The 113913-nt window shown below is 73.8% G+C and carries 103 protein-coding genes, 1 tRNA gene and 1 pseudogene (2 of these 105 running past the window's edge); 53 read left to right on the top strand and 52 right to left on the bottom strand.

Annotated elements, in window-relative coordinates; all coding sequences use genetic code 11:
* Window positions 1–66 carry the 3' end of a MarR family winged helix-turn-helix transcriptional regulator gene (locus EKG83_RS01605; RefSeq protein WP_033432371.1) on the top strand. It extends 450 nt beyond the left edge of the window, so only the last 66 of its 516 coding nucleotides appear in the window; its start codon lies off the left edge, out of view; the stop codon is at window positions 64–66.
* A gap of 2 nt (window positions 67–68) precedes the next feature.
* Window positions 69–1739: an MDR family MFS transporter gene (locus EKG83_RS01610; RefSeq protein ID WP_033432370.1), complete on the top strand. Its 1671-nt coding sequence runs from the start codon at window positions 69–71 to the stop codon at window positions 1737–1739.
* Window positions 1740–1826: 87 nt separating this feature from the next.
* On the opposite strand, the gene EKG83_RS01615 is transcribed toward EKG83_RS01610, so the two are convergent.
* A complete protein-coding gene (locus EKG83_RS01615; RefSeq protein WP_033432369.1) occupies window positions 1827–2330 on the bottom strand; it encodes an inorganic diphosphatase in 504 nt (167 codons plus the stop codon).
* A 392-nt stretch (window positions 2331–2722) separates the two neighbouring features.
* Here EKG83_RS01615 and dacB point away from each other — a divergent pair, with 392 nt between their 5' ends.
* The 4 genes from dacB (at window position 2723) to hpt (ending at window position 6792) form a co-directional block, all read left to right on the top strand.
* Window positions 2723–4072, top strand: coding sequence for a D-alanyl-D-alanine carboxypeptidase/D-alanyl-D-alanine endopeptidase (gene dacB / locus EKG83_RS01620; protein ID WP_228122474.1), 1350 nt, complete (start codon window positions 2723–2725; stop codon window positions 4070–4072).
* A gap of 269 nt (window positions 4073–4341) precedes the next feature.
* On the top strand, window positions 4342–5304 hold the full coding sequence (locus EKG83_RS01625) for a zinc-dependent metalloprotease (RefSeq protein WP_033432392.1): 963 nt from the start codon (window positions 4342–4344) through the stop codon (window positions 5302–5304).
* A gap of 10 nt (window positions 5305–5314) precedes the next feature.
* Window positions 5315–6226: a tRNA lysidine(34) synthetase TilS gene (gene tilS, locus EKG83_RS01630; RefSeq protein WP_033432368.1), complete on the top strand. Its 912-nt coding sequence runs from the start codon at window positions 5315–5317 to the stop codon at window positions 6224–6226.
* 17 nt (window positions 6227–6243) lie between these two features.
* Window positions 6244–6792: a hypoxanthine phosphoribosyltransferase gene (gene hpt / locus EKG83_RS01635; protein WP_033432391.1), complete on the top strand. Its 549-nt coding sequence runs from the start codon at window positions 6244–6246 to the stop codon at window positions 6790–6792.
* Between the two features lie 46 nt (window positions 6793–6838).
* Here the strand turns inward: hpt and EKG83_RS01640 are convergent, their stop codons facing one another.
* Window positions 6839–8539, bottom strand: a complete 1701-nt coding sequence (locus EKG83_RS01640) for a substrate-binding and VWA domain-containing protein (protein ID WP_033432367.1) — start codon at window positions 8537–8539, stop codon at window positions 6839–6841.
* A 408-nt stretch (window positions 8540–8947) separates the two neighbouring features.
* On the opposite strand from EKG83_RS01640, the gene ftsH reads away from it, so the two are divergent.
* The 7 genes from ftsH to EKG83_RS01675 all read left to right on the top strand — a co-directional run bounded on the left by ftsH (window position 8948) and on the right by EKG83_RS01675 (window position 16074).
* Window positions 8948–11248 (top strand): ATP-dependent zinc metalloprotease FtsH, encoded by a 2301-nt coding sequence (ftsH, locus tag EKG83_RS01645; protein ID WP_033432366.1) that lies wholly within the window; start codon window positions 8948–8950, stop codon window positions 11246–11248.
* Between the two features lie 5 nt (window positions 11249–11253).
* Window positions 11254–11877 carry a GTP cyclohydrolase I FolE gene (folE, locus tag EKG83_RS01650; RefSeq protein ID WP_051766241.1) on the top strand — a complete coding sequence of 208 codons (624 nt, stop codon included), beginning with the start codon at window positions 11254–11256 and terminating at the stop codon, window positions 11875–11877.
* Window positions 11874–12692 carry a dihydropteroate synthase gene (gene folP, locus EKG83_RS01655; RefSeq protein ID WP_033432364.1) on the top strand — a complete coding sequence of 273 codons (819 nt, stop codon included), beginning with the start codon at window positions 11874–11876 and terminating at the stop codon, window positions 12690–12692. The genes folE and folP overlap by 4 nt, the downstream gene beginning before the upstream one ends.
* The gene (folB, locus tag EKG83_RS01660) at window positions 12685–13047 is read left to right on the top strand and encodes a dihydroneopterin aldolase (protein ID WP_033432363.1); all 363 of its coding nucleotides are present in this window, start codon (window positions 12685–12687) and stop codon (window positions 13045–13047) included. The genes folP and folB overlap by 8 nt, the downstream gene beginning before the upstream one ends.
* Window positions 13040–13522, top strand: coding sequence for a 2-amino-4-hydroxy-6-hydroxymethyldihydropteridine diphosphokinase (gene folK, locus EKG83_RS01665; protein WP_033432362.1), 483 nt, complete (start codon window positions 13040–13042; stop codon window positions 13520–13522). Before folB ends, folK begins: the two co-directional genes overlap by 8 nt.
* Window positions 13523–13627: 105 nt before the next feature.
* Window positions 13628–14080 (top strand): DUF3180 domain-containing protein, encoded by a 453-nt coding sequence (locus EKG83_RS01670; protein ID WP_033432361.1) that lies wholly within the window; start codon window positions 13628–13630, stop codon window positions 14078–14080.
* Window positions 14081–14130: 50 nt separating this feature from the next.
* On the top strand, window positions 14131–16074 hold the full coding sequence (locus EKG83_RS01675) for a DUF6779 domain-containing protein (RefSeq protein WP_037330519.1): 1944 nt from the start codon (window positions 14131–14133) through the stop codon (window positions 16072–16074).
* A 191-nt stretch (window positions 16075–16265) separates the two neighbouring features.
* On the opposite strand, the gene EKG83_RS01680 is transcribed toward EKG83_RS01675, so the two are convergent.
* The 3 genes from EKG83_RS01680 to EKG83_RS01690 all read right to left on the bottom strand — a co-directional run bounded on the left by EKG83_RS01680 (window position 16266) and on the right by EKG83_RS01690 (window position 18328).
* Complete coding sequence (locus EKG83_RS01680; RefSeq protein ID WP_033432360.1) at window positions 16266–17330, bottom strand: NADH-quinone oxidoreductase subunit D; 1065 nt, start codon at window positions 17328–17330, stop codon at window positions 16266–16268.
* 21 nt (window positions 17331–17351) lie between these two features.
* The gene (locus EKG83_RS01685; protein WP_033432359.1) at window positions 17352–17798 is read right to left on the bottom strand and encodes a DUF1203 domain-containing protein; all 447 of its coding nucleotides are present in this window, start codon (window positions 17796–17798) and stop codon (window positions 17352–17354) included.
* 89 nt (window positions 17799–17887) lie between these two features.
* Window positions 17888–18328 carry a MarR family winged helix-turn-helix transcriptional regulator gene (locus EKG83_RS01690; RefSeq protein WP_228122475.1) on the bottom strand — a complete coding sequence of 147 codons (441 nt, stop codon included), beginning with the start codon at window positions 18326–18328 and terminating at the stop codon, window positions 17888–17890.
* Between the two features lie 49 nt (window positions 18329–18377).
* Here EKG83_RS01690 and EKG83_RS01695 point away from each other — a divergent pair, with 49 nt between their 5' ends.
* On the top strand, window positions 18378–18698 hold the full coding sequence (locus tag EKG83_RS01695; protein ID WP_033432358.1) for a cupin domain-containing protein: 321 nt from the start codon (window positions 18378–18380) through the stop codon (window positions 18696–18698).
* Window positions 18699–18711: 13 nt separating this feature from the next.
* Here EKG83_RS01695 and EKG83_RS01700 read toward each other — a convergent pair whose 3' ends face one another.
* A complete protein-coding gene (locus EKG83_RS01700) occupies window positions 18712–19623 on the bottom strand; it encodes an SAM-dependent methyltransferase (protein WP_033432357.1) in 912 nt (303 codons plus the stop codon).
* A 75-nt stretch (window positions 19624–19698) separates the two neighbouring features.
* Between EKG83_RS01700 and EKG83_RS01705 the strand changes: the two genes are divergently transcribed.
* The 5 genes from EKG83_RS01705 to EKG83_RS01725 all read left to right on the top strand — a co-directional run bounded on the left by EKG83_RS01705 (window position 19699) and on the right by EKG83_RS01725 (window position 23970).
* Window positions 19699–20823 (top strand): PrsW family intramembrane metalloprotease, encoded by a 1125-nt coding sequence (locus EKG83_RS01705; RefSeq protein WP_033432388.1) that lies wholly within the window; start codon window positions 19699–19701, stop codon window positions 20821–20823.
* 90 nt (window positions 20824–20913) lie between these two features.
* On the top strand, window positions 20914–21798 hold the full coding sequence (locus EKG83_RS01710; RefSeq protein ID WP_033432356.1) for a Rossmann-like and DUF2520 domain-containing protein: 885 nt from the start codon (window positions 20914–20916) through the stop codon (window positions 21796–21798).
* A 6-nt stretch (window positions 21799–21804) separates the two neighbouring features.
* Window positions 21805–22695, top strand: a complete 891-nt coding sequence (gene panC / locus EKG83_RS01715; RefSeq protein ID WP_033432355.1) for a pantoate--beta-alanine ligase — start codon at window positions 21805–21807, stop codon at window positions 22693–22695.
* 11 nt (window positions 22696–22706) lie between these two features.
* On the top strand, window positions 22707–23174 hold the full coding sequence (gene panD, locus EKG83_RS01720; RefSeq protein WP_033432354.1) for an aspartate 1-decarboxylase: 468 nt from the start codon (window positions 22707–22709) through the stop codon (window positions 23172–23174).
* A gap of 10 nt (window positions 23175–23184) precedes the next feature.
* Entirely contained in the window at window positions 23185–23970 is a 786-nt protein-coding gene (locus tag EKG83_RS01725; RefSeq protein WP_033432353.1) for a type III pantothenate kinase, read from the top strand.
* Window positions 23971–23974: 4 nt separating this feature from the next.
* Here EKG83_RS01725 and EKG83_RS01730 read toward each other — a convergent pair whose 3' ends face one another.
* Entirely contained in the window at window positions 23975–24730 is a 756-nt protein-coding gene (locus EKG83_RS01730; RefSeq protein WP_033432352.1) for a class I SAM-dependent methyltransferase, read from the bottom strand.
* Window positions 24731–24793: 63 nt separating this feature from the next.
* On the opposite strand from EKG83_RS01730, the gene lysS reads away from it, so the two are divergent.
* The 5 genes from lysS to EKG83_RS01755 all read left to right on the top strand — a co-directional run bounded on the left by lysS (window position 24794) and on the right by EKG83_RS01755 (window position 29877).
* Entirely contained in the window at window positions 24794–26305 is a 1512-nt protein-coding gene (lysS, locus tag EKG83_RS01735) for a lysine--tRNA ligase (RefSeq protein ID WP_033432351.1), read from the top strand.
* Between the two features lie 116 nt (window positions 26306–26421).
* Entirely contained in the window at window positions 26422–26769 is a 348-nt protein-coding gene (locus EKG83_RS01740) for a histone-like nucleoid-structuring protein Lsr2 (protein WP_033432350.1), read from the top strand.
* A 272-nt stretch (window positions 26770–27041) separates the two neighbouring features.
* Window positions 27042–28031, top strand: a complete 990-nt coding sequence (locus EKG83_RS01745; RefSeq protein WP_228122476.1) for a FecCD family ABC transporter permease — start codon at window positions 27042–27044, stop codon at window positions 28029–28031.
* Window positions 28028–29077, top strand: coding sequence for a FecCD family ABC transporter permease (locus EKG83_RS01750; RefSeq protein WP_033432348.1), 1050 nt, complete (start codon window positions 28028–28030; stop codon window positions 29075–29077). Before EKG83_RS01745 ends, EKG83_RS01750 begins: the two co-directional genes overlap by 4 nt.
* Complete coding sequence (locus EKG83_RS01755) at window positions 29074–29877, top strand: ABC transporter ATP-binding protein (protein WP_033432347.1); 804 nt, start codon at window positions 29074–29076, stop codon at window positions 29875–29877. The genes EKG83_RS01750 and EKG83_RS01755 overlap by 4 nt, the downstream gene beginning before the upstream one ends.
* A 15-nt stretch (window positions 29878–29892) precedes the next feature.
* On the opposite strand, the gene EKG83_RS01760 is transcribed toward EKG83_RS01755, so the two are convergent.
* A complete protein-coding gene (locus EKG83_RS01760; RefSeq protein WP_084716659.1) occupies window positions 29893–30699 on the bottom strand; it encodes a (2Fe-2S)-binding protein in 807 nt (268 codons plus the stop codon).
* 336 nt (window positions 30700–31035) lie between these two features.
* Here EKG83_RS01760 and EKG83_RS01765 point away from each other — a divergent pair, with 336 nt between their 5' ends.
* Entirely contained in the window at window positions 31036–33591 is a 2556-nt protein-coding gene (locus EKG83_RS01765; RefSeq protein WP_033432346.1) for an ATP-dependent Clp protease ATP-binding subunit, read from the top strand.
* Window positions 33592–33726: 135 nt separating this feature from the next.
* Here EKG83_RS01765 and pcp read toward each other — a convergent pair whose 3' ends face one another.
* Window positions 33727–34356, bottom strand: coding sequence for a pyroglutamyl-peptidase I (pcp, locus tag EKG83_RS01770; protein WP_033432345.1), 630 nt, complete (start codon window positions 34354–34356; stop codon window positions 33727–33729).
* Between the two features lie 18 nt (window positions 34357–34374).
* Between pcp and EKG83_RS01775 the strand changes: the two genes are divergently transcribed.
* On the top strand, window positions 34375–35346 hold the full coding sequence (locus EKG83_RS01775; protein ID WP_051766234.1) for an endonuclease/exonuclease/phosphatase family protein: 972 nt from the start codon (window positions 34375–34377) through the stop codon (window positions 35344–35346).
* Here the strand turns inward: EKG83_RS01775 and EKG83_RS01780 are convergent.
* The 3 genes from EKG83_RS01780 to EKG83_RS01790 form a co-directional block, all read right to left on the bottom strand.
* The gene (locus EKG83_RS01780; protein WP_033432385.1) at window positions 35318–36085 is read right to left on the bottom strand and encodes an SIR2 family NAD-dependent protein deacylase; all 768 of its coding nucleotides are present in this window, start codon (window positions 36083–36085) and stop codon (window positions 35318–35320) included. The two genes, EKG83_RS01775 and EKG83_RS01780, sit on opposite strands and share 29 nt — an antisense overlap.
* 46 nt (window positions 36086–36131) lie before the next feature.
* Window positions 36132–36443, bottom strand: a complete 312-nt coding sequence (locus tag EKG83_RS01785; RefSeq protein ID WP_033432344.1) for an antibiotic biosynthesis monooxygenase family protein — start codon at window positions 36441–36443, stop codon at window positions 36132–36134.
* 142 nt (window positions 36444–36585) lie between these two features.
* Window positions 36586–38070: a M1 family metallopeptidase gene (locus EKG83_RS01790; RefSeq protein ID WP_033432343.1), complete on the bottom strand. Its 1485-nt coding sequence runs from the start codon at window positions 38068–38070 to the stop codon at window positions 36586–36588.
* A gap of 17 nt (window positions 38071–38087) precedes the next feature.
* Here EKG83_RS01790 and EKG83_RS01795 point away from each other — a divergent pair, with 17 nt between their 5' ends.
* Window positions 38088–38834, top strand: a complete 747-nt coding sequence (locus tag EKG83_RS01795) for an alpha/beta fold hydrolase (protein WP_153277837.1) — start codon at window positions 38088–38090, stop codon at window positions 38832–38834.
* Here EKG83_RS01795 and EKG83_RS01800 read toward each other — a convergent pair.
* Genes EKG83_RS01800 through EKG83_RS01810 form a run of 3 tightly spaced genes read right to left on the bottom strand, consistent with a single transcriptional unit; the run spans window position 38783 to window position 40701 of the window.
* On the bottom strand, window positions 38783–39280 hold the full coding sequence (locus EKG83_RS01800) for a 2'-5' RNA ligase family protein (RefSeq protein WP_033432342.1): 498 nt from the start codon (window positions 39278–39280) through the stop codon (window positions 38783–38785). The two genes, EKG83_RS01795 and EKG83_RS01800, sit on opposite strands and share 52 nt — an antisense overlap.
* 2 nt (window positions 39281–39282) lie before the next feature.
* Window positions 39283–40182 carry an HhH-GPD family protein gene (locus EKG83_RS01805; RefSeq protein WP_033432341.1) on the bottom strand — a complete coding sequence of 300 codons (900 nt, stop codon included), beginning with the start codon at window positions 40180–40182 and terminating at the stop codon, window positions 39283–39285.
* A gap of 27 nt (window positions 40183–40209) precedes the next feature.
* Complete coding sequence (locus EKG83_RS01810) at window positions 40210–40701, bottom strand: beta-class carbonic anhydrase (RefSeq protein ID WP_033432340.1); 492 nt, start codon at window positions 40699–40701, stop codon at window positions 40210–40212.
* A gap of 162 nt (window positions 40702–40863) precedes the next feature.
* On the opposite strand from EKG83_RS01810, the gene EKG83_RS01815 reads away from it, so the two are divergent.
* Window positions 40864–41505: a hypothetical protein gene (locus EKG83_RS01815; RefSeq protein WP_033432339.1), complete on the top strand. Its 642-nt coding sequence runs from the start codon at window positions 40864–40866 to the stop codon at window positions 41503–41505.
* 156 nt (window positions 41506–41661) lie between these two features.
* Here EKG83_RS01815 and EKG83_RS01820 read toward each other — a convergent pair whose 3' ends face one another.
* From EKG83_RS01820 to EKG83_RS01830, 3 genes are all read right to left on the bottom strand, one after another.
* On the bottom strand, window positions 41662–42675 hold the full coding sequence (locus EKG83_RS01820; RefSeq protein WP_033432338.1) for an LLM class flavin-dependent oxidoreductase: 1014 nt from the start codon (window positions 42673–42675) through the stop codon (window positions 41662–41664).
* 317 nt (window positions 42676–42992) lie between these two features.
* Entirely contained in the window at window positions 42993–44096 is a 1104-nt protein-coding gene (locus EKG83_RS01825) for a LacI family DNA-binding transcriptional regulator (RefSeq protein WP_084716648.1), read from the bottom strand.
* Between the two features lie 107 nt (window positions 44097–44203).
* Complete coding sequence (locus EKG83_RS01830; RefSeq protein ID WP_051766239.1) at window positions 44204–45253, bottom strand: LacI family DNA-binding transcriptional regulator; 1050 nt, start codon at window positions 45251–45253, stop codon at window positions 44204–44206.
* A 229-nt stretch (window positions 45254–45482) separates the two neighbouring features.
* Here EKG83_RS01830 and EKG83_RS01835 point away from each other — a divergent pair, with 229 nt between their 5' ends.
* Genes EKG83_RS01835 through EKG83_RS01845 form a run of 3 tightly spaced genes read left to right on the top strand, consistent with a single transcriptional unit; the run spans window position 45483 to window position 48608 of the window.
* Window positions 45483–46736: an extracellular solute-binding protein gene (locus EKG83_RS01835; protein ID WP_033432336.1), complete on the top strand. Its 1254-nt coding sequence runs from the start codon at window positions 45483–45485 to the stop codon at window positions 46734–46736.
* Between the two features lie 43 nt (window positions 46737–46779).
* Window positions 46780–47715: a carbohydrate ABC transporter permease gene (locus EKG83_RS01840; RefSeq protein ID WP_033432335.1), complete on the top strand. Its 936-nt coding sequence runs from the start codon at window positions 46780–46782 to the stop codon at window positions 47713–47715.
* On the top strand, window positions 47715–48608 hold the full coding sequence (locus EKG83_RS01845; protein ID WP_033432334.1) for a sugar ABC transporter permease: 894 nt from the start codon (window positions 47715–47717) through the stop codon (window positions 48606–48608). The genes EKG83_RS01840 and EKG83_RS01845 overlap by 1 nt, the downstream gene beginning before the upstream one ends.
* Here the strand turns inward: EKG83_RS01845 and EKG83_RS48845 are convergent.
* Entirely contained in the window at window positions 48598–48921 is a 324-nt protein-coding gene (locus EKG83_RS48845) for a histidine phosphatase family protein (RefSeq protein WP_051766232.1), read from the bottom strand. The genes EKG83_RS01845 and EKG83_RS48845 overlap by 11 nt on opposite strands.
* 68 nt (window positions 48922–48989) lie before the next feature.
* Window positions 48990–49151, bottom strand: a pseudogene (locus EKG83_RS49490) (histidine phosphatase family protein); the annotation flags it as partial.
* Between the two features lie 119 nt (window positions 49152–49270).
* On the opposite strand from EKG83_RS49490, the gene EKG83_RS01855 reads away from it, so the two are divergent.
* From EKG83_RS01855 to EKG83_RS01900, 10 genes are all read left to right on the top strand, one after another.
* The gene (locus EKG83_RS01855; protein ID WP_033432333.1) at window positions 49271–50371 is read left to right on the top strand and encodes an ABC transporter ATP-binding protein; all 1101 of its coding nucleotides are present in this window, start codon (window positions 49271–49273) and stop codon (window positions 50369–50371) included.
* 153 nt (window positions 50372–50524) lie between these two features.
* Window positions 50525–51469: a metal ABC transporter solute-binding protein, Zn/Mn family gene (locus EKG83_RS01860; RefSeq protein WP_033432332.1), complete on the top strand. Its 945-nt coding sequence runs from the start codon at window positions 50525–50527 to the stop codon at window positions 51467–51469.
* Window positions 51466–52278: a metal ABC transporter ATP-binding protein gene (locus tag EKG83_RS01865; protein WP_033432331.1), complete on the top strand. Its 813-nt coding sequence runs from the start codon at window positions 51466–51468 to the stop codon at window positions 52276–52278. Before EKG83_RS01860 ends, EKG83_RS01865 begins: the two co-directional genes overlap by 4 nt.
* The gene (locus tag EKG83_RS01870) at window positions 52278–53114 is read left to right on the top strand and encodes a metal ABC transporter permease (protein WP_033432330.1); all 837 of its coding nucleotides are present in this window, start codon (window positions 52278–52280) and stop codon (window positions 53112–53114) included. The genes EKG83_RS01865 and EKG83_RS01870 overlap by 1 nt, the downstream gene beginning before the upstream one ends.
* 137 nt (window positions 53115–53251) lie before the next feature.
* On the top strand, window positions 53252–53989 hold the full coding sequence (locus EKG83_RS01875; protein WP_033432329.1) for a GntR family transcriptional regulator: 738 nt from the start codon (window positions 53252–53254) through the stop codon (window positions 53987–53989).
* Between the two features lie 166 nt (window positions 53990–54155).
* Complete coding sequence (locus EKG83_RS01880; RefSeq protein WP_033432328.1) at window positions 54156–54383, top strand: indolepyruvate ferredoxin oxidoreductase subunit alpha; 228 nt, start codon at window positions 54156–54158, stop codon at window positions 54381–54383.
* A gap of 11 nt (window positions 54384–54394) precedes the next feature.
* The gene (locus EKG83_RS01885; protein ID WP_033432327.1) at window positions 54395–55738 is read left to right on the top strand and encodes an ABC transporter substrate-binding protein; all 1344 of its coding nucleotides are present in this window, start codon (window positions 54395–54397) and stop codon (window positions 55736–55738) included.
* On the top strand, window positions 55738–56508 hold the full coding sequence (locus tag EKG83_RS01890) for an ABC transporter permease (protein WP_084716657.1): 771 nt from the start codon (window positions 55738–55740) through the stop codon (window positions 56506–56508). Before EKG83_RS01885 ends, EKG83_RS01890 begins: the two co-directional genes overlap by 1 nt.
* Complete coding sequence (locus EKG83_RS01895; RefSeq protein WP_033432325.1) at window positions 56505–57170, top strand: ABC transporter ATP-binding protein; 666 nt, start codon at window positions 56505–56507, stop codon at window positions 57168–57170. The genes EKG83_RS01890 and EKG83_RS01895 overlap by 4 nt, the downstream gene beginning before the upstream one ends.
* Window positions 57170–59797, top strand: coding sequence for a fumarate reductase/succinate dehydrogenase flavoprotein subunit (locus EKG83_RS01900; RefSeq protein WP_033432324.1), 2628 nt, complete (start codon window positions 57170–57172; stop codon window positions 59795–59797). The genes EKG83_RS01895 and EKG83_RS01900 overlap by 1 nt, the downstream gene beginning before the upstream one ends.
* 22 nt (window positions 59798–59819) lie before the next feature.
* Here EKG83_RS01900 and EKG83_RS01905 read toward each other — a convergent pair whose 3' ends face one another.
* The 10 genes from EKG83_RS01905 to EKG83_RS01950 form a co-directional block, all read right to left on the bottom strand.
* Window positions 59820–61274 (bottom strand): GGDEF domain-containing protein, encoded by a 1455-nt coding sequence (locus tag EKG83_RS01905; protein ID WP_051766231.1) that lies wholly within the window; start codon window positions 61272–61274, stop codon window positions 59820–59822.
* A 243-nt stretch (window positions 61275–61517) separates the two neighbouring features.
* Window positions 61518–62741 carry an MFS transporter gene (locus EKG83_RS01910; protein WP_033432323.1) on the bottom strand — a complete coding sequence of 408 codons (1224 nt, stop codon included), beginning with the start codon at window positions 62739–62741 and terminating at the stop codon, window positions 61518–61520.
* 363 nt (window positions 62742–63104) lie between these two features.
* Window positions 63105–64526 carry an MBOAT family O-acyltransferase gene (locus EKG83_RS01915; RefSeq protein ID WP_033432322.1) on the bottom strand — a complete coding sequence of 474 codons (1422 nt, stop codon included), beginning with the start codon at window positions 64524–64526 and terminating at the stop codon, window positions 63105–63107.
* A 184-nt stretch (window positions 64527–64710) separates the two neighbouring features.
* A complete protein-coding gene (rlmB, locus tag EKG83_RS01920) occupies window positions 64711–65679 on the bottom strand; it encodes a 23S rRNA (guanosine(2251)-2'-O)-methyltransferase RlmB (RefSeq protein WP_033432321.1) in 969 nt (322 codons plus the stop codon).
* Between the two features lie 4 nt (window positions 65680–65683).
* The gene (cysS, locus tag EKG83_RS01925; protein WP_033432320.1) at window positions 65684–67081 is read right to left on the bottom strand and encodes a cysteine--tRNA ligase; all 1398 of its coding nucleotides are present in this window, start codon (window positions 67079–67081) and stop codon (window positions 65684–65686) included.
* A gap of 45 nt (window positions 67082–67126) precedes the next feature.
* Window positions 67127–67738, bottom strand: a complete 612-nt coding sequence (locus EKG83_RS01930) for an HAD family hydrolase (RefSeq protein ID WP_033432319.1) — start codon at window positions 67736–67738, stop codon at window positions 67127–67129.
* Between the two features lie 137 nt (window positions 67739–67875).
* On the bottom strand, window positions 67876–68271 hold the full coding sequence (locus tag EKG83_RS01935) for a PPOX class F420-dependent oxidoreductase (RefSeq protein WP_033432381.1): 396 nt from the start codon (window positions 68269–68271) through the stop codon (window positions 67876–67878).
* Between the two features lie 10 nt (window positions 68272–68281).
* Window positions 68282–68767, bottom strand: coding sequence for a 2-C-methyl-D-erythritol 2,4-cyclodiphosphate synthase (gene ispF / locus EKG83_RS01940; RefSeq protein WP_033432318.1), 486 nt, complete (start codon window positions 68765–68767; stop codon window positions 68282–68284).
* A complete protein-coding gene (gene ispD, locus EKG83_RS01945) occupies window positions 68764–69462 on the bottom strand; it encodes a 2-C-methyl-D-erythritol 4-phosphate cytidylyltransferase (protein WP_033432317.1) in 699 nt (232 codons plus the stop codon). The genes ispF and ispD overlap by 4 nt, the downstream gene beginning before the upstream one ends.
* Window positions 69463–69495: 33 nt before the next feature.
* The gene (locus EKG83_RS01950) at window positions 69496–69984 is read right to left on the bottom strand and encodes a CarD family transcriptional regulator (RefSeq protein ID WP_012782996.1); all 489 of its coding nucleotides are present in this window, start codon (window positions 69982–69984) and stop codon (window positions 69496–69498) included.
* A 292-nt stretch (window positions 69985–70276) separates the two neighbouring features.
* On the opposite strand from EKG83_RS01950, the gene EKG83_RS01955 reads away from it, so the two are divergent.
* Together EKG83_RS01955 and radA are read left to right on the top strand one after the other, a co-directional pair.
* Window positions 70277–71083, top strand: coding sequence for a copper chaperone PCu(A)C (locus tag EKG83_RS01955; RefSeq protein ID WP_153277838.1), 807 nt, complete (start codon window positions 70277–70279; stop codon window positions 71081–71083).
* Between the two features lie 116 nt (window positions 71084–71199).
* The gene (gene radA / locus EKG83_RS01960; RefSeq protein WP_194282985.1) at window positions 71200–72567 is read left to right on the top strand and encodes a DNA repair protein RadA; all 1368 of its coding nucleotides are present in this window, start codon (window positions 71200–71202) and stop codon (window positions 72565–72567) included.
* A 208-nt stretch (window positions 72568–72775) separates the two neighbouring features.
* Here radA and otsB read toward each other — a convergent pair whose 3' ends face one another.
* Together otsB and EKG83_RS01970 are read right to left on the bottom strand one after the other, a co-directional pair.
* The gene (gene otsB, locus EKG83_RS01965; protein WP_033432315.1) at window positions 72776–75310 is read right to left on the bottom strand and encodes a trehalose-phosphatase; all 2535 of its coding nucleotides are present in this window, start codon (window positions 75308–75310) and stop codon (window positions 72776–72778) included.
* Between the two features lie 52 nt (window positions 75311–75362).
* Window positions 75363–76799: an alpha,alpha-trehalose-phosphate synthase (UDP-forming) gene (locus EKG83_RS01970; RefSeq protein WP_033432314.1), complete on the bottom strand. Its 1437-nt coding sequence runs from the start codon at window positions 76797–76799 to the stop codon at window positions 75363–75365.
* 694 nt (window positions 76800–77493) lie between these two features.
* Here EKG83_RS01970 and EKG83_RS01975 point away from each other — a divergent pair.
* Window positions 77494–77569: transfer RNA gene (locus EKG83_RS01975), tRNA-Thr, on the top strand.
* Between the two features lie 164 nt (window positions 77570–77733).
* Here the strand turns inward: EKG83_RS01975 and EKG83_RS01980 are convergent.
* Complete coding sequence (locus EKG83_RS01980; RefSeq protein WP_033432379.1) at window positions 77734–79332, bottom strand: vWA domain-containing protein; 1599 nt, start codon at window positions 79330–79332, stop codon at window positions 77734–77736.
* A gap of 173 nt (window positions 79333–79505) precedes the next feature.
* Here EKG83_RS01980 and mgrA point away from each other — a divergent pair, with 173 nt between their 5' ends.
* Window positions 79506–80537 carry an L-glyceraldehyde 3-phosphate reductase gene (gene mgrA, locus EKG83_RS01985; protein WP_033432313.1) on the top strand — a complete coding sequence of 344 codons (1032 nt, stop codon included), beginning with the start codon at window positions 79506–79508 and terminating at the stop codon, window positions 80535–80537.
* A 102-nt stretch (window positions 80538–80639) separates the two neighbouring features.
* Here mgrA and EKG83_RS01990 read toward each other — a convergent pair whose 3' ends face one another.
* Complete coding sequence (locus EKG83_RS01990) at window positions 80640–82052, bottom strand: sensor histidine kinase (protein ID WP_033432312.1); 1413 nt, start codon at window positions 82050–82052, stop codon at window positions 80640–80642.
* Entirely contained in the window at window positions 82049–82747 is a 699-nt protein-coding gene (locus tag EKG83_RS01995) for a response regulator transcription factor (protein WP_033432311.1), read from the bottom strand. Before EKG83_RS01995 ends, EKG83_RS01990 begins: the two co-directional genes overlap by 4 nt.
* A 178-nt stretch (window positions 82748–82925) precedes the next feature.
* Here EKG83_RS01995 and EKG83_RS02000 point away from each other — a divergent pair, with 178 nt between their 5' ends.
* The 3 genes from EKG83_RS02000 to EKG83_RS02010 are packed head-to-tail and all read left to right on the top strand — an operon-like array spanning window position 82926 to window position 85334.
* Window positions 82926–84257 (top strand): ferredoxin reductase family protein, encoded by a 1332-nt coding sequence (locus EKG83_RS02000; protein ID WP_033432310.1) that lies wholly within the window; start codon window positions 82926–82928, stop codon window positions 84255–84257.
* A 10-nt stretch (window positions 84258–84267) separates the two neighbouring features.
* The gene (locus EKG83_RS02005) at window positions 84268–84624 is read left to right on the top strand and encodes an FMN-binding protein (RefSeq protein ID WP_033432309.1); all 357 of its coding nucleotides are present in this window, start codon (window positions 84268–84270) and stop codon (window positions 84622–84624) included.
* A 5-nt stretch (window positions 84625–84629) separates the two neighbouring features.
* Window positions 84630–85334: an FAD:protein FMN transferase gene (locus EKG83_RS02010; protein ID WP_033432378.1), complete on the top strand. Its 705-nt coding sequence runs from the start codon at window positions 84630–84632 to the stop codon at window positions 85332–85334.
* Between the two features lie 180 nt (window positions 85335–85514).
* Here EKG83_RS02010 and EKG83_RS02015 read toward each other — a convergent pair whose 3' ends face one another.
* Complete coding sequence (locus tag EKG83_RS02015; RefSeq protein WP_033432274.1) at window positions 85515–86120, bottom strand: TetR/AcrR family transcriptional regulator C-terminal domain-containing protein; 606 nt, start codon at window positions 86118–86120, stop codon at window positions 85515–85517.
* Window positions 86121–86333: 213 nt separating this feature from the next.
* Window positions 86334–87374, bottom strand: coding sequence for an ADP-ribosylglycohydrolase family protein (locus EKG83_RS02020; protein ID WP_033432273.1), 1041 nt, complete (start codon window positions 87372–87374; stop codon window positions 86334–86336).
* A 255-nt stretch (window positions 87375–87629) separates the two neighbouring features.
* Here EKG83_RS02020 and EKG83_RS02025 point away from each other — a divergent pair, with 255 nt between their 5' ends.
* The gene (locus tag EKG83_RS02025) at window positions 87630–90428 is read left to right on the top strand and encodes an AfsR/SARP family transcriptional regulator (RefSeq protein ID WP_033432272.1); all 2799 of its coding nucleotides are present in this window, start codon (window positions 87630–87632) and stop codon (window positions 90426–90428) included.
* Between the two features lie 180 nt (window positions 90429–90608).
* Here the strand turns inward: EKG83_RS02025 and EKG83_RS02030 are convergent, their stop codons facing one another.
* The 7 genes from EKG83_RS02030 to EKG83_RS02060 all read right to left on the bottom strand — a co-directional run bounded on the left by EKG83_RS02030 (window position 90609) and on the right by EKG83_RS02060 (window position 98565).
* Window positions 90609–91376, bottom strand: coding sequence for an SGNH/GDSL hydrolase family protein (locus EKG83_RS02030; protein ID WP_033432271.1), 768 nt, complete (start codon window positions 91374–91376; stop codon window positions 90609–90611).
* Between the two features lie 567 nt (window positions 91377–91943).
* Entirely contained in the window at window positions 91944–92942 is a 999-nt protein-coding gene (locus EKG83_RS02035) for an N-acetylglucosamine kinase (protein WP_033432270.1), read from the bottom strand.
* Complete coding sequence (locus EKG83_RS02040; RefSeq protein WP_033432269.1) at window positions 92939–94210, bottom strand: 6-phospho-beta-glucosidase; 1272 nt, start codon at window positions 94208–94210, stop codon at window positions 92939–92941. Before EKG83_RS02040 ends, EKG83_RS02035 begins: the two co-directional genes overlap by 4 nt.
* Window positions 94207–95034, bottom strand: coding sequence for a carbohydrate ABC transporter permease (locus tag EKG83_RS02045; RefSeq protein ID WP_033432268.1), 828 nt, complete (start codon window positions 95032–95034; stop codon window positions 94207–94209). Before EKG83_RS02045 ends, EKG83_RS02040 begins: the two co-directional genes overlap by 4 nt.
* Window positions 95031–96005: a carbohydrate ABC transporter permease gene (locus EKG83_RS02050; protein ID WP_033432267.1), complete on the bottom strand. Its 975-nt coding sequence runs from the start codon at window positions 96003–96005 to the stop codon at window positions 95031–95033. The genes EKG83_RS02045 and EKG83_RS02050 overlap by 4 nt, the downstream gene beginning before the upstream one ends.
* A complete protein-coding gene (locus EKG83_RS02055) occupies window positions 96002–97330 on the bottom strand; it encodes an extracellular solute-binding protein (RefSeq protein ID WP_033432266.1) in 1329 nt (442 codons plus the stop codon). The genes EKG83_RS02050 and EKG83_RS02055 overlap by 4 nt, the downstream gene beginning before the upstream one ends.
* Window positions 97331–97368: 38 nt before the next feature.
* Window positions 97369–98565 carry an ROK family transcriptional regulator gene (locus EKG83_RS02060; protein ID WP_051766227.1) on the bottom strand — a complete coding sequence of 399 codons (1197 nt, stop codon included), beginning with the start codon at window positions 98563–98565 and terminating at the stop codon, window positions 97369–97371.
* A 135-nt stretch (window positions 98566–98700) separates the two neighbouring features.
* Between EKG83_RS02060 and EKG83_RS02065 the strand changes: the two genes are divergently transcribed.
* Window positions 98701–99345: a DUF3159 domain-containing protein gene (locus EKG83_RS02065; protein ID WP_033432265.1), complete on the top strand. Its 645-nt coding sequence runs from the start codon at window positions 98701–98703 to the stop codon at window positions 99343–99345.
* On the opposite strand, the gene EKG83_RS02070 is transcribed toward EKG83_RS02065, so the two are convergent.
* From EKG83_RS02070 to EKG83_RS02090, 5 genes are all read right to left on the bottom strand, one after another.
* Entirely contained in the window at window positions 99342–100442 is a 1101-nt protein-coding gene (locus tag EKG83_RS02070) for a serine hydrolase domain-containing protein (protein WP_051766226.1), read from the bottom strand. The two genes, EKG83_RS02065 and EKG83_RS02070, sit on opposite strands and share 4 nt — an antisense overlap.
* A 78-nt stretch (window positions 100443–100520) precedes the next feature.
* On the bottom strand, window positions 100521–101438 hold the full coding sequence (locus tag EKG83_RS02075; protein ID WP_211269153.1) for an aldo/keto reductase: 918 nt from the start codon (window positions 101436–101438) through the stop codon (window positions 100521–100523).
* 11 nt (window positions 101439–101449) lie between these two features.
* The gene (locus EKG83_RS02080; RefSeq protein WP_033432262.1) at window positions 101450–102199 is read right to left on the bottom strand and encodes an SDR family NAD(P)-dependent oxidoreductase; all 750 of its coding nucleotides are present in this window, start codon (window positions 102197–102199) and stop codon (window positions 101450–101452) included.
* Entirely contained in the window at window positions 102196–103500 is a 1305-nt protein-coding gene (locus EKG83_RS02085; protein ID WP_033432261.1) for an enolase C-terminal domain-like protein, read from the bottom strand. The genes EKG83_RS02080 and EKG83_RS02085 overlap by 4 nt, the downstream gene beginning before the upstream one ends.
* Entirely contained in the window at window positions 103500–104354 is an 855-nt protein-coding gene (locus tag EKG83_RS02090; RefSeq protein WP_033432260.1) for a fumarylacetoacetate hydrolase family protein, read from the bottom strand. The genes EKG83_RS02085 and EKG83_RS02090 overlap by 1 nt, the downstream gene beginning before the upstream one ends.
* Before the next feature lie 156 nt (window positions 104355–104510).
* On the opposite strand from EKG83_RS02090, the gene EKG83_RS02095 reads away from it, so the two are divergent.
* Window positions 104511–107882 carry a S8 family peptidase gene (locus tag EKG83_RS02095; protein WP_153277839.1) on the top strand — a complete coding sequence of 1124 codons (3372 nt, stop codon included), beginning with the start codon at window positions 104511–104513 and terminating at the stop codon, window positions 107880–107882.
* A 97-nt stretch (window positions 107883–107979) separates the two neighbouring features.
* Window positions 107980–108924: an N-acetylglucosamine kinase gene (locus tag EKG83_RS02100; protein ID WP_033432259.1), complete on the top strand. Its 945-nt coding sequence runs from the start codon at window positions 107980–107982 to the stop codon at window positions 108922–108924.
* A 75-nt stretch (window positions 108925–108999) separates the two neighbouring features.
* On the opposite strand, the gene EKG83_RS02105 is transcribed toward EKG83_RS02100, so the two are convergent.
* A complete protein-coding gene (locus EKG83_RS02105; RefSeq protein WP_033432258.1) occupies window positions 109000–109674 on the bottom strand; it encodes a FadR/GntR family transcriptional regulator in 675 nt (224 codons plus the stop codon).
* A 221-nt stretch (window positions 109675–109895) separates the two neighbouring features.
* Between EKG83_RS02105 and nagA the strand changes: the two genes are divergently transcribed.
* A complete protein-coding gene (nagA, locus tag EKG83_RS02110; protein ID WP_051766224.1) occupies window positions 109896–111095 on the top strand; it encodes an N-acetylglucosamine-6-phosphate deacetylase in 1200 nt (399 codons plus the stop codon).
* 497 nt (window positions 111096–111592) lie between these two features.
* Here the strand turns inward: nagA and EKG83_RS02115 are convergent, their stop codons facing one another.
* Both EKG83_RS02115 and EKG83_RS02120 read right to left on the bottom strand, forming a co-directional pair.
* Complete coding sequence (locus tag EKG83_RS02115) at window positions 111593–112636, bottom strand: SIS domain-containing protein (RefSeq protein ID WP_033432257.1); 1044 nt, start codon at window positions 112634–112636, stop codon at window positions 111593–111595.
* Window positions 112637–112647: 11 nt separating this feature from the next.
* On the bottom strand, window positions 112648–113913 hold the 3' portion of the coding sequence (locus tag EKG83_RS02120) for a glycoside hydrolase family 3 protein (protein ID WP_033432256.1). It continues 153 nt past the right edge of the window; 1266 of the gene's 1419 nt are visible here — the last part of the coding sequence; the start codon falls outside the window, past its right edge — the gene reads right to left on this strand; it ends in the stop codon at window positions 112648–112650.

Genomic DNA, 113913 nt, shown 5'->3' on the forward strand with positions numbered 1-113913 from the left:
GAGAAGGCGCTCCCGCATTTCATCGCTGAGAGCGGACTGGGGCCGCGCTCAGAAGGGGAGAAGTGAGCATGTCGGACACGACAACCCGAGCGGACGCGACGCCACCCGGCGCCGCCCTGCTCACCCACCGGCAGATCCTGACGATCCTGTCGGGCCTGCTGCTGGGGATGTTCCTGGCCGCGCTGGACCAGATGATCGTGGCCACGGCCATGAAGACCATCGCGGACGAGCTGCACGGCCAGACCCTCCAGGCGTGGGCGACCACCGCCTACCTGATCACCGCGACGATCTCCACGCCGCTGTACGGCAAGCTGTCCGACATCTACGGCCGCAAGCCGATGTACCTGACCGCGATCTCGCTGTTCCTGCTGGGCTCGCTGCTGGCGGGCATCGCCGGCTCGATGTACCAGCTCGCCGCGTTCCGCGCGGTGCAGGGCCTGGGCGCGGGCGGCCTGATGTCGCTGGCGATGGCGATCATGGCGGACATCACCTCGCCGCGCGAGCGCAGCCGCTACATGGGCTACTTCATGGCCGTCTTCGGCGTCTCCAGCGTCGCGGGCCCGGTCGTCGGCGGCCTGTTCGCGGGCCTGGACACGTTCCTGGGCACGGCCGGCTGGCGCTGGGTGTTCCTGGTCAACGTGCCGATCGCGCTGGTCGCGCTGCTCGTGGTGGCGCGGGTGCTCAACATCCCGCACCGCCGGGTCGACCACCGGATCGACTTCCTCGGCGCGGCGCTGCTGACCGTCGGCCTGGTGCCGCTGCTGATCGTGGCCGAGCAGGGCCGCGAGTGGGGCTGGGCCTCGGGCACCTCGATCGCGCTCTACGTCGTGGGCGTGCTCGGCCTGGCCGGGTTCGTGCTCGCCGAGAAGCGCATGGGCGACGAGGCGCTGCTGCCGCTGCGGCTGTTCCGGCGCCAGACCTTCGCGCTGGGCAACGGGATCAACTTCCTGCTGGGCCTGGGCATGTTCGGCGGCATGGTGTCGCTGCCGCTGTACCTGCAGATCGTCAAGGGGTACTCGGCCACCCAGTCCGGCCTGATGATGGTGCCGATGACCATCGGCATCATGACCGCGGCGGGCATCAGCGGCAACATCACCGCCAAGACCGGCCGCTACAAGGTGTTCCCGGTCCTCGGGTTCGCGGTCATGACGGTGATGCTGTTCCTGTTCAGCTTCGTCGACACCGACACCCCGCTCTACCAGCCGCTGGTGCTGATGTTCTTCCTGGGCACCGGCCTGGGCCTGAACATGCAGACCCTGCTGGTGGCCATCCAGAACGACGCCGAGCCGCGGGACATGGGCGTGGCGACCGCCTCGGCCACGTTCTTCCGGCAGATCGGCGGCACGGTCGGCACCGCGGTGTTCCTGTCGATCCTGTTCAGCACGGTCGGCGGCAAGATCGGCGACGCGCTGCGCGCCGCGGCGGGCTCGCCGGACTTCCAGGCGGCGCTGGCCCGGCCGGAGAACCAGGGCTTCGCCACCGCGCTGCAGACCGGCCAGGGCTTCGACCTGGACAACACCGAGTTCCTCAACGGGCTCGACCCGGTGCTGGCCAGGCCGTTCCTGGACGGCTTCTCCGGCTCGATCGACCTGGTGTTCCTGACCGGCTCGATCGTCACCCTGGTCGGCTTCGCCATCGTGTGGTTCCTGCGCGAGGTCCCGCTGTCGGCCCGCTCGGGCCTGGAGCGGGTCAAGGACGCCGAGGCGGCCGAGGAGCCGACCCCGATCGCGATGCACTGACGCCCGTCACGACGCACCGGCGCGGAAGAGGACCCAGGCCCGCCCCCCGACCGGGGAGCGGGCCTGGTCCCGTTCCGACGACTCGCCTCAGTGGTCCTCGCCGCGCGCCACGGCGTCCTTGAGGCGCTGGTAGGAGCGGACGATCTCGGCCTCGGCCTCGGCCCGGCCGACCCAGGTCGCGCCCTCGACGCTCTTGCCCGGCTCCAGGTCCTTGTAGACCTCGAAGAAGTGCTGGATCTCCAGCCGGTAGAACTCGCTCAGGTGGTGGATGTCGCGCAGGTGCTCGGAGCGCGGGTCCTCCGACGGGACGCAGAGCAGCTTGTCGTCGCCGCCCTTCTCGTCGGTCATCCGGAACATGCCGATGGCGCGGGCGCGGATCAGGCACCCGGGGAAGGTCGGCTCCTGGACGAGCACGAGGGCGTCGAGGGGGTCGCCGTCCTCGCCGAGCGTGTCGTCGACGAACCCGTAGTCCGCCGGGTACTGAGTGGCCGTGAACAGGGTCCGGTCGAGCCGGATGCGCCCCGTCTTGTGGTCCATCTCGTACTTGTTGCGGACCCCCTTGGGGATCTCGATGGTGACGTCGAACTCCACTGCGCGGTCCTCGCTCGTTCTCGCCGTTCGTTACGCCACTAGTGTGGACTACGACGTCTCGTCAACCCCCTGCGCGGGGTGTGACGTTGCCCGTACTCGATTGCGGAGGACTCCCGTTGTCCGACGAGCCATCCTGGCCGACCCACGACGGCGACGAGGTGGACCGCGAACCGCCGACGGTGCAGGTCAGACGGCCGGACCCGCCCACGGTGCGGATGCCGGCGCCGCCGCCGCCCAGGCCGGCCGCGCCGGCGCCGGAGCCCGCCGCGGCCCGTCCGCGGCCGCCCGCGGAGCCCGCGAAAGAGATCAAGTCGGAACCTGAACCGAACCCTGAACCGATCACGGAAAGTGAAGAACCGGCCCCGCCGGCCCGCCGCCGCAAGCGCCCGCTGGTGCTCGCCGCCGTGGTGCTGCTCGTGCTCGCGCTCGCGGGCACCGCCGTGGTGGGCGCGCAGCGCGGCTGGTTCGACCGCACGCCCGACGCGACCACGGCCGCGCCGCAGCCGCCCGCCCCGATCTCGCGCGCCGTGCAGGGCGTGGGCACCGGCGGCAAGCAGCCCACCGCCGCCGGCGTGCAGGCCGTGCTGGCCGGTCCGGCGGCCAACGGCCTGCTCGACCCCCTGCGCGGCACGGTGGTCGACCCGGCCTCCGGGCAGGTGCTGTGGCGGCAGGACGAGACCACCCCGGCCACGCCCGCGTCCACGACGAAGGTGCTGGTCGCCGCGGCCGCGCTGCTCACCCTGGACCACACCTCCCAGCTGTCGACCAAGGTCGTGCGCGGCCCGCAGCCCGGCACGGTCGTGCTGGTCGGCGGCGGCGACCCGACGCTGTCGCCGCTGCCCGCCGGCGAGACCGGCTTCTACCCCGGCGCGCCGACCCTGGACGAGCTGGTCGAGCAGGTGCGCGCGCAGGGACCGGTCACCCAGGTCCTCTACGACTCCTCCCGCTACACCGGCCCGGGCACCGCGCCCGGCTGGGCGCCCTCCGACGTGCCCGACGGCTACGTGTCGCCGATCGAGCCGCTGATGCTCACCGGTGGCCGCAGCGACCCGAAGGCCGACGTCAGCCGGCGCAGCGCCACCCCGTCCGCCGACACCGCCGCGCTGCTCGCGCAGCGGTTGGGCGTGGCCTCGCCCGTGGCGCCGGGTGCCGCGCCGGCGGGCGCCCAGGTGCTGGGCGAGGTGAAGTCGGTGCCGGTGGACCAGTTGGTCGAGAACATGATGCAGCTGTCGGACAACGTGCTGGGCGAGGTGCTGTCCCGCGAGGTGGCGATCGCGCGCGGCGCGGAGCCGTCGTTCACGGGCGGGGCGCAGGCCGTGCGGGCCGCGCTCACCGAGCACGGGTTCGACCTCACCGGGGCGGTGTTCGAGGACGGCAGCGGGCTCTCGCCCAGCAACAAGCTGCCCGCGCGGCTGCTGGCCGACATCCTCACCGCCGCGGCGAAGCCCGACGCCTCCGACGAGCGCACCGCGCGGCTGCGGCCGCTGCTGACCGCGCTGCCGGTCGCCGGCGGCAGCGGCACGCTGGCCGGTCGCTACGCCGAGCAGGGCGCCGCCGGGCGCGGCTGGGTCCGGGCCAAGACGGGCACGCTGACCAGCGTGCACTCGCTGGCCGGGGTGGTGCTGGACACCGACGGGCGGCTGCTGGTGTTCGCGTTCATGTCGCTCAGCGGCGACGACATGAAGGCCGTGCGGGGCGCCCTGGACGAGATGGCGGCGGCCCTGCGCACCTGCGGCTGCTAGGTCGGCCGGCGGGCGGCTGCCGGGTCGGTGGTCGGGCGGTGGTCGGGCGGCTGTCAGGTCGGTGGTCGGTCGGTGGTCGGGCGGCTGGCGGTTCGGCGATCGGGCGCCCGTGGGTTCGGCCGTCGGGTCGCGGGAGTGTTGCCCGACCGGGAGGCGCAGGTAGCGTCAACGGGGTGAGCAACCCGGCGACGCAGGACCGCAGCGCCCCCGGCCAGGACGGCGCCCGGAAGGACGGGGCACCGAAGGACAGGGCACCGGTCGACTGGGACCTGGCCGTCACCACCGCGACCAGGCTCCTCCGCCCCGGACCGGTGGTGCCCAGGGCCGAGGCCGACGTGGCCGTGCACCGGCTGCGCGAGCTGGCCGTGGACGCCGAGGTGCACGTGCGCGAGCTGACCGGCCTCGGGCAGGGCCTCCCGCTGCTCCCCGGCGAGGTCGTGGACCGGCCCGGCTGGGTGCGGGCCGCCGTGCGCGGGCTCGCCGCGCTGACCGACGGCGCGCTGCCCCGGCAGTCCGGCGCGTTCAGCGGCGTCGTGGCGGGCACCGCGGGCGTGCAGGCGGGCGTGGTCGTGGCGTTCCTCAGCGGCCGGGTGCTGGGCCAGTACGACCCCTTCTCCGACGGCGGCAGGCTGCTGCTGGTGGCGCCCAACATCGTCGGCGCCCAGCGCTCCCTGGACGTGCCCGGCGAGGAGTTCAGCATGTGGGTGTGCCTGCACGAGGGCACCCACCGGCTCCAGTTCACCGCCGTGCCGTGGCTGGCCGGGCACTTCGCCGGCCTGGTCGGCACCCTGCTCGGCACCATGGACGAGGGCTCGCCGCGCCTGCGCGACCTGCCCAGGCGGCTGCGCGAGGCGGGCGGCGTGGTGGACCTGCTCCAGAGCCCCGCCCAGCGTGAGGTGCTGGACCGGCTGCTCGCCCTGTCCACGCTGCTGGAGGGGCACGCCGACCACGTGATGGACGCCGTGGGCCCGGACGTGGTGCCGTCGGTCCGGGTCATCCGCGAGCGCTTCACCGCCCGCCGCAAGGGCGGCGTGCTGGACCGGGTGCTGCGCACGCTGCTCGGCGTCGAGGCCAAGGTCCGCCAGTACGAGGAGGGCGCGGCGTTCACCGGCCACGTGGTCGACGCGGTCGGCATGGAGCGCTTCAACACCGTCTGGACCGGCCCCGAGACCCTGCCGACCCGCGCCGAGATCGCGGACCCGGCCGCCTGGCTGCGCCGCGTCCAACCGTGAGCGCGCGCCGGTGAACGGGCCGTTGTCGCTGGTCCGCACGGCGGTGCGGCGGTTCCTGCGCGAGCACCGGCCGGAGGCGGTCACCGTGGCGGTGAGCGGCGGCGCGGACTCCCTCGCCCTGGCGGCCGTCACCGCGGGGCTGGTGCCCGCGCGGGCGGTCGTGGTCGACCACGGGCTCCAGGAGGGCTCGGCGGAGGTCGCCGAGGCCGCCGCGCGGACCTGCCGCGAGCTGGGGCTGGCCGCCGAGGTCCGGCGCGTCGACGTCACCGGATCGGGTGGTCCCGAGGCGGCCGCCCGGCGGGCCCGCTACGCGGCGCTCAGACCCGAGGGCGGCCTGGTGCTGCTCGGCCACACCCGCGACGACCAGGCCGAGACGGTGCTGCTGGGCCTGGGGCGCGGGTCGGGGCCCCGCAGCATCGCCGGCATGCGCCCGCTCGACCCGCCGTGGGGCCGCCCGCTGCTGGAGGTCTCCCGGGCCACCACCGCCGCGGCGTGCGCGGAACTGGGCCTGGAGCCCTGGCGGGACCCGCACAACGACGACCCCCGGTACACCAGGGTCAGGCTGCGCAAAGAGGTCCTGCCGCTGCTGGAGGACGTCCTCCAGGGCGGGGTGGCGGACGCCCTGGCCCGCACCGCGGCGCAGCTGCGCGAGGACAACGACGCCCTGGACGAGCTGGCCGAGGCGTTCGACGGCGACTGCTGCGCGGTCGCGGAGGTCGAGCACCTGCCCGCCGCCCTGCGCCGGCGCGTGCTGCGGCGGTGGCTGCTCGCCGAGCGGGTGCCCGAGTTGTCTGATTCGCACCTGCGGCGGGTGGACGCCCTGGTGGGCGAGTGGCGTGGTCAGGGCGGTGTGTGGTTGCCGGGCGGCTTTGTGGCTCGGCGCGCGCATGGCAGGCTGCGAGTGGAACCAGTTCAGTCATGACCAAAGGGGAACCGTCCGTGTACGACGGCGACATCAGTTCCGTGCTCATCACCGAGCAGGAGATCGGCGACAAGGTCACCGAGCTGGCCAACAAGGTCGCTGCTGACTACCCGGCCGACGGCGAGCACGACCTGGTCCTGATCACCGTGCTCAAGGGCGCGGTGATGTTCATGACCGACCTGGCCAGGGCGCTGCCCGTGCCGGTGCAGCTGGAGTTCATGGCGGTCAGCTCCTACGGGTCGTCCACGTCGTCCTCGGGCGTCGTGCGCATCCTCAAGGACCTCGACCGGGACATCGCCGACCGCGACGTGGTCATCGTCGAGGACATCATCGACTCGGGGCTGACCCTGTCGTGGCTGCTCAAGAACCTCGCGTCGCGCAAGCCGCGGTCGCTGGAGGTCTGCACGCTGCTGCGCAAGCCGGACGCGGTCAAGGTCGAGGTGCCGGTGAAGTACGTCGGCTTCGACATCCCCAACGAGTTCGTCGTGGGCTACGGCCTGGACTACGCCGAGCGCTACCGCGACCTGCCGTACATCGGCACGCTGGACCCGAAGATCTACTCGTGACAGCGTCCCACGAGGCCGCGTCAAAGGCGGCCTCGTGGGGGCTGCCTCAGCAGTTCGGCCGGCAGCGGCGCTGCGAGATGGCGTCCAGCAGCACCCCGCGGATGTCGTCCGGCTCCATGGCCTGGTAAGCCTTCCCGCCGGTGGCCTCGGCGATCTGCTTGAGCGCCGCCATGTCGGCGTCACCGCCCAGCCCGACCATCATCATCGGCACCGGTCGCGCCGGGTCGGCCTCCTCGCGCAGCGTGGCGAGCAGGGTCGGCAGGTCGATGCTGGAGATGTCGTCGTTGCTGCCGTCGGTGATCAGGGTGACCGAGTTGATCTTCGACGGGTCGTAGGTCCGCTGCACGTGCCGGAACGCGGCCAGCGCGGTCTCGTTGAGCGACGTGCCGCCGCCGACCAGCGCGGGCAGGTTGTTCGCGCCCTTCTGCAGCTGCACGCGCCGCGGCGCGCCGCCCAGGGGCTCGCCCAGCGGCCCGATCGGCACCAGCTCGATCCAGTCGTTCGGCGGCTTCTTGTCCGTGGAGAACGCCCACAACCCGATCTCCGAGGTGTCGGGCAGCATGCCGAGCGCGGTCAGCGCGGCCTCCTTGGCCGCGTCGACGCGGGTCTGGCCGTCGCCCATCTTCTCGACCATCGAGCCGGACACGTCGAGCACGGCCAGCAGCCGGGTGTCCAGGCTGACCGCGCCCCACGTGCGCAGCAGCTCGGAGACCTCGTCGGGGGACGGCGTCGGCATGGTGACGACGTCGTCGCCGCGCACGCCGTCCTCCTCGGGCGTCCACGGCCGCGGCGCCCTGCCGTCCGGGGTGCGGAAGCCCGCCTCGGCGAATCGCTGGGCGGTCCGGTCGGCGCGCAGCGCCTCCTCGAAGCCCTCGGCCGCCTGCGCGGTGCCGGCCGGCTCGCCGGACCGGCCGACCCGCACCACCGGGAAGTCGAACGAGACCGTGCCCTCCTTGGGGTAGGAGGCGACCACCCGGCGCGAGCCCGCGGTCCGGTTGGCGTTGAGCACGGCCTGCTCGGAGGCGGTGAACACCGGCGCGTCCTCGTTGCCCTGCACGACCTTGCCGAACGCGTCGCGCACGGACGGCAGCGCGTCCCGGCCGACCCGCAGCAGGGCGCCGATCAGCTCGGGCCTGGGCGTGCCGTCGGGGTTGCCGAGCTGCGCGCGGATGACCGCCAGCGTGGCCAGGCCCTCGGTGGACGTGGTCGGGTCGCTCAGCGTCACCGACACCTTGGGGTCGACCACCCGCGCCCAGTTCACCGGGGTGATGGGCCAGCCGAGCGCGCCCAGGGCGTGCTCGGAGCCCGCGATCACCAGCGGCGAGCTGGCCAGCGGCGCGCCGACGTCCAGGCGCGGTGCCTCGGCGCCCAGGTCACCGGACTGCCGCTGGGTCTCCGCCGCCCACATGGACGAGTCCGGGATCCACAGCGCGGGCGGGTTGATCTGGGCGGTGGGCAGCTCCTGGGACACGTCGGCCGCGGCGCGGGCCTCGATCTCCACCTGGACGCACTTGCCGTCGACCACGGGCTGGGTGGCCTGGTAGTCGTCGGCGGCGCCCCGGACGACCTCCTCGACCGCGGGCACGACCGCGACCTTGAGCGGGAGGGTGCCCCGGCAGTCGGGGCCGCTGGTGGCGCGGATCGCCACGACGGCCACGCCGGCCGCGGCGACGACGCCGAGCAGCGCGCCGACGGGCAGGGCGATGCGGCGGAGGCGCCCGGTGGGGGCCTGGTTGCGCGATGGCATGGTGTTGACACCCTCGCTCGGGGTTCACCCTCTCGGGCTGATGTGGAACACGCGGTAGTTGCCGAGGATGGCACGGTCGAGTGACATGACAAACTCTCGTGTTCCAGATCACCCGCCCGGTCCGGCCGTCCTGGCTACCTGCGGGTAGCGCGATACCCGCGGTGAGGGATACGGGCGGGGACCCCGCGCGGTTCACCGCCGGCTGAACCGTTCCCGCCCGCGGTCCGTGTTCGCGGTCACCGGCGGGAACACGGGGCGCCCCCCGCCCGTTGGTCGGGCAGAACACGACGGGTCCCGCACGCGGAGCGCCCCGCCCCCGCGAGGGCGGTAGGCTGGTCGGACGGGCACGCCCGTCCGCGCCCGTCGACAAGTCAGGGAGGGTCGAGGCCGCCCGCCGGCCGTAAGTGCATGGACCGCAAGCGCCTGCTTCGCAACCCGCTGCTGTGGATCGTGGCGGTGTTGGTGCTCTTCTACGTCTTCAACGTGCTCTTCGACGACAACCGGGGCTACACCCCGGTCAAGACGTCCCAGGCACTGCAGCAGATCCGGGACGGCAAGGTCAAGGAAGCCACGATCGAGGACAAGGAGCAGCTGCTCAAGCTCACCTTGGTCGACGGCGCGACCGTCGAGGGCAGCAACCGCGTGCGGGCCCAGTTCCCGGCGAGCTCCACGGACGAGATCTTCACCATCCTGGACCAGGCGAACAACAAGCCGGTCGTCGAGACCAAGGTCACCCAGGACTCGTTCCTGATGCAGATGCTGCTGTACCTGATCCCCCTCGGGCTGCTGCTGCTCCTGCTGATGTGGATGATGAACAACGCCCAGGGTGGCGGCAACCGCGTCCTCAACTTCGGCAAGTCCAAGGCCAAGCAGCTCTCCAAGGACATGCCCAAGACGACGTTCGCCGACGTGGCGGGCGCCGAGGAGGCGGTCGAGGAGCTGTACGAGATCAAGGACTTCCTGCAGAACCCGGGCCGCTACCAGGCCCTGGGCGCGAAGATCCCCAAGGGCGTGCTGCTCTACGGCCCGCCCGGCACCGGCAAGACGCTGCTCGCGCGCGCCGTGGCCGGCGAGGCCGGCGTGCCGTTCTACTCGATCTCCGGCTCCGACTTCGTGGAGATGTTCGTCGGCGTCGGCGCCTCGCGCGTGCGCGACCTGTTCGAGCAGGCCAAGCAGAACGCGCCCTGCATCATCTTCGTCGACGAGATCGACGCGGTCGGCCGCCACCGCGGCGCCGGCCTCGGCGGCGGCCACGACGAGCGCGAGCAGACGCTGAACCAGCTGCTCGTCGAGATGGACGGCTTCGACTCGCGCGGCGGCATCATCCTGATCGCGGCGACCAACCGGCCCGACATCCTGGACCCCGCGCTGCTGCGCCCCGGCCGGTTCGACCGGCAGATCCCGGTGTCCGCGCCCGACCTGAAGGGTCGCAAGCAGATCCTGCGCGTGCACGCCAAGGGCAAGCCGCTGGGCCCGGACGTGGACCTGGACGGCCTGGCCAAGCGCACCGTCGGCTTCTCCGGCGCCGACCTGGCCAACGTGATCAACGAGGCCGCGCTGCTGACCGCCCGCCAGAACGGCACCGTGATCAACGGCGCCGCGCTGGAGGAGTCCGTCGACCGCGTGATCGGCGGTCCGGCCCGCAAGAGCCGGATCATCTCCGAGAAGGAGAAGAAGATCACCGCCTACCACGAGGCCGGGCACGCCCTGGCCGCGTGGGCCATGCCGGACATCGACCCGGTCTACAAGGTCACGATCCTGGCCCGCGGCCGGACGGGTGGGCACACCCTGTCCGTGCCGGAGGAGGACAAGGACCTGATGACCAGGTCGGAGATGATCGCCCGGCTGGTGTTCGCGCTGGGCGGCCGCTCCGCCGAGGAGCTGGTCTTCCACGAGCCCACCACGGGCGCGTCCAACGACATCGAGCAGGCGACCAAGATCGCCCGCGCGATGGTCACCGAGTACGGCATGTCCGCCCGCCTGGGCGCGGTCAAGTACGGCCAGGAGCACGGCGAGCCGTTCCTGGGCCGCACCGCGGGCAAGCAGGCCGACTACTCGCTGGAGGTCGCGCACGAGATCGACGAGGAGGTGCGCGAGCTGATCGAGGCCGCGCACACCGAGGCGTACGAGGTGCTCAACACCTACCGCGACGTGCTCGACTCGCTGACCCTGGAGCTGATGGAGAAGGAGACCCTGCACCAGAAGGACCTGGAGCGGATCTTCGCCAGCGTCGAGAAGCGGCCCCGGATCACCAAGTTCAACCAGTTCGGCACCCGCACCCCGTCGGACAAGCCGCCGGTCAAGACCCCGGCGGAGCTGGCCAAGGAGCGCGGCGAGCCGTGGCCGCCCGCGATCGAGGACGTCCGCGACGCGGAGCCCTCGGCGCCGGACCCCACGCCCGCGCCGCCGGTCAACCCGAACGGGCCCAACGGCAGCAACGGGGCGCCGTACCCGCCGCAGCCGTACCAGCCCTACCCGGGCCAGCAGCCGTACCCGGCCGGTCAGCAGCCGTACCCCGGCCAGGCGTACCAGCCGCCGCAGGCGCCGTCGGCCGTGCCGCCGAACTACGGCGCGCCGCCCGGCTGGACCCCGGCCACCGCACCGGGCGGCGGGGTGGCCCAGCCGCCGTGGCAGCCGCAGCCCGAGCAGCCGCAGGACGCGGAGGCCGGCAAGCGGAACTTCGACACGGACCCGGACAACCGCGCGTGACCGAGATCGACCAGACCGGCCTCTCCGGAAACGGGGAGGCCGGTCTCGCGCGCCGCCCCTTCGACCAGAAGCGCGCCGAGGCCGCGGTGCGGGAACTGCTGCTCGCCTGCGGCGAGGACCCCGAGCGCGAGGGCCTGCGCGACACCCCGGCGCGGGTGGCGCGGGCCTACCGCGAGCTGTTCGCCGGCCTGTTCACCGACCCGGACAGCGTGCTGGCCAAGACCTTCGACGAGTCGCACGAGGAGTTGGTGCTGGTCACCGACATCCCCATGTACTCGTTCTGCGAGCACCACCTGCTGCCGTTCCACGGCGTCGCGCACGTCGGGTACATCCCCAACGAGCACGGCCGGGTGACCGGGCTGTCCAAGCTGGCCCGCCTGGTCGACCTCTACGCCAAGCGGCCGCAGGTGCAGGAGCGGCTGACCTCGCAGATCGCCGACGCGCTGGTCCGGCGGCTCGAACCGCGCGGCGTGATCGTGGTGGTCGAGGCGGAGCACCTGTGCATGGGGATGCGCGGGGTGCGCAAGCCCGGGTCGCGGACCACCACCTCGGCGGTGCGCGGGCTGCTGCGGGACTCGGCGTCGTCCCGGGCGGAGGCGATCGAGCTGATCAGGGGACGGACGCGATGACCGTGTCCAGGCCCGCGCACTGCGTGGTGGTGGGCGTGCTGAACGTCACCCCGGACTCCTTCTCGGACGGCGGCCGCTACCTCGGCCTCGACGACGCCGTGGCGCACGGCGTGGCGCTGCACCGGCAGGGCGCCGACCTGGTGGACGTCGGCGGCGAGTCGACCCGGCCGGGCGCGGAGCGCGTGGCGCCGGACGTCGAGGCCGAGCGGGTCGCGCCGGTGATCCGCGCGCTGGTCGCGCGGGGCGTGCCGGTCAGCGTGGACACCACGCGGGCCCGGGTGGCCGAGGCGGCGCTGGAGGCGGGCGCGTCGATCGTCAACGACGTCTCCGGCGGGCTGGCCGACCCGGACATGATGCGGGTGGTCGCCGCGGCGCGCGTGCCCTACGTGCTGATGCACTGGCGCGGGCACAGCCGGGGGATGGACCGGCTGGCCGTCTACGACGACGTGGTGAAGGACGTGCGGGACGAGCTGTGCCGCCAGGTGGACGCGGCGCTGGCCGCCGGCGTGGCCGAGGACGACGTGATCCTCGACCCCGGCCTGGGCTTCGCCAAGGACGCCGACCACAACTGGCAGCTGCTCAACCGCCTCGACGCGCTGGTCTCGCTCGGGTTCCCGGTGCTGGTGGGCGCGTCCCGCAAGCGCTTCCTGGGCGCGCTGCTGGGCGGCCGGGTCCCCGACGGCCGCGAGGACGCGACCGCGGCGGTCTCGGCGCTGGCGGCGTTCAACGGCGCCTGGGGCGTGCGGGTGCACGACGTGGCGCGGTCGCTGGACGCGGTCGCCGTGGCGCGGGCGTGGAGGGCCGGGCGTGGCTGACCGGATCTCGCTGCGCGGCCTGCGCGTGCGCGGCCACCACGGCGTGTTCGAGCACGAGAAGCGCGACGGCCAGGACTTCCTGGTCGACGTCACCGCCTGGCTGGACCTCTCCCGCGCGGCGGCCACCGACGACCTGCGGGAGACGCTGCACTACGGCGAGCTGGCCGAGCGGGCGGCGGCGATCGTGGCGGGCGGGCCGTACGACCTGATCGAGACGGTGGCCGGGAAGATCGCCGACGAGGTGATGACCGACCTGCGGGTGCGGGCGACCGAGGTGACCGTGCACAAGCCGTCCGCCCCGATCCCGCTGACCTTCGCGGACGTGTCGGTGACCATCCGGCGGACCCGTGACTAGGGCGGTCCTGTCGATCGGGTCGAACCTGGGCGACCGGCTCGGGTACCTGCGGATGGCCGTGGCGGGGTTCGCGGCCGAGCTGGTCGCGGTGTCCCCGGTGTACGAGACGGCGCCGTGGGGCGTGACCGACCAGGACGACTTCCTCAACGCGGTGCTGGTGGTGTCCGGCGACCTCGACGAGTGGGGCTGGCTGCGGCGCGGGCAGGCGCTGGAGGAGGCGTCGGGGCGGGTCCGCGAGCGCCGCTGGGGGCCGCGGACGCTGGACGTGGACGTGGTCACCGTGGACGGGGTGCGCTCGACCGACCCGGCGCTGCTGCTGCCGCACCCCGGTGCGTTCGAGCGGGCGACCGTGCTGGTGCCGTGGCTGGACGTGGAGCCGGACGCGGTGCTGCCCGGGCACGGGCGGGTGGCGGACCTGGTGGCGGGGCTGGACCTCGGTGGCGTGACGCGGCGGGACGACCTGCGGTTGGCGTGACGGCCCGGGTGGCTCGCGCGTGGTGTGGTTCGGTGGTCGGGTGGTCCGGCGGTGTCGCCGGTCCTCGGTGGACCGTCGGCGGAGGACTTCGGGGACGATGGTGGGGTGAGGTTCACCAAGCCCCGTGACCTGTTCGCCGCCGCCCTCGTCGCGGGTCTGCTCGCGCACCTGCTGGTCCGGCTGTCCTACGACACGCTCCCGCCGCTGCCCACCTTCGCCGGGTTCACCCTGCTGGTGATCGCGGCGGTGAACCTGTGGCTCGCGGTGTCCCTGCGGGCCCGCATCCTGCGCAAGCCCGGGTCCCGGCCGGTGGAGCCGCTGACCGCGGCGCGGGCCGTCGCGCTGGCCAAGGCTTCGTCGCTGCTGGGCGCGCTCATGCTGGGCGCGTGGGCCGGGGCGCTGGCCTACGTGCTGCCGGTGCGCGACGAGTTCGAGGCGGCGGGCCACGACACGGTCAGCGCGGTCGTCGGCGTGGTGTGCGCGGCGGCGCTGATCGGTGCCGGGCTGTGGCTGGAGCACTGCTGCAAGACGCCGCACGACCCGCACCGCGACGAGTGAAACCGGACGCGGAGGTCTCGATCGGGTAACTGGCCGGTACGGTAGACGCCATGACCGGGCGAGGCGCGTCGGACGATGACGAGCAGCAGGACCGCGGTCGTGGCGTCGGGCGCCTGCTGCTGGTGGCGGCTTTGGCGCTGGCCCTCGGTGCCGCGGCGGTGCTGGTGCTCAGCGACAACGCCCGCTGGCTGCGCCTGGCCGTGATCGCCGCGCTGTGGGCGGCCCTGGTGGGCGCCTTCCTGGCGGCCCGCTACCGCAGGCAGGTCGCCGACCGCGAGGACGAGGTGGCCGACCTCCAGTCCGTCTACGAGCTGGAGCTGGAGCGCGAGGTCGCCGCCCGGCGCGAGTACGAGCTGGAGGTCGAGGCCGAGACCCGGAAGCGGGTGCAGGAGGAGGCCAAGGACGACCTGGAGGCGCTGCGCGCCGAGCTGCGCGCCCTGCGGGAGAACCTGGAGGCCCTGCTCGGTGGGGAGGTCCTGGTCGAGCGGGTGGCGCTGCGCGCCGAGTCGACCCGGATGCGCGCCCTGTCCGACCAGTCCCGGCTGATGTCGCTGGGCGGTGACCAGCGGATCATCACCGCGGGGACCGCGCTGCCCGCGGCGAAGAAGGGCGAGAAGGCCGCGCCGGAGCGCACCGAGCTGATCGAGCGGGTCAACCACGACACCTCGCGCAAGGACCAGGTCCGGCGGCCCGAGCCCAAGCGCCCCGAACCGGTGCGGCGGGAACCGGCCCAGCCGGTGCGCCGCGAACCCGCCCGGGCCGCGCAGCAGCGCCCGGCCGCTCCCGGCGGGGGGCGGCGGGAGGGTGCGCCGAAGGTCGAGCCGACCGAGCGCGTGGGTCGGGCCGACGTGGGTGGTCGGGCTGACGTCGGTGGTCGGGCTGATGTGGCGGGTCGGGCTGACGTGGCGGGTCGGGCTGACGTGGGTGGTCGGGTCGACGTGGGTGGTCGGGTCGACGTGGGTGGTCGGGCTGATGTGGGTGGTCGGGCCGATGTCGTGGGCCGGGCCGAGGTGGCGGGCCGGCTGAGCCCGCCGGAAGCACCGCGCCCGACCGAGCCGACCCCGCGCACCCCGGAACCGGCCGAGCCCGCCGCCCAGCGGCGCGGCCGGGTGGCCGAGCGCACCGAGATGATCAGCCGGGACGCGGTGGTGCAGCAGGGCGCCGAGCGGCGCCGACCGGACGTGCCCGTGCGGAGGTCGCCGGGTGAGCGCGCGGCAGGTCGCTCGGAGGCCACGGGCGAGCACCGGCCCGTGACGGGGAAGCCGGGCGAACCCGGGCAGGCGCGACCGGCCGACGACCGCGTCGACGAGGCGCGGCGGAGCGGTGGGCGGGTCGACCTGACCGGCGAGCACCGCCCGGTGACGGGTGCCGCGGGGAGGCGGCCGGGCCTGGAGGCGCGCCGCGCCGAGCTGACCGGCAACCACCAGCCGGTGCGCGGGGGCGGTCAGCCGACGCGGGCCGAGATGACGGGCAACCACCAGCCGGTGCGGGGCGGCAAGCAGCCCGTGCGCGCCGAGCTGACCGGCAGCCACCAGCCCGTGCGCCCGGACCAGGCGGCCGGTTCCCGCCCCGGGCCCGCCGGGCGTCCCGACCAGACCGGCAGCCACCGCCCGGTGTCCGGCGGGCGTGCCGAGCAGACCGGCGGCCACCAGCCCGTGCCCACCGAGCCGCCGGGTCGCCGGTCGGTCGAGCGCCGGGACGCCGAGGCGTCGAGCGGTCGTTCGGCGGGCTCCGCGTCGGGCTCGGTCACGGCGCGGGGACGTCGCCGGGCGCCCGAACCCGCCGACCCCGCCGAGTCCGGTGGCCGCCGCCGTGCCGAGGACCGGCAGGACACGTGGGAGGAGATCTCCAAGCCGAGCCGGCGCAGCGCGCCCGCGCCGGAACCGGCCGAACCCGCCGGTGCCCACGCGGACGGCAAGTCGGTCAGCGAACTGCTCGCCGCGTTCGGCGGGGCGGACTCGCCGCGCCGCCGGCGGCGCCGGGGCGAGGACTGACCCGGCCCGGCTCGGCCGACGCCGCTCGGCCTGTTCGGGGCTCGGCCTGACCGGGGCTCGGCCTGACCGGGGCTCGGCCTGACCGGGGCTCGGCCTGACCGGGGCTCGGCCTGACCGGGGCTCGGCCTGACCGACCCGTCCCGCCCCGCTCGCCACCGGCCGCGCCCGCCTGCCCCGCCCCGCTCCACCCGCTACTTGTCGATGTCGCCGACCACCACGGCGAACGACCCCAGCACCGCCGGCAGGTCCGCCACCCGCGTCCCCGGCAGCAGCGCCGACAGCGCCTGGACGTTGTTGAACGAGGGCGTGCGCAGCTTCAACCGCCACGGCGTCTTCTCACCGCGCGACGCCAGGTGCACCCCCGACGTGCCCAGCGGCGCCTCGACCCACGTGTAGACCGACCCCTCGGGCGCCTTGATCGCCTTGGGCAACCGCACGTTCACCGGTCCGCCCGGCAGCCGGTCCAGGCACCGCCGGGCCAGCTCGACCGACTGGCGCACCTCGTCCACCAGGCACCGGACCCGGGCGAGCGCGTCGCCCTCCGACCGCACCACCGGCCGCACGCCCAACCCCTCGTAGCCGGGCAGCGGGTCGTCGCGGCGCAGGTCGAAGTCCACGCCGGAGGCCCGGCCGATCGGGCCGGTCACCCCGAACGCCAGCGCGTCGTCCCCGCTCAGCACCCCCAGGCCGGCCAGGCCCCCGGGCACCTCGCCGGGGTCGACGGCCGCCAGCGCCTCCCGCACCCGGTCCACCCAGCCCGCCGGGACGTCCTCACGCAGGCCGCCGATCCGGTTGAACATGAAGTGGATCCGCCCGCCGGACGCCTCCTCCAGCACGGCCTGCACCGCGTCGCGGTCCCGCGCGCCGGTGAGCGGGGTGAGGAACACCAGGTGCGCCATCACCCGGTTCAGCTCGCACAGCAGCGCGCGCAGCACCTGGGCCCGGGGCGGCACCTCCATCCCGGTCATCCGCTCCACGGCCAGCGCGACGGCCAGCTCGTTGCAGAACGCGGCGAGCCAGTCGTGCCGGTTGGCCAGGGTCAGCACCTGCCGGTAGTCGCGGACCTCGAACAGCTTCTCCGCGCCCCGGTGCAGGTGCCCGACGAGCGGTTCGGCCGCGGTGATGACCTCGTCGTCGCGGACGGTCAGCCGCAGCCGGTACGCGCCGTGCGCCGACGGGTGCAGGGGGCCGAGGTCGACCACCCGGTCGACCCCGAGGTGGCGGGCCCCGGCGCCCACGCCAACGGTGATCTCCACCCGGTCATGCTCGCACGGCGCCTAGTCGCGGGTGACGGCGAACAGGAAGCAGCCGTGCGACGCGCTGCGGACCTGCACCTCCGCCACCCGCGGGTCGTCGAGCCACCCGGCGACGCCGTCGGCCAGCGCCCCCGGCGCGACCACCCCGCCGTCGTGGATGCGGCCGTCCGCCGTGTACGCCCGGAGCAGGCGCTGGTTGCCGCACAGGGCCGCCGGCAGCTCGTCGGTGCCCGCCGGCCCGGCGCACGGCTCGGCGTGCGCGAACACCGGCCCCACCTCCTCGTACGGCCCGCGGCCCGCGCTCGGCGCGTAGCGGAACAGCACGAGCGGCTCACCCGCGCCGGCGCGGCGCAGGCAGCACCGCAGGGGCGTGTCCGGTGCCTCGGCATGCAGCTCGTGGTGCTCGTCGGTGCCGGCCAGCTCGCGGGCGCGGGTCAGGACGTCGGTGGGGATGGCGTGGATCTTCATGTGCCCAGGTTCACTCGTTGGTGGGCGCCTGGCCGGCGGTCTTCGGACCTGGGCACGGACCCGGGCACCCGGACCCGGGCACCCGGGCCTCACCACACCGGGCGGATGCCGCCCTCCGAGCCCTCCAGGTACGCCTCCAGCGCCTCGCGCAGCGCCGCGTGCCGCCCGGCACCGGCGACCGCGGCGAACTCCGCCTCCAGCTCGGCCCACAGCCCGTCGGCGAAGCGCAGGTAGGACCGGCCCTTCCCGGTCAGCTCCAGGACCTGCGCCCGGCCGTCGGTCGGGTGGGCGGTGCGCCGGACGTAGCCCCAGTCGACCAGCTCGGCCACGGTCTTCGTCGCCGCCTGCTTGGTCACGCCCAGGTGGGCGGCCAGCTCGACCGCGGTGCGGCCGGGCCCCTCGGCCAGGAACCGGAACGCGTAGCCGTGCGCCGGGCGCAGCGGTTCCAGGTCCCGCTCGGCCAGCCGCGCGTGGAACCGGTCGGTCATCACGCGGAAGGCGCGGGCGAACAGCATCGACACGGGTTCCACGATCGCCTAGTCTGCAACTAGACAACCAAGTTTACTAGTTTGGAGAGCGATGTTCGAGCGCCACGGCTTCGTGTTCAAGCCCCACGCCTCCCCGTCCCTGGGCAGCGAGCAGATCGCCCTGTGGACGCTGGAGGTGCCCGCCGACGCCCGCGGCGAGCGGCACCAGGTGGACAAGGAGGAGGTGTTCCACGTGCTCTCCGGCCGGGTCACCGTCCACGGCCGCGACGCCGGGCCCGGCGACACCGTGATCGTCCCGCCGCACACCGAGTTCGAGCTGGTCGGCGGCCCGGCCACGGTCCTGGTGGCCACCTCCGTCGGCATCACCGGCCTCATCGGCGACCAGCGGCTGGCCCCGCCCTGGGCGCAGTGACCCGGGGCACCGCCTAGGGCCGCCAGGGCGGCAGCGGCGGCAGCAGGTCGGCCACCGGCACGCCCACCCCGTGCAGGAGCCAGCCGAACGAGCCCAGCCCGCCCTCGGCCCGCAGCTCGGCGATGCGCGACGCCCGCCCGGCCGCCGCCAGCCAGTCGGCGGCCGCCGGGTCCACCGCGCCGACCAGGCCCAGCGCCCCCAGCGCGTCCCGCTGCGACACCAGCACCCAGTCGCCGCCCGCCGCGGCCGCGCACGCGTCCAGCGCCACGTGCGCGGTCAGGTCGCAGCTCCCGTCGAACACCGGCTCCACCCGCCGCCCGCCGCGGTAGGCCGCGAACGTGCCGGACGCGTACCGGCCCGCCGCCCGGTCGGCCCGCAGGTGCCCGTAGTCCACCGCCAGCGCCGCGCCGCGCGCCACCCGCCCGACCGCGTCCGCCCACGCCGCGTCCCGGGGCGCGCCCACCTCGGCCCGCTCCCCGGCGCGCAGCGGCCACCACCGCGCCAGCCACGGGTCGTCCGACGGGCCGGTGACCAGCGGGCACGGGACCGCGTCCAGCCACTCGTGCCCCACCAGCAGCCCGTGCACCGGCGCGGGCAGCTCCCGCGCCCACCGCACCCCCGGCAGCGACCGGGCCGGGCCCACGTCCACCGCGGTCACCACCAGCCGCGCGGCCAGCGACCCCGAAGCGAGCGACCGCACCGACGCGGCCAGCTCGCCGCCGCCCGCGCCCACGTCCACGAAGTCCAGCCGCGCGGGCCGGCCCAGCGCCGCGTCGACCCGGTCCAGCAGCTCCAGCAGCGCTTCCGCCAGCTCGGGGCCCACCAGCGGCGCGGTGCGGAAGTGGTCGGCGGGCACCTCGCCCCGGGTGAAGAACCCCGCCGGCCCGTACAACGCGTCGCGCCACGCGCGTTCCGAGTCCACCATCAGTCAAGTGTCCCTTTAAGGTTGCCCCCCGTGACCACTCCCGCCCGCAAGCGCGTCGAGCAGCGCCGCTGGACCGTGCTCCTCCCGGTCGTCGGGCTGATCGCGCTGGGCGTGTCCGGCCTGGTGCTGCTGGGCCTCGGCACGAGCAGCGTCGGCCTGCTGCCCATCCTGGTCGGCGCGCTGGCCGCGCTGGTCCCGGTCGTCGCGGTGCTCGGCGCCTACCTGTGGGTGGACCGGTGGGAACCGGAGCCGGCGAAGGTGCTGCTGCTGGCCTTCGCCTGGGGCGCGTGCGGCGCGACCATCACCTCGCTGGTGTTCAACCAGACCGCGCACGTGCTCGGCGAGCTGATCAACGGCGACGGCGCCACGTTCGCCGCCGTGGTGGGCGCGCCGGTGGTGGAGGAGGCCGCGAAGGCGGCGTTCATCCTCGCGGTGTTCCTGCGCCGCCGCCAGGAGTTCGACGGCGTGGTGGACGGCATCGTCTACGCCGGCGTCACCGCCGCGGGCTTCGCCTTCACCGAGAACATCTGGTACTTCGCCCGCGTGTTCTCCGACAGCGGGTTCGGCGACCTGAGCAGCGGCGTGGTCGCGCTGTTCGTGCTGCGCGGGGTGCTCTCGCCGTTCGCGCACCCGCTGTTCACCTCGATGACCGGCATCGGCGTGGGCATCGCGGCGATGACCGGCAGGCGCGGGCTGCGCTACGCCGCGCCCCTGCTGGGCTACCTGGCCGCGGTCGGCCTGCACTCGCTGTGGAACTTCTCCACCACGGTGGGCACCGGCTCCACCTTCATCAACCTCTACTTCCTGATCATGGTGCCGATCTTCGCGGGCATGGTCTGGCTGGTCGTCTGGCAGCGCCGCCGGGAGCAGCGGGTCGTCGCCGCCCAGCTGCCGGAGATGGCCGCGCGCCGCTGGATCGCCTCCAGCGAGGTCACCCTGCTGGCCAGCCTCCAGGGCAGGCGCCGGTGGCGGCGCGCGGTCCGCCGCAAGGTCGGCGAGCAGGCGGCCAGGGCCGTCACGGGCTACCAGGTGGCCGCCACGGAGCTGGCGTTCCTGCGGCACCGGATGGCCCAGGGCACCGCGGGCGCCAACGCCGACGAACGTCACGCCAAACTGCTCGAAGCCCTCGTCGCCGCACGTCAGGCGGCCGTGGACGCGCCGGGTGCGCTGAGGGCCGCGGGTGGTGTTCGTCGCAGTTGACGGCAGTGGGCAACGCACCGGATTACGCTCGCGGCCGTCGTCCGGTACCCGCGCAAAGGGACTGGAACGCCGCTTAAGGAGCTACGTCGCATGGACGCGACCCCCCGCCCCGCGCGGCTGGCCGTGGGAGTGATCTCGGCCGGTCGGGTGGGTTCGGTGCTGGGCGCCGCGCTGTCCCGAGCGGGGCACGTCGTGAGCGCCGTCGCCGCCGTGTCGCGCGAGTCGCGGCGCCGCGCCGAGGAACTGCTGCCGGACGCGCCGGTGCTGCCGCCCCCCGAGGTGGCCGCCTCGGCCGACCTGGTGCTGCTCGCCGTGCCCGACGACGAGCTGCCCGGCCTGCTCCGGGGCCTGGTCGCCACCGGCTCGCTGCGCGCCGGCCAGATCGTCGTGCACACCTCCGGCGCGCTGGGCGCCGCGGTGCTCGCGCCGGCCGCCGAGGTGGGCGCGCTGTGCGTGGCGCTGCACCCCGTGATGACCTTCACCGGCCGCGCCGAGGACGTGCAGCGGATGGCCGCGTGCTCGGTCGGCGTCACCGCGGCCGACGGCGACGAGGTCGCCTGGAACGTCGGCGAGGCGCTGGTGGTGGAGATGTCCGCCGAGCCCGTGCGCGTGCCCGAGGCCGCCCGGCCGCTCTACCACGCCGCCCTGGCGCACGGCGCCAACCACCTGATGACGCTGGTCGCCGACTGCGCCGACCTGCTGCGGGAGGCGGGCGTCGGCAACGCCGAGCGCGTCCTGGGCCCCCTGCTCTCCGCCGCGCTGGACAACGCCCTGCGGCACGGCGACCGGGCGCTCACCGGGCCGGTGGCGCGCGGCGACGCCGGCACCGTGGCCAGGCACCTGGCCGTGCTGGCCGACCACGACACCCTGCCCGCCTACCGGGTTCTCGCGCTCCGCACCGCGGCGCGCGCTCAGGCCGCCGGGCTGCTCAAGCCCGGACCGGCGTCCGACGTCCGCACCACCCTCGAGGACTGACCAGGCATGACCAAGCCGCTCACCAAGGACGACTACCAGCCGGGCGACGTCACGGTGCACCACGACCCCCGGCGCCTGAACCGCGTCACGAGGGCGCTGCGGGCCGCGGGCCGCAACGTCGCGCTGGTGCCGACGATGGGCGCCCTGCACGAGGGCCACCGCAAGCTCATCCGCGAGGCCCACGTGCTCCAGAACACCGTGGTCGTCGTCTCCATCTTCGTCAACCCCAAGCAGTTCGGGCCGGGCGAGGACTTCGAGCGCTACCCGCGCACCCTGGAGTCCGATGTGGACATCTGCCGGGAGGAGCGCGTCGGCCTGGTGTTCGCCCCGTCGGTGGAGGACATGTACCCGCCGGGCGGCACGGTCACCGTCGACCCGGGCCCGCTCGGCGACGAGCTGGAGGGCGCGAGCCGACCCGGCCACTTCGCGGGCGTGCTGACCGTGGTGGCCAAGCTGTTCAACATCGTGCAGCCCACCTACGCGGTGTTCGGCGAGAAGGACTACCAGCAGCTCACGCTGATCCACCGGATGGCGCGCGACCTGGACTTCCCGCTGGACGTGGTGGGCGTGCCCACCGTGCGCGAGCACGACGGCCTGGCGCTGTCCTCGCGCAACCGCTACCTGTCCGAGGCGGAGCGGCACGCCGCCACCGCGCTGTCCGCCGCGCTGGTGGCGGGCGCGCACGTCAGCGGGCAGGGCGCGGAGGCCGTGCTGAAGACCGCCCGCGAGACCATCGCCGCCGAGCCCGGCGTGGAGCTGGACTACCTGGAGCTGCGGGCGCCCGACCTCGGGCCGGCCCCGGCCAACGGCGACGCCCGCCTGCTGGTCGCCGCCCGGGTCGGCTCGACCCGACTGATCGACAACGCCGCCGTGCTGCTCGGCACGGGTGACGAGTGAGGGGGACCGCGATGTTCCGCACCATGCTCAAGTCGAAGATCCACCGCGCCACCGTCACGCAGGCCGACCTGCACTACGTCGGCTCGGTCACGGTGGACGAGGACCTGATGGAGGCCGCCGACCTGCTCGCGGGCGAGCAGGTCGCGATCGTGGACGTCACCAACGGCGCGCGCCTGGAGACCTACGTCATCCCGGGCGAGCGCGGCAGCGGCGTGATCGGCATCAACGGCGCGGCCGCGCACCTGGTCAAGCCGGGCGACCTGGTCATCCTGATCGCCTACGGCCAGATGGACGACGCCGAGGCGCGCTCGTACCGGCCGAAGGTGGTCTTCGTCGACGCCGGCAACAAGGTCGTCGAGCTGGGCGCCGACCCCGCGCACGCCCCGGAGGGCTCCGGCCTGCTCAGCGGCGCGGTGACGGTCCCGGCCGAGACCGAGGACGCGGCGGCGCTCGACGCGCTGATCCAGGCCGAGAACTAGGGGGACCGGAGTGCTGCTCGCCGTCGACGTCGGCAACACCAACATCGTGCTGGGCCTGTACGACGGCACCGGGGACAAGGCCGCGCTGGTCCGCGACTGGCGGATGCGCACCGACGCCCGGATGACCGCCGACGAGCTGGCGCTGACCATGCGCGGCCTGCTCGGCGAGTACGCGGACAAGATCACCGGCATCTCGGCGCTGTCCACCGTGCCCGCGGTGCTGCGCGAGCTGCGCGTGATGCTGGGCCGCTACTACTCGTCCGTGCCGAAGGTGCTGGTCGAGCCGGGCGTGCGCACCGGCGTGCCGCTGCTGGTGGACAACCCCAAGGAGGTCGGCTCCGACCGGGTGATCAACACGCTGGCCGCGCACCACCTGCACAGCACCGCGTGCGTGGTGGTGGACTTCGGCACGTCCACGAACCTGGACGTGATCTCGGCCAGGGGCGAGTTCCTGGGCGGCGCGCTGGCGCCGGGCATCGAGATCTCGGTGGACGCGCTGGCCGCGCGCGCCGCGCAGCTGCGCAAGGTGGAGCTGGTGCGGCCCCGGTCGGTGATCGGCAAGAACACCGTGGAGTGCCTGCAGTCCGGCATCGTCTACGGGTTCGTCGGCCAGGTCGACGGCCTGGTGCGGCGGATCGTGGCCGAGCTCCAGTCGAGCGACCCGGGCCCGGTGACGGTCATCGCCACCGGCGGCCTCGCGCCCCTGGTGGTGGGCGAGTCCGCCACCATCCAGGGGCACGTGCCGGACCTGACGCTGCTGGGGCTGCGCCTGGTGTTCGAGCGGAACATGCGCTGAGGCGTCAGGCGGTCGCCCGGAGCGCCCGCACGACGTAGGTGAGCAGGGGCAGGTCGAACTCGCCCCGCGTCTCCGGCCGGGACCGGAGGAACGCGAGCATCCGGGCGTTGACCTCCTCGCGCTCCTCCGCCGGGACCACCAGCAGGTGCGAGTGGGTGTTGAGGGTGGCCACCAGGGACTCGGCGGTGCGCCGGTGGGAGTGCCGGAAGGTCTCCTCCGCCCGGTCGGCGAACAGCCCGTGGTCGGGCAGCCAGTCGAGGTCCAGGTCCCGCGCGCGGGCGCTGGACCCGGACGCCTCCTTGAACTCCGCGACCCACGGCACCGACAGGTCGTCGTCGTTCCACAGGGCGGCCAGCACGCCGCCGGGCCGCAGCACGCGGGCGATCTCCGGCAGGGCGCGCGGCGGGTCGAACCAGTGGAAAGCCTGCCCCACCAGCACGGCGTCCACGCTGCCGTCGGGCAGGGGGATGCGCTCGGCGCTGCCGGGCAGCGCGCGCACCGCGCCGTGCCGGCGCACCAGCTCGGCGAGCATCCCCTCGTCCGGCTCGACCGCGGTGACGTGGTGGCCCTCGGCGACCAGGACGCCGGTCAGCTTGCCGGTGCCGGCGGCCAGGTCCAGCACCTCGCGGCGGCCGGGTCCCAGCGGTGCCAGGGCCCACCGGACCGCGGTGGCGGGGTAGTCGGGTCGGTGTTCGGCGTAGGCCGCGGCGTGCGCTCCGAAGGAGTTCGCCCGCCGGGCGCGCAAGTCGTCTCCCGTCATCGACCCGAGCCTAGCGAGATCCGGTTCGATCGCCCCGGGGGTTCTTCCGTACCCTTGCTCCCCGTGAGCGAACAGCCGGCGACCCCTTCCGCGACCAGCGACGACGACCTCCCCGAGCAGATGCGGGTGCGCCGCGAGAAGCGGGCGCGGCTGCTGGAGCGCGGCGTCGACCCCTACCCGGTCGAAGTGCCCCGCACGCACACGCTGCGCGAGGTGCGCGAGGCCCACCAGGGGCTGGAGCCCGACACGAGGACCGGGGACGTGGTGGGCGTGACCGGCCGGGTCATGTTCATCCGCAACACCGGCAAGCTGTGCTTCGCGACGCTGCGCGAGGGCGACGGCACCGAACTCCAGGCGATGCTGAGCCTGGACGGCGTCGGCGAGACCGCCCTGGCCGAATGGAAGTCCGACGTCGACTTGGGCGACCACGTATTCGTGCGCGGCGAGGTCATCACGTCCCGGCGCGGCGAACTGTCCGTGCTGGCCGGCGAGTGGCGGTTGGCCGCGAAGGCGCTGCGCCCGCTCCCGGTCGCGCACAAGGAACTCGCCGAGGAAACCCGCATTCGGCAGCGCTACGTGGACCTGATCGTGCGCGAGCAGGCCAGGAACACGGTGCGCAACCGGGCCGCCGTGGTCCGGTCCTTGCGGGAGTCGTTCCACCGGCGCGGTTTCGTCGAAGTCGAGACCCCGATGTTGCAGACGTTGCAGGGCGGCGCGACCGCCCGCCCGTTCGTGACGCACTCCAACGCCCTGGACATCGACCTGTTCCTGCGCATCGCGCCGGAGCTGTACCTGAAGCGGTGCGTGGTCGGCGGTATCGAGAAGGTCTTCGAGATCAACCGCAACTTCCGCAACGAGGGCATGGACTCGTCCCATTCGCCGGAGTTCTCCATGTTGGAGTACTACGAGGCGTACGCCACCTACGACACCAACGCGGTGCTGACCCGGGAGCTGGTGCAGGAGGCCGCGCTGGCGGTGGCCGGCTCGCACGTGGTGACGCTGGCCGACGGCGAGGAGTACGACCTCGGCGGCGAGTGGACCACGCTGAGCATGTACGACTCGCTGTCCGCGGCGGCCGGCGAGGAGGTCACGCCCGAGACCTCCGCCGAGGCGCTGCGCAAGCTCGCCGAGAAGTCCGGCCTGGAGCCGGACCCCAAGCTGGGCCACGGCAAGCTGGTCGAGGAGCTGTGGGAGCACCTGGTGGGCCACGGCCTGCACGCGCCGACCTTTGTGCGCGATTTCCCGGTCGAGACCTCCCCGCTCACCCGGCAGCACCGCACCCGTCCGGGTGTGGCCGAAAAGTGGGACCTCTACGTGCGCGGTTTCGAGTTGGCCACGGGATACTCCGAACTGGTGGACCCGGTGGTGGAGCGGGAGCGCTTGGAAGCCCAGGCGCGCCTTGCCGCGACCGGGGACGCCGAGGCCATGCCGGTCGACGAAGACTTTCTGCGATCGCTGGAGTACGGAATGCCACCGAGCGGTGGGGTCGGAATGGGCATCGACCGGCTCCTGATGGCGCTCACCGGTCTCGGTATCCGGGAGACGATCCTGTTCCCCCTCGTGCGCCCGGAATGAGTAACTTCTCGGACTCCGGGCGGCGCATTCCGCTACTTGTGCGCTAACCTGCACTCGCCAATGCTTTAGGTCGCGGTCGGGGAGCACACCGCGCATTCGAGTCCAGGAGGATACGCATGGCGCAGAAGGTCACCGTGACCCTGGTCGATGACCTGGACGGTGGGAAGGCCGAGGAGACGGTCGGTTTCGGTTTGGACGGCGTGTCCTACGAGATCGACCTTTCTGCGGGCAATGCGTCCAGGCTTCGCGACGCCCTCGCCGACTTCGTCGCCAGCGCGCGCAAGGCCGGTGGTCGCAAGCGCGGTCCCGGTCGGCCCGCCGGCGTGAAGGCGGCCCGTCCGGCCTCGGCCGACCGGGAGCAGAACCAGGCCATTCGGGAGTGGGCCCGCAAGCAGGGGATGAAGGTGTCCGACCGCGGGCGCATCCCGGCCGAGGTGCTGGAGGCGTACCACCAGCAGGGCTGACGGCGGCGGGCGCGTGGCGCACGCCACGCAATTACGCCAATCGACGAAGGGGCGCCGGGGATTCCGGCGCCCCTTGGTTGTTTTTTCGGACCGACCGCCCGTGCGGCCGTGAAGATCCATTTGTTGGTCCGTTCCCCGTAGTGGTGATCTTCTCTTCGCAGTCCCTTCGTCTCGATTGGTCGTGGCGCTCGACACGTCCCGTGCGCCGGGGATCACCCGATCGTGTTCGGTTAGGCTTGCCTCACCCGGTCCGGACGGTGAGGAGGAGCACCTTGGGCCTCCGCGCCGCGCGCCTGTCGCTGCTGCTCGGCCTGCTGCTCGCGGTGGTGCTGGCGAGCATCGCCCTCGGCGCCCGGGACATCCCGCCGGACGGGGTGTGGAAGGCGCTGACCGCGCCGACCGGCACCGAGGACGACCTGGTCGTGCGCGGCCTGCGGGTGCCGCGCACCCTGTTCGGCCTGGTGGTCGGCGCGGCCCTGGGCGTCGGCGGCGCGCTGATGCAGGGCCACACCCGCAACCCGCTGGCCGACCCCGGCATCCTCGGCGTCACGCAGGGCGCCTCGTTCGCGGTGGTGCTGTCGATCTCCGCCCTGGGCGTCGCGGACGTCCGCGGGTACGTGTGGTTCGCGTTCGCCGGCGCGCTGGCGGCCGGCGTGGTGGTGTTCCTGCTCGGCTCGGGGCCGTCCGGGCCGACGCCGGTGACCCTGGCGCTGGCGGGCGCGGCGGTGTCCGCGCTGATGAACGGGCTGGTGTCCGCGCTGGTGCTGCTGGACCGGCAGGGCCTGGACGCGTTCCGGTTCTGGCAGCTCGGCGGCATCGCCGGGCGCGAGCCGGTGGTGCTGTGGCAACTGCTGCCGTTCCTGCTGCTGGGGCTGGCGCTGGCCGCGTTCAACGCGACCGGGCTCAACGCCCTGGCGCTGGGCGACGACGTGGCGCGCTCGCTCGGGCACCGCGTGGCGGCGACCCGGGTGGTGGGGCTGGTGGCGATCACGCTGCTGGTGGGCGGCTCGGTGGCGGCGTGCGGGCCGATCGCGTTCGTCGGGCTGGTCGTGCCGCACCTGGCGCGGGCGCTGTCCGGGCCCGACCACCGGTGGCTGCTGCCGTTCGCCGCGGTGCTGGGCGCGGCGGTGCTGCTGGCGGCCGACGTGGTGGGCCGGGTGGTGGCGCGGCCCGGTGAGCTGCCGGTGGGCATCGTGATGGCGCTGGTCGGCGCGCCGGTGTTCATCGCCCTGGTGCGGCGGCGGAAGCCGGTGCGGCTGTGACCGCGGTGCGGGTCGGAGCGGTGTCCGGGCGGCTGCGGTGGCGGCCGCTGGTGCTGGTGGTCGCGGGGGCGGCCCTGCTGGCGCTGGTCGCCGGGGTGGCGGTCGGGCTCGGCGACGTGCCGCTGGGGCTCGGGCAGGTCCTGGACGTGCTGCTCGGCGGCGGGACGCGCGGGCAGCGGTTCGTGGTGCTCGACCTGCGCCTGCCCAGGGTGCTGACCGGGGTGCTCGTCGGCGCCGCGCTCGGGGTGGCGGGCGCGGTGTGCCAGGCGATCGCGCGCAACCCGCTGGCCAGCCCGGACGTGCTGGGCGTGACCTGGGGCGCCGGCGCGGGCGCGGTCACCGTGATCACCTTCGCCGGGTCGTTCGGCGCGGTCGGCGGCGCGGTGGCGGGCGTCGCGGTGCCCGCGGCCGCCCTGGCCGGCGGGCTGCTGGCCGGGCTGCTGGTGCACGGGCTGGCGTGGCGGCGCGGCGTCGAGGGCTTCCGGCTGGTGCTGGTCGGCATCGGCGTGTCCGCGGTGGCGGTCAACCTCACCCAGTACCTGCTGACCGTCGGCGACGTGACCGACGCGGCGCGGGCGGTGGTGTGGCTGACCGGCAGCCTGAACGGGCGCGGCTGGGAGCACGCCGTGCCGGTGGGGCTGGCCCTGGCGGTGCTGCTGCCCGCGGCGCTGTCGGGGACCCGGCTGCTGGGCGCGTTGCAGTTCGACGACGACACCGCGCGCGGCCTGGGCGTGCGGCTCAACGGCGCGCGGGGGGCGTTGCTGCTGCTGGCGGTCGTGCTGGCGGCGGTGGCCACGGCCGCGGCCGGGCCGGTGGCGTTCGTGGCCCTGGCGGCGCCGCAGGTCGCGCTGCGCCTGGCCGGCACGGCCACGCCGCCGCTGCTGGGGTCGGCCGTGGTCGGCGGGCTGCTGGTGGCGGTGTCGGACCTGGTGTCGCGGACCGCGTTCGGCGGGGTCGAGCTGCCGGTCGGCGTGGTGACCGCGGTGCTCGGCGCGCCCTACCTCATGTACCTGCTCGTCCGCACTCGCCGGGAGGCCCGCGCATGACCGCTGGTTCCGCTGTTCGGCTCCGCGCCGAGTCGCTGTCGGTCGGCTACGGCGAGCGGCTGGTGGTGTCCGGGCTCGACCTGGACGTGATGTCCGGTTCGGTGACCGCGGTGATCGGGCCCAACGGGTGCGGCAAGTCCACCCTGCTGCGGGCCCTCGGGCGGCTGCTGCCCGCGCGGTCGGGCGCCGTCCTGCTCGACGGCAGGCGGATCGACCGCACGCCCACCCGCGAGGTGGCCAGGGTGCTGGCGGTGCTGCCCCAGTCGCCGCAGGCGCCCGAGGGGCTGACCGTGGCCGACCTGGTGGCGCGCGGCAGGCACCCGCACCAGTCCTGGTACCGGCAGTGGTCGGCGGAGGACGAGGAGGCGGTGGCCGAGGCGCTGGGCATGACCGGCATGGCGGAGTTCGCCGACCGGGCCGTGGACGAGCTGTCCGGCGGGCAGCGGCAGCGGGCGTGGATCTCGATGGCGCTGGCCCAGGGCACCGACCTGCTGCTGCTCGACGAGCCCACCACCTACCTGGACCTGGCCCACCAGGTCGACGTGCTGGACCTGGTGCAGCGGTTGAACGCCGAGTTCGGGCGGACCGTGGTGATGGTGCTGCACGACCTGAACCTGGCCGCGCGGTACGCGGACCGGCTGGTGGCGATGCGGGCCGGCGAGGTCGTGGTGGCCGGCCGGCCGGACGAGGTGCTGACCGAGGCGAACCTGCTGGAGGTGTTCGGCCTGGAGGCGCGCGTGGTCGTCGACCCGGTCGCGGGCACGCCGCTGGTGGTGCCGATCGGGCACCGGCACCGCTGACGCGGTCGGCCCGGTCTAGCAGACGCGGGGGCAGGTGGCGCAGGCCGCGGCGCCCGGCAGCGCGAAGTGGAAGCAGCAGCTCTCCCGGCGCCGCGTCCAGCCGGTCCCGGTGGCCCGCAGGGTGGAGGCCGAGGTGAACGGCTCCAGCTTCGCCGGCAGCAGCAGCGTCGAGTCCACCACGCCCGCGGTCTCGTCGCCGCACAGCTGGCCCGCGGTCCACGCGGCGGTGTCCAGCGCGTCCGTCGCCGCCGCCCACAGCATCCGGCGGCCCAGCCGGACCGTCGAGCCGAACGCGCCGACGAACGCCGCGGCGTGCGCCGCGAACCGGGCCCGCAGGACCGCGGCCAGGGCGTGCTCGTCGGCGACCACCGTGGCGTCCGGGTGGTCGTTCTCGGGGTCGTCGGGCAGGCACGCGAACTCGTCGGCGAGCAGCGCCACGCCGGTGGTGTGCGGCCGGCCGTCGTCGGCGACCCTGATCGCCAGGTCGGAAGGCCGAAGCGACGGCACCCGCCGGGCGGTGTGGAACAGCACGCCGCCCATCAGGCCGACGACGTTGAGGTACCAGCTCATCACGTACCCGGCCGTGGTGCGGTCGGGCGCCTCGCCGTACTGCTCGCGCAGCCACTCGGCCAGCGCCTTGCGCCACGCGTCGAACCGCTCGGGCTCGTCGGTGAACTCCGCGCAGGTGGTCCACCCCGACCGGTCGGCCGGGAGGCCGAAGCGCACCTCGAAGCCCTCGGTCAGGCCCGCGGCCCTGGTCAGGGAGTCGGCCACGGGCGTCGTCGTGGCGTCGCGCGCGGTCACCCTCGCCGGTACGGTCATGTCCACAGGTCCTCGGGGTCCGGGTCCTACTGGGGTCGTTCAGGCTTGCCTAACCTTACCCAGGTAAACCTAACTTACGCCTTCGTGGTGACGCCGGTCACTTCGGGCACGCCGAACGGTGGAATGTTCGCGCTCAGCGGACACCGTCCGATCCGTGGAATCTCCCAGGCAGATCACGCGTTGGTACCGATGTCAGAGATCCCCGAAGACGACTGCACGCGTGCGGGAACTGAGAGTGTCGGGACTGACGACTACAGTGGTCCCACGGTGCCGCGCTCTCCACGGTCTGCCAGTGGTGAGCCCGAGGACCGCCGGCGCAGCAGTCAGGGAGTGCGAATGTTCGAAAGGTTCACCGACCGCGCGAGGCGGGTGGTTGTCCTGGCCCAGGAAGAGGCCCGGATGCTCAACCACAACTACATCGGCACCGAGCACATCCTCCTGGGGTTGATCCACGAGGGTGAAGGTGTCGCCGCCAAGGCGCTGGAGTCGTTGGGGATCGCGCTGGAGGGCGTCCGCCAGCAGGTCGAGGAGATCATCGGCCAGGGCCAGCAGGCCCCGTCCGGCCACATCCCCTTCACCCCGCGCGCCAAGAAGGTGCTGGAGCTCTCGCTGCGCGAGGCGCTGCAGCTCGGCCACAACTACATCGGTACCGAGCACATCCTGCTGGGCCTCATCCGCGAGGGTGAGGGCGTGGCGGCCCAGGTGCTGGTCAAGCTGGGTGCCGACCTGAACCGCGTGCGCCAGCAGGTGCTGCAGCTGCTGTCGGGCTACTCGGGTGGCAAGGAGCCGGCCGAGTCCGGTGGCCGCGGTGAGGGCACCCCGTCGTCGTCCCTGGTGCTCGACCAGTTCGGGCGCAACCTGACCGCGTCCGCGCGGGAGGGCAAGCTGGACCCGGTGATCGGGCGCACCAAGGAGATCGAGCGGGTCATGCAGGTGCTGTCCCGCCGCACCAAGAACAACCCGGTCCTGATCGGCGAGCCCGGCGTGGGCAAGACCGCCGTCGTCGAGGGCCTGGCGCAGATGGTCGTCAAGGGCGAGGTGCCCGAGACGCTGAAGGACAAGCAGCTCTACACCCTCGACCTCGGGTCGCTGGTGGCGGGCTCGCGCTACCGCGGTGACTTCGAGGAGCGCCTGAAGAAGGTGCTCAAGGAGATCCGCACCCGCGGTGACATCATCCTGTTCATCGACGAGATCCACACCCTCGTGGGTGCGGGTGCCGCCGAGGGCGCGATCGATGCGGCGTCGATCCTCAAGCCGATGCTGGCCCGCGGCGAGCTGCAGACCATCGGCGCGACGACGCTCGACGAGTACCGCAAGTACGTCGAGAAGGACCCCGCGCTGGAGCGCCGCTTCCAGCCGATCCAGGTCGGCGAGCCGTCGCTGGAGCACACCATCGAGATCCTCAAGGGTCTGCGCGACCGGTACGAGGCGCACCACCGCGTCTCGATCACCGACTCCGCGCTGGTGGCCGCGGCGACCCTGGCGGACCGGTACATCAACGACCGGTACCTGCCGGACAAGGCGATCGACCTGATCGACGAGGCGGGCGCGCGGATGCGCATCCGCCGGATGACCGCGCCGCCGGACCTGCGCGAGTTCGACGAGAAGATCGCCGACGTGCGCCGGGACAAGGAGTCCGCGATCGACGCGCAGGACTTCGAGCGGGCGGCGAAGCTGCGCGACCAGGAGAAGCAGCTGCTGGGCCAGAAGGCCGAGCGGGAGAAGCAGTGGAAGGACGGCGACCTCGACGTCGTCGCCGAGGTGGACGACGAGCAGATCGCCGAGGTGCTGGCGAACTGGACCGGCATCCCGGTGTTCAAGCTCACCGAGGAGGAGACCACGCGTCTGCTCCGCATGGAGGACGAGCTGCACAAGCGGATCATCGGCCAGGTCGACGCGGTCAAGGCCGTGTCGCAGGCGATCCGCCGCACCCGCGCCGGCCTGAAGGACCCCAAGCGCCCCTCCGGCTCGTTCATCTTCGCCGGCCCGTCCGGTGTCGGCAAGACCGAGCTGTCCAAGGCGCTGGCGAACTTCCTGTTCGGCGAGGACGACGCGCTCATCCAGATCGACATGGGCGAGTTCCACGACCGGTACACCGCGTCGCGGCTGTTCGGTGCCCCTCCCGGCTACGTCGGCTACGAGGAGGGCGGCCAGCTCACCGAGAAGGTGCGCCGCAAGCCGTTCTCGGTGGTGCTGTTCGACGAGATCGAGAAGGCCCACCAGGAGGTCTACAACACGCTGCTCCAGGTGCTGGAGGACGGCCGCCTGACCGACGGTCAGGGCCGGACGGTGGACTTCAAGAACACCGTCATCATCTTCACCTCGAACCTGGGCACGTCGGACATCTCCAAGGCCGTCGGGCTGGGCTTCACCTCGGGTCAGGACACCGCGTCCAACTACGAGCGCATGAAGAACAAGGTCAACGACGAGCTGAAGAAGCACTTCCGGCCCGAGTTCCTCAACCGCATCGACGACATCATCGTCTTCCACCAGCTCACGCAGGACGAGATCATCAAGATGGTGGACCTGATGATCGCCCGCGTCGAGCAGCAGTTGAAGAACAAGGACATGGCGATCGAGCTCACCGACCGGGCGAAGAAGCTGCTGGCCAAGCGCGGGTTCGACCCCGTGCTGGGCGCGCGGCCGCTGCGCCGGACGATCCAGCGGGAGATCGAGGACCAGCTGTCGGAGAAGATCCTGTTCGGGGAGATCCAGCCCGGCCAGATCATCATCACCGACGTCGAGGGCTGGGACGGCGAGTCCGAGTCGGACGACAAGGCGCACTTCGTCTTCCGCGGCGAGTCCAAGCCGCTGCGGGTGCCGGACGCGCCGCCGGTCGACCTGGCGTCCTCCGGTGGCGACGGCGGGGAGTCGGACGCCGAGTCCGCCTGACCCGCCTCGCCCGGCCGGCCTCCCGGGTCGCCTGACCGCGACCCGGGGTGGCCAGGACGGGGTTTCGAGCACGACCGAGTCGACCAGCGCCCCTCCGGGTCCGTCCCGGAGGGGCGCTGGTCGTTCACCGGGTCCTCAGTGCAGCGTGCCGCCGGTCACCGGCAGGTCGACGGCGGTGTCGAGGCTGGTCCGGATGACCAGTTCCAGCGCCCTGGCCGTGGTCTCCACCGGCAGGCTCGGCGTGTCGTCCGCCACCTGCTCCGGCGCGAAGGGCACGTGCACGAACCCGGCCCGCAACCCCGGGTGCGACGTCGCGACCAGGTGCATCAGCCCGTAGAACACGTGGTTGCACACGAAGGTCCCCGCCGTGTGCGAAACAGCCGCCGGGATGCCCGCCCCGGTCAGCGCGGCGGTGCAGGCTTTGACCGGCAGGCCGGTGAAGTACGCCGCCGGGCCGCCGGGGACGACCGGGACGTCCACCGGCTGGTTGCCCGCGTTGTCGGGGATGCGGGCGTCGTCGAGGTTGACGGCCACGCGCTCCGGGGTGACACCCGCCCGCCCACCGGCCTGGCCGACCGCCACCACCACGTCGTACCGGCGCTCGTCCAGGGCCGCGCGCAGCATCTCCAGCGACTTGTCGAACACGCACGGCAGTCGCAGGGTGGTCAACGCGTACCCGTCCGGCCGCACGGCCAGCGCCGCGTCCCACGACGGGTTGGTGCGCTGCCCGTCGAACGGTTCGAAGCCCGTCAGCAAAACCTCCACTCGGGCAGACTAGATGTCGTGGTCGAAGTCGGTGAACGCCGCTCCAGGCGCAAGGGGACGACGTTCCTGCTGGTGGTGGCCGCGACCGCGTTCGTGCTCGCCGGGTTCACGCGGTTGCTCGGCGTGGACGGCACGCGCCACATGGTGGCCACGACCGCGCTGACGCCCTACTTCACCGCCGCCGGCGTCCTGCTGGGCGCGCTCGCGCTGCTGCTGCGCCGGTGGGCGGTGGGCACCGTGACGCTGCTGCTGGCGATGGTCCTGGTGGCGGCGGTGGCGCCGCGGGCCTTCCCCGACCCGCGGCCGGTGGCCGTGGGGCGCGAGGTGGTGGTCATGTCGTCGAACCTGCTGGTCGGCAGGGCCGACGCGGAGGCCCTGGTGGCGGCGGTGCGCCGGTACCGCGTCGACGTGCTGGCCGTGCAGGAGCTGACGCCCGCGATGGTGCGCGACCTGGACCGGGCCGGGCTGGCGGCGGTGCTGCCCCACCGGCACTTCCTGGCCGAGCCGGGCGGCTCCGGGTCGGGCATCGCGTCCCGCTACCCGCTGGCGCCCCGGGAGCTGACGCCGCCCGGCACGCTGCGGCAGGCGGCGGCCCTGGTGGACCTGCCCGGCGACGACGTCGAGGTGCTGTCCGTGCACCCGCTGCCGCCCGTGGTGCCCGACGGGCCGGAGACCTGGCAGCGGGAGATGGCCGGGCTGCCGGAGCGGGACCTCAACGGGCCGGTGCGGGTGCTCGCCGGCGACTTCAACGCGACCCTGGACCACGTGGCGCTGCGGCGGCTGCTGAACCACGGCTACGTCGACGCGGCCGACCAGGTCGGGGCCGGGCTGGCGCCCACCTGGCCGGCGGGCGCGCTGTGGCCGCCGCCGGTCGCCCTCGACCACGTCCTGGTGGACAACCGGTGCCCGGTGGAGACCTTCGACGTCGTCGACGTGCCCGGGTCGGACCACCGGGCGGTCGTCACCCGGTTCGTCCTGCCAGCTCGGTGAGGGCCCGCGCCGCGCCCATGGCCAGGGACACGCCGCGGCCGTGCCTGATCCCGGGCTCGCGCGGGTTGATCCGGACGAGCCTGCCGGTGGCGGCGGAGGCCAGCTCGGCCTGGCGGCGCACCGCGGGCACGGCCGTGCCGGCGCCGATCTCGACGACGACCAGGTCGCGGGCCGCGCGGCGCCACTCGGCCAGGGCGTCCAGGGCCTGCCGCGAGCGGTGCGGCACCCAGTGCCGGTCGCCGAACATGAGGATGTTCGGCCTGGCCAGGTCGCCGCAGCGGGGGCAGGCAGGCAGGTCGCCGACGGCCCGCATGGTGGCCGGGTCGACGGTGACCCGGACGTCGTCGGCGGGCCAGGTGTCGTCGGTGCACGGCCGGGTGCACTGGAGGTGGTGGATCGAGCCGTGGACCTCGGCCACGTCGGCGAGGCCCGCGCGCTGGAACTGGCCGTCGACGTTCGAGGTGAACACGCGGGCGCCCCAGCGCTTGAGGACGGCGAAGCCCCCGTGCGGCTCGGTGCGCCGGTACAGCTCCAGGCGGTGGCCGTAGAAGCCCCAGGCCAGCGCCGGGTCCCCGGCGAAGTGGACCGGGTCGGCCAGCTCCTCGAAGCGCAGGCCCAGCCGCCGGTAGGGCGGGTAGGCGCGCCAGAAGCCGCTGGTGCCGCGGAAGTCCGGCAGGCCCGAGTCCACGCCCATGCCGGCGCCGGCGCACACCAGCACGGCGCCGGCCTCGCCGATCATGGCCGCGGCCCGGTCCAGGGCCGTGGCCGCCTCCAGGTCGAGGGTGTCAGTCACCCTTGGGCCGGGAGCTGAGCACGACCTCGAACTCCAGCAGGTCGGAGCCGGTGCCCACGGGCTTGGCGCGCTCGCCCGAGTGCGCCTCCCTGCCGCTGCCGCCCAGCCAGTTCCGGAAGTCCTCCTCGGTCTCCCACTGGGTCACCACGAAGTACCGGGTGTCGCCCTTGACCGGCCGGAGCAGCTGGAAGCCGAGGAAGCCGGGTTGGGAGTCGACCGCACCGAGCCGCGCGGCGAACCGCTTCTCCAGCTCCGGGCCGGAGCCGTCGGGGACGTGGATCGCGTTGATCTTCACAACCGCCATGCCGACGACGTTACTGGCCCGAGGGGGGTTCCGTCTCGTGGCGGGCCGCCCGGCCGCCGAGCACGCACCCGAGCACGCACCCGAGCACGCACCCGGTCACGCACCCGGGCGCGTGACCTGGCCCGTGCCGGTGGTCGGTCCTTCAGCGCCGCAGGGAGCCCGGGTACAGGTACTCGTCGGCCGGCACCCCGTCCCCGCGGAACCAGGCCGCGAAGAAGCCGTCCAGGTCCTGCCCCGAGACCCGCTCCACGTGGGCCTCGAACTCCGGCCAGGACGCGTTGCCGCCGCGGTGCCCGGCGATCCAGCCCTTCAGCACCTCGTCGAAGTCCTCGTCGCCGATCTGGCGGCGCAGGGCGTGCAGGGCGAGCTGCCCCTTGTCGTACACGCCGCGGAACTCGTTGCCGCGGCCCATGTCGTAGAGCCTGCGGCCCCAGTACGAGTCGCGGTCGCCGACCCGCTCCAGCTCGCCGAGGTAGCGGGCGTCGAGGTCGCCGCCCTCCTTCGCCTCGTCCCACAGCCACTGGGCGTAGCTGGCGAAGCACTCGTTCAGGCAGATGTCGGCCCAGCTCTCCAGCGACACCGAGTCGCCGAACCACTGGTGCGCGTTCTCGTGCACCACGGTCTCCAGGTCCGCCCACCCGGCGTAGACCGGCCTGGTCTGGGTCTCCAGCGAGAACCCGATCTCGTCGGCCAGGAAGATGCCGCCCGCGGCCTCGAACGGGTACGGGCCGAACTCCTCCGCCAGGAACGCCAGGACCTCCGGCAGCCGCCGCTGGTGGGCGCGGGCGTTCTCGGCGCCGGGCGCGTAGGCGTCGACGACCGGCGTGCCGTCGGGCAGGGTGGAGCGCTCGACCGTCCACCTGTCGATGGCGATGGTGGTCAGGTAGGTGGCCATGGGGTCCCGGGCGACCCAGCGGAACTCGGTCCGGCCGCCGGTGGTGACGGGGTCCCGCTCCAGCAGGCCGTTGGACATCACCGACCAGCCCTCGGGCACGCGCGCGGTCAGCGCGAACGTCGCCTTGTCGCGCGGGGTGTCGTTGGCCGGGAACCAGGTGGTGGCCGAGTGCGGCTCGCCGGCGGCGAACGCGCCGCCGCCCCGGGAGACCTGCCAGCCGCTGCGCCCCAGGGCCCGGTCCTCCACGACGGTCGGCTCGCCGCCGTACCGCACGGTCGTGGTGAACTCCTCGCCGCCGACCAGCGGGGACGGGGGCACGATCACCAGTTCGTGGTCGCCTTCCTGGTGGTGGTCCGCGGCCTGGCCCCGCACGTCCACGCCGGTGACTTGGAGCCGGTAGAGGTCGAGGTTGAACCGGTCGAGGTCGGCGGTGGCCCGGGCGGTGACCGTCGCGACGCCCTCCAGCCGCCGGGTGGCCGGGTCGTACTCGACGTCGACGTCGTAGGCGAGGACGTCGTAGCCGGTGTTGCCGTCCTCCGGGTAGTACGGGTCGCCCGCGCCCGCACCGCCGTCGCGGCCGGCGACCGGCGGCGTGGGCGCGCCCGGCGTCGCGCCGGTGGTCGTCGGGGCCGCCTGTCGCTCGTGCGGCATCTCGGCCACGACGATCCCGGCGACCACCAGCACCAGGGTGAGCACGAGCAGGTACGGGCGCGCCTTGGGGCTGATGGCCATGTCGACATGATGCACGCATGAGCGTGGTCGAGTTCGGGGGATCGGGACCGGGGATCCTGCTGCTGCACGGCCTGATGAGCCGGGCGAGCACCTGGTGGACGGTCGCGCAGTGGCTCCGGCCCTACGGCCGGGTGGTCGCCTACGACGCCCGCGGGCACGGCCGGAACCCGCGGCGCGGGCCGTTCCGCACCGAGGACTTCGTCGCCGACGCGGCGTCGGTGGTCGAGCGGCTGGACCTCGGGCCGGTGGTGGCGATCGGGCACTCCATGGGCGGCCTGCACGCGTGGGGGCTCGCCGCGCTGCGGCCGGACCTGGTGCGCGGCGTCGTGGCGGAGGACGTGGTGCCGGACAACCGGGGCCGGTCGGTCGACGACTGGCGCTGGTACTTCGACGCGTGGCCGGTGCCGTTCCAGTCCCTGGCGCACGTGCGGTCGGTGGTGGACGTGCCGCGGGTGGAGGAGCTGTTCGAGGAGCGCGCCGACGGCTGGCACCTGATCGCCGACCTGGGCGACCTCTACGAGATCGCCGCGGAGTGGGGCGAGCGGGCGTACTGGGACCTCGTGGACGCGATCCGGTGCCCGGTGCTGGTGGTGGAGGCCGGGCGGGGCGTGCTGCCCGCCGGGCAGATGGCCGAGGTCGCCCGCAGGTGCTCGGGGCACCACCTGGTGGTGCCCGAGTCCGGGCACGTGGTGCACGACGAGGCGCCGGAGGTCTACCGGGGCGCGGTGGAGGCGTTCCTGAGCGGGTCGATCGCGCCGGTCTGAGTGTCCACCACGCACACGCGCCGCGCCTCGGCCCGGATCGGCGTGACCGGGTGCAGCCGGGCGAACGCGGCCCTGACCTCGTCGTCCTCGCCGGTGAGCAGGGGGCAGTGGGGCGTCCAGCTGCCGGGCAGGTACTGGGCGGCGGGGTGCTTCACGCGCCCGGCCAGCACGTCGTGCACGGCCGAGTGCACGGCCAGCAGCTCGCCGTCGACCACGGCGCCGAGCTGGAGGGTGCGGTCGGTGGCGGCGAGCGAGTGCAGCCACAGGTCGGGCAGCCAGAGCCGGGACAGGTCCTCGCGCAGCTCGTCGCGCACCCTCGGGCCGATGGTGCTCGCCGCGGCCCAGGTCAGGTGGGGCGGCAGGTCGTGCTCGGCGCCGACCCGGCGGCGCAGCGCGCGGATCGCCCGGTCGGCCTCGTCGTCGAAGAACACCACGAGCAGGTGCACGGTCAGCGCCCCACCGGCGAGTGCTCCACCGGCGAGTGCTCCCCGGGCAGGGCGAACAGGCCGTCGGCGGTCTGCTCGACCAGGCCGTCCACCAGCAGCGAGTGCAGGCACCGGTCCCGCTGGCCCGCGTCCGACCAGACCAGGTCGAGCCTGGACTTGGCGACCGGGCCGGTGGTGCCGCGCAGGACGTCGAGCAGCAGGCCGCGCACCTGGCGGTCGGTGCCCGCGAACTTCTGCACCGCCTTGGCCGGGCCGTCGTAGGCGGGGCGGCCGTTGCGCTGCCAGGCGCAGTCGGCGAACACCGGGCAGTCGGCGCACCGGGGCGCGCGGGCGGTGCACACCAGGGCGCCCAGCTCCATCAGGGCCGCCGAGTACACCGCGGCCCGGTCGTCGGGCAGCAGCACCTCGACGTCGCGCAGGTCCCTGGTCGTCGACGGCGGGCCCGCGTCGCCCGCGCCGTGCACCGCGCGGGCGACCACGCGTCGCACGTTCGTGTCGACCACCGGGCACCGCTTGCCGTAGGCGAAGGCGGCGACCGCGCGGGCGGTGTAGGCGCCGATGCCGGGCAGGGCGAGCAGCGTGTCCACGTCGTCGGGCACCACGTCGCCGTGCTGCCCGGCGATGGCCTGCGCGGCGGCGTGCAGCCGCAGCGCACGCCTGGGGTAGCCGAGCTTGCCCCAGGCGCGCAGCACCTCGCCCTGCGTGGCCGCGGCCATGGCGGAGGGCGTGGGCCAGCGGTCCAGCCACTCGCGCCAGATCGGCTCGACCCGGGCGACCGGGGTCTGCTGGAGCATGATCTCGCTGACCAGCACGCCCCAGGCGGTGCACTCGGGCCGGCGCCAGGGCAGGTCGCGCGCGGTGTCGGCGAACCAGTCGAGGAGGAGGTCGGCGTCCAGGCTCATAACGCCGACCAGTGTTCCACGAACGGGTTAGACGACCTCGGTCAGCTCACCGGTGTGCACGTCGTAGACGAAGCCGCGCACCCGGTCCTTGTGGATCAGGAACGGGCTCTGCCGGACGCGGTTCACCGAGCCGCGCACGCTGTCCTTGACCTCGCGGAACGCCTCCACCGACCAGGTGGGCCGCAGGCCGGTGTCCTGCTCCAGCTCGTCCTTGAACCCGTCCTCGGTGACCAGCTCCAGGCCGCAGTTGGTGTGGTGCACCAGCAGGATCTCCTCGGTGCCCAGCTTGCGCTGGCTGAGCGCGAGGGAGCGGATCGCGTCGTCGGTGACGACGCCGCCCGCGTTGCGCAGCACGTGCGCCTCGCCCTGCTTGAGGCCGAAGATCTCGAACACCCGGATGCGGGAGTCCATGCAGGTCAGGATCGCCACCTTCAGCGACGGCCGCGGCGACGAGCGGTCGCCGGGGACGATGTTGCCGATCTCGGCGTTCCGGCTGAGCAGTTCGTCGATGGCGGTCACCGCGCACCTCCCGTGTGCTGGGGGCCGAGGCCCCGGGGTCGTCCCTGGGATTGGAACGCGGGTCCCGGATGCCGGCAAGCGGATCGGGCGGACATCACGTTCACCGCATCGGGGGACCGACGCCTGCCCGGATATTCCACCTCGTCCGGTTACGTTCGTCCGGTGATCGAGCCAACGGGCCCGCTCCCGCCGTGGGTGTACTGGCGGCGCCGCGCGCTGGCCGTCGGCGCCGCGGCGGTCGCGCTCCTCGGCCTCGTCTGGCTGTCCGCCGCGCTGCTCGGTGACGGTGAGCCCGTCGCACCGCGGGCCGTGACCTCGACCCCGCCCGCGCCGGCGGGCACGCCGGCGGCCACTTCGTCCCCCACCTCGTCCCCGGCGTCCCCCGCGCAGCCCACGCCACCGCCCGGACCGCCGGCGCCGTGCGAGGACGCCCAGCTCGGCGTGGCCGCCGTGATCGACAAGCCGGCGGCCGCGGTGGGCGAGGAGGTGGGCATGGGCATCGCGGTGTCCAACACCGGCCCGTTCCCGTGCACGAAGGACATCGGGCGGCACGTGCGCGAGCTGGTGGTCACCACCGCCGACGGCGGCACCCGGCTGTGGTCGAGCAACGACTGCCACGCCACCGAGGGCTCGGAGGTGCGGGTGCTGCGCCCGGGCGAGCGCTTCCACTACGGCCTGCGCTGGCCGGGCACGACGTCCGAACCGGGGTGCGCGGCCCGGCGGGCGCTGGGGCCGGGCGACTACCTGGTCGTGGCGCGGGTGGCGGGGCGGGAGAGCGACCCCGTGGTGTTCCGGCTGGGGTAGGTCCGGTTCGGGCCAGGTCTGGTTCGGGCCAGGTCTGGTTCGGGCCAGGACCGGTTCCGGTCAGGTCCGGCTCGGGTCAGGTCCGGTTTCGGGCCGGGGCTGGTTCGGGCCCGGCTGGCTCCGGGCAGGTCCGGTTCCGGTCGGGGCCGGTTCCGGCTAGGACCACCCCAGGGCGGGACCGAGCTTCGTGGCGATGTCGGTGAGGATCTGCGCGTAGTCCTCGTGCCCGAAGGTGAAGGGCAGCGCGAAGACGGCCTCGTCGACCTCGCGGAACGCGGCGTGGTCGTACAGGCGCGCGGCGATCTCGTCCGACGTGCCGACGAGGTCGGGCGCGAACAGCAGCCCGGCCGGCCCCTGCGGCGTGGCGGTGCGCGGCAGGCGCGCGGCCGCGTAAGCCTCGTACCTGGCGCGCTGCTCCGGCGTCGCGCCGTCGGTCGGGATGACGACCAGCCCCTGCGAGACCCGGGCCCGCTCGCCGTCCGGGTGGGCCGCCCGGAACGCGGTGACGAGCGACCGCTGGATCTCCGCGAACCCCTCGTCCCGCCCCTCGCTCTTGACCACGCTGCTGAGCAGCAGGTTCATCCGCCGCTCGCCCGCCCACCGGGCCGAGGCGAGGCTGCCCGCGCCGTACCAGGTGCGCCCGCGCAGCCCCGGCGAGTGCGGTTGGACGCGACGGGAGTAGACCTCGATGCCCTCGGTGCCCTCGAAGTCGCTGACGGGCTCGCCCGCCAGGGCGCCCAGCAGGCGCTCGACCCGCCGGTGGCTGAAGTCCTCGACGTCCGCGGTGTCCGGGTAGAGGGCGTTTTTCACCCGTTCGTAGTGAATCGGCTGGCCGACGCTCACCCCCGGGTTCAGCCGACCGCCCGACAGGACGTCGACCGTGGCCAGGTCCTCGGCGAGGCGCAGCGGGTTCTCCCAGCCCAGCGGGGTGACGGCGGTGCCCAGCTCGATGCGTTCGGTGCGCTGCGTGGCCGCGGCCAGGACGGCGACGGGGGAGGAGATGCCGAACTGGAGGTGCCGGTGCCGCAGCCAGGCGCTGTCGAAGCCCAGCCGCTCGCCCAGTTCGATGATGTCCAGCGTCGACTCGTGCCCGCGGCGGGGGTCCTGCTCGTCGAACAGGCCGATGGTGAGGAAGCCGAGCTTGCGCAGGGGCTGGGAGGGGAGCGGCATACCCCGATTGTGGTCGTCGTCCGGGCGTGGTCCACGTGGTGGGACCCCGTCGGGTGACCCCGCGGGGGCCGGCGCTCCCCACGCGCCCGCGAGGAACGACCGGCGGGTTCCGCAAGCCGGGCGAACCGGTCCGCGCGCGGCAGGGGTCCCCCGGCGGGGACCCCCGCGAAGCGATCGGGTGTGCGACGGCCTGTCAGCCGGCCGGTTGGCCACCGGCCCGCTGCCCGGTGGCCGATCGGCGGGCCGGCGCAGGTGGCCGACCGGCCGGATCAGGGCCCGGCCGGATCAGGGCCCGGCCGGATCAGCGACCCACCGGATCAGGGCCCGAACCAGCGCTCCTCCGCCGTCCCGCGAGGGGGCGCGGCGGTCGAGCCGTGCACCAGTTCGGTGGCCAGGGTGACCGAGCGGGGCCGGGAGCGCTCGGCCGAGTCCAGCAGCAGCTTGCCCGCCGCCCGCCCCTTCTCCAGCACCGGCTGCCGCACCGTGGTCAGGCCCGCCTGCTCGGCCTCGCGGATCCCGTCGAACCCGGTGACGGTCAGGTCGTGCGGCACGCGCAGCCCCCGCCGCTCGGCCTCGCCCATCGCGCCGAGCGCCAGGATGTCCGAGGTGCAGATGAGCGCGGTGATCTGCGGGTCGCTGTCCAGCACCTGGGCGGCGGCCGAGGCGCCGGAGGCGATGGTGTGGTCGAAGCGCTCCACCACGGGCACCGCGCTCCAGTCGACGCCCACGGCGGCGAACGCCTGCGCCAGACCGGCCAGGCGCGACCGCTGCACGTGGAAGTGCGCCGACTCCCGCCGCTCGCGCGTCACGAAGCCGTCGTTGCGGTCGCGCGCCAGCCGCATGCACACCACGCCGACCCGGCGGTGCCCCAGCGCGATCAGGTGCTGCGCCAGCGAGTGCATCGCCGCCTGGTCGTCGATGCCCACGCGGTCGACGTTGTCGAGGTCCGGCTGGTCGCACACCACCGTCGGCACGGGGCGCTCCAGCACGGCGGCCAGGTGCGGGTCGTCGTCGGGCACCGAGTAGACGACGAAGCCGTCCACCCCCGCCCGGTGCACCGCGGCCACGTCCTCGCGCTCGGGGTTCGCGGGCACGAGCAGCAGCCCCTGCCCGGCGTCCTCGCACGCGAGCGCCAGGCCCTCCAGGAACCCGATCGCCGCGGGGTCCCGGAACGCGTACGACAGGTTCTCGGTGAGCAGCAGGCCCACCGCACCGGCCTTGCGCGTCCGCAGTGATCGGGCCACCGGGTCGGGCCCCGGGTAGCCGAGTCGTCTCGCTGTCTCCAACACCCGGCGTCGCAGCTCCGGCGAGAGCTGGTCGGGACGGTTGTACGCGTTGGACACCGTTGTCCGGGAAACACCCAGCTCCGCCGCCAGTGAGGCGAGCGTCGCGGGGCGTCGCACATGCATCGACCGCGCCATGAAGTGACCGTAACGGTTCAGAACCAATTACAGAAGTGGGGGTGACGGGCGTCCCTCAAATTTACTGTCTTCGCAGGTAGAACTACGTTACCTCGAAGTACATTGGTCTAAACCAATGCGGGTGCCGCGGACGACTCGCGCACCACCAGCCGCGGTCGGAACACGCGCGTGTAGTTGCCCGCGGGCCGGCGCCGCCGGTCGGGGTCGAGCCGGTGTACCAGCTCGTCCACGGCGGCCGCCGCCATCTCCTCGATCGGCTGCGCCAGGGTGGTCAGCGACGGCGAGCAGTACGACGCCAGCGGGATGTCGTCGAAGCCCACCACGGACAGGTCGCCCGGCACCCGCAGGCCGCGCCGGTGCGCCTCGCGCAGCACGCCGATGGCCATGTGGTCCGACGAGCAGATCACCGCGGTCGGCCGCACCGTGTCCAGCAGCGCGGCCACCGCCGCCGCGCCGCCCTCCGGCCCGAACGGCGCGTGCGCGACGAAGTCCGACGACGCGGGCAGGCCGTCCTCCTCCAGCGCCGCCGCCCACCCGGCGCGCTTGAGCCGCGACGGCAGCGACCGCGCCGGGCCGGACACGAACCCGATCCGCCGGTGCCCCAGCTCCACCAGGTGCCGCGTGGCCGCGTAGCCCGCGTGCTGCTCGTCCACGGTCACGTCCGGCACGTCCAGCGACGGCGTGGCCCCGTTGAGGAACACCATGTGCACGCCGTCGGCCAGCAGCTTCGCGTAGTACGACGGCCGCGGCGCCTGGCCGAGCGGCACCTCGACGTTGGTGATCTCCGGCGACACGAACACCATGCCCTCGACGCCGCGGGCCAGGAGCATCCGCACGTACTCCTCCTCGCCCATCGCGGCCGCGCCGGTGGCGCGCGTGTTGCACAGCAGCGACGAGTAGCCCAGCCGCGCCGCGCGCACCTCCAGCGCCTCGGCGAACGCCGGGAACACCGGGTTCGACAGCTCCGGCACCAGCAGCCCGATCACGCCGGTCCGCTGGAGCGCGCCCAGGCCCCGCGGTGTGTAGGGCATCTCGGCGAGCACGGCGAGCACGCGCTGGCGCGTTTCGTCGTTCACGCCCGCCCGGCGGTTGAGCACCCGGCTGACCGTCGAGATGCTCACCCCGGCTGCCCTGGCGATCTCGGACAGACCGGACACCATGCCTCCTCACGTGGGTTTGTGGGTGACGTGCAGCCTGCCGCCAGCGGCAAATTTTTGCAACGCCGACCCGCGTTTCGCCCGTGCGCGCTGGGCCGTTACGGCTTGGTTACCGTCCTGGCCTTGACCCGGCCCTGGTCGGCGGGATGAAATCCGCGTCAACAATTTCGCAAGTTCTTGCAAGAGCCTTCATCGCGATGAAGGTCCAGCAGGAGGGACGACAGCAACGATGCGACGTACCACCCTCGTGACCGCAGTGGCGGCAGCAAGCGCCCTCGTCCTCACCGCGTGCGGCGGTGGTGGCGGATCGGACGCCGGGGACTCCGGCGAGGTCACCTTCTGGGACACCAGCGGGCCGAACGAGAGCCCGGTGTTCAGCAGGCTCGCGCAGGACTGCGCCACCAAGGGCGGCTACAAGGTCAAGACCGAGACGGTCGCCTTCGACCAGGCCCTCAACAACTACCGGACCGCCGCCCAGGGCGGGCAGGGCCCCGACGTGTTCCGCGCCGAGGTCGCCTGGGTCCCGCAGCTGGCCAAGCTGGGCTACGTCGTCGACCTGACCGGCACGGAGCTGGCCAACGACACCGCCGACTTCCTGGAGACCCCGCTGGGCTCCACCAAGTTCGAGGGCAAGACCTACGGCGTGCCCCAGGTCACCGACTCGCTGGCGCTGTTCTACAACAAGAAGCTGCTGGCCGACGCGGGCGTCGAGCCGCCGAAGACCTGGGACGAGGTCAAGGCCGTCGCGGCCAAGCTGGGCGGCGAGAAGACCATCTTCATCAACAACGACGCGTACTACGCGCTGCCGTTCATCTACGGCGCGGGCGGCGACCTGGTCGACGCCGACGCGAAGAAGATCGTGGTCAACTCCCCCGAGAACGTCGAGGCGCTGGAGACCGCCAAGGGCCTGCTGGACGCCAAGGCCGCGACCACCGCGCTCGACCCGGCCAACTCCTACAACAACATGCAGGCCGCGTTCACCTCCGGCGAGGTCGCCATGGTGGTCAACGGCCCGTGGTCGGTCGCCGACTACCTCAAGGGCACCGCGTTCACCGACGCCGCGAACCTCGGCATCGCGCCCGTCCCCGGCACCACCGCCGGCGAGGGCACCGCGCCGGTCGGCGGCCACGACTACGTCATCCGCCAGGGCACCAAGGCCAAGGACTCCGCGGTCAAGCTCATCGCCTGCCTGAGCAGCGTCGAGTCGCAGGTGACCGTGGCCAAGGAGCTGGGCCTGCTGCCCACCCGCAAGTCGGCCTACGACAACGCCGACGTCAAGGCCAACGCGGTCGTGTCCGCGTTCGAGCCGGTGGTCGCCGCCGCGCACCCGCGCGCCTGGATCCCCGAGGGCGGCCAGCTGTTCGACCCGCTGAAGATCGCCTACGCCGACGTGCTCGCCGGCAAGAAGGACGCCAAGACGGCCCTGGACGAGGTCGCCAAGACCTACAAGGACACCGTCGTCCCGGACTACACCGTCGGCTGACACGCCGCGTGAGGGCTTCCCCGCCGGGGGAGCCCTCACCGGCATGCGAAGGGAGACTTCGGTGCGCAGGTTCCTGGACCGGCACTGGTACGCGTACGCGATGGTGCTGCCGGTCGTGGTGGTCATCGCGGTGCTGGTGCTGTTCCCGCTCGCCCAGGGCGTGTTCTTCACCTTCACCAACATCAACGAGGGCAACATCGCCAACCCGGTCCTGGACCGCCCGGCGACCTACGTCTCCGTTGGCCTGGACAACTACCTGAACATCCTGTCCGGCGACGCCAGCTACGGCGCCTTCTGGGGCACGCTGGTCCGCACGCTGATCTGGACGTTCGGCTGCGTGTTCTTCCACTACACCATCGGCCTGGGCCTGGCGCTGCTGCTCAACCGGCAGGTGCGCGGCCGGGCGGTGTACCGGGTGCTGCTGATCCTGCCGTGGGCGGTGCCCGCGTTCATCAGCGCGTTCGCGTGGAAGTACATGTTCAACGCGCAGTACGGGATCATCAACCAGGCCCTGCGCGCCGTCGGCCTGCCCGACCCGGTGTGGCTCGGCCAGTCCGACTGGGCGCTGGTCGCGGTCATGATCGTCAACATCTGGCTCGGCGTGCCGTTCATGATGGTGGCGCTGCTGGGCGGCCTCCAGTCCATCCCCGGCGACCTCTACGAGGCGGCCGAGGTGGACGGCGCCACGCCGTGGCAGCGGTTCCGGCACGTGACGCTGCCCGGCCTGCAGTCGGTGTCGAGCACCGTGGTGCTGCTGGGCATCATCTGGACGTTCAACATGTTCGCGATCATCTACCTGATCACCGGGCCGAACCCGAACACGCGGATCCTGGTGACCTACGCGTTCGAGCGGTTCTTCTCCGGCGCGTCCCGCGACTTCGCGGTGGCGTCCACCTACGGCGTGCTGATCCTGTCCGTGCTGCTCGTGTTCGCGGGCGTGTACCGGCGCGCGCTGCGCAAGCAAGGCGAGGTGTGGTGATGTCGGTCGAGGCGGCTTCCTTCAAGGCGGTCCAGCCGACCCGGGCGCTCAAGCGCTCGGAGCGGTCCCGGCTCGCCAGCTTCGGGCTGCACGCGGCGCTGGTGACGGCGTCGCTGATCGCGGTGTTCCCGGTGTTCTGGGTGCTGGTGACCTCGTTCAAGCCGGACGCGCGGGCCGTGGAGACCACGCCGAAGCTGGTCAACGAGTCCAGCCTGGACAACTACACCCGCATCCTGTCCGGGGAGAAGGGCGACTTCCTGGCCTGGTTCGGCAACTCCGTGGTGATCGCGCTGCTGACCACGGTGCTGTCGGTGTTCCTGTCGGCCACCACCGGCTACGCGGCCTCGCGGTTCCGGTTCCCGGGCAAGCGGTCGCTGATGCTGTCGTTCCTGGTCGTGCAGATGTTCCCGTTCGCGGTGCTGATCGTGCCGCTCTACAACATCCTGCTCGCGCTGGGGCTCCAGGGCACCTCGTTCGGCCTGGTGCTGGTGTACTGCACCACCGCGGTGCCGTTCTGCACCTACATGCTCAAGGGCTACTTCGACACCATCCCCGGCGACATCGACGAGGCGGGCCGCGTGGACGGCCTGTCGCCGTTCGGCGTCTTCTGGCGGCTGGTGCTGCCGCTGGCCCGGCCGGGCCTGGCGGTGACCGCGTTCTACGCGTTCCTCACCGCCTGGGGCGAGGTGGCGTTCGCCTCGGCGTTCCTGTCCGCGGCCGACGAGTCGAAGACGCTGGCGGTCGGCCTCCAGGTGTTCGTGCAGCAGAACCGGACCGAGTGGGGCCACCTGGCGGCGGCGTCGATCCTGGTCGCCATCCCCGCGATCGTCGTGTTCTACCTGGTGCAGCGGTTCCTGGTGACCGGCCTGTCCTCGGGCGCGGTCAAGGGGTGACCGCGGTGGGGCCGCCGTCCCACCGCACCCGGTGGACCGCCGGCATGGGCATGTCCCGCACGACGGACCAGTCCACGCGGCGGCCGGCGGCGAGCAGCACGCGCGCGGCGAACGTGCCGTGCGTGCCGACCAGGACCACCCCGCCGGGGTGCTCGGCGGCGACCTCGCCGAGTGCCGCGAGGGCGCGCGCGGTGAGCGCTTCGAGGCCCTCGCCGCCGGGCCGCGCCTCGGCGGGGTGGTCCCAGCTGTACCGGTGGTGGCGGGCGTGGTCGGGGGTGGGTTCGAGGCCCGAGTCCCACTCCCGCAGCCCCACCGGGCGTCCACCACGAGCCCGGCGGCCTCGGCGGTCGGCGCGACCGTCCGCACCGCCCGCGGGTACGGGCTGGACACCACGGCGGTCGGTTCGAGGGGCAGCAGGGTGCCGACGAGGGCGCGGGCCTGTGCCATTCCGCGCTCCTGGAGCGGTCGGTGCAGCTCGTCCGGGCCGCCGGGCGTGGGGATGACGGAGCGCGCGTGACGGACGAGCACCAGGTCGGTGGGCATGTCCCCAGCAGTACCAGACCCGGCGCGGCCCCGGTCGGAATTAGACCAATCCACCCGTTCCCGTAAGCGCTTGCAATGCCTAACGTTGCGACAAAGCTTGGTAGTGAAAGGTGCGTCACATGGCTGAGGTCGCCTACGTCAAGGCGTCGCGGGTCTTCTCCGGCAACCCGCCGGTCCGCGCGGTCGACGAGTTGTCCCTGGATGTCGCCGACGGCGAGTTCCTCGTCCTGGTCGGTCCGTCCGGCTCGGGCAAGTCCACCGCGCTGCGCATGCTCGCGGGCCTGGAGGACGTCGACGAGGGCGCGATCCACATCGGCGGCAAGGACGTGACCAACGTCCCGCCGAAGGGCCGCGACATCGCCATGGTGTTCCAGTCCTACGCGCTCTACCCGCACATGACCGTCGCCGAGAACATGGGCTTCGCGCTCAAGCTCCGCGGCGTGAACAAGGCGGAGATCAGGGAGAAGGTCGCCGAGGCGGCCAAGATGCTCGACCTGACCAAGTACCTGGACCGCAAGCCGAAGGCCCTGTCCGGTGGTCAGCGCCAGCGCGTCGCGATGGGCCGCGCGATCGTGCGCGAGCCCTCCGTGTTCCTCATGGACGAGCCGCTGTCCAACCTGGACGCGAAGCTGCGCGTGGAGACCCGCGCGAACATCGCCGCCCTCCAGGCCCGGCTCGGCACCACCACCATCTACGTGACGCACGACCAGGTCGAGGCCATGACCATGGGCCACCGCGTCGCGGTGCTCAAGGACGGCCTGCTCCAGCAGTGCGACACCCCGCGCGCGCTGTACGACAAGCCGGCCAACGCGTTCGTCGCCGGGTTCATGGGCTCGCCCGCGATGAACCTCAAGACCGTGCCGCTGACCTCCGAGGGCGCCAAGCTCGACGGCGTCGTGGTGCCGCTGGAGCGCCGCGCGCTGGACCGGGCCGCGGCCGAGGGCCTGTCCGAGGTGACCTTCGGCGTCCGGCCCGAGTCGCTGGGCCTGGTCAGCTCGTCCGAGCAGGGCGTGGAGCTGGTCGTCGAGCTGGTCGAGGAGCTGGGCGCGGACGCCCTGCTGCACGGCTCGGTGCGCATCAACGGCACCCCGGAGCGGTTCGTGGTCCGCGTGGACGGCCGCACGCCGCCGACCCTGGGCCAGACGGTGAAGATCGCCGTGCGCGACGCCGGCGAGGTCCACCTGTTCCACCCGGAGACCGGGCTGCGCCTGACCGACTGACGTCGGACCCGGAGGGGCCGTCCCGCGCGCGGGACGGCCCCTTCCGCGTGCGGGAACCACCCGGTCGGTGGAGGGACCGGTCGCGGAGCGTTCTAAACTGAACTCGACAACGGTTTCCATTGCCTGTAGGTCCACCTGTCGAGGAGTGCGCTCATGACCGTCCGCAACGCGATGCTCGGGGCGGTGGCCGCCATGACCGCCGTCGCCCTCACGGCCTGTGGTGACCGGGGCGCCCCCGCCGCCGACGACGGCCGGATCAAGGTGGTGGCGTCCACGAACGTGTGGGGCAGCGTGGTCCAGGCCGTCGGCGGCGACGCGGTCGAGGTCACCTCGATCATCGACGACCCGTCCGGCGACCCCCACTCCTACGAGAGCAGGCCCGCCGACGTGGCCGCGGTGCGCGACGCCGACCTGGTGGTCTTCAACGGCGGCGGCTACGACGACTTCTTCGCCACCCTGCTCGGCCCGGAGACCGAGGGCGCGAGGAAGATCGAGGCGTTCCCCCTCTCCGGCAAGGCGGCCGACCACGACCACGCCGAGGAGGAGCCCGCCGGGGAGGAGGGCCACGACCACGACCACGCCGTCAACGAGCACGTCTGGTACGACTTCGGGACCGTCCAGCGGGTCGCCGAGCAGGCCGCCGCCGACCTCGGCGCGATCGCGCCCGACAAGAAGGCGGCCTTCGAGGCCAACGCGAAGGACCTCGGCGCCGGGCTCGACGAGCTGACCGCCAGGATCGAGGGCAGGGGCGCGGGCCGGAAGGTCGTCCAGACCGAGCCGGTCGCCCACTACCTGCTCGACGCCGCGGGCGTGGAGGACGTCACCCCCGAGTCGTTCGCCGACGCCGTCGAGCAGGAGACCGACGTGCCCGCCGCCGCGCTGGCCGAGGTGCTGACCCTGGTCGAGCGGAAGCAGGTCGCCGCCCTGGTCAACAACGCCCAGACCGAGAACGCCGCCACCGGTCAGGTGGTGGAGAAGGCCCGATCGGCCGGTCTTCCCGTCGTCGAGGTGACCGAGACGCTGCCCGAGGGGGCGACCGGCTACCTTGACTGGATGACCAAGCAGGTGGACTCGCTGGCGGGGGCGCTGGGCGCATGACGGCTCAACTCGCCGGCACGCGGGCGGCGGTGGCGCTGCGCGGCGCGCGGCTGGCCTACGGCGACCGCGTGCTGTGGGACGGCCTGGACCTCGACGTGGCGCCCGGCGAGTTCGTCGCCGTGCTCGGGCCCAACGGCTCGGGCAAGACCAGCCTGATCCGGGTGCTGCTCGGCCTCCAGCCGCTGTCCGCGGGCACGGTGCGGGTGGAGGGCGGCAACCGGTGCGTCGGCTACATCCCGCAGCAGCGCGCCGTCGACGCCACGCTCACCGTGCGCGCCCGCGACCTGGTCGGCTTCGGCCTGGACGGCCACGGCTGGGGCGTGGGCCTGCGCGGCAGGCGCGAGCGGCGGGAGAAGGTGGACGCGGCGCTGGCCGCGGTGGGCGCCACCAGGTACGCCGACGAGCCGATCGGCCTGCTCTCCGGCGGCGAGCAGCAGCGGCTGCGGGTGGCGCAGGCGCTGGTCGGCGACCCCGGCGTGCTGCTGTGCGACGAGCCGCTGCTCTCCCTCGACCTCGCCCACCAGCGCGTGGTCAGCGACCTGATCGACGCCCGCAGGCGTGCCGCGGGCACGGCCGTGCTGTTCGTCACCCACGAGATCAACCCGATCCTGCCGCTGGTCGACCGGGTGCTGTACCTGGTCGAGGGCCGGTTCCGGATCGGCCCGCCCGCCGAGGTGATGACCTCGCGGGTGCTCAGCGAGCTGTACCGCACGAACGTCGAGGTGGTCCGCGTGCGCGACCAGATCCACGTGGTCGGCGCGCAGCACGTGTGCGAGGAGGAGCCGCACCACGTGGCGGATGAGGGCTGATGGAGAACTTCTTCGACTGGGGGCTGACCGCCGACCTGCTGGCGTACGGCTTCGTGCGCGACATGCTGCTGGCCGGCGCGGTGCTCGGCCTGGTGGCGGGCGTGCTCGGCCCGCTGGTGGTCAGCAGGCGGATGGCCTTCGCCGTGCACGGCACGAGCGAGCTGGCGTTCACCGGCGGCGCGGCGGCCCTGCTGCTCGGCGTCGGCGTCGGGTACGGCGCGCTGGCCGGGTCGGTGGTCGCCGCGCTGCTGCTGGGCCTGCTCAGCGGGCGCGAGTCCGACCGCGACTCGGTGATCGGCGCGGTCCTGGCGTTCGGGCTGGGGCTGGGCGTGCTGTTCCAGGCCCTCTACAGCGGCCGGGCGGCCAACAAGTTCGGCCTGCTGGTCGGCCAGGTGGTCAGCGTCGGCTCGACCGACCTGTGGCTGCTGGTCGGCTCGTCGGCGGCCGTGCTGGCGGTGCTCGCCCTCATCTACCGCCCGCTGCTGTTCGCCAGCGTCGACCCGGCGGTGGCGCTGGCGCGGGGCGTGCCGCTGCGCGCGCTGGCCGTGGTGTTCGCGGTGCTGGTCGGCGTGGCCACCGCCTTGAGCGTGCAGGTCGTGGGCGCGCTGCTGGTGCTGTCGCTGATGATCACGCCCGCGGCCGCGGCGAGCCGGGTCACCGCGAGCCCGCTGCGGGCCACCGTGCTGGCCGTGGTGTTCGCCGAGGTGTCGGTGCTGGGCGGGATGCTGCTCTCGCTGGCGCCGGGCATGCCGGTGAGCGTGTTCGTGACCGCCGTGTCGTTCCTGATCTACCTCGTCTGCCGGTTCGCGAGCCGCAAGCGGGAGCGCGTCCACTAGGTGGGACGGGGCCGGGGTGGCGCAGGCGCGCCCCCGGGCCCGCGCTTGCCCAGGTCAGCGGTCACGACCGGGCTGACCTGGGTGGCGTAACTTCCCCGTAACGAGCCGTTCCGCGTCGGTGACCCAGACTGTGGCGCATGAGCAGCAGCGCACCGGACCGGCGCCTGCGCGCCGACCGGGCGCGGCAGGCGGCCGACGTGATCCGCCAGCAGGTTGTGCAGCGGGCGTACCCGGACGGCGTGCTGCCCGACGAGCGGTTCCTCGCCGCCGAGTTCTCCGCCTCCCGCAACACCATCCGCGAGGCGCTGGACCTGCTGCGCGAGGAGGGCCTGATCGAGCGCGTGCCCGGCGTCGGCACGGTCGTGGTCACCGAGAAGTACCCCCACGGCCTGGGCCGGCTCATGGGCCTGGCCGAGACGCTGCACGAGCACGGCGAGGTGACCAACGACGTGCGAGCGGCCGGGCCCATCAAGCCGCCGTCGTCGGTGGCGCGGCGCCTGGGGCTCGCAGACGGCGAGCCGGTCGTCTACGTCGAGCGGCTGCGCCGGCTGGGCGGCCTGCCGCTCTCGCTCGACCTGACCTACCTGCCGGTCGACGTCGGCACCCCGCTGCTGGGTGAGGACCTGCGCAACCGCGACATCTTCTCGCTGATCGAGCAGACCTCGGGCCGCCGCCTGGGCACCGCCGAGGTCGCCCTGGAAGCGGTCAACGCCGACCTGCACTCGGCCGCCGTGCTGGAGGTGCCGCGGGGCGCCGCGCTGCTGGTGGTCGAGCGGCTGAGCCGCTTCGCCGACGGCCGCCCGGTGGACCTGGAGTTCATCCGCATGCGCGGCGACCGGCTGACCATGCGGGCCGAGTGCCGGAGGACGCCGTGAACGTCTTCCCGCGCTTCCGCCTGCACGTGGACCTGCGCTTGCAAGCATCAGCGATCTGTCGCTGACCCCCTCCTGACCGACCACATCCCGAACTGACCCCTCGGGCGCTTCAGCCTGCCCGGAAAACCCCGCCCGGAAAACCCCGCCCCGAAACAGGAGCACACCCATGCCCTTGGTCAACCAACGCGTCGACGTCCCGGTGACGATCGACGAATCCCTGTGCATCGAAGGCTGTCGGCTGTGCGTGGACATGTGCCCGCTCGACTCGCTGGCCATCCACCCGGAGACCGGCAAGGCCCACATGCACGTCGACGAGTGCTGGTACTGCGGCCCGTGCGCCGCGCGCTGCCCCACGGGCGCCGTCCACATCAACATGCCCTACCTGCTGCGGTGAAAGGAGATCCGGTGCTGCGCAAGCTGACCGCCGTCACCGTGCTGCTCGCCGCCGCCGGGTGCGGTACGGGCTCCGCCGAGGGCGACGCCGTGCCCGTCGTCGTCGGCTACCAGTCCAAGACCATCAACACCGTCACCGCCGGCACCCTGCTGCGCGCGCAGGGCTACTTCGAGGAACGCCTCGGAGAACTCGGCCGGCGCACCGGCAAGAGGTACGAGGTGACCTGGCAGGACTACGACACCGGCGCGCCCATCACCGCCCAGATGATCGCCGGCAAGATCGACATCGGGTCGATGGGCGACTACCCGCTGCTCATCAACGGCTCGCGCACCCAGGACCAGGGCGACCAGGGCACCCGCATGGTCTCGGTGACCGGCTACAACGCGCGCGGCGCGCTCAACATGGTCGTCGTCCGCCCCGACTCGACCATCAAGACCCTGTCGGAACTCAAGGGGCGCAAGGTCTCCGCCAGCGTCGGCTCGGCCGGCCACGGCACGCTCGTCCGGGCCCTCGGCGGCGTCGGGGTGACCGTGGAGAACCAGCAGCCGCAGGTGGGCGCCTCGGCGTTGCAGGGCGGCGGGGTCGACGCGCTGTCGCAGTTCGTCGCCTGGCCGGGCCAGCTGGTGTTCGCCCGCCAGGCCAAGCTGCTCTACGACGGCGCGGCGCTGGACCACCCGACCCTGCACGGCGTCGTGGTGCGCAAGCCGTTCGCCACCGCGCAGCCCGACGTGCTGCGGGAGTTCCTGCGCGCCCAGCTCGACGCCACGCGGTACCTGCACGAGAACCCCTTGGCGGCGGCCGAGACCGTGGCGCGGGCGACCGGCCTGCCCACCGAGGTCGTGTACCTCTACAACGGACCGAACGGCATCGCCACGTTCGACCTGTCGCTGAAGTCCGTGCTGCGGCAGGCGCTGCGCGACGACGTCCCGTTCCTCAAGTCCATCGGCAACATCGACGGGCTGGACGTGGACGCGTTCATCGACGACGGTCCCCTGAAGACGGTCGTCGAGTCCACCGAGGACACCGCCAACCCCGCGCGGATCACCGGCACCGACACCGCGTGCGGCGTCGAGGTGTCCGACCCGGCCACGGCGGGCGAGGCGTGGTTCGAGGGCGAGGCGGCCCCCCGGCCCGCGGCCACCCCGGAGTGCCTGCTCAAGCTCGTCAGGGCCACCGGCGCGAAGCTGCGCACCGCCTACGTCCCGGACGCGGAGACCGGCACCCGCTGGTTCGCCGAGCACGCGTTCTGGGTGCGGGAGGGCGGGAGGCTGCTGCCGTTCACCACCGAGGCGGCGGCGGAGCGGCACGGCGACGTGCTGACCTTCGCCCAGGCGCTGGACGCGGTGGGGGCGTGATGGCCGGGCGCTGGGTGCTGCGGCCGGCCTCGCTGGCCGCGGGGCTGCTGCTGTGGCAGGTGCTGACCGCCACGGGCGCGCGGGTCTGGCTGCGGTTCGACCAGCTGCCGACCGTGGTGGAGGTCGCGCAGCGGTTCGCGGTCCAGGTGGTGCTGCCCGAGTTCCACCAGGACCTGGCCAGCAGCCTGGGCCGGATCGGCGCCGGGTTCTCGCTGGCGGCGCTGCTGGGCACCGCGCTGGGCGTGGCGGTGGCGCGGTCGCGGCTGCTCAACGACCTGCTCGGGCCGCTGCTGGAGGTGGCGCGGCCCATCCCGGCGATCGCGCTGGTGCCGATCGCGATCCTGCTGTTCCCCACCGACGAGCAGGGCATCGTGTTCATCACCTTCGTCGCCGCCTTCTTCCCGATCCTGGTCAGCACCAGGCACGCCGTGCGGGCGCTGCCGACCATCTGGGAGGACGCGATCCGCACCATGGGCGGCAACCGCCGCCAGGTGCTGACCAGGGTGGTGCTGCCGGGCACGCTGCCCGGCGTGTTCGGCGGCCTGTCGGTCGGCGTGGGCGTGTCGTGGATCTGCGTGATCTCCGCCGAGATGATCTCCGGCCGGTTCGGCGTCGGCTACCGCACCTGGCAGGCGTACACGGTGGTGGACTACCCGGGCGTGGTCGTCGGCATGGTCACCATCGGCCTGCTCGGCTGGCTCACCTCGGCCGCGGTGGAGCTGCTGGGCCGCCGCGCCACCCGCTGGCTGCCGAGGGAGGCGCGGGCGTGAGCGTGGTGATCGAGGGGCTGACCGCGGGCTACGGCCGCACGCCCGTGCTGCGCGACCTGGACCTGGTCGTGGCGCCCGGCGAGCTGCTGGTGGTGGCCGGGCCGTCCGGGTGCGGCAAGTCGACGCTGCTGCGCGCGGTGGCGGGCCTGCTGCCCATCACCGCGGGCCGGGTCCTGGTGGACGGCGAGCCGGTGCGCGGCACGTCCCGGGACCGCGCCGTGGTGTTCCAGGAGGACGGCCTGCTGCCGTGGCGCAACGCCCTGCGCAACGTCGAGCTGCCGCTGGCGCTGGGCGGCGTGGGCCGCCCGGAGCGGCGGGCGCGGGCGCGGGCGTGGCTGGCCCGGGTGGGCCTGGCGGACTTCGAGCGGTACCTGCCGCGCGAGCTGTCCGGCGGCATGCGGCAGCGCGTGCAGCTGGCCCGCACGCTCGCGCAGGGGCCGAAGCTGGTGCTGATGGACGAGCCGTTCGGCGCGCTGGACGCGCAGACCCGGGCGGCGATGCAGGAGTTGGTGGTCGAGGTGCTGCGGGAGACGGGGACGACGACGATCTTCGTGACGCACGACGTGGACGAGGCCGTGCGGCTGGGCGACCGGGTGGTCGTGCTGGGCGCGGGCGAGGTCGACGTGCGGCGCGAGGCGATCCTGGCGGCGGTGATGGGCTGATGACCGCTTTCCAGGCACCGCAGCCCGCGGACCGGGTGGAGCTGTCCTGCGACGTGCTGGTGATCGGCGGCGGCACGGCGGGCTCGATGGCCGCCATCACCGCCGCCGAGCACGGCCGGGACGTGCTGCTGCTGGAGAAGGCGCACGTCCGGCACTCCGGCGCGCTGGCCATGGGCATGGACGGGGTGAACAACGCGGTCATCCCCGGCAAGGCCGCGCCGCGCGACTACGTCGCCGAGATCACCCGCGCCAACGACGGCATCGTCGACCAGCGCACCGTGATGCAGACCGCGACCCGCGGCTTCGCCATGGTGCAGCGGCTGGAGCGGTACGGGGTGAAGTTCGAGAAGGACGAGGCGGGGGAGTACCACGTCCGGCAGGTCCACCGGTCCGGCAGCTACGTGCTGCCGATGCCCGAGGGCAAGGACGTCAAGAAGGTGCTCTACCGGGTGATGCGGGAGCGCCGGATGCGCGAGCGGATCACCATCGAGAACCGGGTCATGCCGGTGCGCGTGCTCGTCTCCGGCGGCCGCGCGGTCGGCGCGGCCGGGTTCAACACCCGCACCGGCGAGTTCGTGGTGGTCTCCGCGGGCGCGGTCGTGCTGGCCACCGGCGCGTGCGGCCGGCTGGGCCTGCCCGCCAGCGGCTACCTCTACGGCACCTACGAGAACCCCACCAACGCCGGCGACGGCTACTCGATGGCCTACCACGCGGGCGCCGAGCTGTCGGGCATCGAGTGCTTCCAGGTCAACCCGCTGATCAAGGACTACAACGGCCCGGCGTGCGCGTACGTCGGCAACCCGTTCGGCGCCTACCAGGTCAACGCCGAGGGGGAGCGGTTCGTCGACTGCGACTACTGGTCCGGGCAGATGATGGCCGAGGTGGCCGCCGAGATCGCCTCCGCGCGCGGCCCGGTCTACCTCAAGACCACGCACCTGCCCGAGGAGTCGGTGGCGGCGCTGGAGACGATCCTGCACACCACCGAGCGGCCCACCCGCGGCACGTTCCACGCCGGCCGCGGCCGGGACTACCGCACCCACGACGTGGAGATGCACATCTCCGAGATCGGCCTGTGCGGCGGCCACTCCGCCAGCGGCGTGTGGGTGGACGAGAACGGCCTGACCACCGTGCCCGGCCTGTACGCGGCGGGCGACCTGGCGTGCGTGCCGCACAACTACATGCTCGGCGCGTTCGTGTTCGGCGACCTGGCGGGCGCGCACGCGTCGACCCACCTCGGCGACCGCGTCCCGCTGCCGGAGGACCAGGTCGGGCAGGCCCACGAGCTGGTCTACCGGCCGCTGCGCAACCCGGACGGGCCGCCGCAGCCGCAGGTCGAGTACAAGCTGCGGCGGCTGGTCAACGACTACGTGGCCCCGCCCAAGAGCGGCACCAGGCTGGAGCTGGCGCTGGAGGCGTTCGTGCGGATGGGGGCCGAGGTCGAGGGCATGGGCGCGCGCACCCCGCACGAGCTGATGCGGTGCGCCGAGGTGACGTTCATCCGGGACTGCGCCGAGCTGGCCGCGCACGCGTCGCTGACCCGGACCGAGAGCCGCTGGGGCCTCTACCACGACCGCGTCGACCTGCCCGGGCGCGACGACGAGTCGTGGTTCCACCACCTCAACGTGCGCAAGGGGGCGGACGGGCGGGCCGAGTTCGTCAAGCGGCCGGTGCACCCGTACCTGGTGCCGGTGGAGGGTTTCACGCCGCCGCCCGGCGAGGTGGAGGTGCTGGCCGGCCGCGAGGTGCGGGTGGCCGGGACCCGGGTCGTCGAGGCGGGGCGGCGGACCGCGGACTCGCCGCGGCTGCTGGAGCTGCTGGCGCTCACCGACACCCGGCCCGAGCTGGCGGTGGTCACGCCGTACCTGCGCGACGACGACCCGGTCGTGCGGCGGGCCGCGGTGGCGCTGCTGACCGAGGTGGTGCCCGCCGGGTTCGAGTTCGCCCTGGTGGAGGCCATGGCGGACGACGACCCGTCGGTGCGCGAGGCGGCGGGCGCGAGCCTGCGCGAGCTGGTGGAGATCGTGCCGCCGGGCGAGGCGCTGCGCGAGGCCCTGGAGCGGTCACCGCACCGCGCCGCGGCGCTGGAGGTGCTGTGGGCGTTGAAGCTGGGCACCGAGGCGACCTACGCGGCCGCGCTGGCCGACCCGGCGCCCGCGGTGCGGGCCGGGGCGGTGCGCGGCCTGGTGGCCGTGCGGGCGGCCGACGCGCTGGCCGCGGGCGCGGACGACCCGGAGCGCGAGCTGCGCGTGCTGACCGCCAGGGGCCTGGGCACCCTGCGCGCGCGACCCGACGTGCTGGTCCGGCTCGCGCACGACCCCGACCCGCTGGTGCGCGCCGCCGCCCTGGAGTCCGGCGCGGGCTTCGCCGAGCTGCGCGGACCGGCCGCCGCGGCGCTGCGCGACCCGGAGTGGCGGGTGCGCGTGGGCGCGGCGTGGGCGGTCGGGGACGCCGACGCGGTGATCGGGCTGCTGGCCGACGGGAACCTCGATGTTAGGAAGGCGGCCGTGCGGGTACTCCACGCCTGGGCCGACAGGCCCGCGGTCGTTGCTGCTCTGGGAAGAGCACTCGGTGACTCGGATGCCGATGTACGGGCGTACGCGCGGCAGGCCCTCCAGGAGGGCGGCTGACCGCGCTCCCCGGCGTGCCCGATTACGCGGAGCGGGTCACCTCGTCCAGCGCGTCCTCCACCGACTGGTCCAGCCGGGGCGCGGGCAGGAGCCGGACCTCGCCGGCCGCCACCCGCACCTGGTTGCGGCCGTTCTCCTTGGCGGCGTAGAGCGCCGCGTCGGCGTAGTGCTGGGCGTCGCTCAGGCACTCGCCGTGCTCGGGCAGCACCGCCACGCCGATGGACGCGGAGATGGCGCGCACCTCCTGGTCGTCCCCGGTCAGCGGCAGGTTGCGGCCGCGCAGGGTCACCGTGTTGCGGTACTTGTCCGTGGTCACCACGGACATCTCGCCGATCGCCTCGCGCACCCGCTCGGCGATGGCGGTGCCCTGCGCCAGGCCGGTGTCGGCGAGGACCACGACGAACTCCTCGCCGCCGTCGCGCCCGGCCACGTCGCCCGGCCGCAGCTTCTCCCGCAGGATGCGGCCCACCTCGGCCAGCACCGCGTTGCCCGCCGGGTGGCCCCAGGTGTCGTTGATCCGCTTGAAGTGGTCCAGGTCGATGGCCAGCACCGTCACCGGCTGGTTGTCGTGCCGGCAGCGCTCGGTGAGCCGGTGGGCGTACTCGGCCAGGCCGTTGGTGTTGAGCAGCCCGGTCCGGTAGTCGGTGTGCGCGTCCTCGGTGAGCCGCGCGTGCAGCTGCTCCTGCTCGCGCAGCAGCCGCTCCAGGTGCGCCCGCCGCTCCGCGGCGCGGTAGAGCAGCGAGTTGACCAGGATCACCGGGAACACCAGCAGCAGCGGGCCCACCCAGTGCGTGGTCATCAGCATGCCGAGCATGGCGCCCGCGCCGAGCGTGGACAGCTCCAGCATGTTGTCCGTCCGCGAGCCCAGGAACTCCTTGATCCGGGTGTGCGGGGTGACGATCTTCAGCGCGACCGCGATGTTCATGCCCTGCGCGCCCCAGTTGACCACCGCGGCGCCGATGAGCACCAGCACCAGGCACAGGTCGGGCACCACGTGGCCGGTGGCGATCAGGGACGCGCCGGACAGGTGCACCACGGCCCCGCCCAGCATGGTGCCGCCGAGGATGCTCGCGGTGGAGAACACGAACCGGTGCGGCTGCCGCCGCGCGATCGGCTGGATGAGGATGCGCATCCAGATCGTGGCCAGCACGGCCAGGGCGCCGGGCAGCGCGATGGCGGCGGCGAACGTCCAGACCGACGTGAGGTCGATGTGCGGGCCCGACGACTCGTCGCGCCGCGACTCCTCGGCCCGGCGCACGATCATCAGGTGCACGGTGATCGCGAACATCACCGCGGCGAACCGCAGCCAGTCCGCGTCGCCCACCGAGTCGACCGAGGTCAGCAGCCAGAGGGCGGCCGCGGCCACGACCGATTCGACGACGAGGAAGTACGTCAGGGCGGCAGGCCGGAGGGACCACAGGTCCCACTTCCCGATCGGGGTCCAGCCGACTGCCCCAGGCGCCTTCCGGTCAGTCAAACTGTTCTTCACCAAGACCCCCTAGCCTCTGCGCGGCTTCGCATCGCGAACGCCGTTCGCAGCCGCACGTCGGTGCTCGGGACGCGCTCCGAGGAGGTGTTCGCCATGCGCAACCGCGACATGTGAAGCCACCTTTCACTCCATCGTCCCGGACCGAGTGTTCACCGTACGTGCCCGCTGTCTAGCGGGCCGCAGCCGAGGGGCCCTTCATGTTTGACAATCGCGATATGTGATGGCTCCGTTTCAGATCGCCACCGCCTCCGGGTCGTGCCGGGAGCGGGCCCGTCGCCAGGCCACGGTCGCCTGCGTCGCGAGCAGCAGGCCGATGCCGCCCGCGCCCGCGATGGTCGCCGTGACCGACCCGATGGAGTGGGCCACGACGCCGGCCAAGGCCATGCCGCCGCCCTGCGACGAGCGCAGCGCCGCCCGGCCGATGCCGTACGCCCGGCCCCGGTACGCGTCGGGCAGGATGCGCATCCACGCCGACCGCGCCGGCGTGTGGTACGCCCCGGCCATACCGGCGATGACCAGCAGCGCGATGGTCCAGGTCAGGTTCGGGTCCAGCGCGAACATGACCAGCGGCGCGAGCGACAGGATCGCCAGCGGGCCGATGAGCCGCTCGCGCTTGGCCGGGTCGCGCACCAGCCGGAACAGCAGCGCGACGCCCAGCACGTTGGCCGCGGGTTCGATGGCCAGGATCAGGCCGACGGCCCAGATCGCGCCCAGGTCCGCCGCCAGCGGCACGGCCAGCCCCTCGGGGACCATGGCGAGCCCGGCGAGCAGGCGCATGCCCATCAGGCTGCGCAGCCGGGGCTCGGTGACCAGGAGCGTGAACGCGCCCCTGGGCCCTTCGGGATCCCGATGCGCGCCCAGCGGGTCGGCCGCGGGCCGGTGCCGCACCGACAGCTGCACCAGGACCGCCACGAGCACGAACGTGACCGCGTTGGCGGCGAGCGCCACCCGCGGGCCCGCGCCGGTCACCAGGAAGCCCGCCGCGGCCAGGCCGGCCATCTGCGCCACGTCCACCGACGTGCCGAACAGCGCCACGCCGTCGTCGTAGCGCTTCTCCGGCAGCACGGTCGGCAGGCTCGCCTCCTGGGCCGCCAGGAACGGCGACGAGATCATCAGCACCAGCACCAGCAGCGCGATCATCAGCCACAGCGGCACGCCGGGCACGGCCATCAGGCCCATCAGCGCGGCCTGGAGCCAGGCGCAGCAGACCATCACCGTGCGCCGGGGGAAGCGGTCGGCGACCCAGCCCAGCAGCGGGCCGGAGACCAGCGGCGGGAACAGGGTCAACGACCAGGTCAGCGCCGTCCAGGCCGGTGACCGGGTGCGCTCGAACACCAGGAGGGACAGCGCCACGGCCGCGAGCTGGTCGCCCACGGTGGACACCGTCGAACCGATCCACATGCCGCGGAACTCGCGGTTGCCCACGAGCGCGCGGACGGTGCCCCCGGATGTCACGGGCGCCCCGGGCCGGTCGGCCCCGCTGAGTGAGTCACGTTACCCCCACCCGAAGTAACAATTCCCTCGGTTAGCACGGTAGAAGCTGCCGGAAGTGCAATCTCTGTCCTACCACAGTGTGTACCCGAACGGAGCAGGTCGGTTACATAAAGTAGTTACAATAGCGAAAAACGGGCGACTTCTTCTTGACAGTTGACCGTTCGTTACCCCCGGTGAGCAATACTCGCCTACCCTGTGTCGGGGTGCGGGCCGATTGGGGCGCCCGCCGCTGGTCCGACCGGGTCAGCGCGTTCTGCCGGTCGCCGGGCCGGTTCGGCGCCGGTCGGCGTGCCAATTGTTCCGGTCCGGGGACGGTGATGATCTTCAGAACTGGTAGTACAGGAACGGGCTGAACGTACCGCTCGCGATCAGGATCGCCGCGTACGCCACGCCCGCCGTCATCAGCGACACCCTGGCCACCGTGGCCGTCCGCGCCCGGGACGCCTCCAGGTAGGGGCCGGTGACCGGCGAGTTCGGCACCACGAGGACGGCCAGCGCGACCAGGAGCAGGGCGACGCGCTGATTGGTCGCGGCCGCCGCCACGGCCTCGGTCGGGCCCCCGAAATCCGGCCACAACAAGTGGCCGGTGATTGTGAACGCCGTACCGAGATCGGGCGACCGGAAGAAGACCCAGCCGATAAGCACCAGCAGCACCGTCAGCGCCCGGCGCGCAATTCGGGCGCCCGTAGCGGCGGGCGCGGATTCCCACCCGAAACGGCGTTCCAGGACCAGCAGGGCGCCGTGGAAGAGGCCCCAAACCAGGAACGTCCAGTTGGCCCCGTGCCAGAAACCGGTGAGCACGAAAACAACCGTCAGGTTGCGGTAGGTGCGCAGCACGCCGCCGCGGTTGCCGCCCAGCGGGATGTAGACGTAGTCGCGGAACCAGCGGGACAGCGACATGTGCCAGCGGCGCCAGAACTCGGTGACGGTGACCGAGGAGTACGGGCGCGCGAAGTTCTCCGGCAGCCGGAAGCCCAGCATCCGGCCCAGGCCGATGGCCATGTCCGAGTAGCCGGAGAAGTCGAAGTAGAGCTGGAGCGTGTAGGCGATCGCGCCCAGCCACGCCACGGCGCTGGTCATCTCGTCGCCCGGGGTGGCGAAGCAGGCGTCGACCACGGGGGCCAGCGAGTCGGCGACGATCACCTTCTTGCACAGGCCCAGCGCGAAGCGGGGGAAGCCCGCGGCGATGTCGTCCAGGCGGTGCGTGCGCTCCTGCGGCAGCTGGTCGGCGATCTCCCGGAACCGCACGATCGGCCCGGCGACCAGCTGCGGGAACATCGCGATGTAGGTGACGAAGGAGACCGGGTCGCGCAGCGCCGGTCGCTCGCCGCGGTAGACGTCCACCACGTAGGAGATGTGGTGGAAGGTGTAGAAGGAGATGCCGATCGGCAGCGCCAGCTCCACCACCGGCAGGTCGGCGCCCACCACCGAGGCGATGTCGTGCAGCTGCTGGGTGGCGAACCCGGCGTACTTCCAGACCAGCAGCACGCCCAGGTCGACCGCGATCGTGCCGACCAGCACCAGCCGCCGGTCACCCGGCGTGCCCGGCTCCAGCCGCCGCCCGGCCAGGTAGTTGACCACCATGCACCCGACCAGCAGCAGCGTCGTGCCGCCCGCGCCGGACACGTAGAACAGCAGGCTTGCCACCGCGACCACGGCGTTGCGCCGGTTCCGGGGTGCCACGAGGACGGCCGCGAGCACGACCGGCAGGAAGAACCACAGGAACAGGGGCGTGGCGAAGGACATCGCCGCAGACTCTAACCGCCGCTCCGGCACCCCGAAGCGAAACCGCCCACCTCGCACCACCCCGAACGCAGAACTCGGGGGTCCGGAAGGTTCGACACGACGGTCCGGAAGGTTCGACTCGCGCGAGTCGAACCTTCACGACCCCCGTGTCGAACGTTCCGGACCGGTGAGTTCTGCGTTCGGGTCAGGCGCGGGTGGCCTGGCGGCGGCGGCGGGCCACTTCGGCCAGCACGACGCCGGCGGCGACCGAGGCGTTCAGGGACTCGACGCCCGCGGCCATGGGGATGGAGACGGTCTGGTCGCACGTCTCGCGCACCAGGCGGGACAGGCCGCGGCCCTCGGAGCCCACCACGACGACCAGCGGGCCGGTCGCCAGGTCGAGGCCGTCGACGTCGACCGTGCCGTCCGCGTCCAGGCCCACGACCATCAGCCCGGCCTCGGCCCACTCCTTGAGCTGGCGGGTCAGGTTGGTGGCGATCGCGATCGGCATCCGCGCCGCCGTGCCCGCGCTGGTCCGCCACGCCACCGCGGTGACGCCCGCCGACCGGCGCTGCGGCAGCACGACCCCGTGCGCCCCGAACGCCGCCGCCGACCGCACCACGGCACCGAGGTTGCGCGGGTCGGTCACGCCGTCCAGCGCCACCAGCAGCGGCGGGACGCCGGACTCGGTGGCGATCTTGAGCAGGTCGCGCGGCTCGGCGTACTCGTACGGCGGCACCTGGAGGCCCAGGCCCTGGTGCATCGCGCCGCCGGTGATCCGGTCCAGCTCGCCGCGCTGCACCTCCAGCACGGAGATGCCGCGCGCCGCCGCCAGTTGCACCGCCTCGGTGACCCGGTCGTCGGCCTCGACGCCCAGCGCCACGTACAGCGCGGTCGCCGGGATCTCCGCCCGCAGGCACTCCACGACGGGGTTGCGCCCGGCCACGATCTCCGGCGCGTTCTCCGCCTGCTTGCGCCGCTGCGAGCGCTGCTGCTCGGCCTTGGCCGCCGCGTTCGCGCGCTTGTGCGCCGGGTGGTTGGGCCGGTCGACGGCCTTCGGCGTCGGGCCCTTGCCGCGCAGGCCCTTGGCCTTCTGCCCGCCCGACCCGACGACCGCGCCCTTCTTGGAGCCGGGGTTGCGCATCGCACCCCGGCGCTTGGAGTTACCCGCCACGAGCTCAGTCGTCCTTCAGAGTCCACATCGGACCGTCGGGGGTGTCCTCGACGGCGATCCCGGCCAGGAGCAGGTGGTCGCGCAGGGCGTCCGCCCGGGCGAAGTCCCGCTCCTTCCGGGCCTGCTGCCGCTCCTCCAGCAGCCGGTCCACCAGCGCGCCCAGGGCCCGCCTGCCCGCGCCGCCACCGGAGGAGGACGCGTCGTGCCACTGCGGCGACAGCGGGTCCAGGCCGAGCAGGTCGGTCATCGCCCGCACCGAACCGGCGGCCGCCCGGGCGCCCGCGTCGTCGCCCGACTCCAGCGCCGTGTTGCCCTCGCGCACCCGCTTGTGCACGGCGGCCAGCGCGCCGGGCGTGCCGATGTCGTCGTCCATCGACGCCACGAACTGCGGGGCCAGCTCGCCGCTGCTCTCCACGGCCCCGGTCCGCTCGACCACGCGCCGCAGGAACGACTCGACCCGCCGGTACGCCGACACGGACTCGTCCAGCGCCTCGGGCGAGTACTCGATGTTCGACCGGTAGTGCGGGCCGACCAGGTAGTAGCGCAGCTCGGGCGCCCGCACCTTCTCCAGCATCACCGGGATGGACACGGTGTTGCCCAGCGACTTCGACATCTTCTCGCCGCTGAGCGTCACCCACGCGTTGTGCATCCAGTAGCGGGCGAACCCGTCGCCGGCCGCGCGCGACTGCGCCTGCTCGTTCTCGTGGTGCGGGAAGATCAGGTCGATGCCGCCGCCGTGGATGTCGAACGTGCCGCCCAGGTACGCGGTCGCCATGGCCGAGCACTCCAGGTGCCAGCCCGGCCGCCCCGCGCCCCACGGCGTCGGCCACGACGGCTCGCCCGGCTTGGCGCCCTTCCACAGGGTGAAGTCGCGCGGGTCGCGCTTGCCGGTCGCCGCGGACTCGCCCTGCGCCACGTCGTCGAGCCTCTGCCCGGACAGCGCGCCGTACCCGGGGAACGAGGTCACCGAGAAGTACACGTCGCCGTCCGCGGCGTACGCGTGGCCCTTCTCGATCAGCCGGTCCATCAGCTCGACCATCTGCGTCACGTGGCCGGTGGCGCGCGGCGAGTACGACGCGGGCAGGCAGCCGAGCGCGTCGTAGGCGTCGTCGAACGCCCGCTCGTGCCGGTAGGCCCACTCCCACCAGGTCGCGTCGTTCTCGGCGGCCTTGGAGAGGATCTTGTCGTCGATGTCGGTGACGTTGCGCACCAGGTGCACGGTCGAGCCGTCGCGGCCCAGCCAGCGGCGCAGCACGTCGAAGTTCAGGCCGCTGCGCACGTGGCCGATGTGCGGGACGCCCTGCACGGTGGCCCCACAGACGTAGATCGACGCCGTTCCGCTGGTCTGCGGGACGAACTCCCGCATCGACCGGGTCGCGGTGTCGAACAGGTGGAGGCTCACACGCGAATGGTACGGGCGACGGCGAGGGGGTATTGAATCGGCCGGTCAAATGTGCTTTCGGAGCACCTGCAGCAACGCGTCCGGCCGGCTGCCCGTCGGCAGCGGCTCCACGATCTCCACCGCGCACCCGATCGCCGCCGCGCCGCCGTCGGCCTCCGGGCTGTCGCCGACCATCAGCGCCTCGCTCGGGTGCACGCCGAGCCGGTCGCAGGCGACGCGGAACAGCTTGGGGTCAGGCTTGACGAAGCCCTCCTCGTAGGAGAGGACGTACTCGTCCACGCGGTGCTCGACGCCGTGCCGGGCGAACACGGCGCGGATGTCCCACGCGATGTTGCTGACCACGGCGGTGGGCAGCTCGGTGCCCAGGGCCTGCGCCGTGTCGGGGTAGGGCTGCCAGAACGCCGGGCTGCACAGGTTGGCGTAGAACGCGGCCGGGTCGGGCGCGCCGGCCCCGGCGAGCACCGCCAGGTGCAGGTCGCGGTGGACGACCGGGTCCAGGTCGCGGCGCTCCCACTGCGCCTCGTCGACGTCGAGGCCCTCGGCCACGCCGACCGGCGCGGTCAGCGCCCGCATCAGCTCGGCGTGCGCGGTCAGGGAGTCGTGCTCCAGGCGGAAGAGGGTGCCGGAGAAGTCGAAGAGGACGGCGCGGATCGTCACACCGTCACGCTACGAGGTCTGGACCTGTCGTGGCGGCGACCGAGAGCAGGCTCACCAGTCGAGACGAGACCGGCTTCGGGAATCCCGGCCACCGGGACGGCCGCCTTCGGGGGCACCGGCGCGGGGGCGGACCGCCGCTAGGCCGCGTTGCCGGTGACCCTCGTCGGCGTGAGGCGGAGCACCACGCGCACCTTCCCCGGCCCGTCCGGCGGGAAGTCGCGGCCGACGTACTTGTGGGCCAGGGCGTCGACCAGCTCGCGGCCGGTGTCCTCGGTGATGGTCACCGTGCCCCGGACCTCCGCGTACACCTCGGGGTCGGCGCTGCTCCAGATGCTCGCGCTGGCCCGCGGGTCGCGGCGCAGGTTCCGCTCCTTCGCCCGGTCCAGCAGGGTGGAGAAGAGCAGGTCGTCCCCGTCGCGGGTGACCCAGACGACCGAGGTCTGCGGGCTGCCGTCGGGGTTGAGGGTGGCCAGCACGGCGTAGTTGCGGCCGTCGACCAGGTCGCGCGTCGCGGGGCTGAGGGTGACCGCCATGTCGATCACCCTAGTCCGCGGGCGCCTCCAGCGGCACCAGCAGCGCGGTCGCCACGGCGGCGATGCCCTCGCCGCGCCCGGTCAGCCCGAGGCCGTCCGTGGTGGTGCCGCTCACCGACACCGGACCGCCCACCGCCTCCGACAGGACCCGCTGCGCCTCGTCGCGGCGCTTGCCGACCTTGGGCGCGTTGCCGATGACCTGCACGGCGGCGTTGCCCACCCGGTAACCCGCCCCGGTCAGCAGCCGCCGCACCTCGGCCAGGAAGTCCACGCCGTGCCGCCCGGACCACCGCGGGTCGCTCGTGCCGAACACCGCGCCGAGGTCGCCCAGCCCGGCGGCCGACAGCAGCGCGTCGCACAGCGCGTGCGCGGCCACGTCGCCGTCCGAGTGGCCGGCGCAGCCGTCCGCGCCGTCCCACCGCAGGCCGACCAGCCAGCACTCGCGGCCGGCCTCGACCTGGTGGACGTCCGTGCCGATGCCCACCCTGGGGATCACGGGGTTCCTCCGGACCCGGCCAGCAGCGCCTCGGCGACCGCCAGGTCGAACTTCGTGGTGACCTTCATCGCGTCCGGGTGGCCGGGCACCGTGACCACCGGCACGCCCAGCCGCTCCACCAGGCCGGCGTCGTCGGTGGCGTGCAGGCCCGACTCGTGCGCCCGCAGCAGCACGCGCGCGTCGAAGCCCTGCGGTGTCTGCACCACGCGCAAAGCCGCCCGATCGGGTGTGGCCACCACCACTCCGGTGGAATCGACCTGCTTGACCGTGTCCGCGACCGGCAGCACCGGGATCACGGCCGGGTGGCCCGCGGCCACCGCGTCGACCACCGCACCCACCACGCTCGGCGGGGTGAACGCCCGAGCGGCGTCGTGGACCAGGACGATCGAGGTGTCGGGTATCTCACGCAGCGCGTGGGTCAGCGCCAGGCGCACCGAGTCGGAGCGCTCCGCACCACCGGCCACCACGTACACCGCCCCGCCGGCCTGGGCCAACGGGGCGGTGACGGTGCTGACTGCGTCCACATCGGACGGGGGTGCGGCGATCACCACGTGCCGCACGCGGCCGGACGCCAGCAGGCCGCGCACCGCGCGCACGAGCAACGGGACGCCGTCGACCGGGACCAGCGCCTTGGGCATGCCGTAGCCCAACCGCTCACCCCGGCCCGCCGCGGGCACGAGCGCGACCACACCCATGTTCGCGGCTTTCCGAGTTGTTCCCTTGAACGATCAGGACGCGGTGGCGAGGACTTCGTCGAGCAGGACCTCGGCCTTGTCCTCGTCGGTGCCCTCGGCCAGCGCCAGTTCGCTGACCAGTATCTGTCGAGCCTTCGCCAGCATCCGCTTCTCACCAGCGGACAGACCGCGATCCTTCTCGCGCCGCCAGAGGTCCCGCACCACCTCGGCCACCTTGTTCACGTCGCCGGAGGCGAGCTTCTCCAGGTTGGCCTTGTACCGCCGGGACCAGTTGGTCGGCTCCTCGGTGTGCGGAGCACGCAAGACCTCGAAGACCTTGTCGAGACCCTCCTGGCCGACGACGTCGCGAACGCCCACGATCTCGGCGTTGTCGGCGGGGACGCGGACCGTGAGGTCGCCCTGGGCAACCTTGAGGACGAGGTACTTCTTCTCCTCGCCCTTGATCACGCGGGTCTCGATCGCTTCGATGAGGGCGGCACCGTGGTGCGGGTAGACGACGGTCTCTCCGACCTTGAAAACCATGTGTCCTCTGCCCCTTTCGCTAACCCCATCCTAACACGCCGAGCAATCCCCTCTTCGGCGTCCGGAGATCGGTTCGCGCTGGTCAGGGCCGCGCGGGGGGTTGACAAATCACCCGGTCGCATGCAACGGGCCAGGTCGATCTTGCTCCACTGTGGACGGGAGATCACCACCGAAGGGGCACCACGTGCCGCCGACCCGGCGCTGCCCCGTTAGGCTCCCCCACTGGTGGTCGCACCGCTCCCTACCGGGTGCGACCCGCCTCGTCAGCAGACCGGGAAGGATGCGAGCAGCCGTGGGTCGCGCACACCAGAAGTCCCCAGCGCCTCGTCGCCTGGCCGTCGCGGCCGCGGTGGCGGCGGGCCTCGGCTTGATCGCCGCAGGTTGCAGCGCGGGTCAGATCACCCAGACCGACCAGCAGGTCGCGGCGGTGAACGGCGCGAGCGGCGGTATCGGCCCCATCGCGGTCCGCGACGCGCAGCTGCTGTTCCCGGTCGAGCACGCCGCGTACGAGCAGGGCGACGACGCCCCGGTGACCGTGCTCATCTCGAACAACGGCACCGAGACCGACAAGCTGCTGGCCGTGACCAGCGACGCCGCCGCGCCCGCCGCGCTCGACGGCGACACGCTGCTGGAGGCGGGCTCCGCGATCCTCGCCGAGGCCGACCAGGACGACCTGGGCGGGCACTCCAGCTCCACCGCCTCGGCCTCGGCCTCGTCGAGCCCGTCCGGCTCGTCGGCGGCGTCCGTGACGAGCACCACGGTGTCCTCTGTCGCGGGTTCCCCCACCACTGGTTCCCCGGTCACGGGTTCCTCCGCGCCCGGCACCACCGCGTCGGGTGCCACCACGACCACGAAGGCCGACAGCAACTCGATCTCCAACAACCCGCCGACGACGCCGACCAAGACGCCCGCCGCGATCCCGCCGAGCGAGCCCGGTCAGGTGAAGATCGTGCTCAAGGGGCTGAAGCAGCAGATCCGGCCCGGCCAGACCATCCGGGTGCGGTTCCTGTTCGAGAAGGCGGGCGAGCTGGTCCTGGACGTGCCGATCGGCGCCTCCCCGGAGCCGCGCCCCGAGGGCGAGTCCTCCGGCGGGCACTGACCCGCGCCCGACCGGTCCGGCGGGCACCGACCCGCCCCGACCGAACGATGACCCGGCCCGGAGCCCGTGAGGCTCCGGGCCGGCTCTGTCGGTGGTCCCGGCTAACCTCCGGCACCGTGGCGAAGACAGCGCGGGTGGCCAGGCCGACGTACCGGTGCGCCGAGTGCGGGCACGAGGTGGCGAAGTGGGTCGGCCGCTGCCCGGAGTGCCAGGCATGGGGCACGGTCGAGGAGCGGGGCGTCTCCCGGGCCGCCCGGGTGGTGGCCGGCGCGCCCAGCGCACCGGCCCGCCCCATCGGGGAGGTCGACGTCGAGTCGGCGCGTGCTCAGCGCACCGGCGTCGACGAGCTGGACCGCGTGCTGGGCGGCGGCCTGGTGCCGGGCGCGGTGGTCCTGCTGGCGGGTGAACCCGGCGTGGGCAAGTCCACCCTCCTGCTGGAGGTCGCCTACCAGTGGGCGGCCAAGGGCGGGCGCCCCTCCCTCTACATCACCGGCGAGGAGTCGGCGGGCCAGGTCCGGCTGCGCGCCGAGCGGACCGGCAACATCCACGGCGCCATGTACCTGGCCGCCGAGAGCGACCTGGGCGCGGTCCTGGGGCAGATCGAGGCCGTCGACCCCGGCGTGCTGATCGTCGACTCCGTGCAGACCATGTCCTCGCCCGAGGTGGACGGCGTCCCCGGCGGCGTCACCCAGGTCCGCTCGGTCACCGCGACGCTGGTCGCCGTGGCCAAGGAGCGCTCGCTGCCGATCGTGCTGGTGGGCCACGTCACCAAGGACGGCTCGGTGGCCGGTCCCCGGGTGCTGGAGCACCTGGTGGACGTGGTGCTCCAGTTCGAGGGCGACCGCCACTCCAGCCTGCGCCTGGTCCGGGGCATCAAGAACCGCTTCGGCGCGGCCGACGAGGTCGGCTGCTTCGAGCTGCGCGACGACGGCATCGTCGGCGTCCCCGACCCGTCCGGGCTGTTCCTCAACCGCCGCGAGCAGGACGTCACCGGGACGGCGGTCACCGTGGTGGTGGAGGGCAAGCGGCCGCTGCTGGGCGAGGTGCAGGCGCTGGTCACGCCCACGAACCTGCCCTCACCCAGGCGGGCGGTCAGCGGGCTCGACTCGGCGCGCGTGGCCATGGCGCTGGCCGTGCTGGAGAAGCGCGGGCGGATGGCCATGCACAACAAGGACGTGTTCACCGCCACGGTCGGCGGCATGCGGCTCACCGAGCCCGCGGTGGACCTCGCGGTGGCACTGGCCGTCGCCTCGGCGGCCACGGACACGCCGCTGCCGCACGACCTGGTGGTGGTCGGCGAGGTCGGCCTGTCGGGCGAGCTGCGCCGCGTCAACGGGGTGGGCCGCAGGCTGACCGAGGCCGCCCGGCTGGGCTACACCAAGGCCCTCGTGCCGCCGGACGCGGGACCGCTGCCGGGTGAGACGCGGGCGCTGGTCGCGCACGACCTGCTGGAAGCGCTCCACCTGTTGAAGCTGCGGAAGTAGGGCACGCGCCACGTCCCGGCGGAGCGCGTCGCGCGCCTCGGGGACAGCGCTTCGCGCGGCCCCGGGGCAGTGGACGCGCCGATCCGCCACCGGAGCCGTGCCGCGGGTCGCAGGGGGACCGCGTCGCGCGCCCCGAAACGGCGAACGCGCCCGGCCCCCTCGGGGACCGGGCGCGTTCGACGCCGCGGAATTACCGCTTTCCGGTGAACTACTTGCCGGCGGCCAGCAGCTGGGCGCAGCGGATCAGGCCCAGGTGGCTGTACGCCTGCGGGTGGTTGCCCAGCGAGCGCTCCGCGATCGGGTCGTACTCCTCGGGCAGCAGCCCGGTCGGCCCGGCCGCGTCGACCATCTGCGCGAACAGCTCCTCGGCCTCGGTGCGGCGACCGGTGAGCAGGTAGGACTCGATCATCCACGCCGCGCACAGGTGGAAGCCGCCCTCGTCGCCGGGCAGGCCGTCGTCGCGCCGGTAGCGGTAGACGGTCGACCCGGAGCGCAGCTCGGCCTCGATCGCGGTGACGGTGGCCTGGAACCGGTCGTCGGTGGGGTCGATCAGGCCGGACAGGCCCACGTGCAGCGACGCCGCGTCGAGGTCGTCGCCGTCGTAGGCGGTGGTGAAGGACTGCGCGTCCTCGCTCCACCCCTGCTTGAGCACGTCACCCGCGATGGTGTCGCGCAGCACCGGCCACGACGGGTCGACCTCCCGGCCGTAGGACTCGGCCAGCTTCACCGCCCGGTCCAGGGTCACCCAGCACATGACCTTCGAGTACACGTGGTGGCGCGGCGCGTGCCGCTCCTCCCAGATGCCGTGGTCGGGCTCGTGCCAGCGGCGGGCGACCGCCTCGGCCATCGCCTGCACCATCCGCCAGTCCTGGTCGGTGAGCGAGCCGCGCGCGGTGGCCAGCTGCGCCACCAGGTCCACCACCGGGCCGAACACGTCGAGCTGGACCTGCTGGTTGGCCAGGTTGCCCACGCGCACCGGCCGCGACCCGGCGTACCCGGGCAGCGTGTCGATGACCGCCTCGGCGCCGAGCATGGTGCCCTGGAGCGTGTAGAGCGGGTGCAGGCGCTCCGGGCCGGGCAGGGTCGCCAGGACCCCGTGCAGCCACTTCAGGAACGCCTCGGCCTCGCCCAGCGAGCCCACCGACACCAGCGCCTGGGCGGTCAGCGCCGCGTCGCGCAGCCAGCAGTACCGGTAGTCCCAGTTGCGGATGCCGCCCAGCTCCTCGGGCAGCGAGGTGGTGGCGGCGGCCATGATGGCGCCGGTGTCGTGGTGCACCAGGCCCTTGAGCGTCAGCGCCGAGCGCAGCACCAGGTCCGGCTCGACCGCGGGCAGCTTGAGCGTGGCGGCCCAGTCCGACCAGAACGCGCCCGCGCGGGCGCGCCGCTCGGGCTCGCCCAGGGTGGCCTCGGACAGGTCGTCGGTGCCGCAGCGCAGCTCCAGCAGGATCGCCGCGCCCTCGCGCGGGCGGACCACGGCGGTGGCGGTCTCCTGCTGGCCGTCGGAGGTGATCTGCCAGTCCACGCCCGGCGAGCGCAGCACCATCGGCTCGGAGGTGCCCACGATGCGCAGGCCCTCGCGCTCGCGCAGCAGCCGCACCGGGACCTGGCCGAACTCCGGCCGCGGCGCGAAGGTGATCACCGCGTTGGTCGAGCCCGAGATGCGCCGCACCAGGTCGGTGCGGTGCGCGGGCGCGTCGTGGTCGAGGTAGTCGGTGACCAGCAGCCGCGACCAGCGGGTCTCCACGATCATGGTGCCCGGCACGTAGCGCTGGCCCAGCGGCAGCGACCCGTGCTCGGGCTTGATGGTGAAGTGGCCCGCGGACGGGCCGCCGAGCAGGTCGGCGAACACCGCCGCCGAGTCCGGCTCGGGGTGGCACAGCCAGTTGACCCGGGCATCGGGCGTCAGCAGCGCCACCGAGCGCTCGTTGGCCAGCATGGTCAGCCGCTCGATCGGCACGGCCTGGTCGCCGTGCAGCCAGGCGCGGCGCTCCTCCAGCAGGAACGCCAGCACGGTGGCCACGTCGAGGGTGTCCTTGACGAAGTACTCGGCCAGCGACTCGCCCTCGCCGACCTTGATGCCCACGTCGGGGCCGGTCAGCCGGGCGAACGCCTTCTCGTCGGTCACGTCGTCGCCGACGAAGATCGCGGCGGTGGCCGAGGCGCGGTGCCGCAGCACGTCCAGGGCGTGGCCCTTGTCCGTCTGCACCACGGCCAGCTCGATCACCGCCTTGCCCTCGGTGACCTGCACGCCGTCCCAGGTGGCCGGGCCGGTGCGCACGGCGTCGAGCACGCGCTCGCCGACGGCGGGGTCGGCGCGGCGGACGTGCACCGCGATGCTCGCGGGCTTGACCTCCAGGCCGACGCCGTCCTTGCCCTCGACGACCTTCTCCAGCTCGTCTTCCAGGCGGCGGTGCAGTGCCCTGGCGTTGTCGTCCAGGGCGTGTACGAACCCGACGTCGAACTCGGAACCGTGCGAACCGACCAGGTGCACCTCGGACGGCAGGCGCGACAGGGTGGCCAGGTCGCGGAGCGCGCGTCCGGAGATCACCGCGGTGGTCGTCTCGTGGAGAGCGGCCAGCGAGCGCAGGGCGCCCACCGACTCGATGCGCGGGCGGGCGTCCTCGGGGTTCGCCACGATCGGAGCCAATGTCCCGTCGTAGTCGCAGGCGACCAGCAGGCGCGGTGTGCGCGCGAGCTGCACGATCGCACGGCGGAGTTCGGCGGGGAGGGCCTCGGCGGTCAACGCCCCTCCTCAATGCTCGGTGGGACAGGTCAGGGTGGTGGTCTGAACTGATTCAGATCGTGGTCTGCGTGCCCAGTGCATCAAGGAACGAACGTGCCCAGCGGTCGACGTCGTGCGTGAGGACTTGGCGTCGCAGCGCGCGCATCCTACGGCGACCTTCGGCCGGATCGAGCGTGAGGGCGGCTTCCAGCGCGTTTTTCACGCCGTCCAAATCGTGGGGGTTGACGAGGAACGCGCTCGTCAACTCGGCCGCCGCGCCCGCGAACTCCGAGAGCACCAGGGCGCCGCCGAGGTCGTAGCGCGTTGCCACGTATTCCTTGCAGACGAGGTTCATGCCGTCGCGCACCGGGGTCACCACCATGACGTCCGCGGCGGACATGAACGCGGTCAGCTCGCGCCGGTCGACCGATTGGTGCAGGTAGTGGACGATCGGGTGGCCGACGGTGGAGAACTCGCCGTTGATCCGGCCGACGATCTGCTCGATCTCGCTGCGCATCTGCTTGTAGTGCTCGACGCGCTCGCGGCTCGGCGTGGCGAGCTGGACCATGGTCACCTCGGTGGGGTCCACGCGCCCGTCGGCGAGCAATTCGTAGAGCGCGCGCAACCGGACGTCGATGCCCTTCGTGTAGTCGAGGCGATCGACACCCAACAAAATCTTCTTCGGGTTCCCGAGGTCTTCCCGAATTTTGCGGGCCTGCTTCTGCACGTCCCTGTCGCGCGCGAGCGCGTCGAGCCCCGCCGAGTCGATGGAGATCGGGAAAGCGCCGACGCGGACCGTGCGGTCGCCGACCTGGACCACGCCGGGCCGGGTGCGCACGCCGACCGCGCCGCGGCTGGGCTCCAGGCCCACCAGGCGCCGGGCCAGCCACAGGAAGTTCTGCGCGCCGCCGGGCCGGTGGAAGCCGACCAGGTCGGCGCCGAGCAGGCCGCGGATGATCTCGGTGCGCCACGGCAGCTGCATGAACAGCTCCACCGGCGGGAACGGGATGTGCAGGAAGAAGCCGATGCGCAGGTCCGGGCGCAGCTCGCGCAGCATCGCGGGCACCAGTTGGAGCTGGTAGTCCTGGACCCACACGGTCGCGCCCTGCGCGGCGACCTTCGCGGTCACGTCGGCGAAGCGCTGGTTCACCCGCACGTAGGCGTTCCACCACCGCCGGTGGAACGCGGGCGGCGCCACCACGTCGTGGTAGAGCGGCCACAGCGTGCCGTTGGAGAAGCCCTCGTAGTAGTCCGCGACCTCGGTGGCGGTCAGCGTCACCGGGTGCAGTTGCAGGCCGTCCTCCTCGAACGCCTCCACCTCGGCGTCCGCGATGCCCGGCCAGCCGACCCACGCGCCGCTGTGGGCCCGCAGGAACGGCTCCAGGGCGCTGACCAGGCCGCCGGGGCTGTGCTTCCAGCGCTGGGTGCCGTCTTCGAGGCGCTCCAGGTCAACCGGGAGGCGGTTGGCCACGACCAGGAACTCCGCGCCGTTCTCGCCAATGCTGCTCACCGGGTAGCGCCTCCTTGGGGATTCGTCTCGCCCACGTCGAGGTTAGTGGGAACGCGCAGGCTGGATGCCCTGTCGTCGGCCCCGTCACACTGTGTTGACTTGACGAAAGCTCATCAGGTGGGCAACGTCACGTGGAAAGCGGGTGATCAGCGCCCCACCTGCGAAGTCGGCCCCTCCGGCCGGTGCTCGCGGCGCGGGTCGCGGAACCCAAAGTTCACCTGGAACGACGCCTCCGGGCGGCCGTCCCGCCGCCGGGGACGGGTCGGGGGAGTGCCCGAAGGGGTGGCCGAGGGGACGGCGTCCCGGTTTTGTGCACGGACCGTGACGGCCGGGTGCCCGGTGGTGAACCGCGACGGGTGGTTCGGGCACCGCGTTACCCGGAGCGGGGCCCGGCGCGCGGCCGCCCGGGGTCCCGATCACCGGGCCCGCCCCGACCGGTGCGCCGCGCCAGGTTGCCGCATATTTACCTCTGTGTTGTGCGCCACCCTCGGACGAGGGACCTCGGTCGAGTGAGTTGATCACTGTGCGCTCAACACTGTTGATAGCGCTGGCCAGCGGTTTTGCGGTTTCCCGCAGCCACCCGGACGGTATCGTCAACCTCCGGACGGACCAATGGCGGGACACCGTGAGCAGACCGTTCGCCGCAGGTAATACCCCCTGCGGGCGCTTACGATGTTCGCGGCCTCCGGGCCGTGCCGGTGTAGCTCAATTGGCAGAGCGCTCGCCTTGTAAGCGAAAGGTTGCGGGTTCAAGTCCCGCCACCGGCTCCACGTCCGGCCTCCCCGCCGCCCGGGGAGGCGCGGAACGCGACCGCGACCCGCGCGGGGCACGGGCCGCGGTCGCGTCGGCGGATTCCCCGAGGCGGTCGTCCGGGGGCGGTCGTCCCGGGTGGACCACTCCGGCGGACCACCCCCGGCGGGTCACCCCGAGTCGGTCACTCGCGGTCGGTGACGACCTGGTAGGCCACGCCGCCCTGGTCCTCGCCGTCGACGAGCTGCACCAGGTTGGTCAGGTACTCGCCCGGCTGCTCGGGGGTGAAGGTCAGCTCCGTGGCGAACCGCTCGCCCGGCTCGACCCGCAGCCCGAGCAGGGCCGACCGCTTCGGGTCGAGCCGGAACGAGGTCTCGCCGACCTGCTTCACGCCCTCGGCCCGGCCGCCGCTCTCGCGCCACCGCTCCAGCAGGCGCGGCCCGAGGTCGATCACCACCTCGCCCGCCACCGGCTTCTCACCGGTCAGCACCAGGTCGGTCTTCACCGGCTGCCCGGTCGCGTTGCCCAGGGTGAACCAGGACCGCACCGGCTCCAGCACGCGACCCCGCACGGTCTGGAAGTTCCGCCACGCGATGTTGTTGTTGTTCTTGGTGTTGAGCGCCGTGTTCGGGCCCTCGGCGAACGTCATCGGGTCGGTCGCCGACACCCACCGCGCCAGCAGGCAGAAGTGGCCGGGCCCCGGGACGTTCACCCACGGCACCTTCACCACCGTTCCGCCCGCGGGCACGCTCACGGCCTGCTCGCCGACGGGCACCCAGTCGCCGCCGGTGGCGTCGTCCCACGTCGTCGAACCGCTCGGCGGCGTGCGGTAGACCTTCAGCGTGCCCAGCGCGGGCCCGACGCCGTACGGGTCGGCGTAGTGCAGCCGCACGTGGACGTAGTTCGTCGCGCCCACCACCGGCTGGATGCCGGCGCAGTCGGCCAGGCCCGGGCACACCTTGATGTCCGGGCTGTTCCACACCGTGCCGTTGGGGTTGGGCTCGGCCCCGGTGTCGGTGGTCTGGTCCCGCACGAACACGTCGGTGCGCTTGCAGTCCCGCAGGAACCGCTGGATCGCCGCGGCCGTGCCCGAACCGTCGGCGGCGGCCTGGGTGAACACGCCGCCGGTGGTGGTGGCGTAGTTCTGCATGATCGGCGTGATCGCGGCGCTGTAGGCCGTCGACGTGGGCACGTAGACCGACGAGATCTTCACGCCGCGCGCCAGGGCCTGGTTGGCCCGGGTCGACGCGTTGGCGACGTCGGCGGCGGTGTGGGCGTCGTCGAACCCGCCCGGCCGCGCGTCGGTCACCAGGACCACGACCTTCGTCGCGTTCGACCGCCACGCGCCGCCGAAGTCGGCGTTCTGCGGCCGCCCGGCCGCCGCGAGGTTGTTCACCACCGTGTTCAGGGCCTCGTCGGAGGCTTCGGGCTCGCCACCGCCACCGGCGGCGGCGAGCACGTTGGTGACGTAGTTGGTCACCTGCGCCGCGTTGCCCGCGGTCAGGGGCGCGTGCACGCCGATGTTGTCCTTGAAGGTCACCAGCCCGAGCCGGTAGTCACCGCCGGACGCGGCGACCACGTCGTTGACGATGCTGGTGATGCCGGTCTTCAGGTTGGCGATCGCACCGCCCATGCTGCCGGTGTCGTCGAGCACGAACGCCACGTCGAGCGGTCCGCACCGGCTCGCCGCCGGCGCCGCGACCGCGGCGGGGGCGGCCTGGACCGCGGTCAGGGCCAAGGCGACGGCCGCCAGCAGGGCGCCGCGTCTGTGAGGGGGACGCATCCAGTCGACCTCTTCCACTAGCGCTGCCGGACGCAGGGGTCCGGGTGCCCGACCACGGTGTGCGGGCACACCAGGCGGATGAGGTGCGACCCGCCCGAGTACGGTCCGAGAAGAGCAACTTCGGGTGGAATTCCTGTCCGGCAAGCGGAGGCCGCGCGTGCCAAGGTGGGGATGTGTCCTACCGACCGGATGAAGCGCGCTACGACGACCGGATGACCTACCGCCGCTGCGGGCGCAGCGGGCTCAGGCTGCCCGCCGTGTCGCTGGGCCTGTGGCACAACTTCGGCGACGACCGGCCGCGCGAGCTGGGTCGGGCGATCGTCCGCCGCGCCTTCGACCTGGGCATCACCCACTTCGACCTGGCCAACAACTACGGCCCGCCCTACGGCAGCGCCGAGGCCAACTTCGGCCGGCTGCTGGCCGGGGACCTGCGCCCGTACCGCGACGAGCTGGTGATCTCCACCAAGGCGGGCTACGACATGTGGCCCGGCCCGTACGGCGAGTGGGGCTCCCGCAAGTACCTGCTGGCCTCGCTCGACCAGTCGCTGGGGCGCCTGGGCCTGGACTACGTCGACATCTTCTACTCGCACCGGTTCGACCCGGACACGCCGCTGGAGGAGACGGTCGGCGCGCTGGTCAGCGCCGTGCGGCAGGGCAAGGCGCTCTACGTGGGCGTCTCCTCGTACTCCGCCGCCAAGACCCGCGAGGCGGCGGAGCTGCTGCGCTCGGCGGGCGTGCCGCTGCTGATCCACCAGCCCTCGTACTCGATGCTCAACCGGTGGGTCGAGCGGGAGCTGCTCGACGCCCTCGGCGGGCTGGGCACGGGCTGCATCGCGTTCTCCCCGCTCGCCCAGGGCATGCTCACCGACAAGTACCTGGACGGCATCCCCGAGGGCTCCCGCGCCACCCAGGGCAAGTCCCTGTCGCCCGACCTGCTCAGCGAGCGGAACCTGGCGCACGTGCGGGCCCTCGCCGCCATCGCGGCGGAGCGCGGGCAGTCCCTGGCGCAGCTGGCCCTGACCTGGGCGCTGCGCGACGAGCGGGTCACCTCGGTGCTGGTCGGCGCGAGCAGCGTGGCGCAGCTGGAGGACAACGTCGCCGCGCTCGACGGGCCGCCGCTCACCGACGACGAGCTGGCGCGCATCGACGAGCACGCGGTGGAGTCCGGCATCGACCTGTGGGCGCAGTCCTCCAACGCGGGGTGACGCCGGCCCGCGCCGGTCGGTGCGGGTCGGTGCCGGACGACGCGGGTCGGTGCCGGTCGGCGCGGGAAGCGCCGGACGACGCCGGCCCGCGCCGGACGCCCGTCAGCGCGGGAGCCGCACCTCGAACGTGGTCGAGCCCGGCCGGCTGTCCAGCACCACGGTCCCGCCGTGCGCCACCACCAGCGAGTGCACCACCGCCAGCCCCAGCCCGCTGCCGCCCCGGTCGCGCGTCCGCGAGTCGTCCACCCGGTAGAACCGGTCGAAGACCCGGGCCTGGTCGGCGGCCGGGATGCCGGGCCCCGAGTCGCCGACCCGCAGCACCGCCCACCGCGGCTCGGCGGCCACCGCCAGCGACACCGCCGTCCCGGGCGGCGTGTGCACCGCGGCGTTGGTGAGCAGGTTGTCCACCACCTGCCGCAGCCGGACCGGGTCGAACGCCAGCCGCACCGGCCCGGTGGGCGCGGTCACCTCCAGCGGGTGCGTCGGGCGGGCCGCGCGGAACGCGTCCGCCGCCTCGCGCGCCAGCGCCACCAGGTCGCCGTCGGCGATCCGCAGCGGTGCCTCCACCTCGCCGGAGTCGAGCCGGGCCAGCAGCAACAGGTCGTCGAGCAGCACGCTCATCCGCGCCGCCTCCGAGCGCAGCTTCTCCAGGTGGGCCTCGCGCTCGCCCGGCGCGTTGGCCGCCGCGTACCGGAACAGGTCCGCGTAGCCCCGGATGGAGGTCAGCGGGGTGCGCAGCTCGTGCGAGGCGTCCGCGATGAACCGCCGCAACCGCTGCTCGGCGGCGGCGCGGGCGGCCAGGGACGTGTCGATGTGCTCCAGCATCGTGTTGAACGCGGTGCGCAGCTCCTCGACCTCGACGCCGCCGTCGTCGCCCTCCGCGCGCACCGGCAGCCGCGCCGAGTCGGTCAGGTCGTGCGAGGTGATGTCGTGCGCGGTGCGCGCCATGTCGCTCAGCGGCTGGAGCCCGCGCCGCAGCACCGCCCGCCCGATCACCACGAACGCCACCAGCGCGAGCAGGAACGTGGCCACCTCCACGAGCACGAGCTGGCGCACCGTGGTGGTGACGTCGTTCATCGACGCCGCGCTGACCAGCACCACGCCGTCGCCGATCGGGCAGCCGCGCAGCCGGTAGGTGCCCTCGCCCTCGACGTACCCGGTCCGGTAGTGCTCCGTGCCGCTCTCGGTGACCTCCAGCGCCACCTCGGTGAACTCGGACAGGTCGCCCGGCAGGTCGGCGGTGCCCTTGGGCCGCGCCTGGCCGTCGCGCACCTCGAACACCACCGAGTACCAGCCGTAGCCGGAGCTCTTGAGGCCGTTGTTGCGCTCGTACTCCTTCTCCAGCGAGGACTGCCGGGCGGCCATCTGGTCGTCGAACCGGTCGTCCAGGTACGACTTCATGCTCTGGACCATCACCGTGCCGACCGCCGCGAACACCGCCAGCGCCAGCACGCCCAGGCCCAGGGCGAGGCGCGTGCCCAGGCCCAGGCGCCGCCACCGCACCCGGCGCGTCACTCAGCCGCCCGCCGCAGCACGTAGCCGACGCCGCGCACGGTGTGGATCAGCGGCTCGCCGCCGAGGTCGAGCTTGCGCCGCAGGTGCGACACGACCAGCTCCACCACGTTGGACCGGCCGCCGAAGTCGTACTCCCACACGTGGTCGAGGATCTGCGCCTTGGTCAGCACGGTCGGCGACCGGCGCATCAGGTACCGCAGCAGCTCGTACTCGGTCGGCGTGAGCGTGACCAGCCGCCCGCCCCGCCGCACCTCGCGGGTGTCCTCGTCCATCACCAGGTCCGCGACCCGGAGCACCGACCGCTTCCAGCTCGGCCCGGTCGACCGCCGCAGCACGGCCCGCAGCCGCGCCATCAGCTCCTCCACCGAGAACGGCTTGACCAGGTAGTCGTCGCCGCCGCGGGTCAGGCCCGCGACCCGGTCGGCGGTGCCGTCGCGGGCGGTCAGGAACACCACCGGCACCATCGCGCCCGCCGACCGCAGCCGGTCGAGCACGGTGAAGCCGTCCAGGTCGGGCAGCATCAGGTCGAGCACCACGATGTCGGGGTGGAACTCGGACGCGGTCCTGAGCGCGGACTCGCCGCTGCCCGCGGTGACGGCCTGCCAGCCCTCGTACCGCGCGACCGTCGCGACCAGGTCGGCGATGTGCGGCTCGTCGTCCACCACGAGCAGTCGAACCGGGTTGCCCTTGTCCACGTGCCCATGGTGCGGCACCGGTGGGCGGCCCGTCGCGGGCCCGTCGGGTCGACAGGGAGTCGACAGGTGGGCAACAGGCCGGGCTCAGCTTCGACCCGCAGGCTCGGTGGCGGACCGACCCCCGAGCGACACCCTTCGCAGAGCCCGAGGAGCCCGCCGTGCCCAGGAACCCGTCTTGGTGACGACCGCCCGACCGCCCGCACCGCCGGCCGCCCGCCCGCGGGTGGTGGCCCGGACCGGCCTGGCCGCCGTGCTGGTCGGGAACGCCGCCGTGGTGCTGGTGCTGTTCGCGCGCGCCGGGTTCTCGGCCAACGCGCTGGTCCTGCTCGGCAGGCTCACCGGCCTGCTCGGCGCGCTGCTGATGGCGTTCCAGCTGCTGCTGGTCGCCCGGCTGCCGTGGCTGGACCGGCGGCTGGGCATGGACCGGCTCACCTCGTGGCACCGGTGGGTCGGCTTTTCGCTGCTGTGGCTGCTGGTGGCGCACGCGGTGTTCACCACGTCCGGCTACGCCGCCCAGTCGTCGCTGCCGCCGGTGGACGAGCTGGTGTCGCTGGCCACCACGGTCGAGGGCGTGCTGCGGGCGGTGGTGGCGCTGGTGCTGCTCGTCGGGGTGGGCGTCGCGTCCGCGCGGGCCGCCCGGCGCCGGCTGGCCTACGAGACCTGGCACTTCGTCCACCTCTACACCTACCTGGCCGTGGTGCTGGCGTTCGCGCACCAGGTGGCGGTCGGCACGACGTTCACCGCGTCGCCGCTCGCCACCGCCTACTGGTGGGCGCTGTGGGGGTGCGCCCTGGGCGCGGTGCTCGTCGGCCGGGTGGCGCTGCCGCTGTGGCGCAACGCCCGGCACCGGCTGCGGGTGGCGGCGGTGGTGCCCGAGTCGGACGACGTGGTGTCGGTCCACGTCACCGGGCGCGACCTGGACCGGCTGCCCGCCCGCGCGGGGCAGTTCTTCCTGTGGCGGTTCCTGACCCGGGACCGGTGGTGGCAGGCCAACCCGTTCTCGCTGTCCGCGGCCCCGGACGGCCGGTCGCTGCGGCTGACCGCCAAGGCCCTCGGCGACGGCAGCGCCTCGCTGAGGTCGCTGCGGGTGGGCACGCGCGTGTTCGCCGAGGGACCCTACGGCGCGTTCACCGCGATGCACCGGACCAGGCCGAACGCGCTGCTGGTGGCCGGCGGCGCCGGCATCACCCCGGTCCGGGCGCTGCTGGAGGAGCTGACCGGGCACGTCGTGCTGGTCTACCGGGTGACCCGGGAGCGGGACGCGGTGCTGCTCGACGAGCTGCGCGGGCTGGCGCACGCGCGGGGGGCCGAGCTGCACGTGGTGACCGGGCCGTCCGCCGCCGAGCCGCTGGGCCCGCGGGCCCTGGGCGCGCTGGTGCCCGACGCGCGGGACCGGGACGTGTTCGTGTGCGGGCCGCCCGGGATGACCGCCGCGGTGCTGCGCAGCGCGCGCGAGCTGGGCGTGCCGGGGCACCAGGTGCACGCCGAGCGCTTCGGCCTGACCGGTTGAGGGGGACCCGGTGAAGAGAGCCGTTCCGGTGCTGCTGCTGACCGTGGCGGGCCTGGTGCCGCTGTGGCGCTTCGAGCCGCACCACGACACCGCGACCGTCGCCGCCGGTGACCAGGAGGTGGAGGGTTCCCTGATTCCCACTCGCTACGGCGACGTGCAGGTGGCCGTGGCGTTCGAGGGTGACCGGATCGTGTCGGTGCGGATGCTGCGGCAGCCCGACAGCGCGCCCACCGAGCGGGCCGTGCCCGTGCTGGTCGAGGAGACGCTGACCGCGCAGAGCGCCGACGTGGACACCGTCTCCGGCGCGACCGCCACCAGCGAGGCGTACGCGGAGTCCCTGCAGGCCGCGATCGACGCGAAGGGGTGACCGGCGTGCGGCGCGTCGAGCACGTCATGGGCTTCCCGGTCTCGGTCGACCAGCGCGACGGCGACCCGGCCGCGGTGGACCGGGCCTTCGCGTGGCTGCGCGAGGTGGACGCCAGGTTCAGCCCGTTCCGGCCCGACAGCGAGGTGTCCAGGTTGGACCGGGGCGAGCTGGACCGGGTGCCCGCGGACCTGGCTCACGTGCTGGAGCTGTGCGCGCACTACGAGGAGGCCACCGGCGGCGCGTTCAGCGCCCGGCGGCCCGGCCTGGACCCGTGCGCGGTGGTCAAGGGCTGGGCCGTGCAGCGGGCGGCCGACCTGCTGGTCGCGGCGGGCGCCACCAGGCTGGTGGTCAACGCGGGCGGCGACGTGGTGGCGGTCGGTGGCCCGTGGCGGGTGGGCGTGCGGCACCCGGGGCGGGCGGACCGGCTCTGCGCGGTGCTGGAGGTCGCCGACCGGGCCGTGGCGACCTCGGGGCGGTACGAGCGGGGTGACCACGTCGTCGACGCCCGCACCGGGGAGCCGGTCACCGACCTGCTGAGCCTGACCGTGGTGGCGCCGACCCTCACCGAGGCGGACGCCACCGCGACGGCGGCGTTCGCGCTGGGGGTGGAGGGGATCGGGTGGGCCGCCGCGCGGCCGGGGTGCGAGGTGTTCGCGGTGGACGCGGAGGGGCGCGTGCACCGCACCCCCGGGCTGCCGCTGGCGGCCTGAGCCTGGCCCGGCCCACCTCGACTCGGCCCCGCCCCGCTCAGCCCGCCCAACCCAGCCCGCCCAACCCAGCCCGCCCAACCCAGCCCGCCCAACCCGGCCCGCCCAACCCGGCCCGCCCAACCCGGCCCGGCGGACTCAGCGCAGCCCTGCCCGGTGCGGCCAGGCGCGGTTCACCCCGGCTCACCCCGGCCCGGTTCGCCCCAGCCGTGACAGGCGCAGTCCCGACAGCAGCAGCCGCAGGCCGTGGTCGAAGTGGGTGTCGTGGTCGGACAGGTCGGCCCGCGCGGCGGCGGTCAGCGGGTAGCGCTCCGCGTCCACCTGGCGGATCGCCGCGGTCGCCTGCTCCTCCAGCGTGAACCCCTGCACGTACGCGTAGACCGCGGTGAGGCCGCGGGCCGCCTCGCGGGGGGAGAAGCCCGCGTCGCACAAAACCCGCAGCGCCAGTTCGGTCGGGCGGCCGAGCGCGTGGGCCAGGTAGGCGCCCGCCAGCACGCGCGCGCCGTCGCGGTGGGACAGCGCCGCGCGGCGCAGGCGGTGGGCCGTGTCGGCCAGCCAGTCCGGCCAGGGCTCGCCCCGCCGCGGCGCCTCCAGGTCCGCCAGGGCGTCGGCGAAGACCCGCGCCGCCACCGCCTCCAGCAGCTCGGCCTTGTTCCGCACGTGCCAGTAGAGCGCGGGCGCCCGCACGTCGAGCCGGTCCGCCAGGCGGCGCAGCGTCAGCCCGTCGAGGCCCGCCTCGTCCAACAGATCGAGCGCCGCGCGCACGATCGCCTCCCTGCCCAACGCCACGTCACGATGCTGCCCGACCGGCGCCCGCCGCGGGAGGAGGGCCGCCGGTGAGCGCTCGCGCGCGTTCTGCTACGGTGCCGCCACGGGTTTTCCCGCTCCACGGGAGGTCAGCCGGGTTCGCGCTCGGGGCGTGCCCCGCCGCCGACCACGTGGAGGGCCGGCCTCGGTCGCACGGATTCGGGAACGTGCGCGCCGAGGCCGGCACACGAAACCTCACGCGTACCGGTGGTGGTCGAAGTCCAGGCCCACCACCGAGCGGCCCAGGTCCGAGCCGAGCTGGGTGAGCAGGTCCACCAGTTCCAGGTTGGCCAGCCAGTCCCGCGGCAGCGCCGCGGTGCCGTGCACCGCGCCCAGGATGTTGCCGGTCAGCGCGGCCGTGGCGTCGCTGCCGCCGGAGTGGTTCGCGGCCGCCCGCAGCGCGTCCACGAACTGCGACCGCTTCGGGTACACCAGCACCGTGTGCACGGCGATCGCCAGCGCCTCCGGCCCGGTCCACCCGCTGCCCAGCCGGTCGACCCGCACCGAGTCGAAGCCCATCTCCCGGTGCTCCTCGGCGAACACCACGGCCCGGTTGAGCGTGTTCGCGGTGTAGGGGTCGCTGCGCAGCACCCGCCCGATGACCTGGTCCACGGCCTCCCGGAACGGCCGCCCGCGCACCGCCAGCAGGTGGATCAGCAGCGCGAACGCCCCGCCGGACACCCAGCCGCCGGTGCCGCCGTGGGTCAGCGCGGCGAACCGGCAGCCCAGGTCGTAGGCGATCTCCGCGCTCGGCGCGAACCCGGCGGGCGCGGTGCGCGTCACGCCGTTGCAGCCGGACGACTCGTTGTGCGGCTCCTCCGGCGTCGGCGGCGCGTCCGCGGCCAGCGCGCGCAGGCAGGTCAGGCCCGGCGACCGGCTGGAGTACAGCCGCTCGTCGGCGACCAGGCCGGTCGCGCCGGGGTCCGGCGCGGCGACCTGCTGGGTCACCAGCCACCGCCGGTAGCTGTCCCAGACCACCCCCACCGGGTCCCACTCGCCGGTGTTGCGGCCGCGCACCCACGCCCGCAGGTAGCCGTCGGCGGTGAACAGCGTCAGCTGCGTGTCGTCCGTCACCAGGGCCGGGCGCGGCGGCTCCAGCACGCCCTCGGGGCCGTGGTCGCGCTGGATGTCGGCCCAGCCCAGGTACTGGACGGGCGCACCCAGCGCGTCGCCGAGCGCACCGCCCAGCAGGCACGCGGCGCCACGGTCGACCACGTTCATCGGCTCGCGCGGCACTCGCCCTCCTGCACTCGCCCGGGACCGGACCGGGACTGTCGGGGCCAAAACCCTAGCCGTCGCGCCGGCGGCCGGTCCCCCCGGCGCGACTTGTTGAGCAAACAACATCTACTCGCAGGTATCCAACAAGCCGTTACTCGTACCTGATCCAGTGACTGCGGCCAGTCACCGAGGGGGGTCGCGGCGTCGTTCGGGCACTCGCACCGACGGGCACGTGCAAGCCGGGGCAACGGAGCGCGGAGGCGGGGGAAGGGCATGACCGACCGGATCAGGACAGGGCTGGAGTTCGGCGTCCTGGGGCCGTTGCAGGTCCTGGCCGACGGCCGGCCGCTCGTGATCGGTCGCAAGGGGATGCGCGGTCTGCTCGCCATGCTGGTGCTGGAGGCCAACCGGGTCGTCCCGATCGACGAGATCGTGGACAGCCTGTGGGACGAGGACCCGCCCGCCACCGCCCGGACCATCGTGCACGGCTACGTGTCGCGGCTGCGCCGGATGCTGGAGGAGGCCGACCCGGCGGGTTCGGCGCGCATCCTGACCACGCCGCCGGGCTACCGGCTGTCGGTCGACCCGTGGCGGCTGGACTTCCACCGGGCCCGGCAGCTCGTGTCGTCCGCGCGGGGCAAGCCGGCGCCGATCCGGGCCCAGCTGCTGCGCGAGTCGCTGGGGCTGTGGCGGGGGCCGGTGCTGGCGGACGTGCCCGGCGAGCCGGTCACCACGGACCTGGAGGAGCTGCGGCTGGCCGCGCTGGAGGAGCGCATCGAGGCCGAGCTGGAGCTGGGGCGGCACCTGGAGCTGGTGGGCGAGCTGCGGCAGCTCGTCAACGAGCACCCGTTCCGGGAGCGCCTGGTCGGGCACATGATGCGGGCGCTGTACCGGTCGGGGCAGCGGGCCGACGCGCTGGACGCCTACCAGCGGTTCCACCGCCGCGTGGTCGACGAGCTGGGCATCGACCCCGGGCCGGGGCTGCGGGTGCTGCACGAGCAGGTGCTGCGCGACGACCCGGCGCTGGACTCGCCCGGACCGCCCGAGGTGGTCACCGTGCCGCCGCGGCCGGGCGTGGTGGTGCCCGCGCAGCTCCCGGCGGCGGCCAGCGGGTTCACCGGCCGCGAGGAGGAGCTGGCCTGGCTGGACCGGCTGTGCGACGCGCGCGACCTGACCACGACGACGATCGCGGTGGTCAACGGCGCGCCGGGGATCGGCAAGAGCGAGCTGGCCGTCACCTGGGGGCACCGGCGCGCCGGGCAGTTCCCCGACGGGCTGCTGTTCGCCCCGCTGCACGGGTTCGCGCCCGACCGCGACCCGGTGGCGCCCGCGGAGGTGCTGGCCCGGTTCCTGCTGGCGCTGGGCGTGCCCGCGGACGGCGTGCCGCGCGACCTGGACGACCGGGTGGGGCTGTACCGGTCGGTGCTGGCCGGGCGGCGGGTGCTGGTCGTGCTCGACGACGCGTGGGACCCCGAGCACGTGCGGCAGCTCCTGCCGCCGGGCGCCGGGTCGGTGGTGCTGGTGACCAGCCGCAAGCGGATGGAGTCGCTGGTGGTCAGCAACGGCGCGCGGATGCTGACGCTGGACGCGCTGTCCGACGAGGAGTCGGTGCGGCTGCTCGACGAGGTGGTCGGCAAGCCGCTGTCGGAGCAGGAGCCGGTGGCCGCGCGGATGCTGGCCGAGCTGTGCGGGAACCTGCCGCTGGCGCTGCGGATCGCCGCGGCCAAGCTGGTGATCAGTCCGGAGTGGACGGTGGAGGCGCTGGTGGCGCAGCTCGCCGACGACGACGCGCGGCTGCGCGCGCTGGACCTGGCCGACACCGGCGTGGGGGTGGCGCGGGCGCTGGCCGTGTCGTACCGGAACCTGCCGCCGGAGCTGGCGGAGACCTTCCGCGCCGCCGGCGTGGTGCCCGGCCGGTGGGTGAGCCCGCACGCCGTGGCCGCGGTGTGCGGCACGGACCTGGGCACCGCCGCCGGGCGGCTGGCGGACCTGGCCGACGCGCACCTGCTGGTCGAGCAGTGGCGGGGCGGGTTCGTGCTGCACGACCTCGTGCGGCTCTACGCGCGCGAGGTGCTGGAGGCGGAGGAGGCCGACCGGGCGCTGCGCCGGCTGGTCGACCACTACCTGGTCGCGTGCGACCACGCGCGGCGGCTCGTCCGGCCGGTGGCCGACGGCCTGGACTTCTCCGGGAACCCGGCCGCGCCCCGGCCCGCCACGTCGGCGCAGGCGCTGTCCTGGTTCGACAAGGAGTGGCCGAACATCATCGCGGTGGTGCACGCGGCGGCCGAGGCGGGGCTGCACCGGCGGGTCTGGCAGCTCGTGCGGCTGGTGCACACCTACTGCGTGACGCGGCTGGTGCGGCGGGAGTGGCAGGCGGTCGCCGAGATCGGGCTGGCCTCGGCCCGGGTGGTCGGCGACCGGTTCGGCGAGGTGCTGGTGCTGCACGCCATGCAGGACATCGACAACCGCACCGGGTCGCTGCGGGGCACGCTGGAGCGGGCCGAGCTGGCCCACGCGATCGCGCTGGAGCTGGGCGAGGCGCGCTACGTGGTGATGACGCTGGACAAGCTGGCGCTGGCGCTGGTCGCGGAGGGGCGGCTGGAGGAGGCGCTGGTGCGGCACCGGGAGGCCGTCGAGATCGCCAGGCGCGACGTCGACCCGATCGGCGAGGCGACCGTGCTCAACAACCTGGCCCAGACCGAGCAGCTGCTGGGGCAGCGGGAGAAGGCGGCGCAGCACCAGTTCCGGGCGGTGGAGCTGTACCACCGGGTCGGTGACGAGCGGGCCTACGCGGTGGCGGTGAACAACCTCGCCGAGCTGTACGCCGAGCTGGGGCTGCTGCCCGAGGCCGAGGAGCACGCCCGGCAGGGCGTCGAGCTGGCCCGCGGCGGGTCGATGCAGTTCGAGGAGGCGTTCGGGCGGCAGGTGCTGGGTCAGGTGCTGGCCGCCCGGGGCGAGCGGGTGGCGGCGCAAGCGGAGCTCGCGGAATCGCTTCGGCTGTTCGTACGCCTGGGGTCGCCGCGGGCGACGTTGGTCCGAACGGCCCTTGAAGCGTTGACCACCGGGATTTAGCCGCCGTTTAGCTGCGGGGCCCGGGGTCGTGGGAACTTTGACGGGCGCTGATCAAGCCAGTGGGGTCGGCGCGCGGGTGGCTCTTGGAGGGGGGAATCCAGGGGGGAAAGCCACCCGGCCCGGTCGGCCGGCGTTCGGGGGAGAGCGCCGGCCGACCGGGACCCGACTCGTCGCGGTTGTTCAGTCCGAGGACAGCGGGAGCAGTTCCGGGCGCTTCGGCGCCAGCCCGTCGCCCATCGACTCGCCCCGCAGCTGGCGGGCGATCCACGGCACCACGTGCTCGCGGGCCCACTTCAGGTCGTGGCGGCGCTGGGTCATCCAGTCCTCGTCCACCGGCGGCGGCCAGGGGGTGTTCCACTCCTCGTCCGGGGAGTGGCCCAGGACCTCCGCGGCGCGCAGCGCCACCCGGCGGTGTCCCTCCGGCGAGAGGTGCAGGCGGTCCTCCGACCAGGCCCGCCGGTCGTGCAGGACGGTCATCGACCAGAGGTCCACGACCCGGCAGTGGTAGCGCTCGGCCACCGACCACAGGTGGCTGTTGTAGACGGCCACCTTGCCGCGCAGGGAGCGCAGGAGCGGGGTGTGCTTGGGGTCGAAGCCGGTGAAGATCAGGACCTCGCAGCCCGCGGCGCGCAGGTCGGCCACGGCGATCTCGTACACCTCGGCCACCGCGTCCGGGTCGCTGCCGGGCACCAGGATGTCGTTGCCGCCGCCGCAGAAGGTGACCAGCCTGGGCTTGAGCGAGACGGCCAGCGGGATCTGCTCGTCGACGATCTCCTGGAGCATCTTGCCCCGGATGGCCAGGTTGGCGTAGCGCAGGCTCGGGTGCTTCAGGGACAGCATCGCGGCCAGCCGGTCCGCCCAGCCCACGTAGCCGCCGGTCGGCGCCGGGTCGTCCAGGCCCTCGGTGAAGCTGTCCCCCAGTGCGACGAAGCTGTCCAGGCGTTCCATGGTCCCTCCCTACGCGCGGCACCCCCGTGACCGCGCCAGTCAGCATGCAACGCCATCGGGCGCCTGCGCCACCGCCGGTTCGCGACGCTGTTACCGATGTGTCACCCGCTGGTGTGAACCCGTGTCGGCAATGGGTGATTCACCGCGTTCGGGACCCGGAGATGTGGTGCACATCGCTCATCCCAACCCCGACAAATCCCGCGAGTCGAACCTCCAGAACCCCCGTGTCGAACCTCCGGGACCCCCGAGTTCGACATTCGGGTGGGGCCGGTGAGAGGGGCGGGGCGGCGCGGCGCGGCGCTGGGCTGCGGCGGGGCTGGGCCGGGGCTGGGCTGGGGTGCGAGGGGCCGGGCAGGGCTGGGCTGCGGCTGGGAGCGAGGGGCCAGGCGGGCCGGGGCTGAGGCTGGGCTGGGGCTGGGCTGGGGCTGGGCTGGGGTGCGAGGGGCCGGGCTGGGCCTGGAAGAGGGAGGAGCGGGAAGGGGTCGGCTGGGAAGGGGACCGAGAGGGGGGAGGGGTGGGCCGGGGCGGGGGAGGGCTGCCGCCGGGAGCCTCCCCCGCCCCGACGTCTCAGCCGCCCGCGGCCAGGGCGGCGGGCTCCCGGTAGGCGGCGCGCAGCCGCTGCTCGGCCGCCGGGGCCGCGCCCAGCGCGTCCAGGCCCAGCAGGGCCGCCCCGACCACCGGCGGCACGTCCACCACGCGCACCCGCGCGGCGGGCGCCCCCGCGACCAGTCGCGCCCGGACCGCGTCGACCACCACGTCACCGGTGCCGGTCAGCACGCCGCCGCCCAGCACCACGTCCACCGGTTCGGCCAGCAGCGCCAGGCGGGACAGCGACACGCGGGCCAGCAGCACGACCTCCTCCACCAGCCGGTCCACCACCGCCCGGGCCACCGGGTCGCCGGCCGCCGCCACCTCGAACAGCAGCGGGCACAGGGCGTTCGGGTCGAAGTCGACCTCGCCGAGGTGCAGCCGCTCCACCGCCTCGGCCAGCGTCGCCGTCCCGTAGTGCGCGGTCACCGCGTCCAGCAGCGCGGTCGGCTCGCCCCGGCCGTCCTCGGCCCGCACGGCCAGCCACAGGGCCTCGGACCCGATGTGCGCGCCGCCGCCCCAGTCGCCGGAGATCCGGCCCAGGGCCGGGAACCGGTGCACCCGCCCGTCCGGGGCCACGGCCACGCAGTTGATGCCCGCGCCGCACACCACGGCCACGCCGATGCCGTCCGCGGTGCCCGCCCGCAGCAGGGCGAACGTGTCGTTGCCGACCACGGTCGTGGTCGACCAGCCGCGCGCCTCGATGGCCGCGCGCAGGTCGTCCTCCTCCTTCGGGAGGTCGGCGCCCGCCAGGTAGGCGGCGGTGTGGGCGGCGATCGGCTCGCCCGCGGGCAGGCCGGCCTGGCGGGCCGCCCGGCGGGCCAGGTCCTCGAAGACCTCCAGGCTGCGCGCCAGGCCCACGTTCTGCGGTGACGCGCCCGGGCCCAGGACCCGGGCCAGTACCCGCCCGTCCAGGTCGACCAGGGCCATCGCGGTCTTGCTGTTCCCCCCGTCCACGGCCAGCACCCGCCGGGTCACCCGCGGCCCCCCGCCCGGGGCAGGTGGGCGGCGTTGGCCGCGACGAGGTCGTCGGCCAGCCGGTCGGCCAACGCGTGCTGCCCGACCAGCGGGTGCGCCAGCAGGGCGTCCGCCACCCGGTCCCGGCCACCGCGCAGCGCCGCGGTCAGGGCCAGGTGCTCGTAGGCGGTCACGTGCGCGATCAGCCCGGACATCGACGGCGGCACCGGCGGCACCGGCAGCGGGTGGGCGCCGGTGGTGTCGACCTCGGCGGGCACCTCGACCACCGCGTCGTCCGGCAGGAACGGGAGCGCGCCGTCGTTGCGGACGTTGACCACGTGGCGCGTCGGGGGCTGCCCGCTGGTCAGGGCGTGCACCAGCTGCACGGCCGCCTCCGAGTAGTACGCGCCGCCGCGCTTGCCGAGCTGCTCGGGCTTGGTGACCACGGCGGGGTCGCGGTAGAGGTCCAGCAGCTCCTTCTCCACGGCCGCCACCACCTCGGCCCGGGGCGGTTCGACCTGCTGCTTCCGCACCACCTCGTCGTGCTCGTAGAAGTACTTGAGGTAGTAGGACGGCACGGCGCCCAGGCGGCGCATCAGCGCCGCCGGCAGGCCGATGTGCCCGGCCAGCGCCTCCGCGTGGTGGGCCAGCAGGTCCGGCAGCCGGTCGACGCCCGCCACCCGGACCCCGGTCTCCCAGGTCAGGTGGTTGAGGCCCACGTGTTCCAGGACCACCTCGTCCGGGGCCGCGCCCAGCAGCGCGGCGGTCCAGCGCTGGAACGTGATGGCCACGTTGCACAGCCCCACGGCCCGGTGGCCCGCCTGGAGCAGGGCGCGGGTGACGATGCCGACCGGGTTGGTGAAGTTGACGATCCAGGTGCCCTCGCCCGCGACCCGCCGGACCCGGTCGGCGATGTCGAGCACCACCGGCACGGTGCGCAGCGCCTTGGCCAGGCCGCCCGCGCCGGTCGTCTCCTGCCCCACGCAGTCGCAGCGCAGCGGGAACGTCTCGTCGGACGCCCGGGCCGCCTGGCCGCCGACCCGCAGCTGGAGCAGCACGGCCGAGGCGCCGTCCGCGCCGCGCTCCAGGTCGGTGGTCGTGGTGACCCTCGCGGGGTGGCCGGCGTGCGCCAGCAGCCGCCGGGCGAACGCGCCCACCACCGCCAGGCGCTCGGCGTCCGGGTCGACCAGGGCTATCTCGTCGACGGCGAGGCTGGTGCGCCGCCCGGCGATGCCGTCGACCAACTCGGGCGTGTACGTGGACCCGCCCCCGACCACGGTGAGCTTCACCCCTTGACTCCAGTGAACGTGACGCCCCGGACGAACGAGCGCTGCGCGAACGCGAACAGCACGATCGCCGGGAGCATGACCAGCAGGGTGACGGCCATGGCCAGGTTCCACTGGACCTGGTGCAGGCTCTTGAACGACGACAGCGCCAGCGACAGCGTCCACTGCTCCGGGACCTCGCTGGTGTAGAGCAGCGGTCCGAAGTAGTCGTTCCACGTGTAGAGGAAGCAGAACAGGGCGGTCGCCGCGATGCCGGGGCGCGCCATCGGCACCACGACCCTCAGCAGGGCCTGGAACTCCGTGCAGCCGTCCACCCTGGCCGCGTCCACGTAGGACTGGGGGATGGTCAGCATGAACTGGCGCAGCAGGAACACCGAGAAGGCGTCGAACAGGAAGTAGGGCACGACCAGCGGCCACAGGGTGCCGGTCAGGCCCAGGCTCGACCAGGCGTCGTACAGCGGCACGGCCACCACCTGCGGCGGCAGCAGCATGGCGCCGACCACCAGCAGGAACGCCGCCTGGCGGCCCCGCCAGCGCAGCTTCGCCAGGGCGTAGGCGGCCGGCACGGACGACAGCAGCATGCCCGCGGTGGCCAGCAGCGAGTACAGCAGGCTGTTGCCCAGGTAGCGCAGCAGGGGCGCGGCCTCGAAGACCTCCAGGAAGTTGCCCCAGTGCCACTCGCGCGGCCACAGGTCCGCGGTGAACGCCTGCGAGTCCGACATGACCGCGGTGAGCAGCACGAACACCACCGGCAGCGCGAACATCAGGCCCAGCGCCAGGCCGGCGCTGTGGACCGCGATCCAGTCCAGGGTGCGGCGGGTGGTCATCCTTCCTCCTGGGGGGTGGCCCTGCGCAGCCGCCGCACGAGCAGCGCCGTGGCGGCGAAGGAGGCGACGAACAGCACGGTCGCCATCGCCGACGCGTAACCCATGTCGAAGTAGCGGAAGCCCTGCGTGTAGAGCCACACCGGGAACGTCAGGGTCGAGTTCTCCGGGAAGCCGATGTTCTTGGTGCTGCCGGTGACGTCGGCCGCGCCGCTGGCGGCCGAGCCGGCCACCACGGCCTGGGTGAACAGCTGGAGGGCCAGCACGATCGAGTTCACCACGCCGAACAGCAGCACCGGCGAGATGGACGGCAGCGTGACGTGCCACCACCGCCGCAGGGCGCCCGCGCCGTCCAGCTCGGCCGCCTCGTGCTGCTCGCGCGGGACGTCCAGGATCGCCGCCAGGATGATGATCATCAGGTCGCCGGACACCCACAGCACCACCGCGGCGATGCCGGGCTTGGCCCACGCCGGGTCGGCGAACCACAGCGGCCCCTCGACGCCGAACCAGCCCAGGAAGGCGTCCACCGGGCCCTCGTTCGGCCGCATGAGCAGGAAGAACACCAGGGTCGCGGCCACCGGCGGGGTGAGCGAGGGCAGGTAGCACAGGGTGCGCACCAGGCCGACGCCCGAGCGCAGCCGGGCGATCACCGAGGCGACGCCGAGGGCGAACGCCACGCGCGCGGACGTCAGCACGACCACGAACCACAGCGTGTTGCGCACCGAGGTCCAGAACAGGTCGTCGCCGAGCATGTAGGCGTAGTTCGCCAGGCCGGCCCACTCGGGCGGGTTGATCAGGTCGTACCTGGTGAACGAGAACCCGACCGTGGCCACCAGCGGGTAGGCGAAGAACAGGGTGAAGCCGAGCGCGGCGGGCGCGGTGAACGCCAGCGCGGTCAGCCGGCGCCGGGTGCGGGACCTCCCCGGTGGCGGGGAGGTCCGCGCGGCCCGCGCGCGGTCGAGCGTGGCCGTCACTTGCCGCTCTTCGCGATCTGCTCGTCGATGCGCCGGTCGACCTCGCGCAGGCCCGCGGTCAGGTCGTCGACCTTCCCGGCCTGCCACGAGGTGGCGAAGTCGCCGACGGCCTTGATGTGCGCGTCGCCGATCGGGGTCACCGGGTTGCCGCGCAGCTTGTCCGAGCGGGCCAGCTCGACGAACGTCCGGAAGTTCTCGTCGACCTCCAGCCGCGGGTCGGCCAGCGCGGCCCTGGTGCTCGGGACGTTCTTGATGGCGTTGGCCAGGTCGACGATGGTGCCGGTGTCGAAGGACAGGTGCTTGATCAGCTCCCAGGCGGCGCCGGGGTTCTTCGCGCCCTTGGGGATGCCCATGATCGAGCCCGCGGTGAACGCGGTGCCGTACAGCTCGGGCCTGCTGGTCGGGAACGGCGCGGTGCCGAAGTCCACCTCCGGCGCCTGGTCGGCCAGGAACGCGGTGCGGTACTCGCCGTCGATCATCATGGCGATCCGGCCCCGGTGGAACGCGTGGTCGGTGGAGAACTCCTGGCCGAGCCCGGCGCGGAACCGCTCCAGGTCGTCGTAGCCGTAGAAGTCGACGAGCTGCTTCTGGAACTCCAGCATCTCCGCCCACGCGGGCGTGGCCAGGGAGGACTTGCCGTCCGGCCCGGTCCACTCCGCGCCGAAGTGCGGCGCCCAGATGGGCGGCCGGTTGGCGTAGAACATCATGGTGGGCAGGAAGCCCGCGACCTCGATCGACCCGTCGGGCGCCCGCTTGGTGGTGCGCTTGGCGAAGTCGAGCAGCTCGGCGGTCGTCCTCGGCGGCGCGGTGATGCCCGCCTCGGCGAGCAGGGCCTTGTTGTAGTACAGCCCGTAGACGTCGCTGAGCAGCGGCATCGCGCACCGGTTGCCCTTGTACTCGCTGTAGGAGCGGACGGCCTCGGTGATCTGGCCCAGGTCGACGCGGTCGCGCTCGATGTAGGGCTTGAGCTCCTGGAAGGAGCCGGACGAGCAGAACTGGCCGATGTTGTCGGTGGTGAAGGACATGGCCACGTCCGGCGGGTTGCCGCCGCGGATGCCCGCGGTGATCTTGTCGTCGTCCTGGCTGCCCTCGTGCCTGATCTCGGCCTTGGGGTACTTGGCCTTGAAGCTCTCCAGGGCCTTGGTGACCTCGGCCAGCTCGCGGCCGGAGTAGTTGCTCCAGACGGTCAGGGTGAAGCTCTCGTCGGCGCCGGGCGCCGCCGCCGGACCGGACGGCCCGGCGTCCCGGCCGGAGCCCGCGGCGCAGGCGGTCAGGGTTACCGCCGCGGCCACGCACAGCGACGCCGCGCGGTGGAGCTTGCGCATGTGCTCTCCTTCGTCAGCAGGGGACGTGAGGCGTTCCGCTAGTCGGGCGGCGGGCCGCCGAAGGGTTCGGTCGTGGCGGCGGGCAGGCCGAACACCTGCTCCCGGGCGACCGACAGCGCGGCGTGCAGGGCGCCGGAGCGCACCGGTTTGCCGGTCACCTGGGCGAGCCGGACGGGGGTGCGGGGCACCACGAGCAGGCGCAGCTCGGCGGCCACGAGGTCGGTGAGCGCGGTGCCGCCCGCGTGCGCGACCTCGCCGGAGAGCAGCACCAGCTCCGGGTCGAGCACGGCGACCACGTTGGCCACGCCGGTGGCGATGCGGCGGGCGAGGTCGACCAGGAACTCGCGGCCCGCGGTGCCCTCGCCCAGGGCCTTGGCCACCGCGGCCCGGCCGGTGCGGGCTGACACGCCGTGCGCGCGGGCGAGCCGGGCGATGGCCGCGCTGCCGAGCAGGTCGCCGTAGCGGCTGCCGGTGCGGTCGGCGCCGGTGTCGGCGTGCGCGCGGTCGGGCACCCGCAGGGCGTCGACCTCGCCCGCGCCGCCGGTGGCGCCGCGCAGCAGCGCGCCGTTGACCACGACCGCGGCGCCGACCGCGTCCGCGGGCCACACCAGCACGAAGTCCTTCACGCCCCGGGCCCGGCCGGCGACCATCTCCTCCAGCGCGACCAGGTTCACGTCGTTCTCGACCGTGACGCCGGTGCCGAGCAGCTCGCGCAGCTCCCGGGGCAGGTCCTTGTCGCCCCAGCCGGGCATGTGCGGCGCGTAGTTCAGCCTGCCGGTGGCGGGGTCGACCGCGCCGGGGCTGCCCACGACCACGTGGTGCAGGGCCTCGGTGGTCAGGCCCGCCTGGGCGGCGGCCTTGGTGACCGCGCCGCGGAACGCCTCCAGCACGCCGGTGCGGGGCATGGGCGCGCGGTGCTCGGTGAGCACGGCGCCGGAGATGTCGGCCACGGCGACGTCGACCGCGTCGGGGGTGAGGTCCACCGCGGCGACGTGGGCGAGCGCGCCGTTGACCGCCCACAGCTGCGCCCGCGGACCCCGCCCGCCGCCGCGCAGGCCGCTGCGCAGCACGGTGCCCTCGCCCTCCAGGCGGGTGAGCAGCTGGGCGGTGGCCGGTTTGGACAGGCCGATGAGGCCCTCCAGCTCCGACCTGGTCAGCGGGCCGTTGCGGAGCAGTGCCTCGATCGCGGCGCGGTCGTTGATCTCGCGCAGCAGCCTCGGGCTCCCGGCTCGCATCGGCGCTCCTGTCTGTTAACTTTCCAGACGATTTCGCCGAACGGTAGTGAGCCGGGTCACCGCCGTCAATGGTCTGGTCCACTGCCGAGACGGGGCCGTTACCCGGGTTAGGTCCCCCTAAGGCACCCTGGAGGCATGACCGACACGCGTCAGGAGTCGCTGGCCGCCCTGCTGGGCGGCCGGGGTGGTGCGGTGGACGCCTCGCTGCCCCCGGCGGCGTTCGTCCTCGGCTGGCTGCTGGGCGGCCGCTCGGTCGAGGCGGGCGCGCTGGCCGCCGTCCTGTGCGGTGTGGTGGTCGGCGTGGTGCGCGTGGTGCGCGGCGCCCGCCCCGGCGCGCTGCTGGTGTCGGTGGCGGTGGTCGTGGCGGCGGCCTACGTGGCCCTGCGCACCGGTCGCCCGGAGGACTTCTTCCTGCTCCAGATCCTGCTCAACGCCGCCTCCGCGCTGGCCTGGGCGGCGTCGATCGTGGTGCGGTGGCCGCTGCTCGGCGTGGTCGTCGGGCTGGTGACCGGGCAGCGGTTCCGCTGGCGGCGCGACCCGGACCTGCTGCGGGCCTACCGGCTCGCGTCGTGGCCCTGGGTCGGCCAGTACGTGCTGCGGGTGCTCGTGTTCGGCGCGCTGTGGCTGGCGGGCCAGGTCGTCCTGCTGGGCGTCATGCGGGTCGCCCTGACCTGGCCCCTCCAGGTGGCCTGCGTCGCGGTGAGCTGGTGGGTGCTGCGCCGCTCGCTGCCCGGCGACCACCCCGGCCTGCGCCACCCCCGCGTGCCCGGCGGGGACTAGGAGAACGCGGCGGCGATGACCCGGCGCGCGGTGGCCGACAGCTCGCCGCCCATGTGCAGGGTGTTCACCGAGTAGACCAGCGTGCGGCTGCCGTCGGGGGTGCCCGCGACGCCGTTGTTGTAGCCCGGCCGGTCACCGGTCTTGCCCCACACCACGAAGCCCGGCGTCAGTTCGATGCGCGAGATGCCCAGGCCGTGCACCGCGCCCGGCAGGTCCGGCACGTCCATCAGCTCGGCCCGCTGCGCCGGGGTCAGGTAGTCCCCGCGCAGCAGGGCGGCCAGCAGCCGGTCGAGGTCGCGGGCGCTGGAGACCACCTCGGCCGCCGCCCACTGGAGCGTCGGGTTGGCCTCGGTCACGTCGACGTGGCCGGTGCCGGTCAGCTCGTAGCCGTGCGCGTGCACGCCCCGGATGCGCGGGTCGGTGCCGGGCAGGTAGGTGTCGCGCAGGCCCAGCGGTCGGATGACCTCGTCGCGCACGGCGTCGCCGTAGGGCCGGCCGGTCGCCGCCTCGATCACCAGCCCGGCCACCAGGTAGCCCATGTTGCCGTACTGCTGCGCGGTGCCGGGGTCGAACTGCGGACCCTGCGCGACGCCCAGCTTCACCACCTCCAGCGGGTCGAAGGTGTCGTAGCGGTGCTCCAGGAACCACGCGGGGTCCTTGTGCGGCAGGCCGTGCCCGGCGATGCCGTGGGTGTGGTCGAGCAGCTGCCGGACGGTGATCGGCTTGGTGAACACGGCCGGGTCGAGCAGGTCGGGCAGGTAGTGCTGGACGGTTTGGTCGAGGTCGAGCCGGCCGGACCCGGCCAGCTTGAGCGCGGCGGCCGCGGTGAACAGCTTGGTGATGCTGCCGACGCGGAACCGGCCGTCCGGGTGCACGGGCTGCCGCGTGCCGATCCGCGCCACGCCGCCGGAACCGCGCCAGCCGCCGGCCGTGCCGGACACGCGGACCAGGGCGCCGCTCGCCTCGTCGTCGGGCAGCGAGGCGACGGCGGCGCGCAGCGCGTCGGGCCTGAGCGGGGGGACGGTCGCGGCGGAGGCGGCCGGGACCAGGGCGGCGGTGAGGGCGGCGACCACGGGGACGAGCAACAGCTTTCTCATGCCGGGAAGCCTGTCGGGCCGGGCCGCGGAGATCATCCGGGTCCGCCCCTGGACTTCACGTCAGGGGAACCCCGGGGGTCACAGGCGGTCCAGTTCCTCCCACAGCGCCGGCGGGACGTCGACCTCGGCCGCGTTCGCCCGCACCTCCTCGGCCGACCGCACGCCCACCAGCACCGACGCCACGGCCGGGTGCCGCCGCGGGAACGCGATGGCGGCCTGCGGCACCGGCACCCCGTGCCGCCCGCACACCCCGGCCACCCGCCGGGCCCGCTCGACCAGCCCGGGCGGTGCCGCGCGGTAGTCGTAGGTGGCGCCGGCGGCGGGCGCGGCGAGCAGCCCGGAGTTGAACACCCCGGCCGCCACCACCGCCACGCCGCGCTCCGCGCACAGCTCCAGCAGCTCGGCGCCCGACCGGTCGAGCAGGGTGTAGCGGCCGGCGAGCAGCACCACGTCCAGGTCGGCCTCGCGGACGAACCGCGCGAGCATCCGCCACTGGTTCATGCCCACGCCGATCGCCCGGACGACGCCCTCGTCGCGCAGCTTCACCAGCGCGGGCACGCCCCGGGTGATCGCCTGCTCCCAGTGGTCGTCCGGGTCGTGCAGGTACACCACGTCCACCCGGTCGAGCCCGAGCCGGTCCAAAGAGGACTCCAGGGACCGGCGGACGCCGTCCGCGCCGAAGTCCCACACCCGCCGGTGGGTGGCGGGCACCGCGAAGCCGTTCGCCAGGTCGTCCCCGCCGCCGTCGAACGGCTCCAGCAGCCGGCCGACCTTGGTGGACACCGCGAATTCCGCGCGCGGCCGGGTGCGCAGGAACCGGCCCAGCCGCCGCTCGGACAGGCCCAGCCCGTAGTGCGGCGCGGTGTCGAAGTAGCGGACGCCCGCGTCCCACGCGGCTCCCAGCGCGCCGGCGGCGTCCTCGTCGGACACCGCGGTGAACAGGTTGCCGATCGGCCCGCCGCCGAAGCCGAGGCGGGACAGCGCGACGCCCCTCACGGCCGCGGGGTTCACGGCCGCGGCCGCAGGCGCAGGGTCCGCATGCCGCCGTCGACGGCCAGGACGGTGCCCGTGGTCGAGCCGGACAGGGGACCGGCCAGGTAGGCGACGGCGCCCGCGACCTCCTCCGCCGACACCAGCCGGCCGTGCGGCTGCCGGGCCTCCAGCGCGGCGCGCTCGTCGGCCGGGTCGTCGGCCGCGTCCAGCAGGCGGCCCACCCACGGGGTGTCCACCGTGCCGGGCGCCACCGCGTTGACCCGGATGCCCTCGCGCACGTGGTCGGCCGCCATGGCCAGGGTCAGCGCGTGCACCGCGCCCTTGCTGGCCGAGTACAGGGCGCGCTGCGGCAGGCCGGCCCAGCCGGCGATGGAGCCGGTGTTCACGATCGCCGCGGCCGGCGACCGGCGCAGGTGCGGCAGCGCGGCGCGGGTGACCCGGGCCATGCCGAGCACGTTCACGTCCAGCACCCGCAGCCACTCGTCGTCCGGGTTGGCCGCCACGTCGCCCTGCGCGCCGATGCCCGCGTTGTTCACCAGCACGTCGAGCCGGCCGAACCGCTCGACGACCTCGGCGACGGCCGCGCGCACCGACCCGTCGTCGGTCACGTCGGCCCGGACGCCGTGCATCGGCGGGTCCACCCGGGGCTCCAGGTCCAGGGCCACCGCCGTGGCGCCGCGCCCGGCCAGCAGCCGGGCGGTCGCCAGGCCGATGCCGGACGCGCCGCCGGTCACCACCGCGACCAGTCCCGCGAACTCGCTCACCGCGCCTCCAGGTTCGTCCACACCGGACCGTCGGGGTAGCGGAAGTCGACCAGGGCCCGGTCGACCATGCGGGCCGAGAAGCCGGGTTCGGTCGGCGCCGCGTACCGCCCGCCGCGCACCACGGCCGGGTCGGTGAAGTGCTCGTGCAGGTGGTCCACCCACTCCAGGGCGCGGCCCTCGGTGGTGCCCGAGACCGCGACGAAGTCGAACATCGCCAGGTGCCGCACCAGCTCGCACAGGCCGACGCCGCCCGCGTGCGGGCACACCGGCACGCCGAACTTGGCCGCCAGCAGCAGGATCGCGACGTTCTCGTTGACCCCGCCGACCCGGCACGCGTCGATCTGCACCACGTCCACCGCGCGGGCCTGGAGGAGCTGCTTGAACACCACCCGGTTCGCCACGTGCTCGCCGGTGGCGACCCGGATCGGGTGCAGGGCGCGCGCGATGGCCTGGTGGGCGAGCACGTCGTCGGGCGAGGTAGGCTCCTCGACCCAGTACGGGTCGAACGGGGCCAGCTCGCGCACCCGCTCGACCGCGGTGGCCACGTCCCAGCGCTGGTTGGCGTCCACCGCGATGCGCACGTCCGGGCCGACGACCTCGCGGGCCAGCCGGAGCCGGCGCACGTCGTCCGCGGGCGAGGCGCCGACCTTGATCTTGATCATGTCGAAGCCGTCGGCCACCGCCCGCCGGGCCAGGTCGGCCAGCTTGTCGTCGGAGTAGCCGAGCCAGCCGGGCGAGGTGGTGTAGGCGGGGTAGCCGTCGGCCTCCAGGCGCGCGGCGCGCCCGGCCCGGCCGGGTTCGGCGCGGCGCAGCAGGTCCAGGGCCTCGTCGGGGGTCAGCGCGTCGGAGAGGTAGCGGAAGTCGACCAGGCCGACCAGCTCCTCCGGGGTCATCCCGGCCAGGAACCGCCACAGCGGCAGGCCCGCGCGCCGGGCCGCCAGGTCCCACGCGGCGTTGACCACCGCGCCCAGCGCCATGTGCGCCACGCCCTTCTCCGGGCCGAGCCAGCGCAGCTGCGAGTCGCCGACCAGGTCGGCGGACAGGGCGGCGAGGTCGCGCGCGGTCGTCGGCGCGGGCCGGCCCACCACGTGCGGCGCGAGCGCCCGGATCGCCGCGACCTGCACGTCGTTGCCCCGGCCGATGGTGAACGCCAGGCCGTGGCCGTCCGGGCCCTCGTCGGTGCGCAGCACCGCGTAGGCGGCCGAGTAGTCGGGGTCGGGGTTCATCGCGTCCGAGCCGTCCAGCTCGCGCGAGGTCGGGAACCGGACGTCCACCACGTCGAGCGCGACGACGCGGGGCATCACGCCTGCCCGAACGTCTGCCGCTGCCGGCCCAGCCCGTCGATCTCCAGCTCCACCACGTCGCCCGCGCGCAGGTAGGGCTTGGGCTCGGGTTGCCCCAGCGCCACGCCGGCGGGCGTGCCGGTGTTGACCAGGTCGCCCGGCCGCAGCACCAGGAACCAGCTCAGGTAGCGGACCAGCTCGGCCACCGGGAAGATCATGTTCTTGGTCGAGGAGTCCTGGCGCGGGACGCCGTTGACGCGCAGCCGCAGGCCGAGCGCCTGGGGGTCCGCGACCTCGTCGGCGGGCACCAGGTACGGGCCGAGCGGGTTGAACGTCTCGCAGTTCTTGCCCTTGTCCCACTGCCCGCCGCGGTCGAGCTGGAACTCCCGCTCGGACACGTCGTGGGAGATCGTGTACCCGGCGACGCAGGCCAGCGCCTCCTCGGCGGACCCCAGGTAGCGCGCGGTGCGGCCGATGACCACGCCCAGCTCGACCTCCCAGTCGGTCCGGGTCGAGCGGCGGGGGATCAGCACCTCGTCGTCGGGTCCCACGATCGTGTCGGGGGCCTTGAGGAACACGACGGGCTCGGCCGGGACCGCGGCGCCGGTCTCCTCGGCGTGGTCCCGGTAGTTCAGGCCGATGCACACGATCTTGCCCACGCCCGCGACGGGCGGGCCGACGCGCACGCCGTCCGCCACGATCGGCTGGAGTTCGCGGTTCGCCAGCGCGGCACGGGCGCGCGCGATGCCGTCATCGGCTAGGAAGTCGCCCGTCACGTCGGCCGTGACCGGGGTCAGGTCGTAGGTGGCGCCGTCGTCGGCGCGGACGGCGGGGCGTTCGGAACCAGCCGGTCCCAGACGCAGCAACTGCACGGCGGACCTCCTTGAGGACGGTCGACACATCGGATGTATAGCGCTTCCGTGTGGGGGTCGTCCAGGGGGTGTCCGGATAGTGGTCCGATGAATCCGGGCCGCTGAGACGCGTGAAGACGTGCGGGGACGTACGAGGAACGTCGAGGACGCGAAAGGATGCGAGAGGACGCGATGAACCACCGCCGCCCGGTGTGGGCACCCGCTGCGACCGCCGCCCTGCTCGTCTCGCTGGTCGCGGGCCAGGCCGCCGCGCCGGGGGCGCCCGCCGCCCTCGGGGCGGGTTCGACACCGGGGGGCGGGGTCGCGGGCCCGATCGCGTCGGTGGTCGGCTCCGGCCGGGCCGGCGCCGGTCCCGCCGCCCTCGGTCCGGTCGTATCCGCCGCGCACCCGGCCGGGGCGCTCCCCCTGCCCCCGAACCACGACCGCACCCGCCCCCGGCGCGGCGACGAACCGCCCGCCGAGCGCGTCGACCCCGCCCTGACCCGCGCCACGGGCCCCGTCACCGCCTTCGTCGAACTCGCCACCACCCCCGCCGCCGAGGCTTACGGCGACCAGAAGGCCCGCGGCGCGGTCGACCCGGCCGCCGCCGCCCGCGCCGCCCGCCGGCGCACCGAGGACGTCGCCGACCGGGTCCTGGCCGCCCTGCGCCACCGGGACGCCGGCACCCGCGAGGTCGCCACCACCGGCAACGCCGTGCCCGGCGTGCTCGTCACCGCCGACGCCGCGCGGCTGCGCGAGCTGGCCGCCCTGCCGGAGGTCCGCGCGATCCGCCGCACCGTGCCCAAGGTCCTCCACAACGCCTCCGCCGCGCAGCTCACCGGGGTGGACCGGGTCTGGCGCGACACCGGCCACCGCGGCGAGGGGATGCGCATCGGCGTCGTTGACACCGGCATCGACTACACGCACGCCGACTTCGGCGGCCCCGGCACCACCGCCGCCCACGACGCGGTCGACCGCACCGCGCCGTGGACGCCGACCGCGAAGGTCGTCGGCGGCCACGACTTCGCCGGTGACGACTACGACGCCAACGACCCGGTCCGCGCCACGCCCGCGCCCGACCCCAACCCGATGGACTGCCAGGGCCACGGCACCCACGTCGCCGGCACGGCCGCCGGCTACGGCACCAACGCCGACGGCACCGCGTTCACCGGCGACTACGGCGCCCTGACGCCGGAGGCGTTGAACGGCATGGGCATCGGTCCCGGCGTCGCCCCGGCGGCCCAGCTGTACGCGCTGAAGATCTTCGGCTGCTCCGGCGCCACCGCGCTGGTCGGCCAGGCCCTGGACTGGTCGCTCGACCCGAACGGCGACGGCGACTTCGGCGACCGCCTCGACGTGGTGAACCTGTCCCTGGGCGGCGACTACGGCGGCCAGGACGACCCGGACAGCCTGTTCGTGCGCAAGGTCGTCGAGCACGGCGTGGTGGTGGTGGCGTCGGCGGGCAACGGCGGCGACTCCTACGACGTCGGCGGCTCGCCCGCGAACACCCCCGAGGCGCTGGCCGTGGCGAACACGCGCGACGCGTTCATGCTCCTCGACGGCGTCGAGGCGGACGGGGCGCGGCGCTCCGGCCAGTACAGCGTCGGCTACCCCGGCTACGACGCGCTGGACCTGGAGCTGCCGGTCGTGCCGGTCGCCGACCAGGCCAACGCCGACGGCTGCGCGCCGATCACCCAGGACCTGACCGACCGGTTCGTGTGGCTGGAGTGGGACGAGGACGACGCGACGCGCGAGTGCGGCTCCGCGCCCCGCACCGACAACGCGCAGGCCGCCGGCGCGCGGGGCGTGCTGCTGCCCGCCGACGGCGACGTGTTCAAGGCGGCCATCGCGGGCAACGCGGGCATCCCCGTCTTCCAGCTCACCGGCACCGACAGCCGGGCCGTGCGCCCCGCGCTGGAGGCGGGCACCCTCCGGGTCCGGATGACCGGTGCCCTGCGCAACGCCGCGCCGACCACCATCCCGGACCTCGCCGACACCGTGACGCCGTCCTCGTCGCGCGGGTCGCGCGGCCCGGTCGCGGCCAAGCCCGACGTGGCCGCGCCCGGCGACACGATCCTGTCCGCGGCGGCCGGCACCGGCACCGGCGCGGTGAGCCTGGGCGGCACGTCGATGGCGGCACCGCACGTGGCGGGCATCGCCGCGCTGGTCCGCCAGGCCCACCCGGACCGGTCGGTCGAGGAGGTCAAGGCCGCGATCGTGAACACCGCGACCCACGACGTGACCGACGGCGACGACCGCACGACCGGCACGCGCGAGGCGCCGATGCGGGTCGGCGCGGGGCGCGTGGACGCGGTGGACGCCGTGGCCGCGGACGTGCTGGCCATGGCGGCCGGCGACGCCGGCGCGGTCGGCATCTCGTTCGGGCCGGTCGGCGTGGCCGGGGAGGAGGAGCTGACCAGGCCGCTGGAGGTGGTCAACAAGTCGGCCGCCTGGCGCACGGCCCGCCTGTCCTACGAGCCCGTGACACAGGTGCCGGGCGCGAGCTTCGAGGTGTGGCCGCCGGTCGTGGTGGTGCCGCCGGGGCAGTCGCGGGCGGTCGACGTGCGGCTGCGGCTGGTGCCGGGGGAGCTGCGCAAGGTCGCCGACCCGACGGTGGAGAAGCTGCAGGCCGGCGTGGCCCGGCAGTTCCTGGCCGAGGCGTCCGGGCTGGTGGTGGTGCGCGCGGGCGGGCCGGCGCTGCGGGTGCCGGTGTACGCGGCGCCGAAGCCGGTGGCGGACGTGGAGGCCGTCCTGGACGGCGGTGTGCTGCGGCTGGGCGGGCGGGCGCTCGACCAGGGGGAGGGCGACGAGGCGTACCGGTCGCTGATGACCGCGTTCGAGCTGCAGGGCACCAGCCCGGAGCTGCCCGCCTGCACCGAGGAGGTGGAGGTCGGGTGCGCGGTGAACGAGTCGGCGCGGGGAGGCGACCTCCGGTACGTCGGGGCCGCGTCGGACGGCACGACCGTGGCGTTCGGCGTGGCCACGTGGCGGGACTGGGTGACGCTCGGGTCGGTGAACTCGCCGTGGATCCGGATCGACACCGATGCCGACGGGGCGCACGACTACGTGGTCGAGGCGGTCAAGCCGACGAACGCGGCGGGTGTGGTCACCTCGGACGTGTGGCTGGCGCGGACCACGCGGGTGGCCGACGGCGCGGTGGTCGACGAGCAGCCGCTCAACGGGCAGTACGGCGACGTCGACACGAACGTGATGGACAGCGACGTGGTGGTGCTGCCGGTGCTGCTGTCGGCGCTGGGGATCGACGCTGGGGCCGGGTCGGCGCGGCTGACCTACACGGCCGGGGTGTCCGGGCTGTACCCGGCGCCCGGTGACCCGGAGGGGTTCGTGGACCACGTCGCCGAGCCGATGTCGTTCGACCCGCTGCACCCGGGGATCGGGTTGCGCGGCGGGTGGTCGTTCACGGCCCGGGTCGGGGACGAGGTGGAGGTGGTCCGCGACCCGGCGTCGGCGGCGGTGGACCGGGCCGGTGGCCTGCTGGTGCTGCACCACCACAACGCGTCCGGTGACCGGGTGCAGGTGGTGGGGTGAGGTTTCGGTGGTGGGTGGTGTGGGTGGTCGGCTGGTGGGGGCGGTGTCCGGCTGGTGGGGGCGGTCGGGTGGTGGGGTGATCGGCATACTCGGGTGAATGGGCTTCGTGGTCGGGCTGGACGGTGGCGGCACGAGCACCCGCGCGGTGGTGCTGGACCTGGCGGGGGAGCGGGTCGGCGCCGGGGTGACCGGGGGTGCGAACCCCAACTCGCACCCGCCGGCGGTGGCCGCGGGGAACGTCCGGGAGGCGCTGGTCGCGGCGTTGGCCGGGGTGGACCCGGCGGCGGTCGAGGCCGGTGTGCTCGGGATGGCCGGGTCCGGCAAGGTGCTGTCCGACCCGGTGGTGGGCGGGTTGTTCGAGGCGGCGTGGCGCGGTGCCGGGCTGCGGTGCCCGCTGCGGGTGGTGACCGACTGCGAGGTGGCGTTCGCCTCGGGATCGGGTTCGCCCGACGGCACGGTGCTGGTGGCCGGGACAGGGTCCGTCGCGGCTCGGGTCGAGAACCACTCGTTGGTGTCGACCGCGGGGGGATACGGGTGGTTGTTGGGTGACGAGGGGTCCGCGTTCTGGTTGGGGCGGGAGGCGGTGCGGGCCGCGCTGGGCGCGTTGGAGCGCGGTGGGGCGGACGAGCTGACGGCGGCGGTGCTGGAGCGGGCCGGGGTTGGGGCCGGGGTTGGCGCCGGGGCGGACCGGGAGCGGTGGCGGCGGTTGATCACCGCGGTCAACGCCGGGCCGCCGGTCGGGCTGGCCCGGTACGCGCCGCTGGTCACCGCGCACGCCGGTGCGCCGTCGGCGGAGCGGATCATCGGTGGGGCGGTGGAGGTGCTGGTCGGGTTGGCCGAGGCAGTCCGGGTGGCGGGGGAGACCACGCCGGTGGTGCTGGTGGGGAGCCTGGTGCGGGCCGAGCCGCTGGGGTCGCGGTTGCGGCGGGAGCTGGGGCGGCGGACCGGGGGGCCGGTGGTGGTGGCCTCGGACGGGGCGGCCGGAGCGGCTTGGTTGGCGGCGGTGGAGGTGCTGGGGGAAGGGGCGCCTCGGCCGGTGTGACCGGGGCGGTCGGTGTGGCCGGGCGGGTGGTCCGGCTGGTGTTGGTGCTGGTCGGCCGGTGCGGGTGGGCTGTTCTCAGGCCAGGTCCGACAGCCACTGCTCGACGCCGGCCACGTGCACGGTGGCCCAGGAGCGGGCCAGTTCGGGTTGGTGCGCGGCCAGGGCGTCGACGATCGCGCGGTGCTCGGCGACGGTGCGCGCCACCGCGCCGGCCTGGGTGATGCCGCGCCAGATGCGGACCCGGACGGTCGGGCCGGCCAGGGTGTCGAGCAGGCGGGCCAGGTAGGCGTTGCCCGAGCAGCGGGCGATGGCGCGGTGGAACTCCAGGTCGTGCTCGACCAGTTCCTCGACCGTGCGGGCGGACTCGGCGGTGTCGCACAGGGCGCGCAGGGCGGTCACCTCGTCCGGGTCGACCCGCTGGGCGGCCATCGCGACCGCGGCCGGTTCGAGGATGCGGCGGACCTGGAGGACTTCGAGCACCGAGTCCTCGCCGCGGTGCAGGTCCAGCACGAACGACAGGGCGCCGAGCAGGTCGTCGGCGCGGAGGCTGGAGACGTAGGTGCCGTCGCCCTGGCGCACGTCCAGGACCCTGACCAGGGACAGCGCCTTGACCGCCTCGCGCAGGGAGTTGCGCGACAGGCCCAGCCGCTCGGCCAGGTCCGCCTCGCGCGGCAGCCGGTCGCCGGGTTTGAGCTCCCCGGAGACGATCATCTCCTTGACGCGCAGGATCGCGTCGTCGGTCACGGCCACGGCGCCCTCGCCTCGTCGGTAGACCTCGGATGTCTGGCGCCAAGTATGGGCCACGAGGATCAAGCGCGTGGGTGGTGTCGGGTCGGCGTCCGGTCGGCGTCCGGTCGGCGTCCGGTCGGTGGGTTTTTACTTGATGTTGGTTTGTTTTGTTATTTTGTAACCAAACGTGACGTCGTACACCTGTTGCGGCCATAATGGTCTGGACCATTTGAGGAGGGACCTTGGACACGGTTGTCGCAGCTCCGCGAGCACTGCTCGGTCGCACCATCACCGGTCCCGCCGGGGTACGGATCAGCGGGGGTCGGATCGTCGAGGTCGTCCAGGGGCCACCGCCCGAGGGCGCCGAGGTGCTGACCGACGGGCTGCTCACCCCGGGCCTGGTGGACGTGCAGGTCAACGGGGCGGTCGGCGTCGACTTCGCCGAGGTCGACCCCGAGGGCATGGCCGCGGTTGCGAGAGCGCTCCCGCAGACCGGGGTGACGCGCTTCCTGCCCACGCTGATCACGGCGCCGGTGCCCGTCGCGGTGCGGCAGGCGCACGCCGTGCTGGCGGCGGCGGCCACGCTGCTCCCGGGGGCCGGTGCCAAGCCGCTCGGGGTGCACCTGGAGGGGCCGTTCCTGTCGCCGAAGCGGGCCGGGGTGCACGACCCGAGCCTGATGGTGGCGCCCGGGCCGGCCGAGCTGGACCTGCTGCTGGGTGACGAGGTGCTGCGCCGTGCCCTGCGCATGGTGACCATGGCGCCCGAGCGGCCCGGGGGCATGGAGGCGGTGCGCCGGCTGGCGGCCGCCGGGGTGCTGGTGGCGGTCGGGCACAGCGACGCCACCGGGGAGCAGACGCGGGAGGCGGCCGAGGCCGGGGCCCGGATGGTCACGCACCTGTTCAACGCCCAGCGGCCGTTGGGGCACCGGGAGCCCGGGGTGCCGGGGGTCGCCCTGGTGGACGACCGGTTCACGCTGGGGTTGATCGCCGATCTGGCGCACGTGGGGCCGGATGTCTGCCGGTTGGTGTTCAACGCGGCCGGGGGGCGGGTCGCGCTGGTCACCGACGCGGTGGCGGCGGCCGGGATGCCGCCCGGGCGGTACCAGTTGGGTGGGGCGGACGTGCTGCTCACGGAGGACGGGGTGCCCCGGTCGCCCGAGGGGACCATCGCGGGGAGTGCGCTGACGTTGGACCGGGCGGTGCGCAACATCGTGTCGGTGGGGGTGGGGGTGGCCGACGCGCTGGCTTCGGCGACGATCATCCCGGCCGACGTCATCGGGGAGCCGACGTTGGGGCGGTTGGAGGTCGGGGCGGTGGCCGATCTCGTCTGGTGGGACGACGAGCTGCGGCCCCGGAAGGTGTGGGTCGACGGTGAGGTGGTGTTCGACAGCACCGAGGTGCTGAAGACCGGCGACGTCGGGTTGGCGGCGGCCGGCCAATAGATCGGTTGTCTGCCTGTTTTCTGCCTGTCGTCCGGCGGTTGTTCGGCGGTTGCCTGACAGCTGTCTGACAGTCGGACTCGGACGAGGAAGGCCCGAGCGGTGCTGAACCCGCTCGGGCCTTTTCGTTCTTGCTTACCCGGCGGGTTGCGAGGGGCCTCGATTTGACATGGGGCCCTTACGAGCACCGGAGGCAGGCCGCAGCCGACAGGCACGGCGGGGAAAAGCGTCCCGCCGAGCCTGCCGGCTCCGACCAGCCTATGGCACTCGAACCCATGTCAAATCGGGGCCCGCCGGCCCCACCGGACCCAGCGTCCTCCGGCGTGTCATGCGTCCAGCACCGGCGTGTCCTCCACTCGGACACCGCGTGTCCTCCAGTCCGACACCGCGTGTCATGCGTTCAAGCCGGGCGTGTCATGCGTTCAAACCGCGCGAGTCGAACCTTCAGGACCCTCGTGTCGAACGTTCCGGCCCCCCGAGTTCTACGTTCAGGGTTGTTGTCAGCGGGTGCGGGTGACCTTGTTCAGGCCCCGGGGGCTGTCCGGGTCGCCGCCCCGGGCCAGGGACAGGCCGTGGGCCAGGCGTTGGACCGGGAGGATTTCCAGGATCGGGGCCACTTCCTCGGCGGTGTCGGCCACGGGGACGCGCAGGGCGGCCGACACCTTGTCCGACACCGAGCCGACGGCCAGCACGTCCGCGCCGCGGCCGTGGACGGCGTCCAGGACCTCGTGCAGGGCGTCGCCGCCCCGGCCGGTGCTGGTGATGGCCAGGACGGCCGTTTCGGCGTCCACCGCCGCCACCGGGCCGTGGAGCAGGTCGGCGCCGCTGTAGGCCCTGGCGGCCAGGTAGGAGGTCTCGGCCAGTTTCAGGGCCGCTTCCAGGGCCGAGGGGAGGGAGTAGCCGCGGCCGGTGGTGAGGACCCGGTCCACGAAGCGGTAGCGCTGGACTGCTTCCGCTACTGCGTCCGCGGACTGGTCGAGGGTTGCCCGTGCCAGGTCGCCCACGTTGGCGACGGTGGAGCCGTTGCCGCCTCGGATGGCGTCCACCAGCAGGTACAGGGCCAGGAGGGTGGCCGAGTAGGTCTTGGTCGCGGCTACCGCCCGCTCCACGCCCGCGCCGATGTCCACCTGGAGTTCCGCGGCGGCGTTGATGGGGGAGTCGGGGGTGTTGGTGACGGCCACGGTCAGGGCGCCTCGGGACCTGGCCGACTCGGTGACCTCCAGCAGGTCGGGTGAGCCGCCGGACTGGGAGACGGTCACCAGGAGGACGTCGCGGAGGTCCGGTTGGGCGCCGTAGAGGGTGGTGGTCGATGGCGACACCAGGCCGGCGGGCAGTTGCAGCAGCACTTCGGTCAGGTACTTCGCGTACAGGGCGGCGTGGTCGCTGGAGCCCCGGGCCGCCAGGAGGACGAACCTCGGCTTCCTGGCGGCGATCGCGCCGGCCACCGAGGCGATGTCGCCGCGCCTGGCGACCAGGTCGGCGAAGACCCCGGGTTGCTGGTCGATCTCGGCCGCCATGTGCCTGCCGGGCTGGTGCTCGCTCATCGGGAACTCCCCTACTCGGTGGCGGCGGCGATGCGCTCTGCCGCGGCGCGCAGGCACACCCGGGAACCGCCGTGGGTGTCGACGCGGGCGGTGGCGCCCAGGTCCGGACCCGGCACGCCCGTCTCGACGTGAACAAGGTCTAGACCAATATTAGCGAGTGTGGTGACCACCTCGCGAGCCCACGCGTGGCGGTGTGCCTCACGTGTCACCACGACGACCGGGCGGCCGGCGGCCCGGTCCGCGATCCCGGCCGCGGAGGTCGGCGGGACCACCGTGGTGCCCGGGATCAGCTCTTCGAGGTACGGGCCCAGGCCCCAGGGGACGTCGCCCACCGCGATCGACGGTTCCACCGCCAGGTCCACCACGACCGGGGGACCCGACAGCCGCAGCTCCCCGCGCACCCCCAGGGCGGCGCGGGCCGCTTTCAGGCCCAGGTCCGGGTCGTGTCCCTCCACGGCGGCGGGCGGGGTGCCCAGGGCCGCGGTGCGCCGGGCCGCCTCCTCCAGCCTCTCCGGCGGCAGTTCGCCCGACTCCACGGCGGCGACGATGGCGTCCACCAGGCGGCGCAGGCCGTCGTCGTCGAGCGGTTCGCCGCCCAGGCACAGGGCGTCCACGCCGGCGGCCAGGGCCCGGACCGAGCCTTGGGCCAGGTCGCCGCCCACGGCCTTCATGTCCAGGCCGTCGGTGATGACCGCGCCGGTGAAGCCCAGGTCCTCCCGCAGCACGCGGATCGCCTCGGGGTTCAGGGTCGCGGGTTCGGGGCCCCACTCGGGCACGACGAGGTGGCCCGTCATCACCGACCGCACGCCCGCCTGCACGGCCGCCCGGAACGGGACCAGCTCGACCCCGGCCAGCTCCGCCGCGGTGCGCGGCAGCACCGGCAGCGCGGCGTGGGAGTCCACGGTGGACGCGCCGTGGCCGGGGAAGTGCTTGGCGCAGGCCGCGACGCCCACCGCCTGCATGCCCTCGACGAACGCGGCCACGTGGGCACCCGCCTCCCGCGGGTCCGAGCCGAACGACCGCACCCCGATCACCGGGTCCTCCAGGGTGAGGACCAGGTCCGCCGACGGGGCCAGGTTCAGGCTCACCCCGCAGGCCGCCAGGCGGGCGGCCATCGACGCGGCCACCTCGCGGGTCAGCCGCAGGTCGCCCGCCGCGCCCAGGGCGTGGTTGCCCGGCACCTCCGAGCCGCGGCCGGCGTCGAGCCTGGTGACGTCGCCGCCCTCCTCGTCGATGCCGATCACCACGTCCGCGCGGGCACCGCGCAGCTGGGCGTT

Source organism: Saccharothrix syringae (assembly GCF_009498035.1).
Lineage (GTDB): Bacteria > Actinomycetota > Actinomycetes > Mycobacteriales > Pseudonocardiaceae > Actinosynnema > Actinosynnema syringae.

What these genes read in the sequence shown, in the direction of transcription:
- EKG83_RS01900 (WP_033432324.1), top strand. Translation starts at nt 57,170, where the DNA reads ATGACCGCTTTCCAGGCACCGCAGCCCGCGGACCGGGTGGAGCTGTCC.
- EKG83_RS02025 (WP_033432272.1), top strand. Translation starts at nt 87,630, where the DNA reads ATGACCGACCGGATCAGGACAGGGCTGGAGTTCGGCGTCCTGGGGCCG.
- EKG83_RS01710 (WP_033432356.1), top strand. Translation starts at nt 20,914, where the DNA reads ATGGACGCGACCCCCCGCCCCGCGCGGCTGGCCGTGGGAGTGATCTCG.
- EKG83_RS01875 (WP_033432329.1), top strand. Translation starts at nt 53,252, where the DNA reads ATGAGCAGCAGCGCACCGGACCGGCGCCTGCGCGCCGACCGGGCGCGG.
- EKG83_RS01805 (WP_033432341.1), bottom strand. Translation starts at nt 40,182, where the DNA reads ATGAGCCTGGACGCCGACCTCCTCCTCGACTGGTTCGCCGACACCGCG.
- EKG83_RS01950 (WP_012782996.1), bottom strand. Translation starts at nt 69,984, where the DNA reads ATGGTTTTCAAGGTCGGAGAGACCGTCGTCTACCCGCACCACGGTGCC.
- EKG83_RS02095 (WP_153277839.1), top strand. Translation starts at nt 104,511, where the DNA reads ATGCGAGAGGACGCGATGAACCACCGCCGCCCGGTGTGGGCACCCGCT.
- ispD (WP_033432317.1), bottom strand. Translation starts at nt 69,462, where the DNA reads ATGGGTGTGGTCGCGCTCGTGCCCGCGGCGGGCCGGGGTGAGCGGTTG.
- EKG83_RS01915 (WP_033432322.1), bottom strand. Translation starts at nt 64,526, where the DNA reads ATGTCCTTCGCCACGCCCCTGTTCCTGTGGTTCTTCCTGCCGGTCGTG.
- EKG83_RS01700 (WP_033432357.1), bottom strand. Translation starts at nt 19,623, where the DNA reads ATGGTGGACTCGGAACGCGCGTGGCGCGACGCGTTGTACGGGCCGGCG.
- EKG83_RS01610 (WP_033432370.1), top strand. Translation starts at nt 69, where the DNA reads ATGTCGGACACGACAACCCGAGCGGACGCGACGCCACCCGGCGCCGCC.
- EKG83_RS02070 (WP_051766226.1), bottom strand. Translation starts at nt 100,442, where the DNA reads ATGAGAAAGCTGTTGCTCGTCCCCGTGGTCGCCGCCCTCACCGCCGCC.
- EKG83_RS01785 (WP_033432344.1), bottom strand. Translation starts at nt 36,443, where the DNA reads ATGGCGGTTGTGAAGATCAACGCGATCCACGTCCCCGACGGCTCCGGC.
- EKG83_RS01865 (WP_033432331.1), top strand. Translation starts at nt 51,466, where the DNA reads ATGACGGCTCAACTCGCCGGCACGCGGGCGGCGGTGGCGCTGCGCGGC.
- EKG83_RS01685 (WP_033432359.1), bottom strand. Translation starts at nt 17,798, where the DNA reads ATGAAGATCCACGCCATCCCCACCGACGTCCTGACCCGCGCCCGCGAG.
- EKG83_RS01935 (WP_033432381.1), bottom strand. Translation starts at nt 68,271, where the DNA reads ATGGCGGTCACCCTCAGCCCCGCGACGCGCGACCTGGTCGACGGCCGC.
- EKG83_RS02030 (WP_033432271.1), bottom strand. Translation starts at nt 91,376, where the DNA reads ATGGAACGCCTGGACAGCTTCGTCGCACTGGGGGACAGCTTCACCGAG.
- EKG83_RS02100 (WP_033432259.1), top strand. Translation starts at nt 107,980, where the DNA reads ATGGGCTTCGTGGTCGGGCTGGACGGTGGCGGCACGAGCACCCGCGCG.
- EKG83_RS02115 (WP_033432257.1), bottom strand. Translation starts at nt 112,636, where the DNA reads ATGAGCGAGCACCAGCCCGGCAGGCACATGGCGGCCGAGATCGACCAG.
- EKG83_RS01730 (WP_033432352.1), bottom strand. Translation starts at nt 24,730, where the DNA reads ATGACGGGAGACGACTTGCGCGCCCGGCGGGCGAACTCCTTCGGAGCG.
- EKG83_RS02085 (WP_033432261.1), bottom strand. Translation starts at nt 103,500, where the DNA reads ATGCCCCGCGTCGTCGCGCTCGACGTGGTGGACGTCCGGTTCCCGACC.
- EKG83_RS01695 (WP_033432358.1), top strand. Translation starts at nt 18,378, where the DNA reads ATGTTCGAGCGCCACGGCTTCGTGTTCAAGCCCCACGCCTCCCCGTCC.
- ftsH (WP_033432366.1), top strand. Translation starts at nt 8,948, where the DNA reads ATGGACCGCAAGCGCCTGCTTCGCAACCCGCTGCTGTGGATCGTGGCG.
- EKG83_RS01840 (WP_033432335.1), top strand. Translation starts at nt 46,780, where the DNA reads ATGCGAAGGGAGACTTCGGTGCGCAGGTTCCTGGACCGGCACTGGTAC.
- EKG83_RS01675 (WP_037330519.1), top strand. Translation starts at nt 14,131, where the DNA reads ATGACCGGGCGAGGCGCGTCGGACGATGACGAGCAGCAGGACCGCGGT.
- EKG83_RS01760 (WP_084716659.1), bottom strand. Translation starts at nt 30,699, where the DNA reads ATGACCGTACCGGCGAGGGTGACCGCGCGCGACGCCACGACGACGCCC.
- EKG83_RS01640 (WP_033432367.1), bottom strand. Translation starts at nt 8,539, where the DNA reads ATGCCATCGCGCAACCAGGCCCCCACCGGGCGCCTCCGCCGCATCGCC.
- EKG83_RS01855 (WP_033432333.1), top strand. Translation starts at nt 49,271, where the DNA reads ATGGCTGAGGTCGCCTACGTCAAGGCGTCGCGGGTCTTCTCCGGCAAC.
- EKG83_RS01820 (WP_033432338.1), bottom strand. Translation starts at nt 42,675, where the DNA reads ATGCCGCTCCCCTCCCAGCCCCTGCGCAAGCTCGGCTTCCTCACCATC.
- EKG83_RS01880 (WP_033432328.1), top strand. Translation starts at nt 54,156, where the DNA reads ATGCCCTTGGTCAACCAACGCGTCGACGTCCCGGTGACGATCGACGAA.
- EKG83_RS01795 (WP_153277837.1), top strand. Translation starts at nt 38,088, where the DNA reads ATGAGCGTGGTCGAGTTCGGGGGATCGGGACCGGGGATCCTGCTGCTG.
- panC (WP_033432355.1), top strand. Translation starts at nt 21,805, where the DNA reads ATGACCAAGCCGCTCACCAAGGACGACTACCAGCCGGGCGACGTCACG.
- EKG83_RS01790 (WP_033432343.1), bottom strand. Translation starts at nt 38,070, where the DNA reads ATGGCCATCAGCCCCAAGGCGCGCCCGTACCTGCTCGTGCTCACCCTG.
- EKG83_RS01825 (WP_084716648.1), bottom strand. Translation starts at nt 44,096, where the DNA reads ATGGCGCGGTCGATGCATGTGCGACGCCCCGCGACGCTCGCCTCACTG.
- EKG83_RS01765 (WP_033432346.1), top strand. Translation starts at nt 31,036, where the DNA reads ATGTTCGAAAGGTTCACCGACCGCGCGAGGCGGGTGGTTGTCCTGGCC.
- EKG83_RS01870 (WP_033432330.1), top strand. Translation starts at nt 52,278, where the DNA reads ATGGAGAACTTCTTCGACTGGGGGCTGACCGCCGACCTGCTGGCGTAC.
- EKG83_RS01890 (WP_084716657.1), top strand. Translation starts at nt 55,738, where the DNA reads ATGGCCGGGCGCTGGGTGCTGCGGCCGGCCTCGCTGGCCGCGGGGCTG.
- panD (WP_033432354.1), top strand. Translation starts at nt 22,707, where the DNA reads ATGTTCCGCACCATGCTCAAGTCGAAGATCCACCGCGCCACCGTCACG.
- EKG83_RS02055 (WP_033432266.1), bottom strand. Translation starts at nt 97,330, where the DNA reads ATGCGCAAGCTCCACCGCGCGGCGTCGCTGTGCGTGGCCGCGGCGGTA.
- EKG83_RS01835 (WP_033432336.1), top strand. Translation starts at nt 45,483, where the DNA reads ATGCGACGTACCACCCTCGTGACCGCAGTGGCGGCAGCAAGCGCCCTC.
- EKG83_RS01980 (WP_033432379.1), bottom strand. Translation starts at nt 79,332, where the DNA reads ATGCGTCCCCCTCACAGACGCGGCGCCCTGCTGGCGGCCGTCGCCTTG.
- EKG83_RS01845 (WP_033432334.1), top strand. Translation starts at nt 47,715, where the DNA reads ATGTCGGTCGAGGCGGCTTCCTTCAAGGCGGTCCAGCCGACCCGGGCG.
- EKG83_RS01740 (WP_033432350.1), top strand. Translation starts at nt 26,422, where the DNA reads ATGGCGCAGAAGGTCACCGTGACCCTGGTCGATGACCTGGACGGTGGG.
- EKG83_RS02045 (WP_033432268.1), bottom strand. Translation starts at nt 95,034, where the DNA reads ATGACCACCCGCCGCACCCTGGACTGGATCGCGGTCCACAGCGCCGGC.
- EKG83_RS01860 (WP_033432332.1), top strand. Translation starts at nt 50,525, where the DNA reads ATGACCGTCCGCAACGCGATGCTCGGGGCGGTGGCCGCCATGACCGCC.
- EKG83_RS02065 (WP_033432265.1), top strand. Translation starts at nt 98,701, where the DNA reads ATGACCGACACGCGTCAGGAGTCGCTGGCCGCCCTGCTGGGCGGCCGG.
- EKG83_RS01755 (WP_033432347.1), top strand. Translation starts at nt 29,074, where the DNA reads ATGACCGCTGGTTCCGCTGTTCGGCTCCGCGCCGAGTCGCTGTCGGTC.
- EKG83_RS02060 (WP_051766227.1), bottom strand. Translation starts at nt 98,565, where the DNA reads ATGCGAGCCGGGAGCCCGAGGCTGCTGCGCGAGATCAACGACCGCGCC.
- folP (WP_033432364.1), top strand. Translation starts at nt 11,874, where the DNA reads ATGACCGTGTCCAGGCCCGCGCACTGCGTGGTGGTGGGCGTGCTGAAC.
- EKG83_RS01780 (WP_033432385.1), bottom strand. Translation starts at nt 36,085, where the DNA reads ATGATCGGCGAGGCCGGCGCCGTGCTGGTGTGCGCCGGCGCCGGCATG.